This is a genomic window from Christensenella timonensis (assembly GCF_900087015.1).
GTDB lineage: Bacteria > Bacillota > Clostridia > Christensenellales > Christensenellaceae > Christensenella > Christensenella timonensis.
This window is the reverse complement of record NZ_FLKP01000002.1, coordinates 858,066-973,408: the sequence shown is the minus strand read 5'-3', so window position 1 is coordinate 973,408 and position 115,343 is coordinate 858,066. Positions and strand designations below refer to the sequence as shown.

At 49.8% G+C, this 115,343-nt stretch carries 97 protein-coding genes, 1 tRNA gene and 1 CRISPR repeat array (1 of these 99 only partly in view); of the genes, 20 read left to right on the top strand and 78 right to left on the bottom strand.

Annotation, left to right across the window (positions count from 1 at the left end; all coding sequences use genetic code 11):
- The first annotated feature begins 13 nt into the window (after positions 1-13).
- Complete coding sequence (locus BN6471_RS06150; RefSeq protein WP_066646559.1) at positions 14-610, top strand: hypothetical protein; 597 nt, start codon at positions 14-16, stop codon at positions 608-610.
- 62 nt (positions 611-672) lie between these two features.
- Here BN6471_RS06150 and BN6471_RS06145 read toward each other — a convergent pair whose 3' ends face one another.
- From BN6471_RS06145 to BN6471_RS06135, 3 genes are all read right to left on the bottom strand, one after another.
- Positions 673-1,284 carry an HdeD family acid-resistance protein gene (locus BN6471_RS06145; protein WP_066646556.1) on the bottom strand — a complete coding sequence of 204 codons (612 nt, stop codon included), beginning with the start codon at positions 1,282-1,284 and terminating at the stop codon, positions 673-675.
- A 23-nt stretch (positions 1,285-1,307) separates the two neighbouring features.
- Positions 1,308-2,546: a glutamate-5-semialdehyde dehydrogenase gene (locus tag BN6471_RS06140; protein ID WP_066646554.1), complete on the bottom strand. Its 1,239-nt coding sequence runs from the start codon at positions 2,544-2,546 to the stop codon at positions 1,308-1,310.
- 85 nt (positions 2,547-2,631) lie between these two features.
- Complete coding sequence (locus BN6471_RS06135; protein WP_066646552.1) at positions 2,632-3,681, bottom strand: N-acetylmuramoyl-L-alanine amidase; 1,050 nt, start codon at positions 3,679-3,681, stop codon at positions 2,632-2,634.
- A 106-nt stretch (positions 3,682-3,787) separates the two neighbouring features.
- Here BN6471_RS06135 and BN6471_RS06130 point away from each other — a divergent pair, with 106 nt between their 5' ends.
- A complete protein-coding gene (locus BN6471_RS06130; protein WP_066646550.1) occupies positions 3,788-4,540 on the top strand; it encodes an SDR family NAD(P)-dependent oxidoreductase in 753 nt (250 codons plus the stop codon).
- A 58-nt stretch (positions 4,541-4,598) separates the two neighbouring features.
- Positions 4,599-5,360 carry an SDR family NAD(P)-dependent oxidoreductase gene (locus tag BN6471_RS06125; RefSeq protein WP_066646548.1) on the top strand — a complete coding sequence of 254 codons (762 nt, stop codon included), beginning with the start codon at positions 4,599-4,601 and terminating at the stop codon, positions 5,358-5,360.
- Positions 5,361-5,409: 49 nt separating this feature from the next.
- Here the strand turns inward: BN6471_RS06125 and BN6471_RS06120 are convergent, their stop codons facing one another.
- Both BN6471_RS06120 and BN6471_RS06115 read right to left on the bottom strand, forming a co-directional pair.
- Positions 5,410-6,204, bottom strand: a complete 795-nt coding sequence (locus tag BN6471_RS06120) for a type II secretion system protein (RefSeq protein ID WP_074025759.1) — start codon at positions 6,202-6,204, stop codon at positions 5,410-5,412.
- A gap of 245 nt (positions 6,205-6,449) precedes the next feature.
- Complete coding sequence (locus BN6471_RS06115) at positions 6,450-7,181, bottom strand: YebC/PmpR family DNA-binding transcriptional regulator (RefSeq protein WP_066646539.1); 732 nt, start codon at positions 7,179-7,181, stop codon at positions 6,450-6,452.
- 189 nt (positions 7,182-7,370) lie between these two features.
- Here BN6471_RS06115 and BN6471_RS06110 point away from each other — a divergent pair, with 189 nt between their 5' ends.
- Positions 7,371-10,457, top strand: coding sequence for a transglycosylase domain-containing protein (locus BN6471_RS06110; protein WP_066646537.1), 3,087 nt, complete (start codon positions 7,371-7,373; stop codon positions 10,455-10,457).
- A gap of 70 nt (positions 10,458-10,527) precedes the next feature.
- Here the strand turns inward: BN6471_RS06110 and BN6471_RS06105 are convergent, their stop codons facing one another.
- The 10 genes from BN6471_RS06105 to BN6471_RS06060 form a co-directional block, all read right to left on the bottom strand.
- Positions 10,528-11,064 (bottom strand): 2-oxoacid:acceptor oxidoreductase family protein, encoded by a 537-nt coding sequence (locus BN6471_RS06105; protein ID WP_066646534.1) that lies wholly within the window; start codon positions 11,062-11,064, stop codon positions 10,528-10,530.
- A 2-nt stretch (positions 11,065-11,066) separates the two neighbouring features.
- The gene (locus BN6471_RS06100; RefSeq protein WP_066646531.1) at positions 11,067-11,804 is read right to left on the bottom strand and encodes a thiamine pyrophosphate-dependent enzyme; all 738 of its coding nucleotides are present in this window, start codon (positions 11,802-11,804) and stop codon (positions 11,067-11,069) included.
- 2 nt (positions 11,805-11,806) lie between these two features.
- Positions 11,807-12,868: a 3-methyl-2-oxobutanoate dehydrogenase subunit VorB gene (locus tag BN6471_RS06095; protein ID WP_066646521.1), complete on the bottom strand. Its 1,062-nt coding sequence runs from the start codon at positions 12,866-12,868 to the stop codon at positions 11,807-11,809.
- Between the two features lie 36 nt (positions 12,869-12,904).
- Entirely contained in the window at positions 12,905-13,111 is a 207-nt protein-coding gene (locus tag BN6471_RS06090; protein WP_066646513.1) for a 4Fe-4S dicluster domain-containing protein, read from the bottom strand.
- Between the two features lie 76 nt (positions 13,112-13,187).
- Positions 13,188-13,871 carry a hypothetical protein gene (locus BN6471_RS06085; RefSeq protein ID WP_066646511.1) on the bottom strand — a complete coding sequence of 228 codons (684 nt, stop codon included), beginning with the start codon at positions 13,869-13,871 and terminating at the stop codon, positions 13,188-13,190.
- Positions 13,872-13,968: 97 nt separating this feature from the next.
- A complete protein-coding gene (locus BN6471_RS06080) occupies positions 13,969-15,222 on the bottom strand; it encodes a CdaR family protein (RefSeq protein WP_066646509.1) in 1,254 nt (417 codons plus the stop codon).
- Positions 15,219-16,076 carry a diadenylate cyclase CdaA gene (gene cdaA / locus BN6471_RS06075; protein ID WP_082903367.1) on the bottom strand — a complete coding sequence of 286 codons (858 nt, stop codon included), beginning with the start codon at positions 16,074-16,076 and terminating at the stop codon, positions 15,219-15,221. Before cdaA ends, BN6471_RS06080 begins: the two co-directional genes overlap by 4 nt.
- A gap of 1 nt (position 16,077) precedes the next feature.
- Positions 16,078-17,184, bottom strand: coding sequence for a SpoIIE family protein phosphatase (locus tag BN6471_RS06070; protein ID WP_066646507.1), 1,107 nt, complete (start codon positions 17,182-17,184; stop codon positions 16,078-16,080).
- Positions 17,185-17,188: 4 nt separating this feature from the next.
- The gene (locus BN6471_RS06065) at positions 17,189-17,431 is read right to left on the bottom strand and encodes a hypothetical protein (protein ID WP_066646505.1); all 243 of its coding nucleotides are present in this window, start codon (positions 17,429-17,431) and stop codon (positions 17,189-17,191) included.
- A gap of 12 nt (positions 17,432-17,443) precedes the next feature.
- Positions 17,444-17,656, bottom strand: coding sequence for a hypothetical protein (locus BN6471_RS06060; RefSeq protein WP_066646497.1), 213 nt, complete (start codon positions 17,654-17,656; stop codon positions 17,444-17,446).
- A 116-nt stretch (positions 17,657-17,772) separates the two neighbouring features.
- Here BN6471_RS06060 and BN6471_RS06055 point away from each other — a divergent pair, with 116 nt between their 5' ends.
- Genes BN6471_RS06055 through BN6471_RS06045 form a run of 3 tightly spaced genes read left to right on the top strand, consistent with a single transcriptional unit; the run spans position 17,773 to position 20,553 of the window.
- Positions 17,773-18,063 (top strand): hypothetical protein, encoded by a 291-nt coding sequence (locus BN6471_RS06055; RefSeq protein ID WP_066646495.1) that lies wholly within the window; start codon positions 17,773-17,775, stop codon positions 18,061-18,063.
- Positions 18,060-18,269: a hypothetical protein gene (locus BN6471_RS06050; RefSeq protein WP_066646492.1), complete on the top strand. Its 210-nt coding sequence runs from the start codon at positions 18,060-18,062 to the stop codon at positions 18,267-18,269. Before BN6471_RS06055 ends, BN6471_RS06050 begins: the two co-directional genes overlap by 4 nt.
- 25 nt (positions 18,270-18,294) lie before the next feature.
- A complete protein-coding gene (locus BN6471_RS06045; protein WP_066646489.1) occupies positions 18,295-20,553 on the top strand; it encodes a glycosyltransferase family 2 protein in 2,259 nt (752 codons plus the stop codon).
- A 41-nt stretch (positions 20,554-20,594) separates the two neighbouring features.
- Here BN6471_RS06045 and BN6471_RS06040 read toward each other — a convergent pair whose 3' ends face one another.
- Positions 20,595-20,972 carry a hypothetical protein gene (locus BN6471_RS06040; RefSeq protein WP_066646486.1) on the bottom strand — a complete coding sequence of 126 codons (378 nt, stop codon included), beginning with the start codon at positions 20,970-20,972 and terminating at the stop codon, positions 20,595-20,597.
- A 95-nt stretch (positions 20,973-21,067) separates the two neighbouring features.
- Between BN6471_RS06040 and BN6471_RS06035 the strand changes: the two genes are divergently transcribed.
- The 4 genes from BN6471_RS06035 to trxA all read left to right on the top strand — a co-directional run bounded on the left by BN6471_RS06035 (position 21,068) and on the right by trxA (position 23,808).
- On the top strand, positions 21,068-22,000 hold the full coding sequence (locus BN6471_RS06035; protein WP_066646484.1) for a GtrA family protein: 933 nt from the start codon (positions 21,068-21,070) through the stop codon (positions 21,998-22,000).
- 20 nt (positions 22,001-22,020) lie between these two features.
- Positions 22,021-22,647, top strand: coding sequence for an ABC transporter ATP-binding protein (locus BN6471_RS06030; protein WP_066646481.1), 627 nt, complete (start codon positions 22,021-22,023; stop codon positions 22,645-22,647).
- Positions 22,635-23,414, top strand: a complete 780-nt coding sequence (locus tag BN6471_RS06025; protein ID WP_066646479.1) for an ABC transporter permease — start codon at positions 22,635-22,637, stop codon at positions 23,412-23,414. The genes BN6471_RS06030 and BN6471_RS06025 overlap by 13 nt, the downstream gene beginning before the upstream one ends.
- Before the next feature lie 79 nt (positions 23,415-23,493).
- Positions 23,494-23,808: a thioredoxin gene (trxA, locus tag BN6471_RS06020; protein WP_066646476.1), complete on the top strand. Its 315-nt coding sequence runs from the start codon at positions 23,494-23,496 to the stop codon at positions 23,806-23,808.
- Positions 23,809-23,925: 117 nt separating this feature from the next.
- On the opposite strand, the gene lpdA is transcribed toward trxA, so the two are convergent.
- The 4 genes from lpdA to BN6471_RS06000 are packed head-to-tail and all read right to left on the bottom strand — an operon-like array spanning position 23,926 to position 28,599.
- On the bottom strand, positions 23,926-25,659 hold the full coding sequence (gene lpdA / locus BN6471_RS06015) for a dihydrolipoyl dehydrogenase (protein WP_066646473.1): 1,734 nt from the start codon (positions 25,657-25,659) through the stop codon (positions 23,926-23,928).
- 14 nt (positions 25,660-25,673) lie between these two features.
- On the bottom strand, positions 25,674-26,636 hold the full coding sequence (locus BN6471_RS06010; protein WP_066646470.1) for a dihydrolipoamide acetyltransferase family protein: 963 nt from the start codon (positions 26,634-26,636) through the stop codon (positions 25,674-25,676).
- Positions 26,637-26,648: 12 nt separating this feature from the next.
- Positions 26,649-27,629 carry an alpha-ketoacid dehydrogenase subunit beta gene (locus tag BN6471_RS06005; protein WP_066646468.1) on the bottom strand — a complete coding sequence of 327 codons (981 nt, stop codon included), beginning with the start codon at positions 27,627-27,629 and terminating at the stop codon, positions 26,649-26,651.
- A 13-nt stretch (positions 27,630-27,642) separates the two neighbouring features.
- On the bottom strand, positions 27,643-28,599 hold the full coding sequence (locus tag BN6471_RS06000; protein WP_066646467.1) for a thiamine pyrophosphate-dependent dehydrogenase E1 component subunit alpha: 957 nt from the start codon (positions 28,597-28,599) through the stop codon (positions 27,643-27,645).
- A 284-nt stretch (positions 28,600-28,883) separates the two neighbouring features.
- On the opposite strand from BN6471_RS06000, the gene BN6471_RS05995 reads away from it, so the two are divergent.
- The gene (locus BN6471_RS05995; RefSeq protein ID WP_082903364.1) at positions 28,884-30,812 is read left to right on the top strand and encodes an FUSC family protein; all 1,929 of its coding nucleotides are present in this window, start codon (positions 28,884-28,886) and stop codon (positions 30,810-30,812) included.
- A gap of 33 nt (positions 30,813-30,845) precedes the next feature.
- Here the strand turns inward: BN6471_RS05995 and BN6471_RS05990 are convergent, their stop codons facing one another.
- The 12 genes from BN6471_RS05990 to BN6471_RS05935 form a co-directional block, all read right to left on the bottom strand.
- A complete protein-coding gene (locus BN6471_RS05990) occupies positions 30,846-31,508 on the bottom strand; it encodes a ribulose-phosphate 3-epimerase (RefSeq protein WP_066646466.1) in 663 nt (220 codons plus the stop codon).
- A gap of 27 nt (positions 31,509-31,535) precedes the next feature.
- Positions 31,536-32,555 carry a sugar-binding transcriptional regulator gene (locus BN6471_RS05985; protein WP_162270184.1) on the bottom strand — a complete coding sequence of 340 codons (1,020 nt, stop codon included), beginning with the start codon at positions 32,553-32,555 and terminating at the stop codon, positions 31,536-31,538.
- Positions 32,556-32,747: 192 nt separating this feature from the next.
- A complete protein-coding gene (rbsD, locus tag BN6471_RS05980; protein ID WP_066646461.1) occupies positions 32,748-33,215 on the bottom strand; it encodes a D-ribose pyranase in 468 nt (155 codons plus the stop codon).
- 67 nt (positions 33,216-33,282) lie between these two features.
- Positions 33,283-34,824, bottom strand: a complete 1,542-nt coding sequence (locus BN6471_RS05975) for an FGGY-family carbohydrate kinase (protein WP_066646457.1) — start codon at positions 34,822-34,824, stop codon at positions 33,283-33,285.
- 77 nt (positions 34,825-34,901) lie between these two features.
- Positions 34,902-35,837, bottom strand: coding sequence for a glycyl-radical enzyme activating protein (locus BN6471_RS05970; RefSeq protein ID WP_066646454.1), 936 nt, complete (start codon positions 35,835-35,837; stop codon positions 34,902-34,904).
- 23 nt (positions 35,838-35,860) lie between these two features.
- The gene (locus BN6471_RS05965; RefSeq protein ID WP_162270183.1) at positions 35,861-38,335 is read right to left on the bottom strand and encodes a glycyl radical protein; all 2,475 of its coding nucleotides are present in this window, start codon (positions 38,333-38,335) and stop codon (positions 35,861-35,863) included.
- Between the two features lie 40 nt (positions 38,336-38,375).
- Positions 38,376-39,299 carry an ROK family protein gene (locus BN6471_RS05960; protein ID WP_066646451.1) on the bottom strand — a complete coding sequence of 308 codons (924 nt, stop codon included), beginning with the start codon at positions 39,297-39,299 and terminating at the stop codon, positions 38,376-38,378.
- An 11-nt stretch (positions 39,300-39,310) separates the two neighbouring features.
- The gene (locus tag BN6471_RS05955; protein WP_066646449.1) at positions 39,311-41,581 is read right to left on the bottom strand and encodes a pyruvate formate lyase family protein; all 2,271 of its coding nucleotides are present in this window, start codon (positions 41,579-41,581) and stop codon (positions 39,311-39,313) included.
- 14 nt (positions 41,582-41,595) lie between these two features.
- On the bottom strand, positions 41,596-42,522 hold the full coding sequence (locus BN6471_RS05950) for a glycyl-radical enzyme activating protein (RefSeq protein ID WP_082903361.1): 927 nt from the start codon (positions 42,520-42,522) through the stop codon (positions 41,596-41,598).
- A gap of 30 nt (positions 42,523-42,552) precedes the next feature.
- Entirely contained in the window at positions 42,553-43,578 is a 1,026-nt protein-coding gene (locus tag BN6471_RS05945; protein ID WP_066646446.1) for a sugar ABC transporter substrate-binding protein, read from the bottom strand.
- A gap of 55 nt (positions 43,579-43,633) precedes the next feature.
- Positions 43,634-44,638 (bottom strand): ABC transporter permease, encoded by a 1,005-nt coding sequence (locus BN6471_RS05940; RefSeq protein WP_066646443.1) that lies wholly within the window; start codon positions 44,636-44,638, stop codon positions 43,634-43,636.
- A 15-nt stretch (positions 44,639-44,653) separates the two neighbouring features.
- Positions 44,654-46,162, bottom strand: coding sequence for a sugar ABC transporter ATP-binding protein (locus tag BN6471_RS05935; protein ID WP_066646440.1), 1,509 nt, complete (start codon positions 46,160-46,162; stop codon positions 44,654-44,656).
- A gap of 700 nt (positions 46,163-46,862) precedes the next feature.
- On the opposite strand from BN6471_RS05935, the gene BN6471_RS05930 reads away from it, so the two are divergent.
- Both BN6471_RS05930 and BN6471_RS05925 read left to right on the top strand, forming a co-directional pair.
- A complete protein-coding gene (locus BN6471_RS05930; RefSeq protein ID WP_066646435.1) occupies positions 46,863-47,696 on the top strand; it encodes a BtpA/SgcQ family protein in 834 nt (277 codons plus the stop codon).
- A gap of 2 nt (positions 47,697-47,698) precedes the next feature.
- Positions 47,699-48,634: a ribokinase gene (locus tag BN6471_RS05925; RefSeq protein WP_204213233.1), complete on the top strand. Its 936-nt coding sequence runs from the start codon at positions 47,699-47,701 to the stop codon at positions 48,632-48,634.
- A gap of 94 nt (positions 48,635-48,728) precedes the next feature.
- Here BN6471_RS05925 and BN6471_RS05920 read toward each other — a convergent pair whose 3' ends face one another.
- The 6 genes from BN6471_RS05920 to BN6471_RS05895 form a co-directional block, all read right to left on the bottom strand.
- Complete coding sequence (locus BN6471_RS05920) at positions 48,729-49,142, bottom strand: Asp23/Gls24 family envelope stress response protein (protein ID WP_242861845.1); 414 nt, start codon at positions 49,140-49,142, stop codon at positions 48,729-48,731.
- Between the two features lie 214 nt (positions 49,143-49,356).
- A complete protein-coding gene (locus BN6471_RS05915) occupies positions 49,357-50,751 on the bottom strand; it encodes a sensor domain-containing protein (protein ID WP_162270182.1) in 1,395 nt (464 codons plus the stop codon).
- A gap of 132 nt (positions 50,752-50,883) precedes the next feature.
- Complete coding sequence (locus BN6471_RS05910; RefSeq protein ID WP_066646429.1) at positions 50,884-52,014, bottom strand: aldo/keto reductase; 1,131 nt, start codon at positions 52,012-52,014, stop codon at positions 50,884-50,886.
- A 4-nt stretch (positions 52,015-52,018) separates the two neighbouring features.
- Positions 52,019-52,417 (bottom strand): MerR family transcriptional regulator, encoded by a 399-nt coding sequence (locus BN6471_RS05905; RefSeq protein ID WP_066646427.1) that lies wholly within the window; start codon positions 52,415-52,417, stop codon positions 52,019-52,021.
- Between the two features lie 15 nt (positions 52,418-52,432).
- The gene (locus tag BN6471_RS05900; protein ID WP_066646426.1) at positions 52,433-53,551 is read right to left on the bottom strand and encodes an aldo/keto reductase; all 1,119 of its coding nucleotides are present in this window, start codon (positions 53,549-53,551) and stop codon (positions 52,433-52,435) included.
- A 160-nt stretch (positions 53,552-53,711) separates the two neighbouring features.
- The gene (locus BN6471_RS05895; protein ID WP_066646424.1) at positions 53,712-54,503 is read right to left on the bottom strand and encodes an N-acetylmuramoyl-L-alanine amidase family protein; all 792 of its coding nucleotides are present in this window, start codon (positions 54,501-54,503) and stop codon (positions 53,712-53,714) included.
- 259 nt (positions 54,504-54,762) lie between these two features.
- On the opposite strand from BN6471_RS05895, the gene BN6471_RS05890 reads away from it, so the two are divergent.
- Positions 54,763-55,638 carry a LysR family transcriptional regulator gene (locus tag BN6471_RS05890; protein WP_066646422.1) on the top strand — a complete coding sequence of 292 codons (876 nt, stop codon included), beginning with the start codon at positions 54,763-54,765 and terminating at the stop codon, positions 55,636-55,638.
- Positions 55,639-55,647: 9 nt separating this feature from the next.
- On the opposite strand, the gene BN6471_RS05885 is transcribed toward BN6471_RS05890, so the two are convergent.
- The 4 genes from BN6471_RS05885 to BN6471_RS13160 are packed head-to-tail and all read right to left on the bottom strand — an operon-like array spanning position 55,648 to position 58,704.
- The gene (locus BN6471_RS05885; RefSeq protein WP_066646420.1) at positions 55,648-56,817 is read right to left on the bottom strand and encodes an iron-containing alcohol dehydrogenase; all 1,170 of its coding nucleotides are present in this window, start codon (positions 56,815-56,817) and stop codon (positions 55,648-55,650) included.
- 44 nt (positions 56,818-56,861) lie between these two features.
- Positions 56,862-57,437 (bottom strand): DapH/DapD/GlmU-related protein, encoded by a 576-nt coding sequence (locus tag BN6471_RS05880; protein ID WP_066646418.1) that lies wholly within the window; start codon positions 57,435-57,437, stop codon positions 56,862-56,864.
- A 36-nt stretch (positions 57,438-57,473) separates the two neighbouring features.
- On the bottom strand, positions 57,474-58,142 hold the full coding sequence (locus tag BN6471_RS05875) for a flavodoxin (RefSeq protein WP_066646416.1): 669 nt from the start codon (positions 58,140-58,142) through the stop codon (positions 57,474-57,476).
- Between the two features lie 4 nt (positions 58,143-58,146).
- Positions 58,147-58,704 carry a cyclophilin-like fold protein gene (locus BN6471_RS13160; RefSeq protein WP_066646414.1) on the bottom strand — a complete coding sequence of 186 codons (558 nt, stop codon included), beginning with the start codon at positions 58,702-58,704 and terminating at the stop codon, positions 58,147-58,149.
- Between the two features lie 224 nt (positions 58,705-58,928).
- On the opposite strand from BN6471_RS13160, the gene BN6471_RS05865 reads away from it, so the two are divergent.
- A complete protein-coding gene (locus BN6471_RS05865) occupies positions 58,929-61,070 on the top strand; it encodes a PTS sugar transporter subunit IIC/EAL domain-containing protein (RefSeq protein ID WP_147553991.1) in 2,142 nt (713 codons plus the stop codon).
- A 388-nt stretch (positions 61,071-61,458) separates the two neighbouring features.
- Positions 61,459-64,436: a CRISPR direct-repeat array (repeat unit 33 nt; unit sequence ATTTCAATCCACGCTCCCCGCGAAGGGAGCGAC).
- 154 nt (positions 64,437-64,590) lie between these two features.
- Here BN6471_RS05865 and cas2 read toward each other — a convergent pair.
- From cas2 to BN6471_RS05830, 7 genes are read right to left on the bottom strand one after another with little or no spacing between them, the layout of a single operon-like run.
- Positions 64,591-64,881: a CRISPR-associated endonuclease Cas2 gene (cas2, locus tag BN6471_RS05860; RefSeq protein WP_066646411.1), complete on the bottom strand. Its 291-nt coding sequence runs from the start codon at positions 64,879-64,881 to the stop codon at positions 64,591-64,593.
- Positions 64,882-64,893: 12 nt separating this feature from the next.
- Positions 64,894-65,922, bottom strand: coding sequence for a type I-C CRISPR-associated endonuclease Cas1c (cas1c, locus tag BN6471_RS05855; RefSeq protein WP_066646409.1), 1,029 nt, complete (start codon positions 65,920-65,922; stop codon positions 64,894-64,896).
- Entirely contained in the window at positions 65,919-66,578 is a 660-nt protein-coding gene (gene cas4 / locus BN6471_RS05850; protein WP_066646408.1) for a CRISPR-associated protein Cas4, read from the bottom strand. The genes cas1c and cas4 overlap by 4 nt, the downstream gene beginning before the upstream one ends.
- Positions 66,575-67,408, bottom strand: a complete 834-nt coding sequence (cas7c, locus tag BN6471_RS05845) for a type I-C CRISPR-associated protein Cas7/Csd2 (protein WP_066646407.1) — start codon at positions 67,406-67,408, stop codon at positions 66,575-66,577. The genes cas4 and cas7c overlap by 4 nt, the downstream gene beginning before the upstream one ends.
- Complete coding sequence (cas8c, locus tag BN6471_RS05840; protein WP_066646406.1) at positions 67,389-69,362, bottom strand: type I-C CRISPR-associated protein Cas8c/Csd1; 1,974 nt, start codon at positions 69,360-69,362, stop codon at positions 67,389-67,391. Before cas8c ends, cas7c begins: the two co-directional genes overlap by 20 nt.
- Positions 69,362-70,129, bottom strand: coding sequence for a type I-C CRISPR-associated protein Cas5c (cas5c, locus tag BN6471_RS05835; protein ID WP_204213232.1), 768 nt, complete (start codon positions 70,127-70,129; stop codon positions 69,362-69,364). Before cas5c ends, cas8c begins: the two co-directional genes overlap by 1 nt.
- Positions 70,130-70,143: 14 nt before the next feature.
- On the bottom strand, positions 70,144-72,489 hold the full coding sequence (locus tag BN6471_RS05830; RefSeq protein WP_066646405.1) for a CRISPR-associated helicase/endonuclease Cas3: 2,346 nt from the start codon (positions 72,487-72,489) through the stop codon (positions 70,144-70,146).
- A 272-nt stretch (positions 72,490-72,761) separates the two neighbouring features.
- Between BN6471_RS05830 and ku the strand changes: the two genes are divergently transcribed.
- Genes ku through ligD form a run of 3 tightly spaced genes read left to right on the top strand, consistent with a single transcriptional unit; the run spans position 72,762 to position 75,958 of the window.
- Entirely contained in the window at positions 72,762-73,532 is a 771-nt protein-coding gene (ku, locus tag BN6471_RS05825; RefSeq protein ID WP_066646403.1) for a non-homologous end joining protein Ku, read from the top strand.
- Positions 73,532-74,476, top strand: coding sequence for an ATP-dependent DNA ligase (locus BN6471_RS05820; RefSeq protein ID WP_066646401.1), 945 nt, complete (start codon positions 73,532-73,534; stop codon positions 74,474-74,476). The genes ku and BN6471_RS05820 overlap by 1 nt, the downstream gene beginning before the upstream one ends.
- Before the next feature lie 24 nt (positions 74,477-74,500).
- Positions 74,501-75,958, top strand: a complete 1,458-nt coding sequence (gene ligD, locus BN6471_RS05815) for a non-homologous end-joining DNA ligase (protein WP_066646399.1) — start codon at positions 74,501-74,503, stop codon at positions 75,956-75,958.
- 137 nt (positions 75,959-76,095) lie between these two features.
- On the opposite strand, the gene BN6471_RS05810 is transcribed toward ligD, so the two are convergent.
- The 13 genes from BN6471_RS05810 to BN6471_RS05750 all read right to left on the bottom strand — a co-directional run bounded on the left by BN6471_RS05810 (position 76,096) and on the right by BN6471_RS05750 (position 93,057).
- Positions 76,096-76,172 (bottom strand) — tRNA-Arg (locus BN6471_RS05810).
- 20 nt (positions 76,173-76,192) lie between these two features.
- Positions 76,193-76,915 carry an amino acid ABC transporter ATP-binding protein gene (locus tag BN6471_RS05805; protein ID WP_066646393.1) on the bottom strand — a complete coding sequence of 241 codons (723 nt, stop codon included), beginning with the start codon at positions 76,913-76,915 and terminating at the stop codon, positions 76,193-76,195.
- 9 nt (positions 76,916-76,924) lie between these two features.
- Positions 76,925-77,623 (bottom strand): amino acid ABC transporter permease, encoded by a 699-nt coding sequence (locus BN6471_RS05800; RefSeq protein WP_066646392.1) that lies wholly within the window; start codon positions 77,621-77,623, stop codon positions 76,925-76,927.
- Between the two features lie 149 nt (positions 77,624-77,772).
- On the bottom strand, positions 77,773-78,666 hold the full coding sequence (locus BN6471_RS05795) for a transporter substrate-binding domain-containing protein (RefSeq protein ID WP_066646389.1): 894 nt from the start codon (positions 78,664-78,666) through the stop codon (positions 77,773-77,775).
- Positions 78,667-78,761: 95 nt separating this feature from the next.
- A complete protein-coding gene (locus BN6471_RS05790) occupies positions 78,762-80,465 on the bottom strand; it encodes a phospho-sugar mutase (RefSeq protein ID WP_066646388.1) in 1,704 nt (567 codons plus the stop codon).
- A gap of 107 nt (positions 80,466-80,572) precedes the next feature.
- On the bottom strand, positions 80,573-82,702 hold the full coding sequence (locus tag BN6471_RS12645; protein WP_082903359.1) for a glycosyltransferase family 4 protein: 2,130 nt from the start codon (positions 82,700-82,702) through the stop codon (positions 80,573-80,575).
- A gap of 34 nt (positions 82,703-82,736) precedes the next feature.
- Positions 82,737-83,660 (bottom strand): type I phosphomannose isomerase catalytic subunit, encoded by a 924-nt coding sequence (locus tag BN6471_RS05780; RefSeq protein WP_066646387.1) that lies wholly within the window; start codon positions 83,658-83,660, stop codon positions 82,737-82,739.
- Positions 83,661-83,668: 8 nt separating this feature from the next.
- The gene (locus tag BN6471_RS05775; protein WP_066646386.1) at positions 83,669-84,694 is read right to left on the bottom strand and encodes a mannose-1-phosphate guanylyltransferase; all 1,026 of its coding nucleotides are present in this window, start codon (positions 84,692-84,694) and stop codon (positions 83,669-83,671) included.
- Positions 84,695-84,772: 78 nt separating this feature from the next.
- On the bottom strand, positions 84,773-86,059 hold the full coding sequence (locus BN6471_RS13015) for an ABC transporter ATP-binding protein (RefSeq protein WP_066646384.1): 1,287 nt from the start codon (positions 86,057-86,059) through the stop codon (positions 84,773-84,775).
- 14 nt (positions 86,060-86,073) lie between these two features.
- On the bottom strand, positions 86,074-86,847 hold the full coding sequence (locus BN6471_RS05765; RefSeq protein ID WP_066646382.1) for an ABC transporter permease: 774 nt from the start codon (positions 86,845-86,847) through the stop codon (positions 86,074-86,076).
- Between the two features lie 13 nt (positions 86,848-86,860).
- Positions 86,861-87,766 (bottom strand): GDP-mannose 4,6-dehydratase, encoded by a 906-nt coding sequence (locus BN6471_RS05760; RefSeq protein ID WP_066646380.1) that lies wholly within the window; start codon positions 87,764-87,766, stop codon positions 86,861-86,863.
- A gap of 13 nt (positions 87,767-87,779) precedes the next feature.
- Positions 87,780-88,787, bottom strand: a complete 1,008-nt coding sequence (gene gmd / locus BN6471_RS05755; protein ID WP_066646378.1) for a GDP-mannose 4,6-dehydratase — start codon at positions 88,785-88,787, stop codon at positions 87,780-87,782.
- A 100-nt stretch (positions 88,788-88,887) separates the two neighbouring features.
- Positions 88,888-93,057, bottom strand: coding sequence for a GBS Bsp-like repeat-containing protein (locus tag BN6471_RS05750; RefSeq protein WP_066646376.1), 4,170 nt, complete (start codon positions 93,055-93,057; stop codon positions 88,888-88,890).
- A gap of 230 nt (positions 93,058-93,287) precedes the next feature.
- Between BN6471_RS05750 and BN6471_RS05745 the strand changes: the two genes are divergently transcribed.
- The gene (locus BN6471_RS05745) at positions 93,288-93,914 is read left to right on the top strand and encodes a hypothetical protein (RefSeq protein WP_066646371.1); all 627 of its coding nucleotides are present in this window, start codon (positions 93,288-93,290) and stop codon (positions 93,912-93,914) included.
- A 91-nt stretch (positions 93,915-94,005) separates the two neighbouring features.
- Here BN6471_RS05745 and BN6471_RS05740 read toward each other — a convergent pair whose 3' ends face one another.
- The 16 genes in view from BN6471_RS05740 to rfbF are tightly spaced (at most 47 nt apart) and all read right to left on the bottom strand, a layout consistent with a single transcriptional unit that may run on beyond the window.
- Positions 94,006-96,345 carry a glycosyltransferase family 4 protein gene (locus BN6471_RS05740; protein ID WP_066646370.1) on the bottom strand — a complete coding sequence of 780 codons (2,340 nt, stop codon included), beginning with the start codon at positions 96,343-96,345 and terminating at the stop codon, positions 94,006-94,008.
- A gap of 15 nt (positions 96,346-96,360) precedes the next feature.
- Positions 96,361-97,815, bottom strand: a complete 1,455-nt coding sequence (locus BN6471_RS05735) for a class I SAM-dependent methyltransferase (RefSeq protein ID WP_066646369.1) — start codon at positions 97,813-97,815, stop codon at positions 96,361-96,363.
- A gap of 1 nt (position 97,816) precedes the next feature.
- Positions 97,817-98,863: a glycosyltransferase family 4 protein gene (locus BN6471_RS05730; protein ID WP_066646368.1), complete on the bottom strand. Its 1,047-nt coding sequence runs from the start codon at positions 98,861-98,863 to the stop codon at positions 97,817-97,819.
- Positions 98,860-101,601 (bottom strand): YfhO family protein, encoded by a 2,742-nt coding sequence (locus BN6471_RS05725; protein ID WP_162270181.1) that lies wholly within the window; start codon positions 101,599-101,601, stop codon positions 98,860-98,862. Before BN6471_RS05725 ends, BN6471_RS05730 begins: the two co-directional genes overlap by 4 nt.
- A 41-nt stretch (positions 101,602-101,642) precedes the next feature.
- A complete protein-coding gene (locus tag BN6471_RS05720) occupies positions 101,643-102,917 on the bottom strand; it encodes a Coenzyme F420 hydrogenase/dehydrogenase, beta subunit C-terminal domain (protein WP_066646364.1) in 1,275 nt (424 codons plus the stop codon).
- Complete coding sequence (locus tag BN6471_RS05715; RefSeq protein ID WP_066646362.1) at positions 102,898-103,974, bottom strand: polysaccharide pyruvyl transferase family protein; 1,077 nt, start codon at positions 103,972-103,974, stop codon at positions 102,898-102,900. Before BN6471_RS05715 ends, BN6471_RS05720 begins: the two co-directional genes overlap by 20 nt.
- Positions 103,971-105,197 (bottom strand): lipopolysaccharide biosynthesis protein, encoded by a 1,227-nt coding sequence (locus tag BN6471_RS05710; protein WP_066646360.1) that lies wholly within the window; start codon positions 105,195-105,197, stop codon positions 103,971-103,973. Before BN6471_RS05710 ends, BN6471_RS05715 begins: the two co-directional genes overlap by 4 nt.
- A 6-nt stretch (positions 105,198-105,203) precedes the next feature.
- A complete protein-coding gene (locus BN6471_RS05705) occupies positions 105,204-106,166 on the bottom strand; it encodes a glycosyltransferase family 2 protein (protein WP_066646358.1) in 963 nt (320 codons plus the stop codon).
- Complete coding sequence (locus BN6471_RS05700; protein ID WP_074025758.1) at positions 106,153-107,085, bottom strand: NAD-dependent epimerase/dehydratase family protein; 933 nt, start codon at positions 107,083-107,085, stop codon at positions 106,153-106,155. The genes BN6471_RS05705 and BN6471_RS05700 overlap by 14 nt, the downstream gene beginning before the upstream one ends.
- Positions 107,082-107,888 (bottom strand): HAD-IIA family hydrolase, encoded by an 807-nt coding sequence (locus BN6471_RS05695; RefSeq protein WP_278287591.1) that lies wholly within the window; start codon positions 107,886-107,888, stop codon positions 107,082-107,084. Before BN6471_RS05695 ends, BN6471_RS05700 begins: the two co-directional genes overlap by 4 nt.
- An 8-nt stretch (positions 107,889-107,896) precedes the next feature.
- Positions 107,897-108,700 carry an aldolase/citrate lyase family protein gene (locus BN6471_RS05690; protein WP_066646354.1) on the bottom strand — a complete coding sequence of 268 codons (804 nt, stop codon included), beginning with the start codon at positions 108,698-108,700 and terminating at the stop codon, positions 107,897-107,899.
- On the bottom strand, positions 108,697-110,511 hold the full coding sequence (locus BN6471_RS05685) for a thiamine pyrophosphate-binding protein (RefSeq protein WP_204213231.1): 1,815 nt from the start codon (positions 110,509-110,511) through the stop codon (positions 108,697-108,699). The genes BN6471_RS05690 and BN6471_RS05685 overlap by 4 nt, the downstream gene beginning before the upstream one ends.
- Before the next feature lie 17 nt (positions 110,512-110,528).
- A complete protein-coding gene (gene rfbH, locus BN6471_RS05680) occupies positions 110,529-111,872 on the bottom strand; it encodes a lipopolysaccharide biosynthesis protein RfbH (protein ID WP_066646353.1) in 1,344 nt (447 codons plus the stop codon).
- Positions 111,873-111,919: 47 nt separating this feature from the next.
- Positions 111,920-114,049, bottom strand: a complete 2,130-nt coding sequence (locus BN6471_RS05675; RefSeq protein ID WP_066646351.1) for a hypothetical protein — start codon at positions 114,047-114,049, stop codon at positions 111,920-111,922.
- Positions 114,046-115,113: a CDP-glucose 4,6-dehydratase gene (gene rfbG, locus BN6471_RS05670; RefSeq protein ID WP_066646349.1), complete on the bottom strand. Its 1,068-nt coding sequence runs from the start codon at positions 115,111-115,113 to the stop codon at positions 114,046-114,048. The genes BN6471_RS05675 and rfbG overlap by 4 nt, the downstream gene beginning before the upstream one ends.
- Positions 115,113-115,343 carry the end of a glucose-1-phosphate cytidylyltransferase gene (gene rfbF / locus BN6471_RS05665; RefSeq protein WP_066646347.1) on the bottom strand. The gene runs 549 nt beyond the window's last position, so only the last 231 of its 780 coding nucleotides appear in the window; the start codon falls outside the window, past its right edge — the gene reads right to left on this strand; the stop codon is at positions 115,113-115,115. Before rfbF ends, rfbG begins: the two co-directional genes overlap by 1 nt.

Sequence of the window (115,343 nt, the reverse complement as noted above, 5' to 3'; positions counted from 1 at the left end):
AAGGAGAAACGCAATGAAAAAACAAGAAATTCAAAAAATCAAAGATAAAGTAAGCACACTTCTAGGACAACGACTGGTAAATATGGAACGTTGGGACAATTATGCTGAATTTGGATTTATTCCCGCGAACAGGGATGTCGAGATTATTCGAGATCAGCTTCGTACAACAGAAAGAATTGAAGAGGATTTCGTTGTTGCGGCATTCTGCACATTTCGTTGGACATATCAAGATCGAATAATTCTGGCCAATCAGGACATGTTTCAGCCCAGTATTCCCATACTTGAGGCAAATGGCTTAGGAATCAGGGACGGAGAAGACGTACCGGATTTCGACTATTTAGAGTATGGAAGTAACCGCCTTGACGAAATCAACGAACAAACTTTTAGACCCGTCTATGAACAGACACTAGGGTTTATCGTCAAAAAAATCAATGTATCCAAATTCGGTGATCTAACAATTGATTTTGAAAACGGCTATCGGCTGGAAGTATTCATCAATGTTTCCGATCCAAATAATTGTTGGCAATTCTATGAAATAGGAGTCCCCAACAACATTACGGTCGGCGGCAACGCCATCGTTGAAGAGGACGTTGATGTTACGCTTACTTGATTTTATACAACAAAAAGAAGCTGCCTTTTATGGCAGCCTCTTTTGATTTCCCATAATATCCTTTACCTTTTATTGACCGCCGTCTTTCCGGCCATCGCCTCGGTAAGGAGCGCCACGCCCGCGATCGCAAGGTAAATGCCGATCACCACTGCGGATGTAAGCCAGCCCGTAAACGGCACCACGACGATGATGATTCCAAGGATGATATTGAGTACCCCGCTGGTCGAAAGCCAGCCCGTATCCTTTTCATCGAGGCTCCGAAAACGCCTGCATGCGAACATCTGCAAAAATCCGCGGTAGATGGTCACGAATCCAAGCACGATGGTAAAGATGTTCATCATCGCGATCTGGCTCGCCGGGTCGCCCAGCGAAAGCACAAGGATGACCGCACCCATAATGGCGAGGATAAATCCGCTTACCAGCGTTGCCGCGTTGCGGTATGCAGCGGCCGTGCGGAAATAAATGATCAGCTCGTAAACGCCCAGAAGCAGTACGCCAAGGCCTAAGGTGTTGTTGATGCTCACACTTCCCAAAAACGGCAGGAAAACCATCAAAAGCCCCATCGCGATCAGGCACACCGCCACAATCACGCCCGCGATCCTGTGCTGCTTGACGCGCTTTGCAAGCTCTTCCGGTTCAAAATCCATTTCCGGTATCAAATCCTGGTTATCCATATTGTAATCCCCTCTTGTTTTATTTAACGGATCTGCCCGTCACCGTCTATCACATATTTTACCGTCGTCAATTCTTCAAGCCCCATCGGCCCGCGCGCGTGCAGCTTCTGCGTGGAAATGCCGATCTCCGCGCCAAAACCGAATTCAAACCCGTCTGTAAAACGCGTGCTCGCGTTGACATATACCGCCGCGCTGTCCACTTCGTCCTTGAACCTCTCCGCATTCTTATAATCGTTGGTGATGATCGCCTCCGAATGGCCCGTGCTGTATTTGTTGATATGGGCGATCGCCTCGTCCACATCCCGCACGACCTTCACCGAAATGATATAATCGAGGAATTCCGTCTCGTAATCCTCCTGCGTAGCCGGAATCGCGCCATATTTCTGGCTGACCTCGCAGCCGCGGATTTCCACGCCCTCTTTTTTGAGGTCTGCAAACACTTTGGGCAGGAATCCTGCCGCCACGTCAGCATGCACGAGCAGGCTCTCCGCCGCGTTGCATACGGCCGGGCGCGTCGTTTTCGCGTTTACGGTGATCTGTGCCGCCATATTGAGGTCTGCCGAATCATCGACATAAATGTGGCAGTTCCCCGTACCGGTTTCGATGACCGGAACTGTCGCGTTCTGTACCACAGATTGGATCAGTCCCGCACCGCCGCGCGGGATGAGCACGTCGATCAGGTCGTTTAACTTCATCATTTCCGTGACTGCGCTGCGCGATACGTCGCGGATCAGTCCCACCGCGCCTTTGGGCAGCCCTGCGACCTCGCCCGCCTGTACCATTACGTCCGCCACTGCGGAATTGGAATGGATCGCCTCGCTGCCGCCCTTTAAAACGACCGCGTTGGACGTTTTCAGGCACAAGCCGATCGCGTCCGCCGTCACGTTCGGGCGCGCTTCATAAATAATACCCACAACGCCCAGCGGCACGCGCTTTTTTGTGATCATAAGGCCATTGGGGCGTTTTGTCCCATGTATGATCTCTCCGACCGGGTCGGCAAGCGCCGCCACGTCCCGAAGCCCTTGCGCCATATCCTGTATACGCGCCTTGGTGAGTGCAAGCCTGTCGATGAGCGCCGAAGTACGGCCCTTTTCCTTCGCCGCTTCCACGTCCAGCATATTCTGCTTTAATATAAATTCCGTATGGTTTAAAAGCCCCTGCGCCATCGCTTCCAGAATCTTGTTTTTTTCGATGGTCGAGAGCTTGTTCATCGCCGTTTTTGCGTCTTTCGCCGCCTGCGCGACCTTTAACACCGAACCCATGGCCTTCTCCTCGTCTTTCTTTGCTTTTTTTCAGTATAACATCCCGTTTTAACGAAAACAAGTCGCAAACATCCTGCCCAGCCGTTTATGCGAAATAATCCAGTATTCCCTGCAATACGCCCTGTGCGCACTTCTGCTGGTAATCGTCTGAAATCAACAATTCTTCTTCATTGCCGTTGGAAAGGCAGCCCATCTCCATATTGCATACGGGCACGCTGCTCCAATTAAAGCCCGTCTGGTCGTCCCGCTCGCTTATCCCGCGGTTTTTCGCGCCTGTCTCATCAACGAACGCACTCAGGATCGCCTCGCCCGCCGCGCGGCTTTGCCCCGCGATCCCTTCCGTGTACGGCCCGCTGGGAACGAGCATGAGCGCGCCGTGTACCGAAGAATCGTCCACCCCGTCGCAGTGCAACCTGACGGCGAGGTCGACCCCCGCGTCATTAAAAAGCTGTGCGCGCTGTTTGTTGGAAATATCGACGTCCGAGCTTTCGCGCGTCATCACCACTTCCGCTCCGTTTTCTTCCAGCAAGTCCCGCAGCTTAAGCCCCACCGCCAGCGTGACCTTATATTCCGGCGTTCCCGTGTTCTTTCCGTCCGCGCCCGAAGAGACTTTTGCTTTTTTCACCGGCGAATCCGGCGCCTGCGGCTCCGTTGCCGAATTTCCCTTTGCCTGGTGTCCCGGGTCTATGCCGATCACGATACCCGAAAGCGGCAGCGTACATTCCTTTGCGTCGTCCGCATAAATACGCGAAAGCGTCTGCTCCCCCGCAATCCCGTCCGCGCTCAGAGCGTTCTGCTTTTGGAACAGCGTCACAGCCCTTTGCGTCGCCGGGCCATATTTCGTGGTAAATTCGTCTATTTTGAGGTATCCAAGCTCGGAAAGCCGCTTTTGCAGTGCCATGACCGCCTCGCTCTCTACTCCGATTTTGAGTGTCGGGTCGGGGGTCGGGGTCGGTTCAGGCGTCGGCGTTGCCGTCTGCGTGGGCAAAACTGTCGGAAGCTGCGCCGCCGTACCCGGGGAACCCTGTGCGCTGGGAACAGGCGTTTCGGGCGGCTGCGTCCCCTGAGCGGCGCATGCCATAAGCATAGCCGCCAATACTATCATGCATACGATCGCGATTATCCGTTTTTTCATATCCGCTCCATTTTTTATTCTTTGTTTTATTATACCCTCATTCCCATCATTACACAATCTCGCCCCATAGTGTTATAATGAAACAAAAACAAAGCGGGAGGCGGCAATGAAAGCATTGATCACAGGGGCAAGCTCGGGCATCGGGCGGGATATCGCAAGGGAACTTAGCAAGCGGGGCTGCGGCCTCATCATCAGCGCGCGCCGTGAAGACCGCCTGCTGGAACTCAAAAATGAACTTTCGACCGGCGTAGAGGTTATCACCGCCGACCTTTCCAAAAAGGAGGAATGCCTGCGGCTGTATGAGGCGGTGAAAGGCGAAGATATCGATATCCTCATCAATAATGCAGGCTACGGCGTGTTCGGCGCATTCGATGAAACGGATCTTTACGCCGAGCTCAACATGATCGCCGTTGACATCGTCTCCGTGCACATTCTTAGCAAGCTGTTCTTAAAGGATTTCATCCAAAAGGATCACGGCTATATCCTCAACGTGGCCTCGTCCGCGGCCTTCATGCCCGGCCCTCTCTTTTCATCCTACTACGCTTCCAAAGCGTACGTGCTGCGCCTCACGCAGGCCATCCGCGAAGAGCTGAAAAAGGCGGGGCGGGACGTATATATCGGCGCGCTGTGCCCCGGCCCCGTCAATACGGAGTTCAACCAGACGGCGGGCGTACAGTTTGGCCTGCACGGACTCGCTTCGGAATATGTCGCCGCATACGCGGTCAAAAAAATGTTTGCCGGGAAAACGGTTATCGTGCCCGGCGCCGTTATGAAGGTCGCGCGCTTTTTTTCCAAGCTGCTGCCCGACGGCCTCGTCGCCAAAATGGCTTACGGCTTCCAAAATTCCAAAAAGGGTTGATACTCTTTGCAAAAGCTGTTTATCAATAGCACAAGACTTGAAAAAGAGGTGTCAGGGCGTGAAAATTGCGATCATCACAGGAGCTTCCTCAGGCATGGGGAAGGAATTCGTCAAACAGGTAAGCGCGCAAAAGTGCGTGGAACAGATTTGGGTCATCGCACGCAGGAAAGAACGGCTTGAAGAGCTTGCGCAGGAGGTTCAGACGCCCCTGCGCGTTTTTGCTTACGATTTGACGGATATGTCCCATATCGATGCCTTAAAGCAGGTGATGGACAAAGAGAAGCCCGGCGTGCAGCTGCTTGCCAACTGTTCGGGCTTTGCCAAGTTCGGTGATTTTGAGCAGGTACGCGAGCAGGATGCGCTCGCCATGATCGACCTTGATGTCCGCGCGCTCGTGGCCCTTACGATGGCGTGTATTCCCCATATGCTGCCCGGCGGGCACATCATACAGATCGCCTCGACGGCCGCCTTCCAGCCGCTTCCGGATATGAACATCTACGCCGCTTCCAAGGCCTTTGTCCTAAGCTATTCGCGTGCCTTAAACCGTGAGCTCGGCAAAAAAGGCGTTTCCGTTACGGCGGTGTGCCCCGGCTGGACTAAGACGGAATTTTTCGACGTAGCCCAAAAGAACGCCAGCAAGGGCGCGGTCAAAAACTTCCTCTTTTTATCCAAACCCGAAAATGTCGTTGCACGCGCACTGAAAGACGCGCAGCGCGAAAAGGATGTTTCCGTCTACGGCATATTCAACAAATTGCATATGTTTTTTGCCAAAATTTTGCCCGACAGCTCGATCATGACCTTCTGGAATGCCATGAAATAATCATATTTCGACCGCACGCCTGCGCCCGTCTTTTCATCGGGCTAGGCTTTCAGGATTTCTCAAACGAACCGCCGTCAAGGACGTTGTATGTCTTTCCTTCCGTTGTCTTCGTGCCGATGCACATCGTTCCCGTTTCCGTGGTTCCCGATTTTGTCTGGTAACGCGTGACCGGGAAACGATCCTTGTCCGCCGGATCGAGCCCCTCAATGTTGAGGTTTGCCCAGGTAATCGTAAAGTCGTCGTCCCCGTTCTTATAAATCCGCCAACTGGTATTCGCAGCGTCCACGCCGAATTGCTCCTCCAATAATTTGTTGATCTCGCTCGCGATCGCCGATCCATGGGTAGCGCTCGAATCCAGCGTAGACCTTACGGGCTTACTGGTAAAATAATTCTTAACGATGTCCAGCGACCATAGATCCTGTATATGTTCTTCATCCGTCTTTCCGGGGTTAGGCGGGTTGGGCTGCTCTCCTCCTCCGTGCGCGCTGCATGCGCATGCCGCGCTCCCATCAGGTGCAACAATGACCGTATATATGCCGTCCGTCGGGCATAAACCCGTATATGTATTTGTCCCCGTCTTAACCGCTTGTCCTTCAAACGACTGTTGTATCGCTTCATCAACCAGCGCGTTTTCGTCCGTGTTTCCCTTGCCTCTTTGTAAAGCCAGCCAATGTGTAACGTTCCTTGCCGCCGTGTCTCTGTTCGCCGCGCATGTGCTCTCCTGCGCATCGCCGACAAAGCCCATCATCGTCGGAATCAGTATCGCTGCCAGCACGCCGATGATCGCAATCACAACGATCAACTCTATTAACGTAAACGCTTCTTTCCTCTTCCGCTTCATCATATCACTTTCCGGCCTATCCGTGTTTTCCGCATAGGTCTCCCTAATTTTAGTATAACATTACCCGCTCGGTCATGTAAATATTTTGGGGATATGTATTGCGGATTTCTTACAAATCGCTATTATTTCATAACAAAAAATCTCTTGGTCTCCATGGCATACATGGCGATCAAGAGATTGGAAACAAGCCGCTAAGCAATCTGTACCATTTAAAATATTACAGTTTCAAATCCCCCTGCCAAAAGCTTTTATTCCTCGTCCGGCAAATCAGCGTTGTGGAAAATATTCTGCACGTCGTCGTTGTCCTCGAGCATATCCAGCATCTTTTCAAACTTGATTTGCTGCTCCTCATTTAAGGCCGTCGTCGTTTGCGGAACCATATCGAGCTCCGCGGACAGGAATTCATAGCCCGCCTCTTCCAGAGCTTCGCGTACCGCTGAAAAATCCTCCGGGGCAGTAGTGATCTCGTACGCGCCGTCCTCTGCCGAAAAATCCTCCGCACCAGCTTCCAGGGCCGCTTCCATCACCGTATCCTCGTCTCCCGCCTGCGCGTCGATAACGATCACGCCCTTTTTATCAAACATGAAAGATACGCTTCCGTTCGTGCCCAGCGATCCGCCGAATTTATCGAACGCATGGCGCACCTCGCCCACCGTACGGTTTTTATTGTCCGTCATCGTTTCCACGATCACGGCTACGCCGCCAATGCCATATCCTTCATAGGTCAGCTCCTCATAGTTGATGCTTCCCAGCTCTCCCGACGCCTTTTTGATCGATCTGGAGATATTGTCGTTCGGCATATTGTTGGCCTTCGCCTTGGCAATTACGTCCCTAAGGCGCGAATTCATCGACGGGTCAGGGCCGCCCAACTTGACCGCAACCGCGATCTCCCTGCCTATTTTTGTGAAAACCTTGCCGCGCGCGGCATCGGCTTTTCCCTTTTTGTTTTTGATTGTTGACCATTTTGAATGTCCGGACATTGCTTTTTCACCTCAAACCCATAATAATTACGGTACGATAGTACCATAACTCGGCCTTTTTGTAAACTTCTGCGGCTCTTGTTCTGTGAATATTTTGTGAAAAACATTTATTTGTAATGTGAATTATGCTAGTATTATTGTATCTTGCTATATATAGATGTAGTTATTTACACGGAGGTAAGTATTGCAATGGCTCCCAAGAAAGATTTTCGGGATACGATAAAAAACGCCGGGGAAAAAACCAAAAAGTTTTTCTCCTCTGCGGCAAATAAAATAAAAGGGGGTTTTTCGGGCGCATCCAACCAGGTAAAAAAAGTGACGTCCGAAAGCGTCCGCAAGTTAAGGCGGCCGACGCCGATTCCGTTCGAGAAGGAAGAGGTTCCCCAAAAGCCTGTAAAAACAAAAACTTATGTCCCCAAATCCTCAGGGCCTTTGCCGGAAAAGCCGGCTGGTCAAAAGCCCGCAAAGGCTTATGTACCCAAGGCGAAAGCGGCGGCGGAAAAACCGGTGAAAAAGCAGCCGGTCAAGCCAAAGCCGTTACAAAAGAAAACCACGGATGTTCCTGTTTCAGATGAAACGGTCATTTTTTCCGAGCCGGCCGGTAAAAAAATCAAAACGGCTGCAACGCCCCGAAAAGAGCAAACCCAGTCCATCCCTGTGGTGGGCGGTAAAAAATCCCTTTTCAAACCGCGCGACAAAAAACCGAATTTTGCCCTCGGCGTTGTTTTGACGACCATTAAATTTACCTTTGTGGCGATCATCATCGCCGTGGTTATCGGCTTTGGTTCCCTGATGGGCGTTGCGAACGCCTACCTCGATACCACGCCGGAACTCGACGTAGGCAAAATACAGGATCAGAGCTTGAGCTCCAAGATTTATTACCAGGATGGCGACACGACCAAACTGCTTGCCACCTATACGGGTTCCCAGAACCGTGATTACGCAACGCTTGACGAAATTCCCGAAGACCTCCGCAATGCCGTGATCGCAGTCGAGGATATCCGCTTTTACGATCATAACGGCGTAGATTTCCGCCGCCTCGTCGGCGCATTCCTCTCCAACCTGTCTTCCGGTAAGGTGGAGGGCGGCAGCACGATCACCCAGCAGCTCGTTAAAAACAAGCTGCTCTCCAATGAGCGTTCCTATAAGCGTAAGCTGCAGGAAGCCTATCTTGCGACCGAGCTTGAGAAAAAATACAGCAAAGACGAAATACTCGAAGCCTACCTGAACGCGATTCCTTTAGGCGGCACGGTATATGGCGTCAAAACGGCTGCCAAGGATTATTTTGCCAAAGACCTGTCCGAGCTCAACCTGCGCGAAATGATCCTCATCGCTTCGATCACGCAAAACCCGACCAAATACAATCCGCGGCTCGCGACGTACAAATACCCGGAGCACCTGCCCGACTTGATCAACCGTATGAACATCGTTGCGGAACGCATGTACTGGGACGGTATGATCACCGAGGAGCAATATAACGAGGTCATGATCCCTTCCGCGGATTACCTCGCTCCCGAATGTTTGGAGCCCGGCTATACCGGCGAAAAAATTTTGAAAGACGGATACCTTGATACGTGGAAAGAAATGATGAATATCCAGCCGGAATCCCCCACGAACGAGCTTTATAAATATCCGCATTTTGTCGAATATGTCATAAAGGACGTCCAAACCTTCCTGCTGCAAAAAGAAGGCCTTGAAGATACGGAAGCCAACCGCCAGAAAGTGGATCTGGAAATGCGGGCGGGCGGTTATGAAATCTATACCACGCTCAACCCGACGATCCAGGAGACCGTACAGAATACGCTTGCGAATTACGATGGGTATCCCACGTTGCCCAAGGGTGTCGCCACGGAAATCACAGACAGCAATGGTATTATAACGCCCCAGCCGCAAGCTGCGGCAGCGGTCATAGATAACGAAACCGGATATCTGGTGGCTATCGTAGGTTCCAAAGACGAGCCAACCATCCGTATCACCACCAACCGTGCCGATGAGGGCCTGCCGGTCGGTTCCTCTATGAAGCCGCTTGCCGTATACGGGCCTGCGTTTGACATCGGCTACGGCCCTGTCTCCGGCGTTCCCTATATCGACGCACCCATTTCGGGATGGCTCAACGAGGATGGCGACGAAAGCAATCCCCGCATGCAGGGCGGTACGCAAGGCCCTATCACAATGCGGTATGCAGTCGTGAAATCCCTCAACGTCGCCGCAGCGCATACGCTGATGGATTATGTCACCATCGATACGTCCGTAGATTACCTGAATAAGCTCGGTATCCCGAACGAAAATATCACGCCTACAGGCGTAGGCCTTGCCCTAGGCGGCTCGCCGGTAACTCCCATCCAGATGACTGCGGCCTATGCAGCCATCGCCAACCAGGGCGAATACCGCCAGCCCGTTTCCTTTACGCTCGTGCGCGATGCGAACAAAAATGTGATCATCGACGCGTCTACAGACCGGGACGTACACCAGGCCTTCAAGCCCTCTACGGCTTACATGCTGACAAACGTCCTGGAGGAGGCTGTCCGTGAGGGTACCGGTGAAAATGGCAACCTTGACGGGATCACTACAGCGGGCAAAACGGGTACGGTCGGCAACAACAAAGGCGCGACATTTGCCGGTTATACCCATTACTATTCTTCTTTTGTGTGGGTAGGGCAGGATCAGAATAAGACCATCGGCGACAGCTCCCTTGCCAGCCGCGTGACCGCCCCCTTGTGGAAGGAATATATGCAGAAAATCCATGAAGGGCTTGGATTAGGCGATGCCCCTATCATTGACGGCACGCCCGAAGATTTCAACATCAATACGAACGCGCAAGTCTGTGCATACACCAACCTTGCGCCGGGCAGCGGCTGCCTTGTATTTTCAGGCTGGATGCTTTCCGGTACTGAACCGACGGAGGTATGCAGCGGCCAGCACTCGACCTCTTCGATTAAGATGTGCGGCATTTCGGGGATGCGCTTCATCGAGGGCGTATGTCCGGAAGAATCGGCATACTATTATTATTCCCACTCATTCCCGTCGGATTCCCCGTATGCCAAATGGAGCGGCAGCGGTTCGTCTACAACGGAAACCGCAGTAGGAGAGGACGGCCTTTATACCTCCGGTGGCGATCCGAATACGGAGTGTAATGTACACTTTCCAGGATGGGACCTGCCGTCAGAATCGCCTACGCCCACTGAGACGTATACGCCGGCGCCGTCGTCCACCCCCGCACCAACGACTGCGCCCGAGCCTTCTCCTTCACAGGCGCCCCAGCCTGAAGGCGGCTGATCGGCCAATCAACAACATAAAAAGCCCGTATGGTAATTCCATACGGGCTTTTCTCATTCGTATTTTTTTACTACCTTGCTGCCTGTGCCCCCAGCTTGAGCGCTTCCTCGTTCATGGGGATGAGGTGCGCTTTCTTCTCTCCCATGATCTTTGCCAGACATTCGATGATCGTCTTATTGTCGACCACATGGGCACATTCATTGTACGCACCCAGCATGACCATGTTCGCCGCTTTGACACTGCCCGCTTTTTCCGCCAGCGTGTTGGCCGGGACTTTGATCACCTTGATATCGCTGCGCTGCGGCTCCACCTCGATGAGATCGGAATCCATCAGCAGCAGTCCGCCCGGCTTTAAGTCCTTCTCATACTTTTCCAGCGACGGCCGGTTCATGACGATCAGGTAATCCGCTTCCACAACCACGGGCGAACCCACTTCATCGTCAGATACCACGACGTTACAGTTCGCCGTGCCCCCGCGCATCTCCGGGCCGTACGACGGCAGCCAGGAAACGTTTTTACCTTCGTTCATACCCGCATAGGCGATGATCTGGCCGGCGAGCAATACGCCCTGTCCGCCAAAGCCTGCCAAAATAATCTGTTCTGTCATGATTATCTGCCCTCCTTCGTTACGCCCAAAGGATATTGGGGAATCATGTTCTCTTTCAGCCACTCAAGCGCCTCTACCGGGTTGAGCCCCCAGTTTGTCGGGCAGGTAGAGAGTATCTCCACCATTGAGAACCCTTTCCCCTCCATCTGACACTCGAACGCTTTTTTGATGGCTTTTTTTGTTTTGATGATATTGGGTACGTCATGTACGGACGTACGTTCGATATAATATGCCCCGTCAAGCGTAGCGAGCATTTCCGCCATGCGCACGGGCATCCCCTGCGTTTCCGGGTTCCTGCCGTAAGGGGAAGTCGTCGTGACCTGCCCTACCAGCGTCGTAGGCGCCATCTGGCCGCCTGTCATACCATAGATCGCATTGTTGACAAAGATCGTCGTGATCTTCTCGCCCCTTGCCGCTGCGTGTACGATCTCTGCCGTACCGATGGAGGCAAGGTCGCCGTCCCCCTGGTAAGTGAATACCAGATCTTCCGGGCAGGTACGCTTGATCCCTGTTGCGACAGCCGGCGCACGCCCATGCGCCGCTTCCATCATGTCGCAGTTAAAATAGTTGTATGCAAAGACCGCGCAGCCGACCGGTGCGATACCGACCGCCTTATCCTCCATGCCCATTTCTTCAATGCACTCTGCCACCAGCCTGTGGATGATACCGTGCGTGCACCCCGGGCAATAATGGAAGGGAACGTCTGTGAGCATTTTCGTTTTCTGGAATACCTTCGTCATGATTATTTGCCCTCCTTCAGCTTAAGAAGCGCCTTTACGACAGCGTCCGGAGCCGGGATAAAGCCGCCTGTCGTGCCATAAAATTCCACCGGCACTTTCCCGTTCACAGCAAGCCTTACGTCTTCGATCATCTGCCCTGTGTTCATTTCCACGCACAACATGCCCTTGACACGTTCTGCCGCCTTCGCAAAAGCCTCGGTGGGGAACGGCCACAGGGTGATCGGACGGATCACGCCCACTTTGATGCCCATCTCGCGCGCTTTTAAAGCCGCATTTTTGGCAATACGCGCCGTCGTCCCGAAAGCCGCGATCACATAGTCCGCGTCGTCTGTCATGAATTCCTGCACACGCGTTTCGTTCTTGGTGATCTCAGCGTATTTCGCCTGCAACTGGTCGTTGACTTCCTTCATGGACTCCGCTTCGATATACAGTGAATTAATGATGTTCCGCGGACGGGATTTATCCTTCCAGCCGTTTGCCGCCCATGTCTTTTCAGGCAAGTCACGGCCTTTTTTCTCTGCAAATTCAACCGGTTCCATCATTTGGCCGATCATACCGTCGCCCAAAATCATGACAGGGATACGGTATTGGTCTGCAATATCAAACCCTTCTGCAACGAGGTCTGCCGCTTCCTGTACGCTCGACGGCGCCAGCACTACAAGGTGGTAATCGCCATGTCCGCCGCCCTTCGTCGCCTGGAAATAGTCGCCCTGCGACGGCAGGATACCGCCCAGGCCGGGCCCGCTGCGGATAATGTTCACAATGAGGCAGGGAAGCTGCGCGCAGGCGATATAACTGATCCCCTCCTGCTTTAAGCTGATCCCCGGGGAAGAAGAAGAAGTCATTACGCGCGCGCCAGCGCCCGCCGCGCCATATACCATATTGATCGCGGAAACTTCGCTCTCCGCCTGGATGAACGTCCCGCCTACCTGCGGCATGCGCTTGGACATATATTCAGGCACCTGATTCTGAGGCGTGATCGGGTAGCCGAAAAAGTGCGTGCATCCTGCCTTGATGGCGGCTTCCGCAATTGCCTCGTTTCCTTTCATTAATACCTTAGCCATTTATCTTTTCACCTTTATCCTAAAATTTGATTAAAATTATTTATCCACTTCAAGGGCACAATCCGGGCACATACGCGCACATGCCGCGCAGCCGATACATTCCTCCGGCTGCTCGATGCCGATCGGATGATATCCCTTCACATTCAGATGCGACTTGTCGATCGCCAGCAGCTTCCTGGGACAAGCTCCGATGCACAGGCCGCAGCCCTTACATGTATCCTCATAGATCGTTAACTTTGCCATTTTCTCATCACCTTTTATATATAAATTTTTTTGCAATTTCGCTTTACTGCGCCCAAAAGGGTACCCCTATAGAGTATCACTTTTCACTTTCAGCGTCAACAAGCCAGTCCGGGAAAGTATAGATGTTGAGCGGTATTTGCGGGAGTTTATAACCCGCATTGCTGAATTCGACCAGAATCTCCGGTTTGCCGGAAACATACAGGATCGGCACCCCTGTTTTCCTGCTCACCTCTTCACATACCTTCTGCCCGTCCAACAGGTCTGTAATGCTGCTCTCACGCCCCAGGTTCGTATTATTGACCAATCCGTCTATCTTGAGGCGTACCCGTGCGCTGATCTGCTCCATCATGTCCATGATCTCTCCTGCCGTCTGCTGCAGCGGCCGGCGCGCATTCACAACATAATAAAACACCGTATCCTCCCGTACCGGCTGGAACTTCTGCAGCAAGCCGCCCAGTGCCGCCGCCCCCACCGGGTCACCGCCCGCGTCGAACACCGCTGTTTCACTTTCAAAGGCCGCCATGACCTCCGCCGAAAGGACGGGCACGTCCACATTGGTATTGGCATACGGCGGTGCGATCAGCTTCACGCTGTGCCGTGCTAAAAGCGCTTCGTTTTCCGCGCTGCGGAAATACGGATTGACAACGTCCATATCGACAAGCGTCACCTGCTGCGTTTCCGCTAGCTTCAGTGCCGTATTGAGTGATATTTCCGTTTTACCGCTGCCGTAGTTGCCAGCAAATATATTAAATCTTTTCATTCTTTTCCCCTGTCCAAAACGGCGCGTCCAGCGCGCCGTTTCATGCCTTAATATTCGTTCTTCCTCCGCCGGACGAAGCCTCCTTGCGGCTGTGCCGTTACGATATTGTCACCGTCACTGTTGCAGGGCTTGCCGCCACCTTCACGCCCAGATCCGGTTCGTTTTCAAACTTGACCTGCACATTTTCATGTACACCTTTCGTAAGGCCCGAGAGATCGACGAACGGTTTGAGCTTAGAAGCGGAGAAGGACTGGAATGCCTCTTCCGTGCCCAATACTTCAACATCGATGTTTTCCGGATCGATTTTAGCCTTCGCCCCGTCGGCCAGATTTTTATATGCAATCTTCACCGCGGAATAGGTGCGTTTTTCTTCCGGCTGCGCGATCGTCAGTTGCACCTGCACTTTGGCCGGTACTGCCGCTATCACGCCATCCGGCAGCTTTACGCTCGCCTCGACGATCATGTCCCCGGAAGCGTTATCCAGCTCGATCGGTTCGAGCGTCACGCTGCCGATCGCTTCCAGCGTTTCCAGCTCTCCCGCCAGATCCACGCTCGCCGGTTCCACACTCACGCCCGTGATCTTATAACCGTCCGCAAGCCCCGTGGTCGTCGTTTGGATCGCCGCCGTATCGATAGTAACGGACTTTTTCTGGTAAACAGGGATTTCCACAATAACAGACGGCACGCCGCTGAAGAGGTTATTGCCTACTTCCTCTCCCTTGTCGTTCACATACGTCACCTTGTAGCTCCCCTTGACCGACTCTTTCGCCTCGTCGATATCCACTGTACATACCGCTTTGGCGACATTTTCCACATTGGACTGGGCGCCCGTTACGGTAACATATGTTTCAGAAAGCACCGGCTCCCCATAGTAAAGCCAATCCTTCTCCGTCCCGGCCAGCTTGACCTCTACGGGTACTTCCTTGGAGACGATCTCCTCTACCACCACCGTGACCGAGCTCGGGTTCACCTTCGTGATATTACACTTTTCCAGCAACGGCTTGACGTCCACTTGGAGGGTATATTCCCCAGGCGTCTTGATGTTGGAAAGGTCGATGCTGGCCTGGAGCATGTTTTCGTTCAGGTACTGGAGCGCGCTTGTGGGCGCGGAAGCCGTGACCTCCGCCGTCTTCAACAGGTCGGAAAGCGGTACTGTTGTCGTCAGGTTATTTTGCTTCAGCTCGTCCGCCGCCGTATAGGTGACCGGTATACTCTCAAATGTCTTGGACATATACGGATCCGTGGAGGCGATCATAAAGCTCCACAGGATAAAGGCAAACGCCACGGCGCCTACTTTCATCTTCCAGTTGTGGACGAAGATACGTTTTATAATATCCAGGATCTTGTTCATTCGTCGTCACCCACCTTCCGTTTGAATTTGGAACCGGTGAGTTTTTTATTCGGCTTTTCATCCGTTTCCGGCATATACAGCTCGGATAATATCTCTTTGAGCATCTTTGCGTCGATGTAACGCTTGAGCACGCCGTCATATACAAACGAAATGATTCCCTTTTCTTCGGAAACGACGAGGACATATGCGTCGGAAACTTCAGATATCCCCAGCGACGCCCGGTGGCGCGTCCCTAATTCCTGCGCGATTTGCTTGTTGTCGGAAAGCGGCAGGAAGCAACCCGCAGCCAGTATTTTGTCCCTGCGCAGGATCATCGCCCCGTCGTGAAGCGGCGTATTCGGATAAAAAATGTTTTCGATCAGTTCACTGGAGATATCCGCTTGGAGCACCGTGCCCGACTCCGTGATATCCCCCAGCCCCGTCTTACGCTCAAAAACGAGGATCGCGCCCACCTTCTGCTTGGACATATTGAGTACCGCGCGCGAGATCTCTTCGATGATCTTCTCCGCTTTTTGAACGTCGACCTGCGTCTTGCTGGCAAAAGAAAATATTTTCCCACGCCCCAGCGTCTCTAGCGCCCGCCGGATCTCCGGCTGGAACAATATGACGATCAGGACGGCGCCCGCCGTCAGGATCGCGTTAAACAGCCACGAGGCTGTCTTTAAATCAAACACAACGAACACCCGCGCCAGGATCAGGATGATCCCCAGCCCGATCAACACCCGTATGGCCCGCGTTTTCGCGAGCAGCTTGATGACCCAATAAAGGATGACCGCCACGATAATGATATCGAGCGCGTCAAGCCATGTAAAGGCCAGCAAACTGTTTACAAGCGGTTCCCAGAACTTTTCCAAATTACTCTCCCTTGTCTTCCTGGTAAGCCTTCTTCTCGCACAGCAGCATCGTCAGGTCGTCCTCCGGATTGCTGTGCAGTTCTTCCCGTACTTCCTTGATAAAATCCTTACTGTTGAACGTATCCTGCCCGAGCAGCTCGAACAAACGCTCCTTTACCTTAGGATCGCTATGGATATCGTCCACGCCATCCGAATAGATCAAAAAGCGCATGCCGTCTTCAAAGGTAAACGTCCCGTCCGCAAACGGCGTATCCAAAAACCAGTCGCACAGCGGGTGCGAGGGCATATAAAGCTCCCTGAATTCCCCGTCCTTATAAAGCACGGGCATAACGGACAAGCCCGCGTTGGAATAGGTCGCTTCATTCGTCTTCAAATCAATAACGGTGATGAATGCAGTAATATAAATCGCATCCGACAAATTCAAGTCCAAAAACTCATGCTCCGCATAGTTCAGGATCTCGGACGGTTTGAAATATCCCATCAAACAGGCGGCGCGTACCACCCTTGAGAAAAACACGGACAACATCGCAGGCATGACGCCATGCCCCGACACATCCGCCAGGTAGACGACCAGCTTATCATCATAAACGGTACAGTCGTAAATATCCCCGCCGACTGCCTCGCACGGGAAAAAACCTGCCGTCAGCTCATACCCGCAGCCGACTTTAGGCATAGTGCTCTTAACAAGCGCCTCCTGCAATTTACGCGCCAACTGTAAATCCTTTTGCATCTTTGCATTCTGCATCAGCAGGTTTTGTTTGATATTGTAGTCAAGCGTGATATCGCGGAACACTTCCACTGCCGCGATATTGCTTCCATCCGGCCCTTTTAAAGGTGAAACCGTCACCGAATAGACGCGCCCACCCACCTTGCGCGTCAGACGTTTGGGGCCTCCCTCTTCGAGCACTTCCCGCGAAAGGCAGTGCTCGCACGGCGCATCCTGATGGAACGGTTCATAGCATTTATGGCCCTCCCCAGCACCAAAGCGTTTTTCAAACGCCTCGTTTGCCATAACGACTTTGCCGTCCCTTGATATAACGCGCACCATATCGCTCATTGCGCCTAAAACAGACGCTAAGTATTCGGTGTCATTCATGATCGTGTCCATAAAGCTATTCGCCCTCAATTTCGTCCAAATATTCCTGCAGCTTCATAATATCAAGGCTCATATCGCTGCACCGTTCATTCTGCACAAGGATTTCACCGTCTGTAAGCGGCTTGCCTAACGCGATACGCTGCGCGCTCATCCGGTTGAGCTTTTCCCGTTCCTGCGCGAATGCCTGCATCTTTTCATCCAGTTCGCGGAGCGCTTCCTTTTTCTTTGCGGAACAGTCTTCTTTATCCTTACCTTTCATTGCTTCTCCTCGTCATTCGTCGGCTACTTTTGCCGATAAAATACCGTCTAAGCGAAAAACGCGGAGCCCCTTTTTCTGCATACAATATACTGTCACATTCTGTTCCGTGATTTTTCTTACATAAACACGCCGCTGCGATATTCCTTTTGCCCCCTCGTAAATCACGATGGCAGGCTTATCCTCCCGCAAGCAAAGCGTCAGCGTTTTTAAAATAATATCGTCCATACTGTTGTACCTACTTCTTTATACTACCATATATGCCCAGTTTTGTTAACAAAAATAACGTAAATTTTTTATGTCCTCGCCCTCTTTCCATGCTATAATGGGTGCAGGTATAATTTATGGATGGATTATTTTTGACAACCAATAACCTGATCGGTACGGTCGCTTTTTTTGCGGGCGTCGTATTGTTATTGTCCGAGCTGCTCCGAAAAGGGCTGTCGCGTCTCTCCTTTGTCGCATACGCCTGTTTTGTATTGAGCAGTATCTTTCTGTCGGACAATATCGTATTTTGTATCCTTACCATCGCGGGATTAAGCGCGTTGTTCCTGGTTTTGCTGTATTTTTACCGCCGCGAACAAAAACAGCTGCAAAAAAACAAAAAAGAAGAAGATGAGGACGACCAGCAATGAAAATCTGCCCTATCTGCAAAACAAAATTTGACGACTCTGCGGAATTCTGCCCCCAATGCAAGGCGCAGCTTGAGGAAGTAAAGACTGCTGCCCCCCAAAAGAAAGAAAAGATCCCCAAATCTTTCTGGTTCACCATCCTGGGCGTCTTTGGGTTCATCCTGCTCGTCATATTGGTCTACAACATCATCTATGCGGGTGTCGCATGACCAGCTGCATCATCGGAGGCCAGCCATGGGTAAACTGAAAAATCTCGCGAAGGTTGCGGGAAAACTCAAAAACAAAAAATGGAAACGCGTGCGCGTCATTATCCGGGACTATGGCATGCGCGAGTTCCTGCGCCGCGTCAAAGAGAAGATGCAATATGGAGACGGCTCTATGGGCCTTTCGCGCAGGTTTGCCATCATCACCAACGAATCGTTTATCAAAAATCCCGCAAATCCTGCCGGTTACCATCCGGAGCAAAGTGTGACCTTTACCGTCGCCCCCGCTTCTCGTAACATTGGCCAGGTGGATATCCTGACACAGAGCGAGAGCCCGGAAGATACTATCACCATGACAATACGGGATGCAGGCGGCCAAGTGCTTTTGGAAAAAACATCGGCAGATATCGAAAACAACGGCTACACCGTTTTTTCATTTCTACCCTTGCTTAACGTTATGCATGTACCGCTTACGTTTACTTTTACGGCATCCTCGCCTACATGCGGCGTATTTGTGAACCGTCATAAAAGCAAGCATGGTTTCATCTTAGAAGGCGGCGGCTGCATCGCTTGCCGGCTGTATCTCCGCGTCGACGCCGAATATCTGCATTGGATGAAAAACAATACGCCTACCGAGGAAGAATATGCCGCGCAGCGCGCCCATCTATTTGCGTATTCGCCTAAAATCAGCATTATCGTGCCCCTTTATAATACCTCCGAACGCTTTTTCCGCGAGATGGCCGATTCTGTGATCGCTCAGACCTATGCAAACTGGGAGCTGTGTTTGGCGGACGGCAGCACGCAGGCAAACGGCCTGCAAAGTATCGCCGCTTCCTACCATGACGAACGCATCGTCTATAAAAGGCTCGATCAAAACGAAGGGATCTCCGGCAATTCCAACCGCGCGATCGAGATGGCGACAGGCGAATATATTGCGCTGTTAGACCACGACGATACGCTCATGCCGCAGGCGCTCTACGAAAATGTAGCCCTGATCAACAAAGACCGGGATTATGAATTCATCTATTCGGACGAGGATAAGATCACAGAGGATGGCGACAGGCGCTTCGATCCATTTTTCAAGCCGGATTTTGCGCCCAATATGTTCCTTGCGTTCAATTACATCACGCACTTCGTAGTCATGAAAAAATCCCTGCTCGATGAAGTCGGCGCTTTTAACGCGCAGTTTAACGGCGCGCAGGATTACGACCTTTTTTTGCGCGCAACGGAAAAAGCCAAAAAAGTCGGCCATATCGCCGACATCCTCTACCACTGGCGGATATCCGAAACGTCTACGGCGTTTTCATCCGATACCAAAAGCTATACGGTGGAGGCCGGAAAAAAGGCTCTCGAAGCAGCCTTTTTGCGCCGTGGCATGAAAAACGCGCATGTTTCCTATCATACGCTCGATAACTATTACATTACAAGCTACGATATCCCCACGCCGCATCCGCTCATTTCCATCATCATTCCCAACAAGGATGAGAGCGCTACGCTTAAAAAGTGTATCGATTCGATTTTATCCAAATCGACGTACGATAATTACGAAATCCTCGTCGTGGAAAACAACAGTACAGGCAAGGAAATTTTCGCGTATTACGAAAAATTGAAACAGCATAACAACATCCGTGTCGTTACCTGGGACGGTATTTTTAACTACGCGGCCATCAACAATTTTGCCGCCCGGCAGGCAAAAGGCGAATTGCTGCTGTTTTTAAACAACGATGTGTCGATCATCTCCCCCGACTGGCTGGAGCAAATGGCCATGCATGCGGTGCGCCGGGAGATCGGTGCGGTGGGTGCGAAGCTCTACTATCCCGACGATACCATCCAGCATGCCGGCGTGGTTCTCAAAATCGGCCCGGTCGCCGGACATTCCCACAAGCACCTTGACCGCTGGGAGGTGGGTTCGTTTGGCCGCATGACCTTTGCGCAGGATGTCGCAGGCGTGACCGCCGCCTGCCTGATGGTCAGAAAAAGTGTGTTTGAAGAGGCCGGCGGCTTTGACGAGCAGTTTGTCGTCGCATTCAACGATGTAGACTTGTGCCTGAAAATACGTGAAAAAGGCTATATCAACCTGTTCACGCCGTTTGCCGAGCTTTACCACTACGAGTCCAAAACGCGCGGCTACGAAGAAACCCCTGAAAAAATCAAACGCTTTGAGGGCGAGCAAAAAAAGTGGCTTTCCAAGTGGGACGCAAAGTATCCGTACGATCCCCTGTACAGCAAGAACCTGACGCACGAGTTTGAGGATTATTCGATCAATCCCAACCGTACGCGCGACGATTAAAAGACTTCATAAAAAAAGCTGCCGTATAAAGGCAGCTTTTTTTATCTCGGTACCAGCCTGTATATCGTGAATCCGCCCAGGAATCCCGATTCCTGATAAGCCACATCCTGTCCATCCTTTTCAAATACCAGCTTTCTATCTTCGTCCGGCTGCATCACCCAGCCGTCCTCCAACATTTTGTCCACAAAGGCATCCTTATCGCTTAAGCGCACGAGATAATCCCCGCCTCCGAGGTCATATACCCCGCCAAATACCATTGTCGTGACCGCTCCCTTTGTTTCCATGAGCGGCAGATATTGGTCGAGGTCGCTGTGCCCGGCGAATACAAATACAAACACGACCACAGCGATCAGCAAAATCAGGATATTCCGCAGCGCGCGCACCTTACGATCCCTCCCCGGATACTTTCTTTTCCCCATTATATACGAAATCCCCCGCCAATGCAAAAACGCCACACACTACTTTTTTAACCTGCATTGCCAAATTTCAGATAAAATGGTAGAATAGTAGCGTTATGGATACGAGCAGGATAACGGTTCTTCTGACCGGCAGCGACAAAACTTTATCACAGCAACTGAGCCAGGCCGGCTTCCGCATACTTGAGCCGCAGCCGGACATGACTATGCGCGCATTTTTCCAGTTTGCACTCAAGGAGTCGGATGCGCCTCTTTTTGTGCGCCTTGACGCGGGTGAAGGTTTTGTCTTTGAGGATGTCGAAAAGGTCGCACAGGCGGCGACGGGCGAACCTGAAAAGGTCTATGTCGGTTCGCGGGAACAGACCGTGAAAAAATCCCTTGCGCAGAATATTTACGGTTTTTTGTCGGGGATCGAAGCACGCGACGTGTGTTCCTCGCTGTTTGCCATGTCACGCGAAAACCTGGAGCTCATGACGCGTATGAAAAGCAAGGATAGGGCCTTTTGTTCCAATATCCTTTTGGAAGCGCGTGAAAAGAACCTGGCGATCGTGGATATTCCCACACAGGCCAAAATCGATACGGCCCCCGGTTTTGAGCTCCTTACCTCTTCCTTGAAGCTGTACCTCGTATTCATCAAGTTCAGCATCGCCGCGTTCATCGCATATCTGGTGGACATCGGCACTTTCTACCTGTTTCAAAAGCTTTTCTCGTTTTTGGACGATGAATTCAAAATACTGACGGCGACCGTTATCTCGAGGATCTTGTGTTCCATTGCGACTTACCTGCTCAATAAAGGCGCCGTATTCAATTCACAGGCCCGTTCGCGCGGCACCGTGATCCGTTTCATCATCCTCGCCGCCGCGCAGCTCATCGTTTCCTGGCTGCTGGTCTGGGGGATCGGTTCCATGCTGGGCGGCGGCGACGAAGTCAATACGCTGCTCAAGGTAGTGGTGGATCTCATCATTTTTATTGCCAGTTTTTCCATCCAGCGCGACTGGGTATTCAAAGAATCAAAAGGCCTCTTAAAGTAAGGTATGATTGGGGTGCGCTCATGTACCGGGTAAAAAATCTTGTTTACCGCGACATTCTGCATATTGGCGATCTGCATTTTCCAAAAGGACGGTCGACCGCGGTCACCGGCCCTTCCGGCGCCGGGAAAACAACGCTTTTAAAATTGCTCGACGGCCTTTACCTGCCGGACAGCGGACAAATTTTTTATGACGGACGCGATATCCGTGCGCTTAAGAACCTGCGCCGCCGCGTCACCATGGCAGCCCAGTCCCCCGTGGTCTACGAAGGCAATGTCGGTTATAATTTGAAGATCGCCTTTGATTTTTCCGACCGTCCTGTGCCGGAGGATTCTTTTTTTGAAGATATCCTGCGCTGCGTACAGCTTCCCGTTCCGCTCAGCCACGAAACGAAAATGTTGTCCGGAGGGGAACGCTCCAGGCTATGCCTTGCGCGCGCCCTTTCCTTAAAAAGCGAAACTTACCTCATCGACGAGCCCACGAGCGCGCTCGATGAAGATACGCAGCTTGCCGTCATGCGGAATATCCTCAGGTTCATCCGTGAGCTCGGGAGCACAGTCATATTGGTCACACATTCGCCTGAAAGCGCGGAGCTGTGCGACCGCCATGCCGAGGTGCATAAAGGGGGCGGATTTACATGGATTCGGTAGTCATCACCATCTGGCAGCTCGTTGCCGCTTATATTTTTGTGATCCTGCTCCTTGTCTTGTTCAAGATACGCGGGATCGACAAGAAAAAGCAAGTCGTCATATCGACATTGCGCATGACGTTGCAACTGGTGCTGGCAGGGTATCTCCTGACCCTTGCGTTCAATAACCCCAGCTGGTGGCTCACGCTGGCAATCTTTTTAGGCATGCTCGTATTTGCCGTCCTGACCGTTACGTACCGCGCACCCAAAGAGCTGCGCCCCATTGTGCGGCGGCCGGTCGCAGTTGCCATCACGATCGGCTCCTCGTGCGTCATGGTTTATTTCCTGGCCCTGGTCATTGGCGTTAAGCCATGGTACGAAACGCGTTATTTCGTCAGCATCGCGGGCATGGTACTCGGCAATTCCATGACAGGCGTCGCCCTTTCCATGAATACGCTGGTCACGGAGTTCAAGCAAAGCCGCGGGCACATCGAACAGGCGCTTATGCTGGGTGCGACGCCCAAACGCGCTGTTCGCGACAGCATCAACAACGCGTTTACGAACGCCATTCTGCCCACGCTAACGTCCATGCTCACGATGGGTATCGTCACCTTGCCGGGCATGATGACCGGGCAGATCCTTGCAGGAACGCCGCCCGAGCTTGCCGTGCGTTACCAGATCGGCGTGATGCTTGCTATCCTGGGCAGCGTCGCCATCTGCGTGCTCATCTTCCTCACCATGGCCTCGCGCTGTTTTTTAAAACGGGAATTCAATGGCGTGGAAGTATAAATAATTTGTTTAATGATATCCTCACTGGGTAAATATATTTTAACAAACAATAAGAAAGTGTAAGGAGTGTGTATTTATTATGAGTATCAAACATATCACCGAAGGACAGTTCGACTCAGAGGTTCTGCAAGATAAAAATATGGTGTTAGTCGATTTTTATGCCGATTGGTGCGGACCGTGCAAAATGCTTACGCCTATCCTGGAAGAAATCGACGGCGAAATCCCGAACCTGAAAATCGTTAAGGTCAATGTCGACGAGGCGCAGAATCTTGCCAAGGAATACGGGGTGATGTCCATTCCCACCGTTTATCTTTTTGACGGCGGTGCAAAAATGGGCCGCTTTGTCGGCGTAAAATCCAAGGAAGAGATCGTCGACTTCGTAGAAAACGCATAATTGCTTCAGACGCGAAACGTTTCGCGTTTGCATATACCCCCAATCATAAAAAGAGGCTGACCGCTTAAAGCGGCTGCCTCTTTTTATGTACCATATTTTTAAGGAGTGTTACGCTGATTACATGTGGATCGCGCCGCGGCTTGCGCCGAGGAACGCTTCCATCAGGGTCTCTGAAAGGGTCGGATGCGCGTGGATGGTGCTGCCCGCCGCCTGCGCCGTCGCTTCGCAGCGCATCGCCATTACAGCCTCTTCGATCATGCTCGAAGCTTCCGCACCGATGATATGCACGCCCAGGATCTCGCCCCAGCGTTCATCTGCAATCACTTTCACAAAGCCTTCCGCTTCGCCGAGCGTCAGCGCTTTGCCGTTTGCCGCATAGGGGAACTTATACGTCTTCACCGGGATACCCTGTTCCTTTGCCTGCTTTTCCGTCAACCCTACAAACGCGATCTCCAGGTCTGTGAAGATACACGACGGGACGGGCTGTTCGTCCGCGGATTCGATTCCGCCAAACATGTGCTCCACCGCAAGGATGCCCTGCTCGGAAGCTGCATGCGCGAGCTGGAACTTTCCGTTGATGTCGCCGATCGCATAGATATTGTCCACGCTCGTACGCATGAGGTCATCCACTTCCACGCAGCCCTTGGGCGTACGTTTCACGTCGAGCTTTTCAAAACCGCTGCCCTCTGCGCTCCTTCCGACCGCTTCCAGCATCATTTCACATTCCATGGTCTGTCCATTGGAAAGCTTGATCGTATACTTGCCGTTTCCTTCCTTGATCTCGTCGCATGTCGTGCCCGTCAGAAGGTTGATACCGCTCTTCTTCATGTGCTCTGCCAGCGTTGCCGCCACTTCGTCGTCCGTCATGGGCAGGATCTGATCCATCAGCTCCACAACCGTCGTCTGTACGCCGAACGCATTGAAGATGCACGCCATTTCGCAGCCGATCACGCCGCCGCCAATAATCACGATGGACGCAGGCAGCTTGTCGATATCGAGGATCTGGTCTGTATTGAGGAGCCTCGCGTCCGTCTTGATCACCGAAGCCGGCTTTGCGCCCGTCGCAAGCAGCATAAACGCGCAGGTATACGTCTTGCCGCCGACCTTGACTTCGTTGGCTTTCTCGACAACTGCTTCGCCCTGTATGAGTTCTACCTTGTTTTTCTTGAAGAGCCCGCCTACGCCGTTCGTAAGCTGCTCCACGATCTTATTCTTCCTATTAAGGATCTTCTTCCAGTCAAAGGAGGATCCGCTCACCGAGATACCAAACTCATCCGCGTTCTGGATATCCTTCCAGTGCTTCGCGCTTGCGTAGTACGCCTTTGTGGGGATGCATCCGCGGTTTAGGCATGTGCCGCCTACCGTGTCCTTTTCCACGACCGCAACCTTTGCGCCCAGCTGCGCCGCACGGATGGCCGCAACATATCCGCCCGGGCCCGCGCCGATGACGACCAGGTCATAATCAAAGTTACCTTCCGGCCGCTTCGCTTTTTCCTTTGTGACTTCCTTTTTCGCCGGAGCCACCGCTGCGGGCGCTGCCGCCGGGGCAGGTGCTGCCTCTGCTTCTTCCGGCGCCGCTGCCGCCGATTTGTCTACCTCCGGGATCTCCTCTCCCTCCTGCCCGATGAATGCCACCGGTTCGTTGACCGGCGCCGTTTCACCTGCGCCGTAATAGATTTTCAGGATCGTACCGGAATACAAAACGTCCACTTCCAGCGAAGTCTTGTCCGTTTCCACTTCAAAGATGTAGTCGCCCTTTTCTACCGTCGCGCCTTCCTCTACCAACCATTTTATGATCTTGCCCTCAGCCATCGTCATACCGAGCTTAGGCATCGTAATAAAATTACCCATTTTATTCTTCCTTTCTACTTGCTAAGGTTGCTTTCGTCAAGCAACTGATCCGGATTTTCGATGATATCACGGAAATCCTTCAAGAATTTTTCGCCTGTCGTCCCGTCGATGTGCCTGTGGTCAAGCGTCAGGCTCAATCCCAGCATCGGGCGGATACCAATATCGTTTCCAACCGCTACCGGCTTATTCGTCATGTTGCCGATGCCGATGATCGCACTTTCCGGCACGTTGATGATCGGTGTGAAATACTGTACCGGCGTGCGCCCATAATTGGAAATGGAGAACGTTCCTCCGGAATATTCGTCCGGCGTCAGCTTTCCTTCCCTTGCGCGCGTCACGAGATCCTCGCGCATCTTCGTGATTTCATATAGGGACATCATGTGCGCGTTTTTCAGGTTCGGTACGATGAGTCCGTCCTCGCCCAGCGATACCGCAAGGCCGATGTTGATATTTCCTTTCAAAAGCACGTGGTCTTCCATAAAGGACGAATTCAGCATAGGATTCATCTTGAGCGCCATCGCCGCCGCCTTGATAAACAGATCGGAAAACGTCGGCTTTACGCCTGTTTTCTCCAGGCAGTCCGCCGTGTACTGTTTCATGAGCGGCTTTAGTTTGGAACAATCCGCCTCGCCCATGATCGTATACTGCGCCGCCGTATCAAGACTTGCCTTCATCTGTCTCGCGATCGTTTTTCTCATACCGTTCAGCGGTATGATCTTATCTTCGCCCATCAGCGCCTTATAAGCAAGCACGTCCGCCTTGCGCACCATATCGCCTTCGGCCGGTACCGCGTCGATATCGAGCCCTAAGTAATCCGCCATCGCGCGGGCCAAAAACGTCGCCCTGCCTCCCTTGAAGGAAAGCACGTCGCTTAATTGCACATAACCGCCGATGCCTGTTCCCTTGACCTTTGCAAGGTCAATTTTTCGTTCTCCCGCTACGCGCTTCGCAGCGGGTGTGGACATCACTTTTGTCATTTGCGCGTCCCCCTATTTCAGCAATTCTTTTGCTTTTTCGTAAATCGTTTCCGCCTGCGGAACCACCATAGCCTCAAGCTGCGGGGAGTACGGGATCGGAATATCGTCCGCGCCGCCGAACCGCCTTACCGGCCTGTCAAGATAGAAGAACGCTTCGCTGTCATTGATAATGGAGGATACTTCCGCACCCACGCCAAACTTCTGCACGCCTTCGTGCGTCACCAGGACGTGCCCTGTCTTTTTCGCCGAAGCAACGATCGTTTCCACATCGAGCGGCGATACCGTACGCAAGTCGACCACTTCCGCGTCGATACCGTCTTTTTCCAGCATCTCCGCAGCCTTGAGCGCCTTTAAGAGCGTCATCGAATAGCTGATGATCGTAATATCTTTTCCTTCGCGCTTCACATCCGCTTTGCCGATGGGCAGCACGTATTCTTCGTCCGGAACCTCGCCCTTCGTACCGTACAAAAGCTTGTGCTCGTAAAATACGATCGGGTTATCCTCGCGTATCGCCGCCTTTAATAGCCCCTTGACATCATAAGGCGTTGCCGGGCATACGACTTTTAATCCCGGCACATGGCAGAACCATGCTTCGAGGCTTTGGGAATGCTGCGCAGCAGCGCCCGTGCCGCTTCCCTCCGGGGTACGGATGACGAGCGGAATCTTGACCTGCCCGCCCAGCATAAAACGCTGTTTTGCAGCCTGGTTGCAGATCAGGTCCATCGCGCACGTCACAAAGTCGGAGAACATGTATTCCACGACCGGACGGTAACCCGCCATGGCTGCGCCTACCGCGATCCCTGTAAAACCGCCTTCGGAAATGGGCGTATCCATGATCCTGTCCGGGCCGAATTCATCGAGGAATCCACGCGTTACGCCGAAACACCCGCCGTATACGCCCATGTCCTCACCCAGCAAAAAGACTTTTTCGTCCCTTCTCAGTTCTTCTTTTAAGGCGTCTGAAACCGCCTGTACATAAGTAATTGTACTCATTTAATAACCTCCGTTATGCAAAAACAAGTTTTTTTGCTTCTTCAAGAGTGATCGTTTCCGCAGCCTGCGCATATTCCACAGCTTCTTCGCATTCCCGTTCCACCAAAGAACGGATATCGTCGATCTCCTGCTGCGTAAAGCCATGCTCCAGCATATACTTGCCAAAGGAAATGATCGGGTCTTTTGCCTTCCACTCCGCTTCTTCCTCACGCGTACGGTATGCGCGCTTATCGCTCTTGGAATGCCCCAGGTAACGGTAGGTTTTTGCTTCGATGAGCGTCGGGCCCTCGCCGCGGCGTGCGCGGTCTGCCGCTTCTTTCACCACGTCCATGATCGCGAGGACGTCCGTCCCGTCAACGATCACTCCCGGGATGCCGTAAGCCTTCGCCCTTGTCGCGATATCTTTGACGGAGACGCTGTTTTCCACCGGCGTAGACATACCATACAGGTTGTTTTCACACATATATACGATGGGCAGCTTCCACAGCGCCGCCATGTTGAGCGCTTCATGGAATAAACCGGAGTTTGAAGTACCGTCTCCAAAATAGTCGAGGATCACCTTGTTGCTCTTGTCCTTTTTGATCGCGAGGGCTACGCCTGTGGCCATCGGGATCGCAGGCCCGATCACGCCGTTCGCGCCATAGTTGCCCACGGAAATATCGACGATATGCATCGAGCCGCCGAGGCCCTTGCAGAAGCCGTCTTTCTTACCGAGCAGTTCGCACATCATGCGTTTTACGTCCGCACCCTTCGCGATACAGTGTGCATGCCCCCTGTGGCAGCTCATGATGTAGTCGTCCGGCTCAAGCGCGCCGATCCCGCCGGCAGCCGTCGCTTCCTCGCCGACCGCAAGGTGCGTCGTCCCGTGGATGAGGCCCTTCATAAACATTTCGTTTACGCGTTCCTCAAACGTTCGGGAGCTGAACATCTGATAATAGATTTTCCTCATTTGTTCTTTTGTTAATTCCATTTTTTCACCCGCTTATTTGATAAATTTGAGTTTCTTTCGCATTGATATTTTACATTTGTAAAGTTTCTTTGCAAAAGTTATATTTCATGTTTTTATGATACTATTTCCGTTGCTTCCTGTCAATGCTATTTCCTTCATAGTTGTAAAATTTATTGTTTTTTGTAAAAAACCTATACTTTTTGCAGGCGGTCATCGCTGTGTATTTTTTGCTTGAAAAATTAGACGTTGCAAGACAAAAGTGATATAATTGCATTGCGTGGAAAGCTTACTTTCGGGGTATCATTATGCAACTGCATTTTAAAAATATGCTTATGGATTTCAGGGGAAAATTTACAACTGCCGTGCCGGTCATCGTATTTTTCCTTTTATTGTTCTATACAATCGTGTTTTTGTTTGGTACACAATACGCCCTGGTCGTTTCTTTTGTTACCGCAACGTTCAGGGTCAAGCTCCTAAAAACGCATACCGTCCGCTCGATGCTCACTTTGTTTTTGGTACAGATGCTGCTATGCGTGTTGGCATTTTTTGCAACATTAAATCTTCTTTTTTGCATATTGCTCAATATTGCCGTCCCTTTTATCCTGATTTACCTGCAAACGATACAATTTAACCCAAAAGGGTATTTTACAAATGCGATGGAATTTGTATTTTTACAACTGCGTCCTGTCGGTTGGGACAACTTCCTGCCCCTGCTTGGCATCATGGCATACGCTTCCCTTTTTCTCATCGCAGGGCTTGTCTTTTATTCGCTCGTTCACAGGAAACAGCAAAATTACAGTCAAGTGCGCCACGGTCTTTCCCTGCTATCTTCTTCCTTTGCAATGATGGCTGAAGGGCAATGCGATCCTGCGCTGCAAAAGGATATGGTTTCGCTCCATACCGCACTCAACCGCATGGCCTACACAAGCCGCGATTTTTCCTATGTCGTACGCGGGGAAGGAAAGATCCATTATATGTTCGCACTCCTTTTCCAGCGCGCCGTCTATTTCATGGATGATTTTTCGCAGTCTGCCGACAGGAATTGTGCGCGTGACGCGCAACGGCTGCAAACAATCGCGGTATTTTTGGATACCGTACAAAAGAATATGGGAACAGAGGATCATGCAAAGCTCGTCAACACCGCCAACATCCTTGCGGAAGAAACGGATGGACTTACCGAGCGGTTTGCAGTGTTCATCCGGAATTTCATGCATCTTTTGGCCCTCGCGCTGGAAAGCATGGCGCATAATTCATCCCCTGCGGAATGGAGGCTCCCCGCGCATGCGCGTCCCCTGCACGGCTTAAAGTATCGCCTGCGCCTTGATACGTTTGAAGTGCGCTTTGCGCTTCGCCTGTGCCTTGTATCAACGATCAGCTTTGCCGTATGCCGGATCACAGAAAGCGATCACGCTTATTGGCTTCCGCTCAATGCTTTCCTTCTTGTGCAGCCCATGTACGAAGAAAGCGCCTACCGTATGAAAACGCGTACCATTGGAACGCTTATTGGTTGTGCCGTCGCCTTTTTCGTCCTGCCTCTTTTGCCTCCCGGCATTTTGGGACACATGATTTTTGCAACGGTCATGATCAGCTTCATGTATTGCAGCACACCGGGAACGTGGGTGCAGCCGATTTTTGCAACAGCTTTTGCCCTGTCCCTTGCTTCCCTTACCATAAGCGGCCAGTCTGCTATCGAACTGCGGCTTTTTTATCTCGCGCTTGCGGTCGTGCTCGTGCTTGTGGTCAACCGTTTTTTCTTTCCCACCAGCCAGAAAGGCCAGTTTAACAATAACGTGAAGGAACTGTTCCATATCCAGCATTCCTATCTTTTTATGCTGCATCTGAGTACTCGCCGGTCGATCGACTATGGCGTAGTTGCAAGCGCCCTCATTACCTTCCATATGCTATATGACGATGTGCGCCAATACATAAAATCGCCCTCATTTCCGATCGACACCGCGCTATATGAAAAAATGCTTTCGGTCATGTGGCGTATGACAGCAGAAGCCGAGCAATTGATTTTTTACTTACAGAACGAGAGCTTATCTCCCAGGGAACGCGACCAAATCGACCGCTTCGCGCTCAACATGGACGAACAACTACAAGGCCATCGCCGCGACGTCCCGATGGCAGTCCCTTCCCTTTCCGATCCATATATCAGCCACCTGTTGCAGCGATATGCAGCAAACCTTTTGATGCTCATTGGCCTTCAAAACGAGCTCCCTGTCCTCCAATAAAAAAACAGCCACACTTTCATGGCTGTTTTTCTCTCAAAGGTTTTTAAAATACTGCATCCCTGCTTTGATTTCTTCGTCCGTTACCTTGTTGCTGGAAAAAACCGACGAACCGACGATCAGCACGTCCGCGCCGCTCTCAAGGAGCTTAGGCGCCGTTTCCTTGTTGACGCTCCCGTCCACGTAGATCGGGATGTCAAGCCCCTGCTCCGCGAACATCTTCTTGGCAGCTGCTATCTTCGTATAAATCGATTCCTCCAGCTTCTGCCCGCCAAAACCGGGCTCCACGCTCATCATGATCAGGTAATCGAGGTGGTGCGCGATATATTCTATGCTTTCAACACGTTCCGTAGGTTTTAAACCGACGCCCACCTGTTTTCCCAAACGCCTGACCCGGCTTACCGCCTGAATAGGGCAGGCGCATCCATCCATTTGTATTGTCATCATATCAGCGCCCGCCTCCGCAAACATATCGATATAATATTGCGGGTCATAAAGCTCGAAATGAACTTCGATCGGAATATCCACAACTTCTTTTAGGTCGGCGATGGTCTTGGGCCCAAATGAAAAATTGGACGCGTACCTGCCGTCAATGATATCCACGTGCAATTGATCTGCGCCGCCGTGCTGCGCCGCCAGTACCGCCTGCCCCAAAAAAGCATTATTACATGTCAGTATTGTTGCTGCTACTTTATGCATTGTTTTCTCTCCATTCCTGTCCAAAATTTAAAACGGTTTATATAGCCCGTGCTTTGCCGCATAATCTTCCACTGCGAACGCGGTCGGCTCGTCGGTGATCAGCGTATCGAGGAAGCCTCCCATCAGGGCCGATACGATGGCCTTCACCTTTTGCTCGCCTACCACGATCCCGATCTTCAAAGGGATTTTCTTGAACGTATTAATGTTGATGCCCACTACGCGGTCGTTTAATTCCGTATTGCCGATCTTCCCGCGGATGTCGATGTGCTGCCCTAATATGTGCGAGTAAAGCCCCGCGTCGTAAAGCTCCTTCGATTGTTCCGGCGTCATGAAGTTTGCGCGTACCATGGCGTTGCTTTCCGGCTCGTTCGTACCCAGCGTCACCAGTGCCACGTCGATCTTTTTGGTCATTTCCAGCTGATCCTTGATCCCGCCTTCTTCAATGAACAAATCGCGTACCTGCCGCGTCGTGACGAGCAGCGGCGCGTTTAATATATACGGCGTACCGCTCGTTTTTTCCGCAAAGTCAAGCGTCAGCTGCACGCCGTCCTTGTATGCTTCTTTGATGCGCGTGCCGCCCATCAGTTGGATGATCTGCATATTGTTGAGCACGGTCGGCGTAAAGGCTTTCACCATTTTGTATACGCTCGCCCCCCAGCCGATCCCCACGCTCATGTTGTCCGTCAAGACGTTTTCCACATAACGTGCCGCCGCGATTCCCGCGTTCTCTGCGCTCGCTTCCCGGTCGTCCACCCGCGGCGTGATCACCACCGAGCCGATCCCGAAACGGTTGATCAGCTTCTTTTTGATCTCAAAAGACCTCAGCGACGCCTCGTGGATACGGATCTCCACGATCCCGAGCTCCTTGCAGGATTTCAGGATACGGGAAACATTGGAACGCGACATATTGACCCTGTCCGCGATTTGCTGCTGCGACATATCTTCCATATAATACAGCTTTGCGATCTGGATCATTTGCTCGTATTGGCTTGCCTTTTTTCCAATGCTTAAATCGATCATAGAGTCCATTCCTGTCTCCCTCGCCATGTCCGGCGCCCCGGACATAAATGTGTATATTGCCTGAATCCATTATAGCAAAACCGTTTTTGTTGTGTCAATTGTTATTTATTTTTAAAACCATTCACGTTTGACAGTTTTATAAAATGCCCTCCCCTATCAAAAAAGCCGCCGGAGGAGTTTTCTCCCCCGCAGCTTTTACGTTCCTTTTATCGTATTCGGTCAGAATGTCGTACCGCTCACCAGCATAATATAAGAAAACGGCGTACATTCCCCCGTCCGTACGATCCCTTTCACTTCCCGCCCCCACAGGTCGATCACCTCCGGGTCTACGGTGTCCCCTGTCAAAAACAGGTTTTTACAATCTACATGGGGGATATTTTCTTCCACAATGTCGTTGCCCTTGTTTTTCACCTTTGCCAGGACGTCCTGCATCTTTCGATACATTTCCGGGTTTTTCTCCTGCGTTTCGTTGGGGATAATCACGCTCTCGATCTCCAGCTCCTCCAGCACGGTCTCCAGTACGTCGATCAGGCCCGGCAGGCCCGGGCGCACCGAGAGGTCGATACACACCGTTTCGTCGTGCTGCGGGAAGGGAACGCCCCTGTCCGCCACCATCAGGATATCTCCATGCCCCATGCTTGCCACAAGCTCCGCGAGCTGCGGATTCAAGATCCCACTCTTTTTCATGACCTTCTTCTCCTTTTATTATGATTGGTTTTGATAGCCTTTTATCAAAACAGGCATTCCTTTCCTATCAGGAATGCGTCGTCACCTCGTGCATCCAGCCCTTGGATACCTGGTACGCTTCCTTGTACTTTTCATAATAGAACATGTATTGCTCATGCCGCCCGGCATCCGGCTCCACCCTGTCCTCGATCGTCACCATGTTCTTGGCCGCCGTCTGGATGTCCGCATACGCCCCGCAGGCGACGGCGCCCAATATCGCCGACCCCAGGCACGGCGCCTCCGTGACCTTGGGGATAAAGATGGGCAGGTTGCAGACGTCGGCGTGCGCCTGCGTCCAGAAGGCGCTCTTCACCGCGCCGCCCGAAATATAGATGCCGTCCGGCTCCATCCCCCCGTCGCGGAACGTCTGCATGATCGCTTCCGTCCCATAGCAGATTGATTCGATGATCGCCCGGTATAGGTGGTACGGCGTATGCGAAAGCGACAGCCCGTAAAACATGCCGCGCACGTCAGGGTCGGCATACGGCGTACGGTTCCCCTGGAAATAATCGAGTGCCAGCAGTCCGTCCGCGCCGATGGGCAGCTCCTGCGCCCCTTCGTTCAGCAGGTCGTATACGCTCCTGCCCTCTTTTTCCGCCAACTGGCGGATATCCCCGCAGAAATTCGTCTTGAACCAGTTGACGATCGCTCCCGTGGAGGTCTGGCCGCCCTCGATCATCTGCAGGCCACGGATCACCGCGTCGGGGTAAGAACCCCACATGCCCTTGGAATGCATTTCCTTTTCCGTCAGTCCCAGGTGCAGGTGCGACGTCCCGGTGATCATGGCGATGCGCCCCGGCTGCACAACGTTTAACCCCACCATCCCTACAAAGGCATCCGCACCACCTTCGCCGACGGGGATTCCCGCCGTAAGGCCCAAATCTTCCGCCGCTTTTTTGGTAAGGCCCGCGACGGGCGTTCCCAGATCCAGCACGTCTTTGGGGAATTTATCCAGCACGTCTGCAAGGCCGATCTTTTCGTAGAACGAAACCGGCCAGCCGCCGTTTGGGCGGTCGTAATACCAGCGCGGCGCCGTCGTATCGATGCTCGCCGTCAGCTCTCCCGTCAGCTTATGCATCAGCCAGTCCACGCATTCAAACACGTGCTCCGCTTTTTTGTAGAGCTCCGGCTCGTTCTGTTTGATCCACAACGCCTTTGCGGGCATGGATTCCGCCGATACGTTGCCGTACCCGTTGATCTTCAGCGCTGGGTCGCCCGTCGCCGTGATTTCTTTCGCCTGTTTTGAGGCGCGCACGTCCATCCACATGATCGCCGGGCGCAGGATGTTCATATCCCGATCGGCGATCATCACGGTACAGCACGTCGTATCCACGCTCATACCCATGATCGCCGACGGCGATACCCCGCTTTTGTCGACAAGCTTGCGCGTCGCCTTGCAGATTGCGTTCCACCACTCCTCTACCGTCTGTTCCGCCCAGCCGGATCTCGGCGTATATAGCGGATACGTTTCATCCGCAAAAGCGATCGGGGTTCCCTGCAGGTCGAAAAGCCCGGCCTTCACGCTGCTCGTCCCCATATCGATCCCAAGTAAGCACTCTGTGTTTTTCATATTTCTCACGCCACCAATTCTGTAAATTTCTTATGAAATAAGATACGCACATTATAACACATCTTGCCGCCTTCTTGTCAGCCCCCTACGATCGCGTGCAGGCCCTGCGCGCACATGCCGTCGGCAATTTTCTGCGCTACGGCCTTGTCCATATCCGCAAACTCCCCCAGCGTATAGTCATAATCGAGCGAATCGTATTTGTACTTGCCGAGCTGGTGGAAAGGCAGGATATCCACGTCCGTGATATCAAGCTCCTTCGCCCAGGCGACAATACCGGCAAGATGTCCTTCATCATCGTTGAGCGTCGGGATGATGGGGCAGCGGAGCTTAACATATTTCCCGTTTTGACGTGCATACGCGATATTCTCTTTCACCACATAAAGCGGCACGCCGGAGATCGACTTGAACTTTTCCGGGTCGGTAAACTTCAGGTCGCACAAAAGCTCGTCCACATGCTGCGCCACTTTCCAGAATTGTTCTTTGGGGACGGCCCCCGCCGTTTCCATCGCCACATGGATATACCTGCGCCGTGCAGCTTTTGCAAGCTCGCTTGCAAAATCCGCCTGCATGCACGGTTCCCCGCCGGAGATCGTCATTCCCCCGCCCGACTGGAAATAATAAGCGCTGTCCTTTTCCACCTCTGCGATCACTTCCGCAACGCTCATACGTTTCCCATACAGCTCGCGCGCGGAATAGGGACACTTTTCCACGCACAGGCCGCAGGCGTTGCATTTTTCCTTGTCGATCCATATTTTCCCGTCGCCGTCCTGGGAAATCGCCTCCTGCGGGCAAATGCCCTGGCAGCAATACCCGCACCGCTGGCACAGGTTCTCGTGTATGGCGATCTGTGCCGCAAACACCTGTGATTCCGGGTTGCAGCACCACGGGCACCACAGGTTACAGCCCTTCAAAAAGACGTTCGTACGGATACCCTCGCCGTCGTGGATATGGTATTTCTCAATATTGAAAACAATCCCAAACGTGTTCCGTTCTTCCTGGTTATCAAAAAACATCGGTTGCCCTGCCTTTACTTTGGTTATACCGCGTGCTGCGTACGCTCGATGATATCGTCCTGCAGCGCCTTGTCAAGAGGTGTGAACAGCGCGCTGTACCCCGCCACACGTACCATCAGGTCTTTATATTCCGAAGGATCGGCCTGCGCGGCGCGCAGCGTTTCCGCCGAGACACAGTTGATCTGCACATGCATCCCTTTAAAATCGCTGAAATAGGTACGGATCACATGCGCGAGCTTCCTGACCGGCATACCCGGCTCGAGGGAAGCCGGCATGACCTTGATATTCAAAAGCTGCCCGCCCGAAACGAGGATCGTCGGCAGCTTTCCTACCGACTTTAACGAAGCGGTGATGCCGTGCGTATCCGTCCCGTGCGTAGGCGAAGAGGTATCCGCCAGCGCTTCCCCATCTTTCCTGCCGTCCGGCGTCGCCCCTACGAACTCGCCCATAGGCACATTGGAAGATACGGAGCTGGTGGACGGCTGCCACGTGCCGCCGATCGGCCCTTTGCCATAACGCGTCGTGTGGTATTTCGCCGTTTCCTCACAAATAAAGCGGAAGTAATCCACCATGATATCGTCCACATAATCATCGTCGTTTCCATATTTGGGCGCATCCAGCATCATCCTCTGGATTTCCGGTCCGGTGGGCGTCGTTTCCATGTCCTCATAATTGGTTTCCAGGGCATGTTTAAGCTGCGAGCCCGTCAGCTTCTTTTCATCGAATACGACCTTCTTTACCGCCGCCAGGATATTTCCCACATTGGCCACGCCCACGTAAAGCGGCCCGCAATAATCGTAGACCGCGCCGCCCGCCTTCATGGTCTTACCGCGCGTAATGCAGTCCGAGACCAGCGACGAGACATACGGATCGGCGATGCCTTCACCCATCACGCGGTCGATCGTATTGTCGTTGATCACCTGCTGCCTGAAATAATAGCGCGCCTGTATCTTGAACGCCTCATACAGCTCGTCGAAATTCCGGAAGGTATTGAGGTCGCCGTTTCCTGCGCACATACATATGCCTGTTTTGGGGTCTTTCCCGTCATATAACGCCAGCTCCATGATCTTGCCTAAGTTGATGAAGCCCGCACCGTTCGGGCGGCACGTCTGTTTGCCCTCGATGACCGCTTCCACACACCCGACGACGGAATAATTGACCGCATCGTCCCACGGGATACCGCGGTTGATGAGCGAAGGGATATACACCTCGTCACTGTACATAGCCGGCTGTCCGCCGCCGATGCGTACCACGTCGAACGCCGCATACAGTAAGCGCTCAGAAATACGGTTGTGGTAGCGCAGCGAAATGGACGGCGTATTGAGCGCGATCGCCGCCTGCGCGTTAAGGATCAGGAACGAAAGCTCGTTCGTACTGTCCTTGCCGTTCTTGTCCTGTCCGCCGATGGTAAAATTCTGGAACAATTGGTATCCGGCAAAGGCTTTGGTATTCCCCCAGCACGTGATCTTTAAGAGCTGGAACATTTTCAGGAACAAACATTCCACCAGCTCCAGTGCGTCAGGATATTCGATCACGCCTGCCTCGATGTCCTTCTTGTAAAGGTCGATCAGGTTCTGGTCGAAGCGTCCCAGCGAAATGGAATGTCCGTTGTTTTCGAGCTGCATCGTCAAATTGATGAACCATGCCGCCTGTACCCCCTCGTGGAAGCTGCGCGCCGCCTGCGCAGGTACATGCTCGCACACCTCAGCCATTTGCAAAAGCTCGGCTTTCCTCGCCTCGTCTTTTTCCTGCGCCGCCTTTTCCCGTGCCAGCGCGGCATACCTCGCCGCAAAGCGGATGACCGCCTGGTTTGCCAGGATGACCGCCTTCAAAAACGATTGCTGTTTTTCCTGTTCCGGGTCTGAAAGGTCGAGCGTTTCCAGCCGCTGCTCCGCGCGCGCGATCACATCGCAAAGGCCCTTGTCGATCACGCCCTTCAAATCGACCGTCAAATGCCCGTCTCCGCCGATCATCAGCCAGTAAGAATCCGTCACGCCGATCGCGCGCGCTGTTTCCGTTTCCTGTGGCAGCGCCGCCCTGCACCGGGTCTCATGGTCGTTTCCGTGCCAGAACGCATGGATATCGCGCAATATGGCTTCATCCTCTTCACTGATCACATAACGATCGCCGGGGCGTTCCTCCGGGCGTACGGGGTTTCCATTAAGCTCTTCGACCAGCCAGTCCATCCCAAACTCTGGGAAGATGGGCGCGGTTCTCGGCTTTACGCCCAGGCTGCCCAAAATCAGCTCCCCGTCCAGTATATCGATCTCCATATTGTCGAGTACATGCGCAAACGCTTTCGCCCGCTTTATTTCCACCGGGTCGGAAAGGTTCTCGCGGTATGCCTCGGTCAAAAGCCGCGCCCTGTCCGAGCATATCTGCGGCGTCGCGTCGACCAGGGTATTGCGCAGCCCCTCGATCCTCGCGCTCCTGACCACCGGCCGTTCCAAAAATTGGTGTCCCGTGTCCTTATGGTTTTTCGGTGAATAGTATCTCATGTTAAAACCTCCGTTCATGATGATCCACATCCTATTGTGCTTATGCTCCTGTGCCGATTGCCGCCGCGCCGACGAGGGGCGCATATTCTCCCAGCTCGGCTTTTTTGACGGCCAGCTTCTTCCTGTTCGTCCACGCAGGATATCCCTGCGCATATACCCGCTCTTTGAGCGGTTCTACCAAAAGCTTTTCATGGGCGCATAATCCTCCGCTCAAGATGACCGCCTCCGGCGACAGTACGTTCACCAGCGCCACGATGCCTTGCGCCAAAATGCGGACGCAATCAGCGATCAGTGCAAGCGCATCCCCGTCCCCGCCGTATGCCATCTCAAAAACATCTTCCGTGCGCGCACCCGCATCCAGCTTTTGCGAAAACCGTTCCCTCGCGCCGAGCAGGATCCCCGTACCCGAACAATACCGTTCCAGGCATCCGCGGTTTCCGCAGGCACATCTCCTGCCTCCCGGCTCGACGCAGATATGCCCCAGTTCCCCCGCCGTGTTCATGCCGCCGCGGAATATTTTCCCATCCATCACGACGCCGCAGCCGATCCCCGTCCCCAGCGTGATACAAGCGATGCTGCCGTATCCCCTGCCTGCGCCGTATAAGGCCTCTCCCAAGGCCGCCAGCCGGGAATCCTGGTCAATGGCGATGTTCTTGTTCCACCGCCCACGGAAGTATTTGCCTGCCGGCTGGCCTGTCCAGCCGATATTCGGGCAGTATTCTATGGCCCCTGTTTCATGATCCACCGTGCCCGGGACACCGATCCCGACCCCGCCGATTTCCTCCATACACAGCCCTGCTTTTTCCAGCATCCGCTCCGCCGCATCGCATATCCGGCCGATCATTTGTCCTGCCGGGATGTGTTGCATGGGAAGCTTTTCCATCGCGAGGATATGCGCCTTACCGTCTATAACGCCTATGCGGATTTTTGTGCCGCCGATATCGATCCCAATATTCTTTTGCACTGCCGGCCTCCTCACCCCCAATAGGAACGTTCCCTGATCTCATTGCGGGTCGCTTCGTCCAGCGTCACGTACAGTGCGCTGAAACCCGTCACACGTACCACCAGGTCGCGGTAATCCTCCGGGTGTATTTCCGCTCTTTCCATATCCTCTTTGTCCACCACGGACGTTTGCAGGTACAGCGCGCCGTGGCCGTTCAAATATTCACTTACCGAGCGGATGGCCCCGGGCGGCGTGCCCGCGCAAAGGTGCAGGTCCACCGTGCAGGCATTGTCCGCCAGCGAATGCGCAAAGGCCGTGACAGAACGCAGGGCCGGCGTGATCCCGCTACGGATCGCCCCATGATCCGGGGCCGTATTCAGCGAAAAACGTTCCCCCGCTTTTCGCCCGTTGGGCGTCGCCCCCGTCACGCTTCCCAGCCGGTTCACCGTTTCGTAAAAGCTGTATAGCCCCGGGCGGTACCTGTTCCCATTATAGGTGCGGTAGCTGCGTACCCGCTCGCAGCAATACCGCGCCAGGCCGGCGGCGATCCTGTCCACTTCTCCTTGTCCGTTTCCATATTTGGGCAGTCGGTTTGCAAGCCTGCTGCGCAAAGCATCCTGCTTTTCATAATTGCCTTGCAGGATACCCGCCAGCTCCCCGATGCCCATTTCCCGTTCGTCATAGACCAGTTTTTTGATTGCGTAAAGCGAGTCCGCCGCTGTGGCAAGCCCCGCGATATTCATGCCCTTGCTCCAATATTCGCTTCCGCCCTCGTCTACGGCCAGCGCCTTTTTAATGCATCCGTCGATCGCCGCGGATACCAGCGGTCGGAAAAAGTATTGTGCGTAGAAAGGGTTCGCATCGTTGCTCCCCTCCACATACAAATCCATAAAATAACCGACCTGTTCATAAAAATTCCTGAGGAAGGCTTCATAGGTTCGCGGTGTTTCCTGCAAAAGGCCGATCTGTTTACCGTCCAGATACCCGCCCTGTATCGTCACCAGCAACGCCTTGGGGAGGTTGAAAAAGCAATTCATCGGGTCGGTATACCCTTTCCCCGCGATGCCGGGCTCCACACAGCCGATATGGCAATAGTTACCGATATCCTCTTCCCGAAAATAGCCGTCATACCTGCGCAGCCCTTCGCGGCCGTTCTTGGGATAGGCGATCGCCGGATGCCCATGACCGCTTGCAAGGATCGCGTAGCATCGATCCATCAGCGCCTGGTCTGTCTTTTCCGTATACTGTACGACCGGCTTTGGCTCAAACGTCCTGAAAAGGTCGAGCGCCTCGATCGCCATACGCGATATGTCATTGGTCGCGTCCCCGCCCCCTTTGGTATATCCGCAGATATCCATGGTCTGCCCATCGTCTAAATGCCGCACGTGGCTGATGCATTTGAGCGTCAGCCAGGTAAGGCCGTTTTCCGGGATGTTCTCCTTTAAAAAGCCTTGTCCCTCCGAACGTTGCCCGTCGTGCTGTGATTTCAAATACCCCGGTGTGAATTTCAACCAAAATTCGTAAAACAAGTCGCGCGCCTGCTCTTTTGTCAAAATGCCTTTTTCTATGTCCCGCTCATAATAGGGGTACATGTACTGGTCAAACCGCCCGAAGGAATGGTTGCTCACGTCGTCGAACTGTGTGCACATATGCAGGAAATATACGCTTTGCAGTGCCTCGCGGAACGTCCTTGCCGGGCCGGCGGGAACGCGCGTGACCGTATCTGCGGTCTCCAGATAGGCGTCCCGTTCCTCCTGCCTTGCCGCTTGCGCCGCTTTTTTCCTGAAAAAGCCTGCGTAACGCAGGGCAAGCCGCTTCACCGCTTCCCATTCCTGCTTTGCCGCTGCCAAAAACGCTGCCTGTTTCGGGCTGAGCCCGGTATCTTTCATGCGTTTACCGATCTCCGCCAGCAGCCCGTCGATCCCCGTTTGCAACAGCCGTTCAAAATGGGGCGCGATGTGCCCGTCTGAAAACGGCCAGATAAAAAACATTTCCTCGCGCAGCGCATCCAGCAATTCTTTCCTGCACCCTCGCGGATATTGCCTGATCTCTTCCATCTCCTCCGCAAAAAGGTGCCTGGGGCGCGCTGCAAACTTATCCCCACCGTTTCCCGCGAGCAGGCTCCCGGGGATATAATTGGTTTCGAGCTGGTCCATCACCGCGCAAAAAGCGTCCGCATGCCGCAGGATCCGGCTTTTTTGCGGGTCAGGCGTAAATCTGATCTCCTGCACGGATATGTACTTTGACATCTCGCCGTAATCAAACGAAATATCCCTGATCTTTCGGATCCTTTCAGAAACCATGTCTGCCCCTTCCCTTATCCGAACAAGCGGCCGACCGCCTCTTGCAGTGCGGCGCGCTGCTCCCCGCCGGAAGCCGGAAGCCCTTCCGCCCCGTACCGCCGTCCGAGCGCCCTGTATTTTGCAGCTCCCAGCGTGTGAAACGCCAGCAACTCCGGTGCGCTTAGGCCAAGCCCTTTCACATATTTCGCGATCTTGCCTATCTCTTCCCAGCCGTCGTTTACGCCGGGGATCACCGGGATCCTGACCCGCACGCGCGCTCCGTTTCCTGCCAGCCATTCCAGGTTGCTTAAAATACGCGCGTTGCCGCTGCCGCATGCTTTTTTGTGCTTTGCATCGTCATACGCTTTGAGGTCATATAAAAAAATATCCGTATACCGTGCGGCCTGCTTGAGCGCTTCCCGTTCTATGTGACCCGCGGTCTGCACCGCGGTGTTGATTCCTTCTTCCCTCGCCAGCTTTAATAAAGCGGCTGCATTTTTGTGATACAGCGGTTCCCCGCCGCTTAGTGTCATTCCGCCGTCCTGCCCGAAAAACTCCCTGTCCATGCATACCCGCTCCAATATCTCCTGCGCCGTCATGTACTTTCCGGCTATCTTGAGCGCCCCAGCCGGACATATTCCAGCGCATTTTCCACATGCATCGCATACGGAGCGGCCAATGCGCAACGCGTGTTTGTTTCCTGCCTCCAACGCTCCCCGCGTACATACCCTTATGCACTGTCCGCAGCGGATACAAAGATTCTCAAAGTACATCAATTCCGGGTTTTCATCCTGTGATTCCGGGTTTTGACACCAAAAGCAGCGCAAGCTGCATCCTTTCAGGAATACGGTCGTCCGGATTCCCGGCCCGTCATGGTACGAAAAATTCTGTATGTCGAAGACGCAATATTTTTCCATCACCCTGCCTGCCGCGGCATTGCGGGGCATGGACGGGTCGTCCATGCCCGCGCATACCGCATCGAATATGGGCCCTTATTTGTGGGAAGCCATATATTCGTCCACGTTGTCCTTTGTGATCAGTTCGCACTCGATCAGCACGTCTTTTTCAAAGCTTTCGCCGTTGAAGTGCTTGTACGCAAGCTCAACGCCCATTTCACCGAAGCCAAATGGGTTCTGTGCCACGGTAGCGGCCATTTCTCCGTCCTTTACCGCCTGCAGGCCTTCGTCCGTCGCGTCAAAACCGATGAGCAGCACCTTGTCCGTCAGGCCGTGCGCCGCAATCGCTTCCTTCGCGCCCAGCGCCATCTCGTCGTTCCAGCAGAATACCGCATTGATCGCCGGATCCTGCGTCAGGAAGGTGTCCATCAAGTCCATGCCCTTGGAACGGTTGAAGTCCGCCGGCTGTACATAGTTGACTTTCACGCCCTTTTCATCCATCACTTCGTTAAAACCAACGCCGCGCTGCGCCGGGATCACACGGCCGATCAGGCCCTGCAGCTCCGCAATGTTCCTGTCGTCCCCAGTATTTTCCAGCAAGTATTCTGCCGCCACTTTTCCGCCCTGCTTATTATCCGACGTAATAAACGCGGTGTAATCGCCTTCCGCGCCTGTATCGAGGATAAATACCGGGATGTTCGCTTCATTGGCCTTTTCCGTGATCGCCGTGCCGGTATCCGTTTCAAACGGGCTGACAAAAAGCGCGTCCACGCCTGCGAGGATCGCATCCTCCGCCTGGCTGACCTGTTTTGCCGGGTCGTCCTGTGCATCGTATACCGTGACCGTCGCGCCCTTCGCTTCGGCCGTCTGCTTCACGCCTTCCGATACGGACACCCAGAACGGGTTTCCTTGGTTGGGCGATAAGAATACAAAGTTATACGCATCCTTTGCCGCCGGTTCTGCCGAAGCATCTGCCGCCGCGCCGTCAGACGGGGCCACGGATGCCTCCGCACTCTGCGAGGCCGCTTCCGACGGTTCCGCCGCGGGCGCCGAGCATGCTGCCATCATGGAAAACAGCATTGCGATCACCACTGCCAGTACTACCAATTTCATTTTCTTCATTCATTCTTCCTCCTATCGTTTTTTGGGTTGTACCCAAACCTCATTCCATTTAGTTTTAAGCTTCGCCTGCCTGCGCCATCGATTCTGTGAGGTTGATCCGCAGGCGGTCGATGATGACCGCGATCATGATGACAACGCCTACCGCCACATCCTGCCAGAATGCGTTGATCTGCAGCAGGTTGAGCCCGTTTTCTATGATGCCGATGATCAGCGCGCCGATGATCGTGCCGTAAATCGTTCCCTCTCCTCCCTGCAGGCTCGTGCCGCCGATAACGACCGCTGCGATCGCGTTGAGTTCATACCCCTGCCCTGCGTACGGATGCGCGGAATTGATACGTCCCGTAAGGACGATGCCTGCAATCGCACAGCACACACCTGAGATCACATACGTGAGCGTACGGTAAAAGTTGACGTTGATGCCTGAAAGGCGCGTGGTGTTTTCATTGGAGCCAATGGCATACACATACCGTCCCAGTTTTGTCTTGCCCAAGACCAGGTACGCGATTACCGCCACGATGATCAGGATCAGCACCGGGACGGGGAAGCTCCCGCCGATCGTACCCGACCCAAACCAGCGAAAATCCTTGGGCAGGTTACTGATCGGGATACCGTTGGTAAAAAGCAGCGTCATCCCCCGGAATACAGACATACCCCCCAGCGTGATGGCAAAGGGAGCCACATTGAATTTTGTAATGATGAAGCCCTGCATGAACCCAAAACCGATGCCCGTGACAAGCGCTACCAAAACGGCAAGCGCCAAAGACCCTGTCGCTACCATGACCCCCGCGGAATATGCGCTTGCAAGGGCAAGCAGCGAACCGACGGAAAGGTCAATGCCGCCGCCGATGATGACGAACGTGCCGCCGATGCCCAGGATTGCCATGATGACGACCTGCCGCGCAACGTTCAATAAGTTGGGGCCCGTCAAAAACTGGTTGGACGCGATCGCCAGGATCACGACCAGCACAGCCAGGCTCCAGAACACGCCCGTTTTTAAAAGGATCGCTTTCAAGCTCTTTTTCTTTTTGGTCTGAACCAAATCATTCCCTGTTGTAAACATAGGATTGTACCCTCCTCAAATTTTGTAACCGCGCTGGATCGCCGCGTTCATGATAGCTGTTTCCTGTATCTCGTCACCGCGGAGTTCCGCCGTCATCCTGCCCTCCGACATTACGATCAGGCGGTCACACATGCCGATCAGCTCGGGCATTTCGCTGGATATCATGATGATCGATATCCCTTTTGCACAAAGCTCGTTCATCAGCTTATAGATCTCATGCTTCGCCCCGACGTCGATCCCCCTTGTCGGTTCGTCCAAAATCAGCACCTTGACGTCCGTCGCCAGCCACTTCGCCAAAACGACCTTCTGCTGGTTGCCGCCGCTCAAATGCCCGACTTTTTGCGATAACCCCTGGGTTTTGATGTCGAGCTTGCCGATCATTTCCTTGGAAAGCTTCTTTTCCCGCTGCGGACTGATGAAAAGGCCCTTGACCATACTTTTCAGCACGGCCAGCGTGATGTTGTCCTTTACCTGCATATTGGCGAGGATGCCTTCTTCCTTGCGGCTTTCCGACAAATACACCAATCCGTTTTCCACCATATTCTTGATTTTTGGTTTGGCGATCTTCTTTCCGAACAACTCGACGCTGCCCGCATCGATCGGGTATTCCCCAAAGATCATCTTCATCAGCTCGGTACGCCCCGCACCCACCAGGCCGCCAAAGCCAAGGATTTCGCCTTTCTTGAGTTCAAAGCTGACGTCCCCTACAAGCCCGGCTTTCGTCAGGTGCTCGGCCTTTAGCACAACCTCGTCCTGCGCGGTATTTTTATGCTCATACATGGAGGATATCTCGCGCCCCACCATCAACGTCACGAGCTTTTCCTCATCGAGTTCTTCCGTTCCGTATGTGCCGACCTTCTGCCCGTCCCGCAGCACGGTGATCCTCTGCGCTATCGCAAAGATCTCTTCCAGCTTGTGCGATATGTAGATGATGGAAACGCCTTTTTCCTGCAGGCTTTTGATGATCTTGAAAAGCTGTTTGGTTTCATTGAGCGTCAGCGTTGCCGTCGGCTCGTCCATGATGATGATATCGCTGTTCTCGCACAGGCATTTCGTGATCTCCACCAACTGCTGCTGTGCAACGCTCAAATACCGCACCTTCCTCTTTACAGGGATATCCAGCTCAAGTTTTTTCAGCATATCCTCAGATATCCTGGCGCTTTCCTTTTCGTCGATGAAACCGCCCTTTGAATGTTCCTTCCCCAGGCATATGTTCTGTGCGACGCTTAAGACGGGGATCAGGTTGAACTCCTGATGCACGATCGATATCCCCTGCCTGTTTGCGTCGTGTGTGTCCACCGGATTATACTCCTGCCCGTTCCGGTACATTGTCCCCGCCGATTTTTCCGTGACGCCGGAAATGATCTTCGACAGGGTCGATTTCCCCGCGCCATTCTCGCCGATCAGTGCATGTACCTCCCCCGGATAAAGGTCAAAATCCACTTCGGACAAAACCGTAACGCCCGCATAGGCCTTGCTGACTCCCTTGACCTCAAGGACCGGTGTTCCTCTTGCGTTGTTCATCCGCTTGTTACCTCCCACAAATAGATAAAATCTTTCCGTACTATTTCAATACCAAACCGTCTTTTTGCCTTCCCTCCTCCATATTCAAATATAGCTATGATCATCCCGGCAGATAACGTCGCGCATGGTGGCGCACATTAGCCGGAACCAAATAAATTTCCAGTAAAAAAAGGTGCATCGTGCGGGCGGGCTTCGCCGCCTCACATCTTTAGAATGGAAACGTGTACCTTTTCGTTCAACAAAAAAAGCAAAAAAAAACACCCTTTCGGGTGCCTGAATAAACAGATATGGCCTGCTTGAAAAGGTACACTATTTAAGCTGTTTCCACATGTTTCCAGAGTCTTATGCCATCATAAAATTGTGTCTGTTGATACTTCCATTATAACAAGCTGATTTCTATTGTCAATTGGTATTTTATTATTTTTCACGCACATATGACATTTTTCAAATAAACTTTATTCCATTCTCGCCCGTGCAAATGTGAGCCGCAGGCTTTTTTGTAAAATATTGACACGCATTTTCGAGTATGTTATATTTTAAGTACTATTTCAACACTATCCTGAATTTCTATTCCAAAGCCGTTACCAAAAAACAAAAATCGTACGGACGATTTAGAGATGTCTTTTTTAAGCCGCGGATTTTTTATTCCGCGCTATTCTTCAGCAATTTATTTGCTGTTTTTTCAGGAGGTCAATTTATTATGGATACTTGGATCAAAGAAACATTTGCACAGCAAAAGCCCATCATCGGCATGGTACACCTTCTTCCGCTCCCCGGCTCTCCGCTTTACGATCCCCATTGCATGGGTATGGACAAGCTGACCGAGATCGCGGTGGAGGACGCCCGGCGGCTGGAGCGCGGCGGCGTGGACGGCCTGCAGGTCGAAAATATCTGGGACTATCCTTACCTCAAAGGACAGGATATCGGTAACGAAACCGTAGCCGCCATGGCGGCCATTGCCGTAAAAGTCAAAGAAGCGGTACAAATCCCCATCGGTATCAACTGCCACTTGAACGGCGGCTTTGCCGCGACCGCGGTCGCCCTTGCCGTAGGAGCCAAATGGGTACGCGTGTTTGAATGGGTCAACGCCTATGTGTCGCATGCCGGCCTCACCGAGGGCATCGGCGCCAAACTGGCGCGTTATCGTTCCATGCTCAAAGCGGAACATATCAAATACCTGTGCGATGTGAACGTCAAACACGGCAGCCACTTTATCATTTCCGACCGCTCCATCGCCGAACAGGCCTACGACGCGCAAAGCGAAGGGGCCGACGCCCTGATCGTGACGGGCTTCGAGACAGGCGTTCCACCCACCTACGAAAAAGTCAACGAGCTTTCCTCCGCGATCTCCCTGCCCGTTTTCCTGGGTAGCGGCATCACCGCGGAAAACGCGAAGAGCCTGCTTTCCTGCTCGGACGGCGCGATCGTCGGCAGTACCTTCAAGAAAGACGGCAACTGGAAAAATTTGGTGTGTGAGGAAAACGTCAGGCATTTCATGGATATCGTAAAAGAAATCCGCAAAGAGGGGGTATGAGCATGGCCTTATCTGGCAATGTCCTATGTATGGGCAGTATCAATATGGATTTTGTCATGTACGCAGACCACATTCCCGCCCCGGCCGAAACAGTCGTCACGGATAATTTCCATACCTTTCCCGGCGGCAAAGGCGGAAACCAGGCGGTAGCCGCTGCGATCCTGGGCGGAACCGTCAAATACTTTGGCATGCTGGGTACGGACAGCACCAGCAAAGAGCTGCTGGGCTATATGTCTGGAAAGGGGATCGATACGTCGGGCATTCTGATCGACCCGGATCATACTGCGGGCATCGCCATGATCTCCGTAGACCGCAGCGGCCAGAATTCCATCCTCTTTTGTCCCGGCGCAAACAGGCAGTGCCTGCCCAAACACATATGGGAGCATGAAGACGTTTTTTGTGCGGGGGACGTCCTTTCCATCGGTATGGAGATCCGGGAGGACACGGTGTATGAAGCGATCCGTGTCGCCGGCAAAAAAGGGATGTTCGTCATCGTCGATCCCGCCCCTGTTCCCCAAAACAAGATTCCCGATGACATCCCGCCCCTCGTAAATATTTTCAAGCCGAACGAAATCGAGGCCGCGAAGATCGCCGGCATGGATTTTGTCACGCCGCAAAACGTATCGGAAGCGCTTGCACGCCTGCAAAAGATGGGCTTCCCGCTTCCCATGGTCACGCTCGGCAAGCACGGCGTGGCGGCCCTGATCGATGGAAGAACACAGCTTTTCCCCGCCTACCCGGTCGATTCGATAGACAGCACTGCCGCCGGCGATATATTCACAGGCGCGCTGGCCGCCCATCTTGCGGCAAACCATCCTATCGAAGATGCCATCCGTTTTGCTTGCGCCGCCTCTGCCATTTCCACCACGCGGAAAGGCGCGCAGCCCTCCGTCCCTTCCTTATCGGAGGTAAAGGCATTCATGGAGGCAAACGGCTGAACTGTTTCGGTTTTCCTCATGTAAAAGGCCGCCTAAACCAGGCGGCCTTTTACTATCCCGGGCTCCCGGGTTCCTATAGTATTTTTACGCTCGATCAGGCATATGCCGCCGCTTCATTGCCCACTGTGCTCAAATCCAGCTTCTGGATACGCACATTGACGGCCGTAACTTTTAAGCCTGTCATGCTCTCGATCGACTGTATGATATTCGCTCGTACACTTTCCGCAACCACCGGGATCGCCCTGCCGTACTCCGCAACGATGGCTGCGTCAACCATGACTTCCTGCCCTGCGACCGCAACATTGATGCCTTTGCTTAACTTTTTCATGCCCAGCAGCTCACCCATTCCTTCGATAAAGCTTCCGCTCATCGATGAAACGCCGGGGACGTCCGCCGCTGCAAGCCCTGCGATCGTTGCCAACACCTCATTCGCATACCGTACCGTTCCATAGCTTTCACGCCTGACCAGCGTCGTTTCGCCGGTCGCTGTCATCTCATTTGCCAACATTGTTTTCACGCTCCTTTTCAGATGGGGTCGTTTTGTGTTCGTTTTACTTTTCTGCTCCCTGTCTTCCAACCATTAAAAACAGCATACCACACCTGCAGCGCATAGAAGCCATTTGTTTACAAATTCTTTTCATTTTTATTACATTTCTATTTCTTCCTGCATAAAAAAAGCCTGTACATTCGTGTACAGGCTCCTTCATACCGTCTCCAGCCGTTTATCCCATTGTCGTATTACTGCGGAACGACCACTCCATACCGCTCCCCATGTCGCTGTCATAAACACACGCCCTGTCTTTCCCCAGCCGCTTCGCTTCATAAAGCGCGATATCCGCTTTTTGGTACAATTCGTCAAAGGTCTTTCCATCCTTGGGAAAGGAAGCCGCCCCTACGCTGCATGTTACCTTTGCAATGATCCCGTTGTGCTCAAAATCCTTCTGGAAAGCCGCACACATCGCCTGCGCGAAACCCGCCAGGCGTCCCGGCTCTTTTACATCGCGTACAAACACCGCGAATTCATCCCCGCCGATCCGCCCGATCACGTCATGGTCGCCGAAAACGGCTGTCATCCGCCGCGCCGCCTCACTGAGGACGCTGTCGCCGAACACATGTCCATATTTATCGTTCACGCCTTTGAATGCGTCGATGTCGATCACATACATGGCGCCGCTGCCTTTGCCGCGCGATTCCTTCAAAACCTTTTTTGCATACCGCTCTGTTGCCCTGCGGTTATAAAGCCCTGTCAGCGGATCGCGCTCCGACTGGGTGCGCAGCTCTTCTTCACGCCTCTTTTGTGCGTCGATATCCTCGAGGATTCCCACCGCATGCACCGCATTGCCATCGCTGTCGTAGATATTGGTCATCGTGATCCTGCGCCACAAATACTTTCCTTCCGCAAGGCGCGTACGCACCTCGCAAGACGCGGTAGGTTCCCCCTTGCGTATTTTCGCGTACATTTCCAAAAAAACAGCCGCGGAATCAGGATGTATGGTCTTGCCTTCCACCAAAGCGTCGGGCACGTTTTCCATCCTGTTGTCAAATCCGTACATACTGGCGGATTTATATGCATGTATCATCACACGCGTCTTGATATCATAATCAAAGATCGTGTTGTCCATTTGCGCCAGCGCGATCCTGAACCGTTCCTCATTGATGCGCAGCTCTTCCTCAATCTTCTTGCGCCCGGATACGTCTATCGCCACGCAGAACAGTATGTCCTTCCTGTCTTCCCGCGTAAAATTGCCGCGCACGAGGATCCACGCAGTTTGCCCGTCCCGGCGCACCATCCGGTGCTCTGTCTCAAAGACCTGTCCGCTTTCCAGCGCCTCTTTCAGGCTGGCCCGCACGCCCGGCAGGTCGTCCGGCAAAATCGTCCGTACGATCTTATTATTAAGCTCCCGCGCCATCTGCTGCGGCGTATAGCCGTAAAGCTCATAAAATTCCCTGTTCCCGTCAAGCAGCTTAAGATCCTTATTGATTTGTATCTTGCAAATCCCTACGGGAATATGCGACAGCATTCCATCCATATTGCTGCCTTCGGTTCTTGTTTCATAAAATTGCCCCGGGTATTCTGCCCCTGAGAGGTTCTCCCGCTTCGGATCTGGTTTTCCCACACAATACACATCTTTCATATCATATCGTATCAATCATATATCTTTTCCTTATTGTAACAGTCAAACTACTATCCGTCTATGAAAAAGTCACACTTTTTTGGATTTTTTGCATACATATGGGCAAATTTTAACCTATAGGCTCAATTCTTTGTCGATTTTACTAAGCCATTGCGCAATCGGCAGGCCCTGCGGGCACTTTTGTTCACACGCCCCACATCCAACGCACCTTGATCCCGGCCTGCCAAAAAAATTATAGCGCCGTTGGGGTTCGCGCTGGTAATCATAGATAAGCCCGTCATTGTAAATATCCATGATCCATGGGATATCGATCCCCTGCGGGCAGGGCATACAGTAAGAACAGCCCGTGCACGGGATCCCCTCACGTTTTTCATAAATATCCCTGATCTCACCGAGCAGCTCCGTCTCCTGCTGGGTCAGGGGCGTTCCCGCCGCCTGTGCGCAACGAAGGTTTTGCCGTACCTGTTCCATATTGGACATTCCGCTCAGCACCACTGATACCTCTTCCTGGCTCCAGACCCAGCGCAAGGCAAGGTCGCTGAGCGTCCCCTCATAGCCCCGGCGCTTCATCAGCTCCTTTACCTCCCGCAGGGGGTTGGCAAGCTTTCCGCCGCGTAATGGCTCCATCACAACGACCGCGAGCCCCTTTTGCGCCGCCAGCTTGAGCCCCTTTGTCCCCGCCTGCGACTGCGTATCCATAAAGTTATACTGGATCTGGCAAAAGTCCCAGTGGTCGTATCCGTTCACGATCTCTTCAAACGCTTCATACGGCCCGTGGAACGAAAAACCGATATACCTGGTTTTCCCGCTTTTAACAGCAGCCTCCGCCCGCGACAACAGGTCTTGCTCCACGATCACATCCCATGTCTTTTTACCGATTCCATGGAACATGTATAAATCGATCTGTTCAGTATCCAGCTTTTTTAGTTGCTCATCGAGGATCGCATCATAATCTCCTGCCGTATGGATGCACTGCATCGGCGCTTTGGTCGCCAGCTTTACCCTGTCCCGGTATCCGTCCGCAAGCGCCTTTCCCACCATTCTTTCGCTCTCGCCCGAATGGTACAGGTAAGCCGTGTCCACATAATTGACGCCATTATCGATCGCATAGCGTATGATGTCCACCGTTTCCTTTTCCGTAATGTCCGGGCTTAGGACGCTCCCGTCTTTTGTCGGCAGGCGCATACAACCAAACCCCAGCGCCGAACCTTTCCAATCGAGGTTCCCGAATTTCCTGTATTGCATAAACTTATTTCTCCCGTTCTTTCTGCAGCTTTCGCAAATGCTTTTCCATCTTCATCGGCCCCTGCTCATAGTGCGCGATCTTGTCGTTCAACCGCTCCAGCGAGGCCTGCATATCCTCCATCCGTTCCAAAAGCCGGTTTCGCTGTTCGATGAGCAGCAGCTTGCGCGCCTCGACCGTGCCCTCCCCTTTCTGGAACAGCGCCACGTATTCGATCAACGCCTCGATCTGCACGCCTGCCTTCCGCATACACTTCATCAGCCCGACCCAATTGCATGATTCCTCGCCATAATCCCTGATCCCGCTTTTGTTGCGCGGGACAGGAGGGATCAGGCCGATGCGTTCATAATAGCGCAGCGTATCCACCGATATATCAAATTTCCTGCTTACCTCCGTGATCGTCATCTTCCGTTTCCTCCCTCACTCAAAGGTTTTCGCTACATCCTGAAGGTACTTTACGATCCCAAGATGCTGCGGGCACTGCCGCTCACAGCTCCTGCATCCAATACAATCAGAGGCCTTGCCGTGTGTCTGTATATAATTTTCATAATACGCCCCTTGGACGGAAAACCCTTTCGGGTTGGCCTGCTTTTCAAGGTTGTAAAGTGCGAAGTATGAAGGGATCGGGATGTTCTTTGGGCAGCCGTCCACACAATACCCGCATGCCGTACAGGGGATGGCAATGGTCGCGTTGATCTTATCTACCGCCTGCTTCACGATTTCCCTTTCTTCTTCATTTAACGGTACAAAGGCTTCCATATACGAGGTATTATCCAAAAGCTGCTGCATATCGCTCATTCCGCTCAGCACCGTCAGCACGCCCTCATGGCTCGCCGCAAAGCGTATAGCCCATGACGCTGCCGAGCTGTCCGGCGCATATGCCCTGAATAACTGCCCCACCTTTTGGGGGACGTTTGCCAGCATGCCCCCTTTTACAGGTTCCATCACAATGATCTCTTTCCCATGCCTGCGCGCAGCCTCATAGCATTTGCGTGACTGTATGCTCTCATTTTCCCAGTCAAGGTAATTCATCTGCAGCTGGACGACGTCCACTTCCGGATGTTCGGTCAGGATACGGTCTAAAAGCGCCGCGCCGTCGTGGTACGAAAAGCCGATTTTACGGATCTTGCCTTCCTCCTTTTTCCGGCGGATAAAGCCAAAGCTGTCAAACTTCTGCGCAATTTCGTAGTGCGAAACGTTCAGGTTGTGCAGCAGGTAATAATCAAAATAATCTACGCCGCATCGATCGAGCTGTTCTTTGAATATCCGCTCCATGTCATCCTTTTTTTCCAGGAACATGGTGGGCATCTTCGTCGTCAGCATAAAACTCTCCCGCGGATGCCGCTTCACCAGGGCTTCGCGCGCGACAGTTTCGCTGGTAAATTCGTGGTACATATATGCCGTATCAAAATATGTGAATCCCCGTTCCAGAAAGGTATCCACCATTTGTTTAACCTGCTCCACATCCACGCTTTTAGGATCGTCGCCGTCAAGAAGCGGGAGCCGCATCAGCCCAAATCCTAATTTTTTCATATCCATATCGTTCCCCCTTTTCCTCACCACTATAGCGTAACATCTGGAGTCAACTCCATGTCAAGCATTTTCTCAAAAAAAAGAAAAGCCTGTAAATGCAATACACGCTTTTCCCAACAAAAATTTTTATGACCTACTATGGATGGATCGGCGTTTTTTAATCCCTTCATCGTCCCGTTTCTGCCAAATACCGCTCGATGCCCGCGCCCACCGCCTGTGCGATCGCCTGCTGGTAATCGTCCTCCTGCAGCTTCTGCTCCTCCTTTGGATTGGAAAAGAAGCCGCATTCCACAATGATGCTTGCCTGGTCTCCCGGGCGCAGGAGCTGGTAATCCCCCGCATTCACGTCCCGGGGATCGGATATCCCAAGCTGTCCGTTCAATTCCTCCTGCACATATTGCGCCAGCACATATCCTTTTGCGGCAGTATTCCGGTAAAAAACCTGCGGCCCCCTGACGGCCGGATCCTTGTCAAAAAAATTCTGGTGTATGCTGACGAACAGGTCTGCATGCGAGTCCATTATGATGCTTTCCCGTTTATGCATGTCCTCTTCTTTGGTGGGAGCGATCATATCGTCCGTTTCACGTGTCATGATCACTTCATACCCCTTTCCTTCCAGTACAGCTTGTAATTTTTCAGCGATTTCCAGGTTGACCTCTTTTTCCAACCGGCCCGTGGATACGCCTGTCGTGCCCACATCGCATCCCCCGTGCCCCGCGTCTACGATGATTCTGATCCTGCCGTCGTCCGCCGGAAATCCCTGTTTTACGCTCAGCGTCTCTTCAGGCTGCACTTCCCCATCGCCGCCCGCTTTCGAGATCGCCACCGGGAATATGCGGACAAGGGAAAACGCCCCTGCCAGTATAACCGATACCATAACGATAAACAGGAAAAAACGTTTTGTCAGCCTCCTGCGTTTTGTCCTTTGCCCGTAAGGCTTCTGCGAAATGTACCTCATGATGCCTCTCCCCTATGTTCCCTTTTTCCAAACAAAAACTTTATATGGAATACGGTAAAGGGTCACGGCATCGTTTTCTCATCGGTTTTGCATCATTTTTGTAATGTTTTGCAGAAAAGCGGCCCTTGCCGGGGGTATGGACGGTAAACCAGGATACAAATACCCTTAAAAATGAGTTATACTTATAATAAGCATATTTGCATGCTTAAAGATTATAGTTTGACGGCCTATACTGAAATCCAACCGGGAGGATATTTCTATGGAATTACGGGTTCTTCAATACTTCCTTGCCGTTGCGCGGGAACAAAACATTTCCGCAGCGGCGCAGTCCCTGCATCTTTCGCAGCCCACGCTTTCGCGGCAGCTAAAAGACATGGAAGACGAACTGGACAAACAGCTCTTTATCCGCGGCAGCCGCAAGATCACGCTGACGGAAGAAGGCATGCTGCTGCGCAGGCGGGCAGAAGAAATCATCGACCTCGTCAATAAGACCGAGCACGAGATCGCAGCGTCGGGCGACGGCATTGCGGGCGATATTTATATTGGCGCAGGCGAGACAGATGCGATCCGCCTGGTCGCCAGGGCAGCCCAGAATTTACAGGCCGAATATCCCCACATCCATTATCATATTTCCAGCGGCGATGCCGTCGACGTGAGCGAGCACCTGGATAAAGGGCTCATCGATTTTGGCGTCCTGCTCGATCCGGCCGATCTATCGAAATACGATTCCTTAAGACTTCCCGTAAAGGACGTATGGGGTGTGCTCATGCGCAAAGACGCGCCCCTCGCAAAGCACGCGTCTATTCATCCGGAGAACCTGTGGAAAGAACCCCTGATCATCTCCCGCCAAGCCATGAAAGGTGATATCCTGCCGCAATGGCTGCGAAAGGATGAGGGCCAGTTGAATATCGTGGCCACCTACAGCCTCCTTTACAACGGGTCGCTCATGGTGGAAGAAGGCCTGGGGTATGCGCTCTGTATCGACAGGATCATCAATACGACCGGAAGCAGCGCGCTTTGCTTTAAGCCATTGTCCCCCCGGCTTGAGATTGGGATCAATATCGTCTGGAAAAAATACCAGTTCTTTTCCAAGGCGGGCACAAAATTTTTGGAAAAACTGCAGGAGCTGTTTTAACGGCTTTGCTCATCCCATGCTTTCTTCCAAAATCATCCGTACATCTGCAGCCGACAGTGCCCGGTATCCGCCGTCCATCATAAAAGTGCTGTTGGCAATCCCGTCCAGCATTCCTTCCGTCACGCCAAGCTCTTTTACGCTCATTACCAGCCCGATCTCTTCCATGTACGCCTCCATGCGGTCAAGTCCTTCCCCTGCGATCTCCCGATCCGTTTTGCCGTCCGGGGATACGTCCCATACATTGACGGCATAGCGTTTGAATTTCTGTAACCCGTCCGGCAGGATAAACCTATAATATGGCATGGATACCGCGGAAAGCGTCATACCGTGTGTGGCGTCGGTGTAAGCGCCCACAGCCTGTCCGATCATATGTACCATCCAATCCGTCGCTTTCCCCTTCGCCACCAGTGTATTGAGCGCCCAAGTGGCCGTCCACATAATATTGCTCCGCGCCTCATAATCCATCGGATTGGCCACTGCTCTTTTCGAGCTATGGATCAACGACCTCAAAAGCCCCTCCATGATATAATCGGACGTGTTATCGTCCCCGCCGGAAAAATATTGTTCCAGGATATGTGACATGATATCAAAAAAGCCTGCCACCATCTGGTATTTCGGCAGCGTAAAGGTGAAAATCGGATTAAGGATCGAAAACTTCGGAAACACGTTGTCGCCAAATACATGCCCTATTTTCAGCTTGCTTTCATGATTGGTGATAACTGTCCCGCCGTTCATTTCCGAGCCGGTTCCCACCATGGTAAGTACGCAGCCGACCGGAATGATTTTATTGTCCACATCCTCCATACGCAGGAAATATTTATCCCACGGGGCTTCTTCACAGTACGCGGAAACGGATACCGCTTTCGCATAATCGCATACGGATCCTCCCCCAACGGCAAGGATCAGGTCGGCATTGCTTTCCTTTGCCCTCCTGCAGCCCTCGCAGAGCTTTTCCACAGTGGGATTGGGCATGACGCCCGCATCCTCGAATACCTCCTTGCCGCAAGTTTTGAGGATATTTACCACCTCGCCATAGATCCCATTTTTCCGGATGGAACCCCCGCCATATACCAGCAGTACGTTTTTTCCGTAATTTTGCAGTTCCCCGCTTAAGGAATCCAAGGCCCTTTCCCCAAAATAAAGTTTGGTCGGATTAGAATAACTGAAATTTCCTAACATAATAATATCCCTCCTAAAAATTTTCCTGTGCAGCCCCGATTGACTCAGGCTGTTTCGCCGATCGGTTTGAGCAAAGCTGCCGGGACTCCCCCTGCGACCATGTTCGCCGGTACATCTTTGGTGACGACCGCGCCTGCGGCGATGATTGCATTGTCGCCAATGGTAACGCCCTGCAAAACCGTTACGTTCGCGCCCAGCCAGGCATTTTTACCGATCACGATAGGCGCCGGATAAAGTGATTTCCGGTCGTCCGGCGCAAATCCATGGTTGAGCGTTGCCAGTACGGCGTTGTGGCCGATCAACGCGCCGTCGCCGACCGTGATCCCGCCCTGATCCTGGAACCGGCATCCCGAGTTGATAAAAACATCTTTCCCAATCGTTATATTCTTCCCGCAATCCGTGTAAAACGGCGGAAACAAGCCGAACGATTCGTCTATCTGTTTTCCTGTCAATTTGGAAAACAGCTCCCTGATTTCCTCCGGGCTGTGGTATGCGCCATTGAGTTCCGCTGTTATCTTCATTGCTTCGTGCGCAAGGCGGGTCATGTATTTATGCATCTGTGATCCCCCCTTGACGTGTAGCCCCTTGTTCAAATGTGCCAAAAACATATCAAGATCCATGTTCCTTCCCTTCCTTGTTATTTATCCTGCGGCCAGTTAAATATCCAGTCCGGACAGCCAGTCCAAAATTTCTTCTTCGCTGGTTCCGGCGCCAAAACGTGTGCCGGGAAGCCAGGCAACGCTGTCTGCACAGAGGCTGTGCAAATCATCTGCGCTGCTGCCGATCCCGCTGCTGCCTGACGTGCAAAAGGGCACGATGGTTTTGCCGCCAAAATCATAGCTTTCCAGGAATGTACTGACGATGCGCGGGGCTTGTCCCCACCAGATCGGGTATCCCAAAAAGACAATGTCGTATTGGGCCATGTCTTCCACATCTCCCGTAATGGCGGGTCGCGTTGCAGCGTCACTCTGTTCCCTTCCCGCCCGGCTGCCATCGTCGTTGTAATCAAGATCCGCATCCGTATACGGCTCCTGCGGTTGGATCTGGTAAATATCTGCGCCCAGTACCTCCGCCGCAGCATTTGCCACTGTTTCCGTCGTTCCCGTGCAGGAAAAGTAAGCCACTAAGATTTTCGATTCTCCTGTGCCTTGCGGTGTAGGCGTTGTCTGCGGGAGCCCCTGCCCCTGTTCGCTGGATGCTTCCGCAGGCGTACTTTCCGCTGCCGGCGTGGCGATCACCTCCACCTGTGTTCCTGTCGGCGCATTGCAGCCCGCCAAAAGTAAAAATACCGATAATATTGCTGATACGATATAAATTCGTTTCATTCTTTCACTCCTTTTCGATTTCTATCATGCCGCTCAAATTTTGGATGTGCCCGCCGCCCGCGACCGCCTCCCCCAGGCCGTATAAACTGCTGCCGGGATCGATGCCGCCATAGAACATGACCACGTCACCCCATGGCTCGTAATACGCAAGGCTTCCCACCTCGCCGCTCGCTGCCGGGGCGTCTTTCACATCCAACGTTTGCCGCGGATAAAAAATTTTTTCAGTACCGCCAAAATCTTCCACCTCTACTGAGAGGGGCAACTGTTCATAAAGCTCCCTCGCGGCTGCCGAATCGTTCAGTTGAAATACGATCTCTTGCTCCCCCGCCTTGACCCGAATGACCATCCTTTCCGTCTTGTCCCCTGATGCCTGCTGTTCCTCATTGACTGGGGGTTGCCCGGCCGAGGCTTGTGGATTATCCGCAGCGGCTTTCTCTATGCTTTCTGCCGTACCCGCCGAGATTGCAGCCTCCTGCGTCCCTTTGTAGACCTCCTCCCTTCCACAGCCGGTCATTATCAACATAAGCGCCGTTATAAGCGCGATAACGATTTGCTTTTTCATGATCTACCGCCTCCTTCCTGCCTTTGTTCCGATAAGAATATTATATTTTACCGGAGAAAATATGTAAAATACCTATATTAAATATAATGCGATGCTTTTAAAGCATAATAAAGTCTCGCTCAACTTGCACGCATCAGTTAAATGCACATTAAAAAGACGCATGTATCGCCATTTTATGCTATAATAAGGAAATAATACATAGTGAGTATAGGTTGGGCGCCGCATTGTTTCATACGATTACAAAATTTTTTCGTGGATTGCTGGATACAATCGAAAACAGCAAGATATCCCGCGCAATCCGCAAAGGCCTGATTACCGCGATACCGATCCTCATGATCGGCTCGATCGCGCTTATTTTATTGAGCCTGCCTTTGGACGCCTACCAGGACTTTCTTACCTCGCCTGCCGGCGCGGTCCTGTACCAGATATTGAGCCTTGTCCATAGTGCGGCGTTTGATTTCCTGGCGATCGTCTTCCTGATCACGATCAGCTATAGCTATGCGCAGCTGTGCAGCAATAAAATGTCGATGCGGATCGGCGTTCCCGTAATCGCCCTGTGCTGTTTCATGATCATGTCCGGCGCGGGCACGGAAAGCTTTTCCATGTCGAACTTCGGCGTGAATGGCCTTTTTATTGCGATCCTCACAGCAATCTTCTCCAGTGTGCTTTTTATCAAACTGGCTTCCGTGCCCAAACTGACCCCGCAAATCTATGCGGATGGGACAGACCATGATTTCAATGCCGCATTTTCGATGATATTGCCCGGGACGTTCGTGCTGCTGATCTTTGCCTCCTTCAATTATGTGCTGGTCAATATTTTAGGCGTGGGAAACCTGTCCGATTTTCTGGCGGATACGATGATAACCCTTTTCATGGGTCTTGGCAAAGGATTGCTTTCAGGAATACTTTTCGTCTTTTTCCTGGGAACCTTCTGGTTCTTCGGGATCCATGGCGGCAACGTCATGGACAGCGTTTCGCAGCAGTATTTTGCGGGCAATGTGGATATCAATATCGCAAACATTTCCGCCGGCTTGCCGCCCACGGAAATATTGAGCAAAACATTTTTCGATGTATTTGTGTTTATGGGCGGCTGCGGAACCGTTCTCTGCCTCGTGCTAGCGATCTTTCTGTTTTCCCGCAGGCGAAGTGTCAAAAACATTGCAAAAATGGGTATCGGCCCGACCATATTCAATATCAATGAATTTGTGATTTTTGGGTTGCCGGTTGTGTTGAATCCGGTATTTTTCATTCCTTTTGTAGCAACGCCTATCGTAATCACGGCGATCTCTTATTTCGCCGTTTCCTTAGGGTTTGTCCCTTATGTAACGCAAACAGTGGAATGGACGACCCCGGCGATTTTCAGCGGCTATGTAGCGACGGGTTCTATTGCCGGAAGCCTGCTGCAGGTCGTAAATATCGTAGTTGGCGTATTGATCTATCGTCCGTTCATCAGGCTGTACGAAAAAAAGCAGGTTGTCAACATGAAAAAAGATATTCTGGAATTGACGGATATCTTGGCCTGTGCACAGCGGGAAAACAAGCCGCCACTGCTTTTAAGCCGCAACGACCGCCTCGGTTCTGTGGCGAAGATGTTGGTGACCGATCTTCGCCATGCCATCAAAAAGCACAAGCTGATGCTTTATTACCAGCCACAGGTAAGGAGCAATGGCGAATGCTTTGGCGCGGAAGCATTGCTGCGCTGGGAACACGAGATCGCAGGTTTCGTTGCTCCGCCCCTCATTATTGAGCTTGCCCGCGAAGCGGACTTCCTCGGCGAGCTGGAACAGGAGATTTTGGAGATGGCCTGTGCAGGACTTCGCGGCTTCGATGAGAAACTGGGGACAGATTTTGAACTTTCGTTCAACGTTACCCCGGATATGTTGAAAGCTAAAAATTTCTTTGCGCTATTGCAGGATAATGTGCAGAAAAACCAGATCAATCCGCGTAACCTGTGGGTCGAAGTGACCGAGCAAGTGGTGCTTTCCAACACGCCTGAGCTGGCACAAACCATCGAACTTCTGCGCCAGGCGGGTTATAAGCTCTCGCTTGACGATTTTGGCATGGGGCATACATCCTTGCTCTATTTGCAGAATAACCAATTTGACCAGGTCAAGCTCGACGGGTCGATCGTGCGGGATATGCTGCAAAACGAACGCTCATGCGATATCATTTCCTCCATTGTCAGCCTGGGAAAATCGCTTCACTTTTCCGTACTGGCGGAATATGTCGAGGCGCCGGAGCAGCGTGATAAACTATTGGAACTTGGTTGCAACGAATTCCAGGGATACCTGTTTAGCAGGCCGCTTCCGCAGGACGAACTGGTCAAGCTGGTCAAACAGTGGCGGGAACGGCTGCGAAAAGCCTGATTTGTTTCTATGCAAGTTCTGTTTGCACGCTCGACGACCTCGCTGCGCTTGTACAGGTATGTCGATCCACGCTCCCGCGAAGGGAGCGACCAAGGCGGGCAGCGGCAAGGGCATGTTTGTCAAATTTCAATCCACGCCCCCGTGAAGGGAGCGATCTGTTGCGGGAAATACGTTCCGTATCGAGGACGGCATTTCAATCCACGCTCCCCGCGAAGGGAGCGACCGTATAGTTCGCGCATGTTATCGATCTCCAGATATTTCAATCCACGCTCCCGCGAAGGGAGCGACCATCTGGTATACCCAAAACATAATTAGGAGGGAGATTTCAATCCACGCTCCCGCGAAGGGAGCGACCGGAGTATTTTGAGAGGTACCATTCCCCGCCGGTATTTCAATCCACGCTCCCCGCGAAGGGAGCGACGCCTGACGCTAAAATTGATCCTGAAGAAATTACATTTCAATCCACGCTCCCCGCGAAGGGAGCGACGGCTTGAGAAAAAGATTTTTACAATGGAGCAGGCATTTCAATCCACGCTCCCCGCGAAGGGAGCGACCCATCCAACCGTTCTTCTTTCTCGGCAATGGAAGCATTTCAATCCACGCTCCCCGCGAAGGGAGCGACGCTATGGTCAGGTTATCTTGACGATCGACTTGTCATTTCAATCCACGCTCCCCGCGAAGGGAGCGACCTACAATCGGGTACCAGTTCTTCGGCGGCGCAATGATTTCAATCCACGCTCCCCGCGAAGGGAGCGACTGTTCAAAACCAGTCCCTTTCCCTTGCCTTTACTATTTCAATCCACGCTCCCCGCGAAGGGAGCGACGTTTGGTTGCCATAGGCTCGACCTTTTCCATATTATTTCAATCCACGCTCCCCGCGAAGGGAGCGACGTTTTATATTGTCGAACGGCGTCTATGAGGGTATATTTCAATCCACGCTCCCCGCGAAGGGAGCGACTTGCATATTTGACCTTTGCAGTAAGCAACGTGCATTTCAATCCACGCTCCCCGCGAAGGGAGCGACCTGCAAAAATATGCTGCCCAAACAAATCGTCTTTGAAATTTCAATCCACGCTCCCCGCGAAGGGAGCGACCCTTTTCAACAGCGTATGCTTTCCACCCTGCATTATTTCAATCCACGCTCCCCGCGAAGGGAGCGACTGGGTTACTGGTCCATATTCCTGATAGCATATATATTTCAATCCACGCTCCCCGCGAAGGGAGCGACCTGCAAGCATCCCAACATCCATGCCGGATTCCGTATTTCAATCCACGCTCCCCGCGAAGGGAGCGACTAGCTTTCCACTGGTTATCTTGTCATTTAAGACCATTTCAATCCACGCTCCCCGCGAAGGGAGCGACTTGGGGCAGGCATGATCACTACAATTCAAAAACTATTTCAATCCACGCTCCCCGCGAAGGGAGCGACCCAACTTGCAGATGACATGGAATCCGGGGGAAGTATTTCAATCCACGCTCCCCGCGAAGGGAGCGACGATATTCCTTTTATCAAAGCGGCGATCACGGGAATTTCAATCCACGCTCCCCGCGAAGGGAGCGACTGTTGTCGTCCAGCTGTTTTGTATCTTATTTTGCATTTCAATCCACGCTCCCCGCGAAGGGAGCGACGTGATAAATGTGGACGAACGGCTGGACTGCATTATTTCAATCCACGCTCCCCGCGAAGGGAGCGACAAAAGATTTCGGATTGTCTAAAGGGAGTGACAGAATTTCAATCCACGCTCCCCGCGAAGGGAGCGACCTATTTAACGGGCGCAGTTCGTGGCGCATGGATATTTCAATCCACGCTCCCCGCGAAGGGAGCGACTAACATTTTTTAGTGTAGTGTTATGTTATAATATATTTCAATCCACGCTCCCCGCGAAGGGAGCGACATTAAACAATTGAAAGAGAAGGCAAAGGCAGTATATTTCAATCCACGCTCCCCGCGAAGGGAGCGACTATCCTGTAGAGATGGCGCTAAGGCCATCGGCGCAATTTCAATCCACGCTCCCCGCGAAGGGAGCGACCAGCCTTGCCCCCGCCTTTCGCGGCACATTGGTATTTCAATCCACGCTCCCCGCGAAGGGAGCGACGATCGCGGTGCGGGTGATAGGAGGCAAATCATGAGATTTCAATCCACGCTCCCCGCGAAGGGAGCGACCGTTGTATATGGCTTTCTTGTGTGAATGCAAAAATTTCAATCCACGCTCCCCGCGAAGGGAGCGACGATCCGTCCCCGCATCTTCAAGGTATGTGTGCAGCATTTCAATCCACGCTCCCCGCGAAGGGAGCGACTGGGGCAGGGGACTTGATTATGCCGGCGGCAGCGTATTTCAATCCACGCTCCCCGCGAAGGGAGCGACCAGTTGCCACACGCATATTTCCGCTCGCATATTATTTCAATCCACGCTCCCCGCGAAGGGAGCGACTATTGTCCTTGCAAGCTCTCGAGAGCCGCATCGTATTTCAATCCACGCTCCCCGCGAAGGGAGCGACGACAGGCTTTCCGTTTATCCGAACCTTTTTTGTTATTTCAATCCACGCTCCCCGCGAAGGGAGCGACAGACGCTTGAAAGAATTGCAGGAGCAGGCTGATATTTCAATCCACGCTCCCCGCGAAGGGAGCGACGCTTACAAGGGCTGGATTCCGCGACAGGGGCGTATTTCAATCCACGCTCCCCGCGAAGGGAGCGACATGCGACGAAGATTACGAAAAAGGCGACATAATCATTTCAATCCACGCTCCCCGCGAAGGGAGCGACTTAGTAGTATGATGGTACTGTGGAAAATTACGAATTTCAATCCACGCTCCCCGCGAAGGGAGCGACCATTGAATGAAATAAAAGAGCAGCAGTGTAGCACAATTTCAATCCACGCTCCCCGCGAAGGGAGCGACCTGCGCAGCAGACCATCCGAAACACAAAGACGGATTTCAATCCACGCTCCCCGCGAAGGGAGCGACTCTCCCGTTTGTTGTACTGCACAAAATACCGTGTATTTCAATCCACGCTCCCCGCGAAGGGAGCGACCGCCCCGTTGCATCCAGCCCCGCCGTGTATCCGCAGTATTTCAATCCACGCTCCCCGCGAAGGGAGCGACAGAGCCGCCCCAGAATAACTTCCGCTTATCCAAATTTCAATCCACGCTCCCCGCGAAGGGAGCGACCTTTTGATTTGCGCGTGTTTGTGCTTTCATAATATTTCAATCCACGCTCCCCGCGAAGGGAGCGACGCAGGAGCGTCATAGAAAGATCGCTGTCGATGGATTTCAATCCACGCTCCCCGCGAAGGGAGCGACGGCGCGCTCAAGCTGTACCGCCCCATCTACGGCATTTCAATCCACGCTCCCCGCGAAGGGAGCGACCGCAAGATATGCTTAACGAAAATTATCCAATAAGTCCATCTTGTGTTCGACAAATTACCAATTGCTTGATAATGTCCATTTTGCAGTTTGAAAAAGCATATTTACGGTGCGAACCTTCTAAATAGTTTATGGTCGCTTTGGGTTCGCACCGAACCTATATGATTAAATCTCCTTCCAAATCAATGCTGGGTTTCGCGCCGATATGGATAATTTTTTCTGAATAATGATTACCCAGATTATAAAACCGCAGGCTGTCCGTCTCGGTATTGATGATGCCCTTTAACTCGTTTTGCAATTTGAGGAATTGACTCCAATCGAGGGCGCACTCAAAAACAGACCTCTGGACACGCTGTCCATAAGACAAGCACTTTTTAGCAACGCGGGCAAGCCTCCGTCTTCCGGCAGCAGTATTTGTCGAAACATCATATGTTAATAAAACAAGCATTTGTCGTTTCCTTTACTTCCACAAAAATGGCGGATAGCCGTCTAAGTCCCCTCTTATGGTTCGCGCCAGCAATAACGCCTGACAATATGGAACCAATCCCCATTCAATTCTCTCTTTCAAAAACGGATGTGCGATTTCTTCCTTTTTCCGGCTTTGCCAAGACGACAGGAATCGTTTGCGTGCGGGGGCAGATAAATAAACCGCGCCCGAACCTTGAAACTCAAAATCCGCTTCACTTATTTCGCCTCTGTTGATGAGCGACAAAACAAACCTGTCTGCATAGTGCGGGCGCAGCTCTTCCATCAGGTCCAGGGCAAGAGAGCTCCTCCCCGGCCTGTCCGCATGCAAAAATCCCACATAGCTGTCCAGGCCCACCACTTCAAGCGCATGTCTGCATTCGCTGGCCAACAGCGTATAAGCAAAGGACAACATTGCATTCACTGCATCGGTAGGCGGGCGGCGGTTTCGATTCTTTAATACAAAAAACTCTTTGTTTTGCAGGATCAATTCATCGAGCGCCAAAAAGTAACGATGCGCCGCATTTCCTTCGAGCGCGCGAAGGTTTTCTTCTGTACCGGTCTTCAAAACCTGTTTGAGCTGGCTGCTGATAAATTCACTTTGTTTTTTTAACAATCCCGTATCGATCCTCAAAGAATAATCCCTTATACCGCGCTCCATCACCCATTTCTGGTTATGAAGTTTCCCAAAAATAAAGCTTTTCGCATACTCCACCGCGCGATGATCGTCAGCGATACGGTACTGTTCTCTGCGCAAAAGCACATTGCCGTTGGATTCTCCATAAAATGTTCCCAAATACTTTCCATACTCGTTCAAAAAACTGACTGTTATTTTTCGCTTTGCGCATTCTCCCAGAAGCTGCGGTGTCGCCCCAAAATAATTAAAGAGGACAATTTGTTCTAAATTCAGCAACGGTACGCGAAGCGCAACTTCACCTTCAGTATGGACACAAACGTTATCCGCATCCAAATTCACTCTTGCGTCTGGTTGGACGACAAAAAGAACATTGAGCAGCTTCCTCATTCAATATGTGCCTCCATGTATTTCTTTGCGGAGATACTGGGTTTTTTGCCTAAGCCCGGCAGGCAAACCTCTTTGATACTGCAACTTTGGCAATGCTTTTGCTTTACCGGCCCGGGCGTATGTTTTCGTGAAAACAACTCGTGCATCCCTTTTACGGTTTCGGCTACTTTCCCCCGCAATTCCGGTGTGAATATAACAGCTTCCCTTTTGCGGGGTTCGCCGTAAAACAAAGCGCCTGCTTCAATTTTTGTGCATAGCATTTCTTCAAGGCAAAGAGCCTGGGCACAAAGCTGCAGCCTGTCGCAGTCGTCCAATTTAGCCTGGCCGCGTTTATATTCAACAGGATATGGCAGCCACACACCCGGATATTCCTTCAAGGATATCCCCGTTTCTGATTTGTGAAATTCTACAACATCACACTCGCCTGAAATTCCAAGCTCTGCGGAGCAAACTTTCAACGCACGAAAAATCACGAGATCCCCGCGCTTCTCAACGTCCTTTCCCTCGTGTGCCCTTGCATGCATAATCCTGCCGCCGGCAGTTAGGTAGTTTTCGTTCCATTGCCCTTCAATATGGATCAACGCCCACTGCCGGGGGCAAAAAGCGAAATGTTGTATGCCGGAAAGCGGCAAGTAGTCTTCTTCCCTGTAAATCATCCTTCTATGATTTCCGGCGTTAAACCTTCAAGGCCATCAATGGTAACCTTGCCGTCGCTATCCACTTTCACGCTGTTGTGGACTTTGGCGGATGAATACTGTCCGGATTTATTGTCGTGCACGAACCACACTACTTCAAGCACCTGCATTGATCCGCTGGGACGCGCCGAGGATTCGTCGCCTTCAAACAAAGAAACAAGCGCGTTTTTGATAGCGAGGGCGTCTTCCTCGGAAAAGCCGGTCTTTTGGGCAAGCTGGGGGCTGATACTGCCGTACGTAACGTATACGGCTTTGCTTACGCGATGCTTCATGCCCATTGTGTCGGATGATTTTTTCCCATCCAGTGTTGTTTCGCTGTTCACAGATTTAGTGATTTGGATAGATTCTACAACAACCGGTTCCGTGCTAAAAGCAGATTGTATACTCACCGGCCCCCTTACGCCAAGGGAAACCTCAGCAGTATCCTTCCCTTTTTTGAATGCAAAAACCTGGCCGAAAGAGCGAACGTCCATCCATTTTTCACATGCCTTCTGCGCCACAGTATCTTTGGCTTTCTGGTCTTCTTTGCTTAAGGTGCGAAGGAAAGAGTTAAAGCGGTCCGAAAGGGATTTTTCACCGTCGGTATTGCTCTCATCCATTTGAACAAAAATCTCGTTTCCCAAATTTTGCAATTGGTTGCGGATTTTTCGCTTCAAGCAGACATCCGAAACCTCGCCCAGGCCGTCGCTGTTTGTACGGGGCCTGTTCCCACCGAGCGGATCGCCGTTCGGATTAGCGTTTTTCACCGTGAATATAAGCGCAAAGTCGATTTTATTCTGTAATACTGCCATCGTCATTTTCCTCCGAATTTTTTAATTTATTATTTTTTGATAATGCACGGTATTGTGCGGAATAGCCAAGCAGGTACAACGGGGACAGCGCCTCGTTATTATCCGTGTATTCTTCCAATTTTTCGTCGATCTCTGTAATGAGCGGCAAGAAAAAGTTTTTGTAAAGCGAGTATCTCTGGTTGATGTAGGGCTGCAATTGTTGGCTTAACGTAAGCTTCGTTGTGAGCGGTTTTACAGCATAGCTGCTCATAAGCCTGATCGCGTTGGTAGCACGTTCGCCTTGCTTGCCCTTAGAGCGCAAAGCGTCCTCTTCGATCTTATCTGCCACGGCAAGCCATCTGCCGTATAAATAGCTGCGGTCTTTTTGAAGCTCATCCAGTTCCAATGGTAATCCCTCCTTGTCATGTTGTTTGTAGTATTTTCGTATTAATGCACAGGTGATATTGAGTGCGCGCGTCCACTCATTATCGCTGTTCTCCCATTTTGCATCCGTAAATGACATCGGGTGTGATGTCCTGTTCGCCGCCATTTTGACCATGCTTCCAGGTAAAGCAAAGTTACCGAACATACACTCCAAAAGCTGTTTGCGGACTTTCTTTTTCAGGTTGTTATATCCAGCGTCGTTTCCGCCCCGCGGTTTCCCATACACAGCGAAAAGAATATCGTCATAAGACGGCGCGCCTATATAACGGATGATCGTACTTTTGTCTTTTCCGTTTTCGCCCTTCTCTTTTTTCCATGCGGTAAGAAAATAGGAAGTGTCGCTATGCCAGTTGACAATATTCTCAAGATAGGTGTGTTCGGGCATTTCCTGATAAAACAACAGGCCCATCCTGCCCGTTGTCGCAGCGTCAAATACCGCAATGCAAATCCTGCGCGCATGCTTCTTTAGCTCGCCTGCCTTTCCATATCCCTGCAAAGCATTTTTGAGCTTTTGGGAATATTCCGCATAAACCGTTGCGCTTGCGTCCGACAAAGCGTCGGCATCCGTTTCGATGTTCTCCATATTCCTGAAGAGGTTGAACGTATTGTCCTGCGCCTTTTCCCTTACTTCAGTATCGCTGTCGACCGCCCAGGTCACAATGACCTGCGAATCGACCATATAGCCGTAATTGGCGATCAGCCAGCGGAGCATTTGGTGCATCTTCTGCGACTGTACATAGTCAACGATCACCGCGTCATCCTGCGCCGCAAACCGTCCGCGAAAAGTGAAGCCGCTCGTATCGTTACAGGAAAGGAGCTTCGCGTTGCCTGTCATCGCGTTGATGTTCTTCGGATGCTGGGACGCCACAGCATCGACAGGGCATCCGCTCAGGTAATCGAACAGGGAACCTCCAGCGGCTGTTTTGCTGCGGACATGGTCTATCCATGCCTCCCGAATCTCCTTGTCTTCCCAAACATTGGAAACCCTCTCGCCCGTTTGTACGGCAAAGCGGACGCCGATCTTCCTGATTTTATCATAGTCAACGGACGACGCGTCCGGGTTTTCAGCCGCGGATCGATATTCACTGTCTTTAAAAATATCATTTTTCATTAAATCAGGAATAATCGTCCCTCCCGCAACATATGCATAGATTGCGTCGAGCACGGCATGGCCGCCTTTCCATTGGGCAAGCTGTGCAAGGTAGTTTTTGCTGCCTTTATCCTTGATTCCTCCCACATAGTCCAATTGGTCGCATAGCGGATGCGGCTGTGGATTCGCTTTGTCATTTGAGCGGCCCGAAGATTCCTCCGTACAGGGGATAATGATCGTAGTCTCCTTGCTGTCGCGGCTTGCGCGGACAAAGCCCCCATCGCAATCGAGATAAACGCAAATTTCCGACTTGAACGTCGTATGAAAAATCGGCAGCAGCGTTTTCTTTTCATTGACGCTGCCATCGGCGTCGGTTACAGGGATCCCAATTGCGTCCTTGCACTTGTCATACGTTTCCAGCAGGTTTTGAAACAATCCCACTAATCGTCACTCCCCTCTTCATCAACAGGCGCCATGTTCTCTCCGAAGATAAATTGTTTCACCTGCTGATTTTCAAATACAGTACGGCGCTTCAACGAGCTGTCGTCCGGCGGTGGAAAAACAATGATCCCGTCCTGCATCACGCAGTTCCAAAAGCGGATATCAAAATTCCGGGCGGGCGTTCCGTCCGCGTTCCTGGTTTTGTTTTCATCCGGATAATCGATCCCATGAAACATAAAACCAAAACTCAATTCGTTGTAATCGTCATAAAAGCCATCGCCGCTCCCAAACTCACATGGTTCAACGTATCCCTGGCATTCCCTCGTCCCAAGAAAAATATCACGCCGGCCGCCTTTTTCAATGCTGCGTTTGGCGATGTTATGGTGCTTGTTTTCATTGCGGTCATTTTGCAGTTCCGGGCGGTTCTCGTTCCATTCAAAATGCGCGAGCACTTGATACCGCACGTCTTTCAGATAGGTATAGTATGCTAAATCATTGCCCCCGCTCATTTTAATCGGGCGTATCCCCTTGCCCTCGGTCTGGATTTTGTTTACGATCCTGACGGCGTCGATCACCCAAATCAAAGTAGGCTTCCAGTAGATCGATTCCACAATCCCTTTGATCGCCTGATACGTCGGTACCTGGTAGGAGAATTTTTCGCCGCCGACACGGGTCACCGGGTCTGAGAACAACGCGTATTTTGCATACGCCTCAAACTCGATTGAATTCCTTTTTTTTACGATCTTGCTTATCACATCGTCCTTCATTCGCTTCCTCCTCGCTAAACAATAAGATTGTCCTGAACGATCTCTAGTACCAGCCCTGTATCTTGTGAATAATAATTTTCGTCGAGAAGCAGCATACCCGTTTCCTCATCCAATGGCGACAGTGCCCGTCTTTCCGAAAGCTTTTTCAGCTCATACTCATACAGGGGAACGCTGAATCTCTGCAGCTTCCTGAGGATTTGTACTTTCTCTTTCGTAAAAATATTGGGTGGCTGGCTTTTGTATTCGGCAATCCACCTTTTCGCCTCTTTATACATAGCGACGGCCGACGTTGTGTTTTTATCGATCACGTTGAAGTTTGCGTCTGCGGTATGGAAAGCCTGCGATATAAAATGAGGAAAGTTCTTGCCGGTTTTATTACAATAATTCCGCACTCCGGATTTGTTGCCTGACAGCATGGCATAGATACTTCCATTTTGGTTGGCCGGGTAATCCATCTGTGCGTCTTTGCCGGCAAAATATTGGCGATAAAATTCGCACATCACCGTTTCATCCAGCAAATCAACGTCCGATCCCCTGTGTTGGATTATGCGGAGCGTCGTTTCCTTGCCCGACCTGATATCAGGCAGCCTGTCAAGATTTTCGCCTTTCAACGGAAATATGTAAACCTTTTTGGGTTCAGCGCTTTCGCCGTTTCGGTTACACCTGCCTGCGGCCTGTGCAATCGAGTCCAGCCCTGCCATACTGCGGATCACGCATGCAAACGAAATATCGACGCCCGCTTCAATTAACTGGGTAGAAATACAAATCACTTTTTCGCCGTTATCAAGGCGCTCTCTCATTTTTTGAATGACTGCCATACGGTGCGAAGCACACATGGAAGTGCTCAGGTGCAAAACTTCAAAATCAATATTTCGGCTTTTTATTGTGTGAAACAATTCAAGCGCAGATTTCCTGGTGTTCACAATGACAAGGCAGTTCCCATTTTCATTTGCTTTGTCCATAATAAAATCCGCCGCGGAACAAACATCGCGCTCGGCTGCGGCCGCAATGTTCACACGTTTCATATGGCTGAATTCATTGGCGCAATCAATAAGCCTTGGGTGCTCTGCAAGCAGGAGGTTGCTGCGCTGGGTAGATTCTAAGGCGGGCTGCGTCGCAGAACAAAGGAGAACCGTAGCGTTTAATATCTTGGATAAAAACGAGACGACTTCATTGAAACAGTGGATGGCCTTTATCGGCATGGATTGTATTTCATCAAAGATAATGACCGCGTCCGCCATAGAAGCGAATTTACGCAGCTTGCCGCTTTTGGCAGACATCACAGATTCCAGGAATTGTACCATGGTGGTGATGACGATGGGGCTGTCCCACCGCGCCGCCATCCGCTTTTGCGTTTCGGAAGCCTTTTCATCCTCCGGCTCCGGGGTGTTCGAGTGATGCTCAAAAACAATGTCGCTGTCCTCATCCAAATCCAAAATACCACGTATGGATTTTGCCGTCTGTTCAATAATGGACAGGTAGGGAATCACATAAATAATCCGTTTCTTGTTTCGCTTTTTGCAATGGTGCAGCGCGAAGCGCAAAGAAGACAGTGTTTTCCCGCCCCCGGTCGGTACCAGAAGCTGGTAAATCCCGGTTTCATGGTCTGCGGCGGCTTTGCATTTACCGGATACGGATTTCCTGATTTTTGCGATATCCGTATCGCTTGAAAACAAGGCGATATTTTTTTCAAACGTTTGGGTTAACGTATTCCAATCCGTCGCGGAACAAAGGAATTTTTCATTTACATCAAATAAATATGCGTCAAACCTGTCTGCATCGACCAAACAGGAATAAAGATACTTCACAGCCAATCCAAGGGCAAAAGTGGCAGAACTTCCATTCTGATAGGTGTGTTGGATTTCAACCAGCAAGGCGCAGGTCTCGCGAACCGCTTCTTCAAACAGGCTCTGCAGCTTTTCCTTTTCCACATCCGTTATTTTGTTTTTGACCGTATCATAGGAATACTTAGCGTCGTCAGTGTTCAGCAGCTTGTCGAAATAATCGGTTGCCCCGTCCGGCGCAATACCGTCCGCAAGATGATTATGATGTGAGGTAATGCAAAAACCGATCATTTCCTTGAGCAGCAAAGCCTCTGGCGCACCGTGGTCTTGAAAGATTTCATTTGCAAAAAAAGCGCCTTGCCACGCGTGGATAACGCTTCCGCGTTCTCCGCCGTCTCTGATATAGCGCTGAAACGCGTCGGAAAGTTTGCCCAAATCATGAAGATACGCGATAAGCCTGGACATATTGGGGTAGTGCGAATTTGCTGTGGAAATAGCAGCTACATTTTTTGCGTGCTCAAGCAGGCTTTGTGTTTCGTCCCGGGTATTTTTCCTTGCGAGCTCCTTACCATACACCGCTCAACCGCCTGCCTTTACCTTCGCGCAGGGTTTGCGCTACAAATTGCCAGAGATCGTAACGTTTTAAGTGCCGACAATCGTTGGATATCCTATGCTATCGGAACAAAAACTCATACATAGGATTTATTTCATTATAGTGCAATTTACAAAATATTACAAGGACTTGACCTTCCATTTATTATGCCTCGAGTGGGCCCTGACAGGAAAGGGCCTTTTAGCCAAAGTAAAAATGTTTATATATAGTGCACAATGTTAAAGGAGGGAATATTATGCCCAGGACACAGAGCGCGATTTCGTTTGGGTTGGTACACATACCCGTAGGATTGTATACCGCCACGCAGGATAATGATATCCGTTTCAACCAACTGGTAAAAGACAGCCACGAAAGGGTTCGGTATAAAAAGACATGCCCTTCCTGCAAAAAGGAGCTTACCAACGACGATATCGTAAAAGGGTACCAGTACGAAAAAGATAAGTATGTGGTCGTCACAGACGACGATTTTGAAAAGATAAAGACGGAAAAAGACCGGTCAATACAGATCATGCTCTTTACCGGTCTTGACGGAATAGACCCCATCTATTATGAAAAATCGTATTATGTGTTGCCGGAAAAGGGCGGAGAGAAAGCGTTCGAGCTTCTCCGGCAGGCGATGTACGATGAAAAGAAGGTGGCGATCGGCAAGGTCGTACTGGGCAGCAAGGAAACACTGGTGGTGCTGATCCCCCAAAAGGAGGGCATCCTGATGGAGACTTTGTATTATTATGACGAAGTGAAAGAGTTCCCCCGCGAACTGCCCCACTCCAAACTGAATAAGAAAGAACTGGATATGGCGAAGCAGCTGATCGATGAAATGGGCGGCGCGTTCCGGCCGGAGCAGTATAGTGATGAGTACCAGAACCGGCTGCGGGACCTGATCGAGAAGAAAATCGAAGGACAGGAAATCGTGGCGCCCAAACAGGAAGAACAGGGCAATATCATCGACCTGATGGACGCATTGAAAGCGAGCCTTGGTAAAAACAAAAAAGCGGCGGGTAAATAATGGACGCGTTTGACGATAAAAGCCTGCGGCCGATGCTGGTTGGGAAAACTGCCGATCCGTTTGACGACGACGAATACCTGTTTGAGCTGAAGCTGGACGGCGTACGCTGTCTCGCGTATTTAGACGGGAAAGGCACGATGCTCCTGAACCGGCGGGGCGGTAAACTGCTTCCTAAGATGCCCGAGCTTGCGGGCCTGCACAAGCAGGCCAACCAAAAATGCATCCTTGACGGCGAGCTGATTTCCGCAGCGGGCGGCGGTTTGGATTTTGAAGAAATCAAGCAACGGGCATTGATGTCCAATAAAGCGCGGATAGACAGGATGTCGCGGAAAATCCCCGCTACATTTGTCGCATTCGATATCCTTTACGCAGGCGGCAGGCTGGTGACCGAAGAGAGTCTTTCCGACCGGAAAAAGCTGCTTGAGGCTACCGTTGTGGAAAACGAGCGTATCTCGGTCTCACGGTATATCGAGGGGCGGGGAATCGAGCTTTTTGAATTGGTGAAGCAGCGGGGCCTGGAGGGTATGATAGCGAAAAAGAACAACAGCAGGTATTACCAGGGCAGGCGCACGGCGGACTGGATGAAAATTAAAAACCTGCGCGACGACGATTTTGTGGTGTGCGGGTATGTGCAAAATTCAGCCCACATCATCAGCGCCATACTGGGGCAGTACGACGAAAACGGAAGGCTGCTGTATATGGGGCACGCCTCGCTCAGCGATTCACGGGAGGACTTTGCAATGATCAAAAAGCAGAAGATGGCGGGCAAGCCGCCTTTTAGCAACGAATTGCCCTCTGGAAACGAAAAAGCCGTTTGGATCAAACTTCGGCTGGTGTGTACGGTGGAGTTTTTGAACCGGACGGCAGGCGGCATGATACGGCAGCCTATATTCAAAGGACTGAGGATGGATAAAACCCCAAGGGAAGCAATATATAAAGTGTAAAATGAGGAAAGCGAGTGTCGGCTGATGACTGAAAAACTCAAAGAATATAATCAAAAACGACAATTTACAAAAACGAATGAGCCGCGCGGCGATGTGCCGGCAGGGAATGCGGCGCAGCTTCGGTTTGTGGTGCAGCATCATATAGCGAGCCGGGATCATTATGATTTTCGCCTGGAATGGGACGGCGTGCTGAAAAGCTGGGCAGTGCCCAAAGGGCCGTCTTACGACAGCCACGACAAGCGGCTGGCGGTACAGGTGGAAGACCATCCGCTGGAATACCGCAATTTTGAGGGTACGATTCCCAAAGGGCAATACGGCGGCGGGACGGTCATGATCTGGGACGAAGGGACATGGCAACCGCTGGAGGACGCAGGCAAAGGCTTTGCGGACGGCTCCCTGAAGTTTACGCTGGAAGGCAGCAGGATGCTGGGAAAATGGGCGCTGGTCAGGATGAAGCCCAAGTCCGGCGAGAGCGGGCATAACTGGCTGCTGATCAAGGAAAAAGACCGATTTGAAAACGCATATGACGCCAAACAGTTTACGACGAGCGTCAAAACCGGCCGCACGATGGCGGAAATTGAAGCGGACGGGAAAGCTGCGGGTGAGCCGGAAAAACAGGAGGCGCGCAAAACGGTTTTCGCCCAGAGGGCAATCACGCATGCCGATAAGGTCCTGTATGAAAAGGACGGCATTACGAAGGGCGACATTGCCGCATATTATCGGAACGTTGCGGGGCGCATGATGCCGTATGTGGAAAACCGGATCATCAGCACGGTGCGCTGCCCGGGCGGTATCGGCAGCGCATGCTTTTTCAAGAGGCACCCCTCAAAGGAAAAGGGCGTCTTTGCGGTTCCCGTGCCCACGAAAAATGGAGAAATAAAGGATTACTATTATGTGAAGGACATAGACGGACTATTGTCCGAAGTGCAGATGAACACGCTGGAATTTCACACCTGGGGCAGCCGCGTGGAGACGTTGGAACAGCCGGACACCATGGTCTTTGACCTCGATCCCGACGAGGGTATGGCTTTGGGGCAAATCCGGCAGGGCGTCCGGGATTTGAAAAGCTTGCTGGACCAGCTTTCGCTGGTGTCTTACCTGAAAACGAGCGGCGGCAAGGGATACCATATCGTCATCCCGTTCCGGCCGTCGGCCGATTGGGATACCTTCCATGGCTTTGCCCGGAATATAGCAAAAACAATGGAGGCGACGTGGCCGCAGCGCTACACCAGCAACGTCCGGAAAGAAAAGCGGAAAGGCAGGATTTTTATCGACTGGATCCGAAACGGCAGGGGTGCGACAAGCGTCGCCCCTTACTCCGTAAGGGCGCGGGACGGCGCGCCGGTCTCCATGCCGATTTCATGGGCGGAACTGGATACGGTAAGTCCCAAGGCTGTTACGATCAAAAACGCGGCGGCAAGGCTGCGGCAAAAAGACCCGTGGGAAACATTTTTTCAAAACGACCAGCATTTGAACGGATAGCGGCGAGCGAAACCCGGCATCTGTTCCAGGCGTCCTGCAAAAAGTCAAGAGACATGGCATCGTTGCAATACACGGAAGAAAACCTAAGATATGCAGGAAGACAAGTGAAACGCCGCAATCCTTTGATTTGCGGCGTTTGGTGTGCCCGGGAGGATTCGAACCTCTGGCCTCAGGAGTCGGAGTCCTGCGCTCTATCCAGCTGAGCTACGAGCACATGAAACTGCAAAATGCAGTTTACAATACTTTGGAAAGAAAATCCTGCAGCCGTGAGTTCTTCGGAGAATCGAAAAATTCTGCCGGCGGCGCCTGTTCGAGAACTTTGCCCTCGTCCATAAACAGGCAACGGGTTGCAACTTCCTTCGCAAACCCCATTTCATGTGTAACGACAACCATTGTCATTCCTTCATCTGCAAGCGTATGCATAAAGTCAAGCACCTCGCCCACCATTTCAGGATCGAGCGCAGACGTCGGCTCATCAAAGAGCATCACATCCGGATTCATCGCAAGTGCACGCACAATCGCCACACGCTGTTGCTGCCCTCCCGAAAGCTGCGAAGGGTATGAATCTATTTTATCCGATAATCCGATTCTTTTCAAGAGTGTTTCTGCACGTTCCTGCGCTTCATCCTCCGTCATCAAGCCAAGTTTTAATGGAGCAAGCGTAATATTCTGGCCTACGGTCTTGTGGGGAAACAAATTGAACTGCTGGAAAACCATACCCATTTTTTGGCGTACTTTATCGATATTTGTATTCTTATCGGTCAAAAGTTTTCCTTCGAACCAGATCTCACCGCCGGTCGGTACCTCAAGCATATTCAGGCACCGCAGGAAGGTAGACTTTCCGCTCCCCGACGGCCCGACAATCACTACTTTTTCCCCGCGCTCAATGTGCTCATCGATTCCTTTAAGCACAACATTTTCATTGAATTGTTTATATAGCTCTTTTACAATAATCATTATGCGGCCCTACCTCACATCGCTCTGGGCGAGTTTCTTTTCCAGTTTCCTGAGCGCCCATGTAATCAGCATAACAATACCAAGATAAACAAGTGCAATAAAGATCAGCGGAACAAAAGCGTCCATGGTCCGCGAGCGTACCAGCTCAGCGGCGCGCGTCAAATCCGTAACCGCAACATATCCAACGATAGACGTTTCCTTAAACAGTACAATAAATTCATTTCCCAGCGCAGGAAGGATATTCTTAATTGCCTGCGGAAAAATAATGGTACGCATCGTCATGCCGTTTGTAAGGCCCAGAGACCGTCCTGCTTCCATTTGCCCACGCGGTACAGCCATAATACCCGAGCGTACGATCTCAGCAACGTAAGCGCCGCTGTTGATGCCAAATGCAAGCGCCGCAACATAAGGCGCCATCTCAATCGGTGCGGCGGCAAAAATAATGTAATACATAATTAAAAGCTGTACCAGTACCGGCGTTCCCCGGATTACCGTCAAATAGATATCACAGATAATGTTCAGCCATTTCAGGCGCTTATTGCGCAGTGCGTTGACCTTAGCGATTGCAACCACCGATCCGATTACAACCCCCATCAATACCGCGATTCCAGCGATCATCAGGGTAACGAGCAAACCGTCGAGGAACATCGTCCAGCGGTCATTCGCAATCAACGTATTATAAATTTGTTGTCCAAGATTGTCAAACATATCCCCAAGCTCCATGATTTGCCATACACCGGCAACTATTTGCCACGTTTTTTCAGGAAAACGCGCAAGCATGTTTTATTATACTATACTTATGGAGAAAAAAAAAGTTTGCAGAAGAAAATTCTTCTGCAAACTTTAAAAAATCGAGATTACTCAGCTTCCGAAGATGTTCCCGAATACTGGTCGAAATGCTTCTGCGTCAAATCCTGAATGTCGCCCTTCATATCCGCCAACACTTTATTGATCACTTCCAGCAAATCGTCTGATTCGCCCTTCCGTACCGCCATCGCATACTGTTCCGTCGTGAGGACGTCGTCATACACCGTCAAGCTGTCATTATTTGCCACAATGCTCTGTGCCGGCAGCTTATCCACAACTACCGCGTCCAGCTTACCGTTCGCAAGATCCATGCCTGCCTCGATCGCGCTCTTATATTGCTTTACGGTTGCTCCTTCCACCTCGTCCGATACAAAGAGGTCGCCCGTCGTTCCAAGCTGCACGCCGATCGTTTTTCCCGCAAGATCTTCCACCGTGGCGCCCGCAACTTTGGGATCGTCTTTCGTTACGATTACCATCTGGTTGGACGTTGCATATTCATCCGAGAAATCAACGCTCTGCTGACGCTCTTCCGTGATCGTATAACCCGCCGCGATAAAGTCGCCTTTGCCGCCGTTCAGCGCCGGAACTAAGCCGTCGAAATCCATATCTACAACTGTCAGCTTCACACCCAACTCGTCTGCAATTTTCTGTGCGATTTCAATATCCACACCCGTCGGCTGATTGTCGTCGCCAAGGTATTCATAGGGAGGGAACTGTGCGTTCGTCAGAAGTACAAGTTCTCCCGCTTCCTCGATCTTATCCACCAGGCTGCCTGCCGCTGCACCTTCGTCGGACGCCTCCGCGCTTTCAGACGCATCTGCGGACGGTTCTGTGGAAGCAGCCTCGGAAGGCGATTCCGACGCGGCCGTTTCCGGCGCGGAGCATGCTGCGAACACTGCCACAGCCATGAATACTGTCAGTACTAAAGCAATTATCTTTTTCATATCGTTCCTCCAATAAATATTTTAAACTTACAATGTATAATTATACATATATATTCAGAAAAATCAATCCCTTTATGCAAAAACATGAATATTTTTTACCCGACTCCCAAAATCTTATGTATGTCTGCCGAAACAGCGGCATATAATTTAGATGCATTCTCCTCATTCGGGCACTTCAGCGAATAATACACCTTAATTTTAGGTTCCGTTCCCGAAGGACGAACAACAACCGAACTGCCGCCCGCCAGCGAATACCCCATCACATCCGATTTTGGAAGATCGATTTTTTTCGTTTCCCGTTCGCTTTTCTCCACGGAGGCCAGGTAATCAGACACTTTCACTACTTTTGCACCGCCCAGTTCGGTAATAGAATCTATACGCAGGCTCTTCATAAGTTCCGCCATGTGCAGCATTCCATCCGCGCCTTCAAAGGTGAAGCTTTCAAGTTTATCGTAAAAATATCCGTGCTCCAGATATAGCTCGTTAAGCCTGTCGGCAAGTGTTTTTCCCTGCTGGCGGTAATAGGAAGCCATCTCGCAAATCAGCATGGCTGCATTCACGGCATCCTTGTCACGCGCATGCGTCCCGGAAAGGTAGCCATAGCTTTCCTCAAATCCAAACACATAACGGTCTGCTTCTCCGTTTTCTTCCAGCAGGCCAATCTGTTCCCCAATAAATTTAAAGCCGGTTAATACGTTTTTAAGCTGTACGCCATATTGATCGGCAATGCTCTGCGCCATTTCCGTTGTAACGATCGTCTTGACTGCGACCGGATTTTCGGGCATTGTCCCGTACTTTTTACGCATTGCGCACACAAAATCAAACAGTAAAACGCCCATTTGGTTCCCATTGATCAGAACATAGTTTCCGTCCTGCCGGACAGCCGCGCCCACACGGTCACAATCCGGATCGGTTCCCAGCAGCAAATCCGCACCTGTCTTCGCGCATAGTTCCAGACCAAGCTGAAGCGCGGCCTTTTCCTCGGGATTTGGGTAAGGGCACGTTGTGAAATTCTCGTCCGGCTCTTCCTGCTCCGGAACAACTGTGATAGTTTGGAAGCCTGTTTCGTTCAAAATCCTCAACACCGGTTTTAATCCCGTTCCGTTGAGAGGCGTGTAAACGATCCTGATATCGCCGCCGTCCTCAAAAACGCTATAGCTTCTTACTGCGTCAAAATATGCATCAATTGTGTCCCGGCCAATATATCGGATTTTGCCTTCGTTCAGAAAGGTATCAAAATTTCCTGTATGGATATCCCGGAAAATATCCTTGCGTTCAATATAACCGGTAATTTTTTCTGCCGCATCGAGCGTAATCTGGCATCCGTCCGGGCCATATACCTTGTATCCGTTGTATTTTGCCGGGTTGTGGCTCGCAGTCACAACGATGCCTGCGCTGCATCCAAGATGTCTGACCGCAAAGGAAAGCATGGGCGTAGGCATCAGCGTCTCATATTGAAACACTTTGATTCCATTCTGCGCAAAAACCTCTGCGGCTGCCCGGGCAAACTGCCGCGAATTCTTGCGGCTGTCATAGGCAATTGCGATGGAAGGCCTTTCAAATTCTTCATTCAGGTAGTCCGCAAGCCCCTGCGACGCCTTTCTTACTGTGTAAATATTCATACGGTTTGTCCCTGCGCCAATAACGCCCCGAAGGCCGCCCGTACCAAACGCAAGGTTACGATAAAAACGGTCTTTGACCGCTTCGTCATCCTCTTTAATTTTTATAAGCTCTTCCGCAACTTCCTTGTCTTCCGTTGCGTTTTCAATCCATTGCTTATATAGTTCTCTTTCGTTCATTCGTTTCACCTTTAAAAATCCTGCCTGCTGCTTTTATACCTTTTCCAGTATATCAGCCTTTTCCATTCTTCTCAACAGGAAATCCGGCTCTTATTTCTGTCCTGAACCTATTTTAAATGCGCAAGACGCTCCAACAGGATTTTTCCGCAATTCTCATAAGAAAATTCCTGCTCAATCACTCGTTTCGCGTTTTCACCAATAGACATGTAATAATCGCGGTCTTCCACAAGCCTTTTCATATACTCTGCAGCGGCGTCCACATCAGGTTCCGCCCAGTGCATTCCCTTTTTGTAAATAATAAAATCTTTTTTTACTTCAACCAGGCGGTAAGGTACGGGGCAACAGGCGCCTTCCCGCATATACTGCGTATTCCCGCTGTAATTTGTGATGACAACGGGTTTCGCAAACGCCATCGCTTCTGCCGGTCCAAGTCCAAATCCCTCGCTCCGGTGGAGCGACAGGTACGCATCGCATAAGGAAATAAGGCTGTTGATTTCCCGTTTGGACATCTGCCTGCTGATGGTCATGATATTTTCATGTTTTTTTAATAATGTCATCAGCTCCCGGTCGCCATCCCAGTCAAGCGGCGTATTTAGCTTCAGTAAAAGCATCGCGTCCTGTCGGTTGCCAAACGCTTTGCTAAATGCCCTGATGGCAGCCAATGGATTTTTTCGCTCGGAAATGCTGCGGGTATCGTAGGTCATCAGGAAAATAAACTGATTCTCCGGCAAACCAAATTCCTGCCTTGTAAGGTTGTCGTCCTTTTGTGGATGGATTGCATAAGGAACCGTATGAACCGGGATCGGCGAATTCTGCGCAATAGCTTGGGTCGTAAAATCCGAACAGGTCCAAATCTCGTCAAAATACGGAAACGCTCCCGCCCATTCGGCTGGAAACTCGGGCATTTCCCATGCCCAATAACCAATATTGTGCCGTCCGTCGAAAACGCTCTTATCAAACTCCCGAACCGATTCTTCAAAACAATCCGGGTTGTACGCGAAAATATTTGTATCATAGATAAATTTATTGGAAATTTTATCTGCAAATTCCGTATTCGTGAAGGTATGAAGCCCGGAATCCTGTACTTCGATGACCGTATAGGGAATGTTTGCATGCTGCAAAATTCTCGCAAGAATCCTGCTGCTTTCGCCCAGGCCAAAATCGCCCTTAATAAAGCCACATAGATTCACACCGAATGGATACTGGGCTTCCGGCATCGTTTGCGCTCCCCGGCGAATGGAAAACCGTTTTCTCAAAGATCTGTCGCGCTGCTGCGCTGCTTCCCGCAGTTTCAGACAGGCCTGATATGCGGCCTGCACAGCCGCAAGGTATTCCTCTGCCAGCTTGTATTCTTTCCGGGCATACTGCAAAAACCATTCCGTGAAGCGTATTCTTGCTTCGGGATCGTTTAAATCGGGAAAAAGCGCCCGCAGGTCCCCCCGCGCAAGGTAAATTGCTTTCTCGATTGCAGTAACCGGAATTGTTTGGGAATCCCCTACGACAACCGTATCGCGCATAAAGTAATCCGGGTGTTCAAACGGCTGGTTTTTGCATTTGCTCCTCAGCCTGTAATCCATGCCGTAGTATTTCCTTAATATATCCGCGACTGGTATTCCATTTTCAAAACAGCAATACTCCGCATATTCCGGAACCTCAAAAAAACTTACTTTTTCCATTAAATGAACCCGGCACCCAAACAGGGATGCATAGGAAAGCCACGCCTTTAAGAATCCCCTCTCGCCAATTCCGCTGAAAAGGATCCGGTTATATTTCTTCTGGCTCCATGTCAAAAATTCCGTTATCCGCTTTCCCCGTTTCAGGGCAAAAGAATGATTGCAAAACAGCGGTTTCGACGATAAAGAAATATCTACCGAACCGCTTTTTTCCGCCTCGTCCAGAAGATTCGGGAAAACGTGGAACGTATCGCAGGAGGCGGGAAAATCCGGAAACAGTCCGCTGTCTGAAACGACGGCAACGGTTTCATAAGAGTCGAGCAGGAAACTAGCCGCCTTCAGCGACAAAAAACAGGCTAGTTCTTCTCCCGTCAGGCAAAACGCATACTCCTTGTACTTCGGGCCTGCCAGCCGGGTCAACGATAATATACCCTCTTCCTCCAAGCCCTCCTGATCGCCGGCAGGGCATACAAAAAGATCGCTTTCCCCATAGCGTTTGCGTATTTCTGTTAAATCAACCTTATTATTTTGACTTGCAATATATGCGATTGCAGAAGTGTTCACTCTGTATTTGCTCCGTTTTCCCAGCGCCAGCGTATTATACCGTTGTTTTCAAAAGGGTTGCCTGCCCACTGAGTGTGTAGTCTCCCAATCCTGCCGGAACAAACACGTCTTTTCCCGCAGGAATTTCAATGACCCCGCTCTGGCAGGTAAGCGTTCCAGTCCCTTCTACGCATAACAAATTATGAAAGGAGGACTCGTCCGCGCACAGGACCTGCCCTTTTTCGCACAGTTCAATTTTTTCCATTTGGAATGTGCCGCAGTCAAGCGGCTGATCCAGGCGGTATACGACAGGTTCTCTGAAATGAAGTACGTCCGCCGCCTGTTCGATGTGCAAGGGACGCGGATTTCCCTGCGCATCCGTCCGTCCAAAATCATAGATCCGGTAAGTAATATTGCTGTTTGTGCCAATTTCTGCCACAGTCATGTTTTTGCCGATTGCATGAACCGTTCCCGGCTTAATCAAAAACACATCACCCTTCCGGACTTTCACTTTATTCAGTACTTCCGTAATCGTTCCGTCTGCCGCACGCCTCTTGAACTCTTCTTTGGAAATTTCTTTCTGGAACCCGTAATAAAGGGCTGCGCCCGGCTCACAATCCATAATATACCACAATTCTGTTTTGCCGTCCTGCCCGTTTCCATGAATAGCCGCATAAGCGTCATCAGGATGGACCTGTATGGATAGGCTGTCCGCCGTATCGATTATTTTTACGAGCAGGGGCAGTTCTTCTTTTCCATTCCCAAGAACGCTGCATCCCTCTTTTTCGAGATACTCATTCAAGGTCATTCCAGCATACGGACCGTTTTCAATCCTGCTGACGCCTTCCCGATGGCACGCCAATTCCCAGCTTTCCGCAATTTTTGGGAAAATGCCATCTTTATGATAAATTGTTTTAAGCTTAGTGCCCCCCCACAAATAATCTTTCAACACAGGACCTAGCACCAACGGATATAACATAACTTCTCCTATCTGACGTTCAGTTGTTTTGCGATCTTTCCAATCTGCTCGGACATATCTTTTTGGGCCACGAGGATCGCATCCTCAGTTTCCACAACCACAAGATCTTTGAGGCCGACGCATACGACCGGTTTCTGACAATTCACATAGCAGTCCTTTGACTGTTCCATAATGGCATTGCCGTCCGTTACATTCCCGTATTCATCCTTTTCATTTTCCTCGTGCAGGCTCTCATAGCCGCCTACGTCGCTCCAGCCAAAATCCGAAGGGATGCAGTAAGCCTTTTTTGTTTTCTCCATAACGGCATAATCAATGGAAATGTTTTTGGCTTGTTCAAAAGCCCGCGCAACCTGCGCCCTGTTATCCGGATCAATTGCCGCAAACAAATGATATAATTCCGGCTCATACTCCTGGAATTCATCGATCATTGTCTGGATGTCAAATACAAACATCCCGCTGTTCCACAGGAAATTTCCCGCCTGCAAATAATGCCCGGCCAATTCCTGATTGGGTTTTTCGTGAAAGGATACCAGTTTTACCACCGTTTGGTTGGCCTGATATTCACTCGTTTCAATTTCAACGTAACCGTAGCCCGTCTCCGCACGTGTCGGACGAATCCCAAATGTAACGATATGTCCCTGTTCCGCTTTCCCGACTGCGGCGTCTAGTGCGGCATGGAAGGCCCTCCCATTTTTGATCGTATGGTCTGAAGGCATCACGACGGCTACGCCGCCGCCCGAATGCTTTTGGATCATAAAAGCAGCCCACAGGATACACGGCGCCGTATTTTTCGCCTGCGGCTCCGCCATAATATTTACTGTCTCTCCAAATTCTTCCTTCACAAGGGGCATATATTTTTCTCCGGTCAGGATATACTGATGTTCCATCGGAACAATATCCGCAATCCGTTCACTCGTCTCCCGGAGCATACTCTTATCCGAAAACAAATTCAAAAATTGTTTTGGTTTTGCCGAACTGCTGAGCGGCCATAGCCGCGTTCCACTGCCGCCCGCCAAAATAATACCACTTACCATAGGTTAACTCTCCAATACTATAGTCTTTTCTGCGCGCCTGTAAATTTTTCAACTGGCAAAACAAGCGCACCTTCGCAATTATCCTTCCGGTAATTTCCACACATGCCTAACGTTGCTGATTCCAACCGCTTTGGATTGTGAGGTGACGCTAAATTCCATATAATTTCTATAATAATCCAACGGTGTCGCATCTTCGTTGATTACTGCAACGCTCAGCTTATATTCCCCTGTCAGCAACGGAAGGGATTCAATCATAAACTTCACACATCCTTTAGAGGGAAATTCATCGCGGAATACATTATCCAGAAACATATTGGTACCAAAAATCTGCATATTGTTTACGGAAAAAAATCCCATCCCGAAATTACACTTATTCCCTTCCCGTATAATTTCATAATACATATCGATAGAATATTTTTCACCTTGGATCAGGTTTTTGGTTTCTTTTCCTTCTTTGTCTGTAAAGATAGTCTTTGTGATAATCACATCGCCATTTCCAAAGTGATTATCATCGACAACCTCCTGCGGCGGTTCTTCCGCAGGCTCCTCCAAACCCGGTTCTTCCTTTTCCGCAGGCTCCTCCGACTGCTTTTCTTCCTGTTCCCTTTCCTCTTCCTTTTGCAGTTGTTTCTGTTGTTCTGCAGCCATATAGGCAAGATATTTATCCGATGTGCTCACTGCGTCTCCATCAGCTTGTATTCTTCCGTCATTGATCCAAATAGCCCGGCTGCAAAACGTTTTTACCGTGTTTGCGTCATGTGTAACAAACACAATCGTCACTCCGCTGTCGCGTAACTGGCGCATCTTTTTCAAACATTTTTGCTGGAAATTCGTATCGCCAACCGCCAGTATTTCGTCTACCAAAAGTACATCTGCATCCACGCTGATTGCTACGGAAAAGGCAAGGCGCGTATACATACCCGATGAATACGTCCTGACCGGATTATCAATAAATTCTTCCAACTCCGAAAAATCAATGATAGATTGCAGCCTCCGGTCAATCTCTTTTTTTTTGAGGCCAAAAATTGCAGCGTTGGCGTAAATATTTTCCCTGCCCGACAAATCAGGATGAAACCCTGCGCCAAGCTCCAGAAGACTTGATACCCGTCCCTGCACTTTGACTGTCCCACGGTCGGGGTATAGTATCCTCGTCAACAGCTTCAGGAGCGTACTTTTCCCACAGCCATTGTGTCCAATCAGGCCCACTGTTTCCCCCGTTTCGACAGAAAACGAAATGCCCTTCAGGACTTCCCTGTTCTCGTGTACGCGCCGTTTTTTGAAAAGCAAACGTTCTTTCAGGGTATTTCCCTTATCGGAATAAATTTTAAAACTTTTATATAGATCTTTTACTTCAATTGTAGACATTTATTTGTACTCCATTACAGTTCTTCGGCAAAATTCCGCTGCAACTTATTAAATATAAGCACCCCGATAACAAGGGCTACCACAGCGCATAATACAGTAGTAACAAGTGTGCTCATATCAGGAAATTTCTGGTAAAACAAAATATCCCTGTATGCAATAATGACACTCGACATTGGATTAAAGGCCAAAACGCTTTGGAGCTGCCCCGGCACTTGTTCGACCGAATAAAGTATAGGCGTTAAATACATCCAGACCTGCGTCAGTATCCCCAGAATATATTCCAGATCGCGGAAATAGACATTGACAGCCGATACAATCAGGGTAAAACCCAGGGCGAAAAAGAATTCTATCACCATAATAAGCGGAAGCATTATCACAGCTGCACTCACGCCTACGCCTGTAAAAACGAGTGCTAAAAAGACAATGATGAACGAAAACAGCATATTCATAAAATTGCTGCATACCACTGAAATCGGAATAATGATACGCGGGAAATATATCTTCTCGATCAGTCCTTGCGCTCCCCGTATGCTGCCCGCGCCGGCCAGAAGAGACGTGGAAAAAAACAGCCACGGAACCAGGGCTACGAACAAAAACATTGCATAATTCTCAATTCCGTTCCTCATAATAACGGAAAACAGCAAGGAGTACACCAAAAGCTGCAGCAATGGATTGATAAAAGTCCACAAAAAGCCCAGAATAGAACCCTTGTATCGGGTTTTCAAATCTTTTTTGACGAGACTGCCCAGCATCTCCCGGTAATCCCAAAGTTCTTTAAAACCGTTCATATATAAATGTTCCTTATGCCTTTCTCCAAAAATCCAAAACAGCTTTAAGCGTTTCTTCTATCCCGATTTCCGGTACATATCCCGTGTCATTTGTCAGCTTCTGGATATCTCCCTGGATCACAGGGAGGTCAATCGGCCGGAACTTTTCGGGATCTTTTTCGATTGTGATATCGGCGTCCGACATTGCCACCAGCGCATCCAAAAGCTCCTGTATCGCATAGCTTTGTCCAGACCCGACATTGTAAATTTCGCCCCGCTTCCCTTTTTGTGCCAATAAACGATAGGCGCGGACGATGTCCCGCACATCAGAAAAATCTCTTTTCGCACTTAAGTTTCCTACACGTATGGTTCCTTTTCCATGTTTTTCCAGTTCTGCAATTTGAGAGGCAAAATCCGGGATTACAAAGCCTTTTTTCTGGCCCGGCCCGGTATGGTTAAAAGACCGCGTTGCAACAAGATCAAGATCATACGCCGTTTGGTAAAGCAATGCCATTTGCTCCTGCATTGCTTTGGAAACAGCATAGGGATTTACAGGCTCTAGGGCAAGAGACTCCTTGATTGGGCAGTCCCCGGGCGCTACCGGGCCATATTCATCCGAAGTGCCGATTATGACCATGCGGACCGCTTTTTTCGCACTTCGCACAGCATCCAACAGATTCAGTGTGCCGTTCACGTTAATCTCTATCGTGCATTGCGGATTCTCCCACGAAAAACCCACGGAAGACTGTCCTGCCAAGTGGAAAATATAGTCGGGCGTTGTTTCAGCCACAACATTTTCCACCCATTTGACGTCCAGTAGGTTCCCGTTGCGGTCCGCGCCTGCAAGATCCGTTCCAACCGTCTGAATTCCGTTGTTTTCTAATTCTTCCGCCAGATAGGTTCCAACAAATCCTGCCGCTCCAGTTATCAGGGCTTTCATAATATCACCACGATTATTTCACAAGTTCCAGATCGTTTGCTACCATCCGGGTTACGAGTTCGTCAAAAGGAATTTCCCGCTTCCAGCCAAGCGCCTCCTCCGCCTTCTTCGGGCTTCCCAGAAGCAGTTCCACTTCCGCTGGGCGGAAGAAATGTGGATTTACTTTTACTACCGTCTTTCCATCCTGCGTATTGACCGCATATTCTTCCACACCCTTGCCGTGCCATTCAATTTCCATTCCTGCGGCTTGGAAAGCAGCATCAACAAACTCGCGTACAGTGCGCGTCTCCCCTGTTGCAATAACGTAATCGTCCGGGGTATCCTGCTGCAGCATCAGCCACATCGCACGGACGTAATCCTGCGAATGCCCCCAGTCCCGCTTCGCTTCCATGTTTCCAAGCTCCAGACATTCCTGGTGTCCCGTTTTAATTTTGGCAACAGCATTCGTAATTTTTCTTGTTACAAACTCAAGGCCCCTGCGTTCACTTTCATGATTGAACAAAATCCCCGAGCATGCGAACAAGCCGAAGCTTTCCCGGTAATTTTTAGTAATCCAGTGTCCATATAGCTTCGCTACTCCGTATGGACTGCGTGGGTAAAAAGGTGTCTTTTCGGTTTGGGGAACTTCCTGTACCAAACCAAACATTTCAGAAGTAGAGGCCTGATAAAAACGTGCGTCCGGTTTGATTAACTTAATTGCCTCCAGAATATTCGTTACCCCAACCGCATCAATATCTGCCGTTGCAATTGGCTGCTCCCACGAGGTCGCCACGAAAGACTGGGCGGCTAAATTATATACTTCATCCGGCATCGCTTTTTTCACCGCATTGACAAGCGATACATAATCTGTCATGTCTGCATAAATAAACTGGATCCTGTCTTTTATATGGTCGACATTTCCATAATCAACCACGCTTTTCCTGCGCATAATTCCGTATACTTCATATCCTTTAGAAAGCAGTAATTCTGCTAAATAAGAACCATCTTGTCCTGTAATTCCCGTTATCAAAGCCTTTTTCATCACAAACCTCCTGAAAAATTCTGGCTGCCGTATTATACCATAAAATAATAATAAATGCCACCTCTGTAGATGGCATTTATTATCGTTTAACTATCTTTCTTTATTCTGCTGGTGTCTCTGTTTGCGTGGCGTCCGGCTCTGCTAATTCCTGCTGCTCCGTATTCTCTTCATTCTGCTGTTGTTCCGGGGTAGGTTCAGATGGCATTTTTCTTTCTTCCGGCTGTACTTCAAGATAACGGATTTGTCCTGGCTGTTCCAGAATTTTCTTGATGGCATCCACCAGTTTTTCACCATATCCGGCATCCTGATACCATACCCCGCCGCCCAAAAGCGCCGCATCTTTTATAGTTCCACGGATATCCTCCTGCCATTGCAGATCCACAACAGTCCTGACGCAGTCATCCATCGAAGCATAGCATTTCAGATGCTGTATCTGTGCTCTGATGCCTTCTCTCACCGTTGCATAGCTGATGATTCCACCCGGTTTTTCCACCGACACATCTTCCGCACTGAACACGTAATTCTCGATTGCAAGGTCATTGCCGTTATCAAACCGCAGGAAGTCGGTGTCTATCATTGCCTGTGCAAAAGCGACTTCCGGATTCACGCCTTCCGCTCTCGCCTCTTCCATGTAAAGCCGTACAAATTCTTCAAGCGACATTCCGTAATATTGCGGGAATCCCGTTTGGGCGTCGACAGGCAGGATGTTTCCGGCCTTATCCCTTACTTCCATCGGCAAACCTTTCACATTTTCAATGTAATAATTCACCAGTTGTTCTTCCACTGCGCCAATCTCTTCCCCTTGCCGCATAATCGCATAATCCGGTTCCGTCTCCTCTATCGGCTCTTCCGTTGTTTCAGGAGCTGGTGTCGCGGAAGGTGCAGCTTCGTCCATATCTGGTGTATTGACCGCTTCATTCGAAGGAGCCGGAACTGGTTCCATTTCCTCCAGTACATCCATTGTGCTGCTTGCTGTCATCGTCTTTGCCTGTGCCAGGATACGGTCCATCATATCCACAATGTCCTGCCCATAAGTTCCGCTGGCAGCCCACGTTCCCGAAAGGCCTTCTACCGATGGGGATTTTCCGCGCAGGTAGTCCGCCCATCTTGGGTCAATCGGCTTTCCGGCGCTGTCTTTATATACAACTGCATCCGAGCAGGCATAACATTTCAAATGCTGTACATGGCCAATGATACCATGCTTGATTCCATTTGCGTTATCCCCGTAGACCGCAGAGAAGTCAAATCCCGGGACGCCGCCTCCCGTTGCACCGAGGCCCGCAAAATTGAACTGTCCAATCTTAACGTCTCCACCAAATTGCAGGTAACCCGTTTCGAGGCACATTTGCGCCCAGGCGACTTCGGCGCGCACACCTTCCGTTTTGCATACGTCATAGTAAAGCTGTGCAAACTGCTGAAGATTCACTCCACGCTGCGTATAATAAGTAGGATAGGTCTTCTTACTTGCATTGTAGAAGTTCACCATCTGGGCAACCGTTGCTTCGCTTGTTCCCATGATCGGCGTTACGCCCGTCTTCACATTGACATATTTAAAGCTTGTGTCGTAACGCGCTCCTGCGCTGTCCGTCACATATACTTCTATCGAGTACTGCCCAGACTGCCCGCCATGCTTATTAACATCAAATGTCGCGTGCCAGCCGCCGTCCGAAAGCTTCTGTCCGGTATAGGTATAACTGGTCTGGGAACGTCCTACATTTGTATTCCAGACTGTAATTTCCACCTTGGAAATATCAAATGTCCCTTTCTTTACAACCGCCGAAATATCAAAGCTCGTCTTGTTGGTAGTGCTGTTGGCATCGTAATAAATGCCTGACAATGTCGGCTTGGTTATGGTTACAGCCACATCCTTTTGCGCGAGTTCATACCGCACTCCCTTGCTGTCCGTCACGTATGTTTTAATGGTATACGTGCCGCCTTTTCCGCCGTGTTTGCTGACGTCAAATGTTGCATGCCAGCCGCCATCCGAAAGCTTTTGCCCTGCATAGGTATAACTCGTTTGACTCTGTCCCACGCTTGCATTCCAAACTTCAATGTCCACTTTGGAAATGGTATTCGAACCGGGCGTGACAACTGTTGAAATATCAAATTTCGTCTTCGTTGTCGTGCTGGCGGTGTCATAATAAATGGCTGCCGTCGGTGGAATAATATTTACGGTAACATATTTGTAGATCGTATCATACCGTACTCCCTTGCTGTCTGTTACGTAAACCTCGATGGAATATTTCCCACCCTTTCCGCCATGCTTATAGGCATCGAAAGTTGCGTGCCAACCGCCGTCCGAAAGTTTCTGCCCACTATAGGTATAGCTCGTTTGACTGCGGCCTACATCTGTATTCCAAACCGTGATTTCCACCTTGGAAATATCATTCGAGCCTGCTTTTACGACTGCCGAAATGTCAAACTGCGTCTTGTTTGTCGTGTTGTCAGCATCATAATAGATTCCTGTCGTTGTTGGCTTGGCGATATTCACCGTCACATTCTTTTCTGCAACCTCATAGCGGATTCCCTCGCTATCTGTTGCGTATACCTTAATGGTATACGTACCGCCTTTCCCGCCATGCTTGTAGGCGTCAAAGGTCGCGTGCCAACCGCCGTCCGAAAGCTTCTGCCCGGCATAGGTATAGCTCGTCTGTGCTTTTCCCACGCTTGCATTCCATACTTCAATTTCTACCTTTGAAATATCGCTGGAACCGGGCTTCACGACAGCGGAAATATCAAATTTCGTCTTATCCGTCGTGCTGGCGGCGTCATAATAGATTGTCCCCGTTGGCTCGCTGATTTGCAGCGTCACATATTTATACGTCGTGGCATGCCTTACGCCTTTATTATCGGTGACATAGACCTCGATGGAATATTTCCCGCTCTTCCCGCCATGTTTACTAACGTCGAAGGTTGCATGCCAACCGCCGTCCGAAAGCTTCTGCCCACTATAGGTATAGCTCGTTTGACTGCGGCCTACATCTGTATTCCAAACCGTGATTTCCACCTTGGAGATATCCCTGTCTACGCCTGCCTCCACCACGGCCGAGATATCAAACTTCGTCTTTGCCGTGGTGCTGTCTGCATCGTAATAAATACCCTTTGTCGTCGGTTTCGTCAAGTCCGTGGTAGTCGTCACATATTTATAATCTGAAGCGACCCGGTTCCCTTTCGCGTCTAAAGCATAAACCTCAATTGAATATTTCCCCGGCAAGCCTCCATGCTTTTTCTGGTCAAAAGTCACGTGCCAGCCGCCGTCGGATAATTTCGTCGCTTTATAAGTATAGCCGGTTGTTGCCCTGTCATAATTTGTATTCCAGATCACCATTTCCGCGCCGGCTGCGCTTCCGTTGATCACAGCGGAAACATCAAAGCTTGTTTTGGCCGTAGTAGTATCAGCATTATAGTAAATACCGGCTATATTGGTGTTGCTTGTCGGGTATTTTGCAAAGAAACTTTCCACCCCATTCGCGATGGAATCCATCAGCGCCGTCTGGCAGGCAGTTTTTTGCATATTCGCCAAATCGCTGGCATTGGTCATAAAGCCCGCCTCGATAATAATAGACGGCGCCAGCGAATATTTGATGATCGAATTGGATATCCATGTGACAGAATTGCTGCTTTTGAAATAACTCTTCATGTTGGTGGAAAACTGCGCACTGATTTGATCGGAAGCATATTTGGAACGCGTAACAATATCGCTTGAACGCCCGTCTCCGGTGTGGGTGGAATAGCCTACCAGCAAACCGTTCGACGTAGAATTTCCCTCCACGGAGTTACGGTGCATCGTAATAATAAGATCCGGCTTCACCGTAACGCTTGGATTCACGCTTGACGGATTGTTGCAGGCGGGAATGAGTTCTCCCTTTGTACCGTTCTCCGGGTTGTCCCTGAATTGATATTGTCTTCCGCCATAATCGTTGTTGGATGCCGGTGGCGTTGTAATGATCACCGGAAGGTCTGAGGAATAGGTCATGATATTTGTAAGATAAACTGTATATCCCAGAGATTGTAACTTTTTCCCCAACAGATGTGATGACCATTCGTTCATATAGTCCTCGGTAATAACGCTTCCGTCCGGATTTGTACCAGAGGTACCTGAAGTTTTGGAAGAAGGGGAATGTCCTGGGTTAATAAAAATAACGCCCTTGCTGCCTGCGGCTTCCGCTGTCTGCGTTCCCGTAAATGTCGTCAGGCCAAACGCAGCCACACAGGTAAGCGCCATCAGCAACCAGGCGATTCCTCTTTTAAAAACACTAATTTTTGTCATCTTCTTTCCCCTATCAATGATATCCGATATTTCCCGTTAAAAATATTATCTTATATAATGTTACGTAGTTGATTATAATATATAAAATATTATATTTCAATATCAAAAATGTTAACAAAACGTAATATTTTCTCCGGATCCCTTTACATTTTCGTATTTTTATACTACTATTTTATAATACGTACATATTAGTTAGTTTTGTTTGCTGGCAGATAAGGAAGGATTTTGGTATGTCAAAAAAAGGGAAAGTTTTACTTATAGTTATTTTGGCGGTGATTGCCTGTCTCATCGTTTTATTCTTGGTGCTGGGAAATCCGCAGGCAACAAATCTTCCTTTATCCCCAGATCCATCCACTGAATCTTCTTCCACGTCATCTGTTCCGGGTAATCAAAATACCGCTGCTCCTTCTGCACTTTCCTCTCCGGCTCCGGTTGCTTCCCAGCCCCCGCTGACAGAAGACGATCCGGTAGACTATGAAGGAGGTGCTATTCAATACCAGTATTATGATCTCGAAAGAAATGGTTACGAAACCGCTTCTGTTGATGTTTCGGGAGAGAGCACGCTGAAATACGGCCTCGAGGTGATTGCACAGCAAATATATGGCGTAGGTCTCGCCGATTCCCCGATTGATCCGCAGTCAATTACGTTAGATAATGGGAACTTAACGATTGATTTTAAACCGGAAATCAAGTCGTCGTTAGGCGCTGCCAATGAATCGGTAGTTCTGGACGCAATCGCCGATCTCTACCTGAATAATGTAGAAGGCGTGAAGGCAGTCTATTTTGGAATTGACGGAGGCGGGTTCATTACAGAGAATATTGAACTGTTCCGAAATGAACCCTATCGGACAAAGTAAAGATCACGCCATCTGTAAATAAGCTGTTTAAGTTTAACGCCTCAAAAAGCAGGGGTACGAATTTTTATTCGGCTCCTGCTTTTCTGTTTCCTTAGATTTCCATCAGCTGCATCAACTTTTCTTCAAAAGGTTTACTGATAACGGTCCAATCAAATTTTTTCTCTACATACTCTCTCGCCCGTATGATGCGCTCGTCCTCTTTTTTCAAGTCAAAATGCTTGATACGGTCCGCCATCTCCTCCACCGGTTCCGCGATCAGGAAAAGTTCCTTGCTGTCAATACCCCGCGTTCCAAATTCAGTTGTAATGATGGGCAGTCCCGCCGCCATATAATCAAACATTTTTAAATTCGTACCCGATCCCGAAAGCATTGGGTTGAGCGCAAAATCCGCAAGGGCAAAAATTTTGTTTTTTACGCTCTCTTCCACAATTCCCATCAGGCCGACATTTTCCGGGAGCCGTCGCCCCCCGAAATAGCCGCATTGGCTTCCCAACAAAACAAATTTTACATTAGGGCACAACGGTGCTATTTCAAATATTTTTTCGCACGCTTCAAGATTCGGGCCATGCCAGCTCCCCATAAAAATCCCTATGGTCTCATTCTGCAGTCCCGCATTGCATTTATTTCGCATCCGTTCCTCCATGGATACGAAGCAGGTTTTTGTCGTATCTACGCCATTCGGTACAACCAAAATCTTATCTGCGCCGATTCCATATAGAGACGTCAATGCCTGCCTGTCTTCCTCGGAACAGGTAATGATAAACGCACTTTTTTCGCAGCATTCTTTTTCCACCTCAAATACCTGCCGCAGCAGCTCCTTCGAGATTTGGCTTTGTGGAAGCATTGCCTTTTTCATATAAAATTCTACATTATGCGCTTCATACACAAAAGGCTTTCCGCTTAAATATTTCTTCGCTTCCGGATAAAGGTAGGGATGGGAAATTACTACCGCAGCGCTCTTCTTGATAGAGGCGGCAAGCTTTTCTCCATACTGCGGCGTCTCCCCCGATAAAGTAATCATCCCAATATCGGTAATTGGTATTCCCACCTGTTGTTCAATTACCGTTTCCGCTTGCTGGTGTCTTTCGCTTTTGGCCGTCCGGTCCTCTGTTAATCCTGAGGCGATATAGTTCCTTTTGGCGTGTTCATTCACTGCCCCAAACGACTCGATTTCCACATCCATATAGCGTGCGACATTTTTATACAAATCATAGATTCTTGCCTGACCGCCTCCCTGCGGCGGATAGATTGGAAACGTAGATGTAACTGTCAGCCTTTTTCGCGCCTTGCCCGTTCCCGACAATAACCGGGCAGCCATATTTTCCCAGGTAATCTCTTTTACTTTCTGATAGGCGTTTTCTCCCATACGCACTGCTTCCTGCGGATGGGCAATCATCCATGAAATCTTATCGCCAATCTTCTGCGCATCAAATTCCGTGACAAACCCGGTCTCCCCATTTACAACAAATTCATTCGGACCACCTGCATCCAAAGTGGTAATCACAGGCTTCTTTCTCATCATTGCCTCGATCGTTATCAGTCCGTAATCTTCATCATAGGGAAAATAAGGAATCACAAGGCTGTTCGCATAATATTCCTGTACTTCTTCATCACTGACAAAGCCCAGCATTTCGATGCGTGCGTCGCCTTTGGACAATTCTTTTAGCTTTTCTTCTTCAGGCCCGGTTCCGGCAATGTAAAGCTTAATATCTTCTTTTACATATTTCATGGCTTTTATCAGCATATCGATTCGTTTGGGCCCGTCCAGCCGGCTTACCATAAAAAGATGCTGATATTCACCTGTTGTGAATTCGGTTAAGGTAGAAGGCGGATAAATCGTTTCCACACTGGCTCCGTCGGGAAAATAATCCGTCCTTTTTTTTACTGTATCGGAAATAGCGGCATACTTTTGCACTCCTTCGCTAAGTCCCACATAATCCAGGTAATGAATAATTTTCCGGATAAGCGACCCGGGAAATATAAAATATTCTTCCGGAACAGATGCATCCCGCAGCGATAACAAAAGCTCAAAGAACGGGCCTAAATCGGTTGGACATGGATTGGCTTCCATATAGTCCAAAACGGCGTCCACTTCATGTATTCCCCGTTTCACTTCTGTTACAGGAGAAAAATATGTGTCGTACAGTCCGCGCAAAGTGTGGATCATATAGCATATTTTATTTGGATGCCTTACCATCCATGAAGGATACTTTGTTACAATTACCTGATCAAAATGCGACAAGTCCAGTTGATAAAAATCCTGGTAGCTTTCGATCAAATCCCAGAAATTCAATTCCCTCAATGGCAACTTAATCAATTCCGCCTGATGTGGGGTATAACGATTGATGGAATCGCATACTCCCCACAGCAAATTTTCCGCGCCTCCAATTGTAAAAGGCACCGGGCTGGGGCCTACAACAGCAATTTTCATATCTTTCGTCTCCGTTTACTTTTTCGCAATAACCGCATAGTCCTGGCTGCCAAACAATAGATCCGTCACCAGATTGATTCCATTATTGAATTCTTCCAGATTGTCTACGCCTTTCCCGCTCAAAAGAGGCAGACGGTAACCAGATCTGCTGGCTTCCGTAAAGAGTATTTCAACCTCGCTGAATCCCGCTTTTCGCAAATAATATTCCATCGTTTTGGGATGAACCGGTTTATTATGGGAGGGATCCAGGTAAAAAGAATTCATATAGGTCGCAAGACATGTAGGATTCGGCGTTTCTGCAATAAAGAATGCTCCCTCCTGCAATTTTTTGTAAGCTTCTGCGCACAAGCTCAATATCTGCTCCACCTCTAAATGCTCAATCAACTGCGCTGCGAAGATTCCACCCAATGATTCATTCTCTATTCCTGCCAAATATTCAACTGCATCTCCTTCAATCGCATCAAAACCGTTAAGCCTGCAAAAATAAACATAATCCGGATACAGGTCAACACCTTTCGCGGGAATTTCTTTTTCTTTCATAATTTCCAAGAATTCACCGCGGCCACATCCCAGGTCAAGAATATTTGTTCTCCCTTCGAAATAGGGCGCATAGACTTCCTGTCCTGCCTTAATTTCTTCACGCGAACCCCGGAAATGATTTTCAAAATCAAAATAATCAATTGCCGCGTAAGTATCCTTTGATTCAGGATCCGGTCTGCCGCTTTCCTGCCCTTGTACTGGCTCAGCGCACGAAGGCGTTCCCGGCAGCATGGCAGAAGATTCCCTTTGTTTTTCCTGCTCCCGCAAAAAGCGCGCAAAGGTCTCTGTCTGCCTGTCAAATTTTTCCGATACCTTTTTGATCATTTCACGCTGCTCTGCCAGCTCCTTGATTTTATCCAGCAACTGTTGGTTTTCTTCCTCCAAATAAGCCGCAACATTTTCTATTTCTTTTTTTATTTCCTTATTTTTTTCATCCAGCTCCAATACTCTTTCAGCAATATCTGCTGTTTTTCTTTTGTTATCGTTTATATCCCTCCGCAGCTCCCGCAGCTGTTCAATGACTGTTTGTGGATTCGCCACAACCGCGCCATTGTATAAAATATTAATTGCGGACATAACCGCCAAATTAAATTCGTTCTGATCTACCCGCATAGGATCAACTACAAAACGTGCCGCCTTCCGGATTGCACGCTTCGCCGTCGTCTTCAGTTTGTTCCCCCCCGCCAGAGGCCGGTCATAGATAACATTATGATCTTTTTCAATCAGATCCTTCCAACGCTTCAGCTCATCAATATTAAAATGAACTGTGCCCACTTCCGAACTTCCCTGCTGGCTCCTGCACAGGTCTGGATCTTTTCCCAGAATTTTAAGGACTTCCTCTATTTTCATCGTTTGAGCAAATGTTCCAGTCTCCCTTTCGCCAGTTTCAATTTCCGCTAATATCTTTTCTATCTTCGAAGCTGTATCCATACTATTTCGTTAACTCCTTCACAACATTTTCCCACGTAATATTCATATCGGAAAGACGTGTTTTTGCGGCAATCCCCATTTGCCGTGCCATCTTCTTGGAATGCGCAAATTCGTCAATTGCTTTTGCAATTTCCAGAGGTTCCGGCGAAACAATCAATCCGTTTTTCTCATTTTCAACAAACTCCAACGGGCCTCCGCTGTCTTTTGCCGTAATGACTGCACGCGCCGCTTCCATTGCCTCTAAAGTAATATACCCGTAATCTTCATCGATCGGAATAAATAATACGGCCCTTGCGTTCGCATACAGCTCTAATTTCCGGCCTGTTGATACAAAATCAAAATATCTGACTTTATCCTCTAATCCTTTTTGCCGAATGGTTTCAAGCAATTGGCGGCGTTCGTGTTCTGTCCCCGCTTGCCCGACCAGATACAGCTTAATGTCCGACTTTACATACTCCATCGCTTCCAGCGCAAGCATCTGCCTTTTCGTAACATTGATCCTGCTAGGCATCAGGATATAGTCTCCATATTCTTCCGCGTAAAATTTGTCATGATCTGGGCATGGATGGTATAAAGTTTGGGCATTCAGTCCATTATATCGTTTCAGCCTGCCGGCAACATTATCGGCAATCGTATAGAGCCGCTTTGCTTCCGGCAGATAAGTATTGTCCGCCCGGTATACAATATCGCGGAATTTTCTTCCTGTTTCATCATCTTTAATGGTGCTGCTGGGCGCATTGAACAAATCGTATGCGTTTCGGTGCTGGTGGAGAATCCATAACACCTTATTTTCATGTGGAATAAAATAAGCAGGGAACTTAAGCCCGATGCAAAGGTCGCTTTTTCCTGCCCATCCATAGGTTAATTCCAATAGTCTTGACGCGACAATATGATCTTCCAAACGCTCAAGCGGGCTATCCATAAAAGGCATCGTCACAATTTCCGCTTCATACCCGTTTTCTATGAAAGCACTTTTTAAATTTTGTGCGAGAAATTCCGCGCCGCCCGTTATAAACGGGATTTGAACTGTTGAAATAATAATCCTCATTTTCCGTTATCCGTCCTCTTTTTCTTTCTGCTCTGCGCCACGAAATAAATTATAAGAAAGCACACCGTGCATGCAGATATAACCGCCCCTGCATAGAAATAGCTTGGTATATATTTAAATTCCACAATATGCTCTCCCGCCGGAACGTCGATTCCCTGCAACGTTCCGTTCGCAATATAAATCTGGGTTTCCTGCCCGTCTACATATGCCTTCCACGCAGGATAATAATTCTGTGCCATCACGACAAAGGTGTCTTGGTCGGCATTTACTTTTGCAGACACATTATTCGGATCGATAGATTCTATTGAAATCTTTGTATTGCTTTCCAAAAGTTCCATATCATCATGGCCTACAACGTAAATATTCCGGTCAAAGTCATTTGTCTTAGTATCCGCTATGATCTGTTCCGCCGTTTGCATCCCGATTACATAATCCGCAGAATATACCATTCCTTTTACATACGGATTCTCATATATCGTTATATTTCCATTTGCTTTTTTTTCATTTTCTACGACCCCATAATCTTCTACTTCCGCAGCAATCGGTAAGTCGACAGGTACCGCAACAGAGTCATATATCCTGATATCTTTAACCGTCACTGTATCGCTATTCCCTTGGGCAAGCAACCGTACAGAAGCTTTCCCGGGAGCGTCTTTCATCGAATTAATAAGGAATCTCCTCGTTTCTTCCCCGTATCCTCTCAAATCGAGATCATGTTCAAAATGATCATAATCGTTTTCCTGGCTGTTGCCTGCATAGAGATCAATATACAATCTTTCAGCATTTCCCCCATCCACAACTGTAGCTTCCACAAAATAATAGTGATCGGGCTGAAGCTCAAATTCCTCCTGCCATGCAACTCTTTCCCCATCGCCTGGCTCAATACGAACGATATCTTTTTCTAAAATAAGATCTGCCGGTTTTATATCCCAGACTTCAAACCCGTACCCGTCCTGCACTGCAAAGTATTTAACGTCCAGCATCGAATAAAGTGATAGATTCTCTATTCTCTGCTCCGTCCCAACATATACAGAAATATCATACCAATTGCTAAACATCTTAAGGTAATTTTGGTTTTCATAGGAAATATAGCCATTCAGATCCATATACCGGTTGATTGTTTCGCTCGTAATATACATATTCATGCTACGATTTTTCTGATGTGATGTCCCTCCGACTTTTGCAACCCGGTATTCAAGTCCGGCATTGTCGTTCATAAAGTTTGAAAATTCTGTATTCTTCAACAGCTCTGCATCAAACCTTCTTGTCACGCGCTCTGGCAATTCAAAATCTTTTGCATTGTTCATAAAAAACACGTCACATATATTTAGGATTACCAGTGCAATGACAAAAATTGTAGCAAGATACCTTCTTTTTTCTTTTAATGTAAGCAGCATGATTATAAATGCAATAAGAATATTGAGTCCTGCAATTACCAATAGCATTACACCTGCCATCTTAATTTTGTTGTCTATTCCAAAGTTGAACCACTCATGCCTGTTTACATAAAAGATTCCCAACAGCACACAAACCGCTATAAAAAATAAAATACTAAACTTTAGATAACGTTTATATTCTTTGTTGCGAATAATTTGGTTCAAAGCAATCGCAGCAAGTGCAATTTCGCATATTGCAAACAAGAAAACTGCCCGCGCTGTGCAGCGGAACGACCCTATAAACGGTATCTTTTGGACCAATCGTCCTATTGGCTCAACGCTGGGGCAAATCATGAACAGAAACACCAGCACCATGCCAATTCCCAATACTTTCACTTTGAAATTCTTCCTGCAAAAAATAAGGGCATAGATGCACAGCGCCAGTACAACAAGTCCAAAATAAATATCTACCGTAAATTCTCCCTTGTATGCTACGCTATTCATCGTGCGCCAAGCCTCCGGAGACAGCATTCCGACTACAACTCGCGGGTCAAAACTAAAAGAAGCAAAATGCTCATAGGAATCCCCTATGGCCCTTCCGGTGAAGCGGATTAATTGAAAAGTGGGAAGCAATATAACAGCCCACAAGCATACGGCGACGATAAAGGCACCAATTAGGGAACCGATTAAACGGTACCACTTAATTTTCTTATGCAGCCCGCATGCAACATAATATATCGCAACAAAAATACAGGAATATATTAGGACCTGCTGAAATCCTGCCAGAGCTTGCATGGCGACGGCGATACCCGCTAATAACATGTATTTAAATTCGGCATTGTGCTTCAAAAGCTTTTCTGTAAGCAGAAGAACCAAGGGAGTCCAAACCATAGTGGCAACGACTCCAGAGTGTGCCATACGAAGCAGCAACATATTAGATAGCATAAATACTATCCCGCCAAAAAATGCAGCATGTACCGAAAGGTTTAATTCCTTCAGGTAAAAAAATAAAAAGATACCGCCGAGGGATAAATGCAGCGCAAAATAAAGGGTCGTCTGCGTGACCGCATCAAATGGCATGACTATCCATGCGAGTGGATACATAAGATAGGGAGATATCCACGGAGTGCCACTTGCCTCGTAAATATTCCAAAAGGTCATTTTCCCGCTTGTAAAAGCTTCTCTTACAATGCTATTTCTCGAGAACGTTCCAACCATATCACCAGCGTCAATCAATTGGTGATTAACAAGCGCATCAGCAAACAGAAGAAGCGGTATTACAAGGAATAATGCAATATAGATGCACTCCATTCGGTACTTTATAAATGGATTATTTTGTTGTTGTAGAACCGTCTTCTCCATACTCCACTCCATTGGCATGAAATTTTTTTTATTATACCACACTACTGATGCTCTTGTCTTTCCATCGTTCTTTCCAAATCATCAACTATATACTTTATACGGTTTAATGTTCCGCTGCGCTTGTAAACAGCCAACATCCCACGTGCAGTATTTTTAGACCCTAAGATCTTTTTTACTCCATGTTTAAGCGCTCTTTTCAGGCGGAAAGAATGCTTTTTATCTAGGTACTTTTTACGAAGTTCATCATATGATAGTTCCAGCGAGTCTTTCATAAATACATCGTGCAGCGCCTGTTTAGGCGTCGGTCTCCACAGGTTGTGGTTAAATGCCAGGCATTCAAAAAGTTCTCGTTCTTCACAAAAAATACCCGGTTTTATTTTTTCAAATGACTCCATTCCTCTTTTCGTATTGATAATCACCTGGGACATTCCCTTTTTATTATAATGGCCGAAAGGCTTGATTACGCCCAAGCCAAAAAAATCTCCAATTGTAATATCGCTTACGCGCGGCATCTTCGCAAACCGGCACTGATAACAGCTCTCCCGGTAGGAAAGCCCCGACAGATAACCAATCAGGTAAGGATCGTACGAAGAATCCCGGTAAATTGTTTCCCCGTTTTCAAAACGGATTTCAACGCACCTTTGAATCAGGATAGACCAACCGTTTTGCTTGCTGGTATGATTGATTCCTGCCACTTTCGATTGATGTTCCTTTTCCATTCTATGAATTTCCATCTGCAAAAGGAACAAAGGGCTAACTCCATGGCATACAATATCTACAATCAGCAAATTAGAATAATCTTTTCCAAGATAAGCCCTCAATCCCCCTGCCTGGCAGGGAAGGCCGCAAAACAAAACCGACAGCCCATTATCTAAATCTTGTTTGATTTGTTGATAACTCCCTCCCACCCGGCTTTGGACATATTTTGAAGCACGCATCGGCTGTAATTCTTCTATGGCCGTTGCTTTCCGGAAGCAAACGTCAAAATTTTCTTCGTATACTGCCGAAAAGACAGAACCGCCATCTTTTATCGTTTGTTCCGCCAATACCGTAAACATCCCGCCCGAAGCACTTTCTCCGAGCACTTTTTCATTTTCAAAACAAGTTACATATGCTTTTGGCATTACTGTATCCTTGGGAATCACCGGATGTAAGACAGGACATACATTCCGGCACTTTCCGCATTCAATACATCCTTCTCCAATTTCCGGGAGCAAAATTTTTTTCTTGTTTTCTTTTATTGTGATGCAATGTTTTGGGCACGCATTTTCACATGCGCCGCACGCACTGCACAGATCAGGTTCGCATAAAGTCATTCTGTTTGACCTCCCCTATTTTATAAAGAGCATTATTTAAATAATCCCAGGATTTTTTTCTCCACATCTCCAGAGTTTTCTCAAATATATCATACTCTATATTTTTTTCTAAAATACGCCCCTTGAAAATCCTGTCCTGTAATCCGAACATTTCCAACAGCAATCTTATCTTCTTGCCCCGCAGTTGACTCGTAAATGCGGTAAAATTTCGATGATGAAGCATAGAGAAAATAGTCCCATGAAAAGTCGAAACCATCGAATATTCACTTTTGGCAAAAACCTGCTGTAATTGTTCAGGGCTATGGACATCGCAAAACTCATCGCACCAATCATGCTGCCACGAAATCGCCTTTAACAGTATATCGTTTTTTTGGGCATAAGAGGTAATCGCTTCAACCTGGTCTGGAGCAAAATGTTCCCCATAAACGGCAATATATCCTCCGCCGCCCACATCATCCTGCACAAAAAATGGATATAGCAATGTCGGGTCTATCACCAACTCACATTTCTTCTCTGACAACCGCTCTACCCACTCTTGCGTATATACGTCGCGTACAGCAAGGCAAGTAAAACTTTGCAGTCCGCGCTTCATCTTTTGCTCCAGTTTTTGATCCGGATTTTCCATTGTAATACCCGAAGTGGAGTAGGATATGCGCGGGCATCTCAGGCCGTATCCAAAATAGCTAGGAACATAACGCGTAAGCGGATTCGTGGCGGACCACAACTCATCGCTTCCTATAATAACACAATCATATTCCGCAGATAACTTTTTAATACTAAGCCGCGCTTCCGAAATGGTTTGCTTGCTTATTGCCTTTTGCAGATTCAGGTAATTATTATATGCAGCCACCTTTTTCCCAATCGCCCTCTTTACTTTCTCCGGCAAGAACACCGTCCCGATATGCCCTGCCCATAATCTGGGTGAACGCCAATAACGAACGCTCTCATTGATTAATTCGCATTCATGTCCCAGGCTTTGTATCGCCTTACACAGGCTGACAGCCTGATAGTAAGATCCATAGTCGGCAAAATATACCGTCAAAATTCCTATTTTCAATTCGGAGCCTCCTTAATTGCAAAATTCTTTTCTTTGCTTTTTTTCAGGCCAATCAAAAGCGTACACATAAAACGGTAGATATTGGAAATTAACACGGCAAGCGCAAACCCGGCAATAGCCCAGTAGTGTGTAAATAATACCGATAAAATTGTGAGAAGTACCGCATAAGTTCCTTGAATAATCAGTTGCCATTTTACGCTACTCAGCGTAAGGACAACAATCAGCAATAGGCTGCCTGCAAAAAATACAATTTGCGAAATATTTATAATGACAATCAAAAAGAAAGGCTGTCCGGCTAGGTTTGGATAGAAAATTCGGATGAAAATCGGGGTGGCAACGATGGCAACCACCAAAAACGCAGCGCACAAAACCGCCATTAAAATAATAATTTTAAGATAGAGCTTCTTGCCCATCATGTCGCTAAATTTGGATAAATAGCTAATCATAATGCTGCTGATCGGCCCTACCAGCAGCGCCACTGTTTTCCCAATCAAGGAAAGGACATAATATTGCGAAACAGCATCACTGCTCACCATGTTCATTAAAACAAGACGATCCATGTTCATCATTGAATAGGACAACAAATAAGAAAGCGCAAGAATAAACGAATCGCGCAGCACTGCTTTTCTGTTCTCGGAGCATTGGAACGCTTTCTTATAAATATTTCCGCGCAGTATTACAAAAAGAATCGGCGCTGCCTCCGCGATCAGAAATACCCATACCCAGTTTTTAGTAAGATAGTATGCTCCCAGCCCGAGCAAATACCCGATGGATAAAATTACATAAAAAACCAGATATTTTTTGTAATTAATTTTTAGCCGATATTCCACATCCGAATAGTAGCGGAAAATGGTTAAAATAGTGATTGCAGATAAAATAATTGCCGTCATCAGGCTAAGCTGTCTGCTAAAAAGCAAAATGACAACCACGGCTGCGACAGATAAACCCGAAAACAAGAGCAAGGTAAAATTATAATCACCGTTTTTTGTTTCGAGACGATTTTGAAGCACTAAGCGGGTATTATTCACTGCCGGGCCAAACGATGGTGCCAAAATAGAAACGATACCTATCAGATATAGGACGTCTCCAAACGCCGATTCCCCCATTTCCCGATTAATAAGCGGATAGACAATCAGCTGCAAAACTCCGTTGAACAATACGAGCGCAACCATGCTGTACAGCAAATCCCCTGCGATCGCCTTTTTCTTAATTTGTTTTTCCATTTTATATTATTTCTCTGAATCTTTCTTACTTTCGGAAGTGAAATTAATCCGCTTCTCTTCCACCACGAGCGGCCTTTTCATGACTCGTGTATTAATATTCAAAATATACTCTCCCATAAATCCTATAAAAAACATTAACAAAGAACCGATCAGAAACAAACCAATCAGGATCGGGGCCGTCCCGGCCGCAAAATTGTCCCAGTTCACCAGCTTTAAAATCAAATAGATAATGGCAATTACAAAACTCGCTGCCGAAAAAATAAATCCAACGATCGTGGCCAGTCTTAAAATAACTTTTGAATAAGACGTGATTCCAAGCATCGCCATATCATATAAGGTATAAAAATTATTTTTTGTCTTTCCTGCTTTGCGTTTTGGCTGTTCATAAGGAATTTCTTTGCGTTCCGGCCCTAATTCCGCTACAATACCGCGCATATAGGGCATCGGATCGTCAAGCTCGCGCAGCACTTCGATAAAGCTCTTATCATAAAGCCCAAATCCGGTAAAATGTTCGATCTGGTCTACATCGGATATCTTTTTAATTAATTTGTAATAAGCTGAACGGATCGCATACATCAACTTATTTTCTTCGCTGTTTGTTTTAACGCCGATGACAATCTTATATCCGTTCTCCCACTCTTTTACAAATTGGGGAATTAATTCCGGTGGATCCTGGAAATCCGCACACAGTGATATTGTGCAATCCCCGCTGGTTTGCAGCAATCCATAATAAGGGGAACGAATATGCCCAAAATTCTTGGCATTAAAGATCGTTTTAATATGCGCGTCATTTTTGCACATTTCTTCAAGCAAATCCCGCGTGCCGTCAGTAGAGTAGTTGTCGATAAAAACAATTTCATAGTCATAACTTGGCAATTGTTTCTGAAATACATTTCTGAGTGCTTCTGAAAGCGGTTTTACATTCTCAACTTCATTGAAACATGCCACCAAAATGCTAATTTTTTTCATTTTCCATTTCCTTTTTTCGCCATTCTATCGCGTGCCTAATGCCTTCCTCAAAAGGCGTATCAGGAAAAAATCCTGTATCTTGGGTCAAATTCCTGATATCAGCCTGCATTTTCATCACCTGATCCGGATAATAGTCCCGTTCGCCAAACCCAATCTTCAGCTTCGTATCGATCGAGTCCCGAATTGTCTCGATATACCGTTTAAGCGGTTGGGCCTTTCCGCTGCCAATACAGTATATGCTTCCGTCTTTTCCAGACTCTCCAATCGCCAAAAACGCTCTGGCGGCGTCTGCGCCATAGATATAGTCCCATATTTGGTCACAATTTGTCAATGCCGGCGTTTGTCTCCGCAAGAAACTGTCTACACAATATGAAATCAGCGTATATGGATTATCCATCGGTCCATACGCGCTTAAAATACGTCCCCAGCAATGCCGGATTCCATACTGCCTGCACAAAATTCTGCTGAGCGCTCCAGCCGTATGTTTCGCAATTCCATAACCAGTCTGCGGATCGACTGGCAAAAAAGGAGAAAGCGTTCCATCTGCAATACGTCCATACTCTGCCTGAGAACCTGCTCCAATAAAAGCGCTGCAGCCGGAACGCTTTGCAAGTTCAACCGCATCGAGCGTATATTGGATATTTTTCATTTGCGCCGCGACATTGTCCCGTCCGCCGCCGTATGTTTTTTCCCACGCCATATGAAACAATATCCCGCCTTCCCCCTTCTGAGGAGGCAGGCCGGATAAATTGCCAAGATCACATTCTATAATTTTTACATTGGGGTGCTCCGGTATATTCCGGCGCTTTGAAGAGCCTGGGCGAATAACAGCAAGTACTTCGATTCCCCGCGTTGCTGCCAGCCGTGCCAGAAAGGCCCCAATCATGCCCGTCGCCCCCGTCACAATAATCTTTTTCACATTTTCTTCCTTAGTAAGTCATTTTGAACGAACTGGTATAAACTTTTTGCGCACAGGACCCCCCGTTCATCCTTCATCCATTCTTCCTTCCCCACATATACCGCCGGGATGCCGGCTTTTTTCGCCAGCTTAATGTCCGCATGGTATAGGTCTCCCACCAATACGAGTTCATCGTGGGTAACATGATATGCGTCACAGACAACATCCAGGATCCGCGGCTCCGGTTTCCCGGCGTTTACGTCCGCTTTTCGTGTATAGCAACCTTCGATTGCCCCAACCGTATAACCGCAGCCAGGCATCAGATTATCATTCACATCGGGAAAATATGGGTCCCTGTTGCAAATTAAAAAAGGTACGTTGCGGCGCAGCGCAATAATAGCTTGCGCCGCGTCATCATATGTCACGTCTTTCTTGAATCCAACCAAGATACAACTGCATGTATCCGGCGGGGCCGTCTGTATATCTGCCTCGTGCAGCCTTTCGCGCATCTCTTCGCTTCCTACGTAAAAGACTCCGGTTTTATCCAACTGTTTTTGCTTAATATAACGAATTGCCGAATCAATCGAAGTATACACTTCTCCTTCGTCACAGCATATGCCCAGTTTATTCAATTTCATGCAAACGGATGTCCTGCTTTTCCCGGAATTATTCGTCAGGAACGCGACACGATACCCAGCCTCGCGCAACAGCGCAACTGCCTTATCTGCATTTTCGATCAAAGTGTTGTTCAAATATAATACTCCGTCCAAATCCAACACAAAGACCTTTTTTTTCTTTATCTCAGAAATCAATTCGTTCCGCATCGTCATTTTCAGCAATAATCCGCATCCTTGCCTTCAGCCGCGTCGATACGTTGCTTCAGCATAATCATCCTGTTTTCGTCTTCTTTCGCCATTCTATCGTAGAACGCGCATTTCCCTTTTAAATACAAATATTCAAAATGCATTGCGCAAAGAATCGCTTCCTCCATCTTATCCTTGCAGTTTTGCAGGTCGAAAACGATTTTACGTGTTTCAAACCGGGATACAAACGGTTCCATATTTCGTATGAACGGAATCGCATCAAATGAAATTCCGCCGCCAAACCCGACCTTAACATTGTTTGCAAGCGCCTTCTCCGCAAATTCTTTTGCCATATCGAAAACTTGGTCGCTATTAATTTCTTTTCGGGAAAGTCCCACTGATGCCGAGAGATCGACACGTCCAATCGAAATTGTGTCCAATAAACCTTTCCCTTTTGCTAAAATACCGTCAAAATTTTGAAGCGCAACGCCAGTTTCCGCATTGATAATAAATTCGATGTCTTTTTGCTCATGTTCCGTAAATACCTTGTTTGAGGCATCGCAGAATTTCTGCATTGCGAATGGCGTCTCAATCATAGGCGCCATGATCCCCCGCGCACCCAAAAGACGGCATTGATCCATATCCCGAACCGCCTCGCATCCGCCAATTTTGATAAACATTTTCATATCGGCCCGGAACACAACTTCGTTCAAGGAAATGAGCTCATCCGTTCTGGAGCCCTCCGCTTCAAATTCTGCTTTCACAGCGAGAATCCCATATTCATCCCGAAGCTGCTTTAAAACATCCAACATTTCTTTTGTAATCAGATTCATAATTTTTCCCTCTCAGTCTTCAAGCCCTTGATCATATTTTCTTCAAATTCTTCCCTATCTAAAAATGGATACATATCTTCAAGTGAAGGTGAAATCATCGTTCCATCCTCAAGCTTCCTGGAAGATAATTTTGGTTCGAACGCTTGCTCCGGGTCAAGCAATACCTCACAGAGCGCAGGGCCGTCATGGCTCAATATTTCTTTCAGTGCCGCGTCCATTTTTTCCGTCGTTTCCAGCCTGTAATATGGCATTTCATAAGCGTCTGCAATTTTATTCAAATTCGGGAAGCCGACTCCCGACTCCTGGTTCACGCCAACAAGCGGCAATCCAAAAAAAGAACCCTGCGTCTGCCGAATGGAATGATATCCATCATTATTCAGCACAAATATAATAATATTCATATTATTATAACGAATGGTCTGCAATTCCTGGATATTCATCTGGAGGCTTCCATCGCCGGCAAGGCAAACAATTTTTTCATGCGATGCCTGATAGGCCCCTATCGCTGCCGGAACATCATAGCCCATCGAGGCGCACCCTGAATTCGTATACAGCCGCTGCCCTCTCTTGATATTCGCCGCCTGGAATGTGCATACGCAGGCGCTGCCATTTCCGCATACAACGATTTGCCCCTCCGGCAAAGACTTTGTAAGTTCGTCAATAAAAACATAGGGATTGATCGGGCTTAACCGCTTCCTATGTTCTTCCCGCACTGCCGGATACTTCCTTTTTACCTTTTGGCAGTAGGCGATCCATTGCTCCTTTGGCTCAATGCTTTGATCCGTTTTCAGCATCTTTTCCATAAATTCAGCAACATTCCCATGGATAGGCATATCCAGACTGAGCGTCGGCTTTTTCAGCTCATTCTCGTCAATATCAACCATAATCTGATATGCACTTTCCGCAAAATTTTCCCAGTTATAGCTAATTTGGCGGATGTTCAGCCTTGATCCAAGCACAAGCAGCACATCTGCGTTCTGCACGATAAAATTACCGGCGCGATTACCAACCGTCCCCGGCCGTCCAAAGGAAAGCGGATGGGTATCCCATAAAATATCATGGGCGTTCCATGCTGTCACCACGGGGATATTGAAGCGTTCAATTAATTCATAGAATGCTTTTTCCGCTCCGGAAGAACGAATCGCGGAACCGGCAAAAATCACAGGCCGTTCGGCGTTCTTCAATTTTTCTATGACGTCAATAACGACATCATCTGAAATTTCCGGGATATGCTCAAGGTCTTCCCGTTTACTATCATACCTGCATAAATTCTCCGTATCTATCAAGGCTCCCTGTACATTCAAAGGGATATCGAGCCAGCACGGCCCCTTTCTGCCGTGCTTTGCTGAATAAAGCGCCTTTTCCAGGTGATACCTTATTTTATTTGGATCAGTTACCATTTCTGCATATTTCGTCATTGTTTTTACGCAGGCAGTAATGTCAAATTCCTGATCCCCCAATTGACGCAATGGCAAATCCGTACTTCTCACCGTTGTTTCAAATTTCACTTGTCCTGAAATTACAAGCATCGGAATAGAATCCAGCCATCCGCCCAGAACCCCGGTAATTGCATTCGTCCCCCCCGGTCCGCTCGTAACGCACACGGCAGCGATTTTACCGCTTAAACGCGCATAGCTTTCCGCTGCAATCGCACAAGCCTGTTCATGGTGGTTATAGGTGCAATGCAATCCCTTATTTTTTCCCAGCGCATCATTAAGGTGCATCGCGCCGCCGCCAGTCACGGTAAAAATTTGCGTAATATCATTTTCAGCTAAAAAATTTGCGATATAATCCGCTACTCTTATCTTCACGTCTTTCTCCTGTTGCTTTATTGCATTATTTCCTTGATTACCTTGACCATATAGTCAATCATCTCATCCGTCATTCCCGGATATACGCCAATCCAAAACGTATCGTTCATGATCCGATCCGTATTCTCCAACTCTCCAACTACGCGATATCCCTTTCCCGAGGCGCGCATTTCGTCAAAACAGGGATGTTTGATCAGGTTTCCGGCAAATAGATTGCGCGTCTGGATGCCATGTCTTTCCATTTCCCGCACGAGTTCTTCCCGGGTGATCCCCGCTTCCGGTTTTACGGTAATGAGAAATCCAAACCAACTCGGCTGGGAGTTCATTTCCGCCTCCGGTAAAATCAACTTGTCTTCCAGGCTTTCCAGTCCCTCGCGAAGCTTCTGCCAGTTGTTTCTCCTTTTTTCAATAAATCCCGGAAATTTTTCCAACTGCGCGCATCCCACCGCCGCCTGCATATCCGTCGCTTTCAAATTATAACCAAAATGGGAATATACATATTTATGGTCATACCCAAACGGCAGTTCTCCATACTGCCTGTCGAACCGGTGCCCGCATATATTATCCCGTCCGGACGGGCACACGCAATCGCGTCCCCAGTCGCGCAGGGAATTTACAATTTTATGCAACAGCGCATCATTTGTATAAACTGCGCCGCCTTCTCCCATTGTCATATGATGGGGCGGATAAAAACTGGATGTTCCAATATCCCCGACCGTTCCCGTAAATTTTGTCTCTCCATCGAGGCAATACTTTGAGCCGAGCGCATCGCAGTTATCCTCGATCAGCCATAGCCCGTTCCTGTCGCAAAACTCTTTGACTGCTTTCAAATCAAAGGGATTCCCTAATGTATGCGCTGCAAAAACCGCCTTCGTTTTATCTGACAGGGCCGCGTCCAGCATCTTGATATCAAGGTTATACTGCGGAATCGTCACATCAACAAAAACGGGAACTGCGCCATACTGAATAATAGGGGCTACTGTCGTGGGAAAGCCCGCCGCCACAGTAATCACTTCATCCCCGGGCAAAACCCTTTTTTCTTTCAGCAGGGGAGAGGTAAGCGCCATAAATGCAAGCAGGTTAGCCGAAGATCCGGAATTCACCAGCGAACAATAGTTTACACCCAGAAATTCAGAAAAATCCTTTTCGAACCGATCGGCATATTTTCCCGTAGTCAGCCAGAATTCCAGCGCGCTGTCCACGAGGTTTTCCATTTCCCGTTCGTCGTATACACGGGCTGCATAGGTAATGCGGTCCCCTGCCTGAAAAGGCTTCTGGTTCAGTTTATATTTTCTGCAGTACGCGCCTACGCTTTTTAATAGTTCTTCTCTTGCTTCCTGTTCTGTTTTATTCTCAAACATATCGGCTCCTCAAAATCCATACTATTTCTATTTTATTATATTACAATTCATTCATAAAGTGGAACATAATATTGCAGCGTTTCACAAAAACCTGCCTTTATGTCGTTTTTTGCCAACATTTCATTGATGCCGAATTCGTTTGCCAAAATATGTGTTTCCCGGAACTCCTCAACAGCTTCAGGCCAATCCTGTTCCAGTCGTTCCAAAGACCGTGCCGTGGTCAAAAGCGGCTCCTCCCACAGAGCTGCCAATTGTTGGCTTGCATATATACCCGTTTGCTCAGTAGCGCTCATATCAGAGAAATCCATTGTATAAAGCTGTGTATCCCATCCAATCATAGAATAAATTTCCGGAATACCGTAACCCATCGCTTTTGTGCCGACTGGAACTTTTGCGGCAACTTCTTCCGCGATCAGGTCTACCGATTCTTTGTCTCGAAGCAACGTTAAATTTTTCATATAATTATGACCCATACCCGTCATTGTTACCACTGCTATTGCAAAAATCAATACCATACTTGAGAGGCCTACCGCCGCTTTTAATCCTCTCAGGCAGGAAACCTTTCGGTGGGCCAGTCCTTCATTGCATTCCGGACTTTCAGTAAAAAATTGCACTTTTCTTTCACGCCGGGAAAAAAGGAAGCGCTTCATAGGCACAAAATATTTTTGTCCCAATACGCATAACAGAATAATTACCCCCATATAAGAGATTGTTTGATTTCCATAAGCAGCACGATTAATAAAATAGGAAAAGGCTCCCATGGATATCACTGTAATTCCAAGATATACTGCACATTTATAATCCGCTTTTCCCAAATTATCTTTATATGAGAACAGGCGGACCAAGGCAAACCCTATGAAAGTATAGAACAAAATAATTCGTCCTATCCAATAGCTTGCTCCGTAATCGAGGTCAATACTCAGCATATTCTCGATGTCATATGTCTTGCTGAACAATGGGAAAATAAAATCCATAATCCCCAGTACGTTTCCGCCCGCCGCCACATTATAGATGTTTGTTATAAGATAGGCTCCCGCAAAGCTTCCCAGTCCGCCCAATACATATAGAAAAATCCGTCCGCAGCATTTTCCCACACCCTGCCTGCGCCGCAGAAGGGCAATATAGGTCAGGTAGCCAACCCAGGCAGCAATCGCGCAAATTCCAAGCTCTGTGTTCCACACGACTGATAATACGCAAAAAATAAATCCTAGTATTTCGACCCATTTTCGTTTTGCAGCATGCTTGGCATGGAATGCCATCAATGCGATAAATAATGCGATGATTATCGTCCTATGGGGATAAATCTGATAATACGGCGAAGACTTCAGAGCTGCAGGAATGAGCAATAAAGCAATGAGTCCAATATAACGGATATAACGGTTTGTCACCAGGCTATAAATTGCATAGCAGGCGAGCAGGTAAGACAGCGCAACCAATAAGCTCATGCACATGGTGAAAATATGAAACACATCCGTTGCGCCAAATATTCTCACCAAGTTCAGTATTGGCGCAAGTAAAATTGCATAATGCCCATAAACAGAAGTCACCTCATCACTGTAAGGTATCCCGTGCATAACATTATAAATGCTATTGTAATAGGCGTGTTCATGGTGCAGGCTTACATATTCCATAATTGAGGCGGGATAATAGGAAAAACAATATACGATGCAGGCGCAAATCAGGCAGGCGCCCCAGAAAAGAAACTTTTCCCCACGCTTAGAGAGCATGCTTTCGCGCAACGAAAAACCATTCGTTAAATAGAAAACGACCAAAAAGGCTGAAACAATAAACAATAAGACCAAAAGCCATGGCATTCTATGCCATGATAGCGTATCAGCAGACGAATGCGGCATCGTTTCCGCTGCAAAAAAGGATTGCGTCATAAAGACAAAGAAAACAATAACGCAAATAAAAAAGGAAACGACTATTCCCTTTTCGCTGACATGCCACGCTTTCCGTTTTTTCATTTTTGAAAGGGGAAGAAACACCGCTATGAAAAGAATCAAATATAAAATAAAAGTGACAGCATATAATTTCAAGTTGGATATTGCAAAAAATATCCCTATCTGCCATACAATCAACGTCAGTACTGACGCGATCACAAAGGCATAGACCGCTGCCTCGGCGGCCATTTGCTTTTGCACTAGCCCGGATCGTTCCTTTTTCCCCGCATTCATTTCGCCGCGTCATCCTCTTGCAGGTATTCCATAATTTGTTTTTCCATACATTCGGTTATATCGCCGCGCTTCTGCCAATGCTTTACCCATTCTACCGTTTTTTCAATTGCCGTTTGGATATTCCACCTGGGCTTTATTTTTAAAATTGTTTTTGCCTTGGAGCAATCCAGCTTTAAAAAGTTGGCTTCATGGACGGCGTTTTCCTCACAGGTGTTTTTCCATTCGATGCCGCCCCAAGTCCTGCAAAATATTGTGGCCAATTCTCCCGTCGTTACGCAGTCTGAATCATCCGGGCCTATATTATAGCTGCCGGCCGCCCCCTGGTCTTCATATTGTGCCTGTACAATAGTAAGATAGGCATATAAAGGCTCGAGCACATGCTGATAGGGCCTTGTCGAATAAGGGTTCCTTACCAATATCGTTTTGCTTTCCGCCGCTGCGCGTACACAGTCCGGAATGATTCTGTCATTTGCAAAATCGCCGCCGCCAATCACATTCCCTGCGCGCGCAGTGGAAACAGCCGTCTTTGTTCCTTTGAAAAAGGATTGTTTATAACTGTCTGTCACAAGTTCAGAGCAGGATTTCGAGTTGGAATAAGGGTCAAAACCGTTTAGCTCATCAATTTCCCGATATCCCCATTCCCACTCGTTATTTTTATATACTTTATCCGTCGTAATATTCAAAAACGACTTTACGCGGCCATTCCGCCTTACCGCTTCCAGAACGTTCACAGTTCCCATTACGTTTGTTTCATAGGTATATACAGGGTTTGCGTAAGAATCCCTGACAATCGGCTGCGCGGCCATATGAATCACAATTTCAGGCTGCGCCGTTTCTACGGCGCTCTCCAGCGCGCTCAAATCGCGTACATCCCCTGTAATCGAATCCACCCGCTGATCCAGTCCCGCTAAATAAAAAAGTGCCGGATCTGTTGGAGGCTCCAATGCAAATCCGGTGACTTTTGCCCCGCAGAGCAGCAATAATTCACACATCCAAGAGCCTTTAAAGCCCGTATGGCCAGTGAGAAATACACGCTTTCCCCGAAAAAAATCTTTTTGAAACATCAGTCTTCCCAAACCTTCCATGGCGCCCTATTTTCAGAAATCAGCTTATCGAGCAATTGCTTATCGCGCAGCGTATCCATACATTGCCAGAACCCATCATGCTTAAAAGCCATGAGTTCATGCTGCTGGGCCAGCTTCTCGAGCGGCTCCCGCTCCAGAACCGTATCATCGCCATCGATAAAATCAAATATCCCAGGCTCCAAGACCATAAAGCCGCCGTTAATCAATCC

Coding starts and splice junctions, on each gene's coding strand:
- BN6471_RS06095 (WP_066646521.1), bottom strand. CDS start 12,868: ATGGCTAAGGTATTAATGAAAGGAAACGAGGCAATTGCGGAAGCCGCC.
- BN6471_RS05885 (WP_066646420.1), bottom strand. CDS start 56,817: ATGTTAGGAAATTTCAGTTATTCTAATCCGACCAAACTTTATTTTGGG.
- lpdA (WP_066646473.1), bottom strand. CDS start 25,659: ATGGGTAATTTTATTACGATGCCTAAGCTCGGTATGACGATGGCTGAG.
- cas2 (WP_066646411.1), bottom strand. CDS start 64,881: ATGCTTGTTTTATTAACATATGATGTTTCGACAAATACTGCTGCCGGA.
- BN6471_RS05955 (WP_066646449.1), bottom strand. CDS start 41,581: ATGGTTTCTGAAAGGATCCGAAAGATCAGGGATATTTCGTTTGATTAC.
- BN6471_RS05930 (WP_066646435.1), top strand. CDS start 46,863: ATGGATACTTGGATCAAAGAAACATTTGCACAGCAAAAGCCCATCATC.
- BN6471_RS05925 (WP_204213233.1), top strand. CDS start 47,699: ATGGCCTTATCTGGCAATGTCCTATGTATGGGCAGTATCAATATGGAT.
- BN6471_RS05725 (WP_162270181.1), bottom strand. CDS start 101,601: ATGGAGAAGACGGTTCTACAACAACAAAATAATCCATTTATAAAGTAC.
- ku (WP_066646403.1), top strand. CDS start 72,762: ATGCCCAGGACACAGAGCGCGATTTCGTTTGGGTTGGTACACATACCC.
- BN6471_RS05900 (WP_066646426.1), bottom strand. CDS start 53,551: ATGGATATGAAAAAATTAGGATTTGGGCTGATGCGGCTCCCGCTTCTT.
- BN6471_RS06050 (WP_066646492.1), top strand. CDS start 18,060: ATGAAAATCTGCCCTATCTGCAAAACAAAATTTGACGACTCTGCGGAA.
- cas5c (WP_204213232.1), bottom strand. CDS start 70,129: ATGAAGGACGATGTGATAAGCAAGATCGTAAAAAAAAGGAATTCAATC.
- BN6471_RS06045 (WP_066646489.1), top strand. CDS start 18,295: ATGGGTAAACTGAAAAATCTCGCGAAGGTTGCGGGAAAACTCAAAAAC.
- BN6471_RS05910 (WP_066646429.1), bottom strand. CDS start 52,014: ATGCAATACAGGAAATTCGGGAACCTCGATTGGAAAGGTTCGGCGCTG.
- BN6471_RS05970 (WP_066646454.1), bottom strand. CDS start 35,837: ATGTTTTTTGATAACCAGGAAGAACGGAACACGTTTGGGATTGTTTTC.
- BN6471_RS05730 (WP_066646368.1), bottom strand. CDS start 98,863: ATGAGGATTATTATTTCAACAGTTCAAATCCCGTTTATAACGGGCGGC.
- BN6471_RS06140 (WP_066646554.1), bottom strand. CDS start 2,546: ATGGGTTCGGTGTTAAAGGTCGCGCAGGCGGCGAAAGACGCAAAAACG.
- BN6471_RS06120 (WP_074025759.1), bottom strand. CDS start 6,204: ATGATGAAGCGGAAGAGGAAAGAAGCGTTTACGTTAATAGAGTTGATC.
- rbsD (WP_066646461.1), bottom strand. CDS start 33,215: ATGAAAAAGAGTGGGATCTTGAATCCGCAGCTCGCGGAGCTTGTGGCA.
- BN6471_RS05690 (WP_066646354.1), bottom strand. CDS start 108,700: ATGAATCTGATTACAAAAGAAATGTTGGATGTTTTAAAGCAGCTTCGG.
- BN6471_RS05880 (WP_066646418.1), bottom strand. CDS start 57,437: ATGGATCTTGATATGTTTTTGGCACATTTGAACAAGGGGCTACACGTC.
- trxA (WP_066646476.1), top strand. CDS start 23,494: ATGAGTATCAAACATATCACCGAAGGACAGTTCGACTCAGAGGTTCTG.
- BN6471_RS06035 (WP_066646484.1), top strand. CDS start 21,068: ATGGATACGAGCAGGATAACGGTTCTTCTGACCGGCAGCGACAAAACT.
- BN6471_RS06135 (WP_066646552.1), bottom strand. CDS start 3,681: ATGAAAAAACGGATAATCGCGATCGTATGCATGATAGTATTGGCGGCT.
- BN6471_RS05990 (WP_066646466.1), bottom strand. CDS start 31,508: ATGCATAAAGTAGCAGCAACAATACTGACATGTAATAATGCTTTTTTG.
- BN6471_RS05780 (WP_066646387.1), bottom strand. CDS start 83,660: ATGTTATATCCGTTGGTGCTAGGTCCTGTGTTGAAAGATTATTTGTGG.
- BN6471_RS05775 (WP_066646386.1), bottom strand. CDS start 84,694: ATGGTAAGTGGTATTATTTTGGCGGGCGGCAGTGGAACGCGGCTATGG.
- BN6471_RS06105 (WP_066646534.1), bottom strand. CDS start 11,064: ATGACAGAACAGATTATTTTGGCAGGCTTTGGCGGACAGGGCGTATTG.
- BN6471_RS05695 (WP_278287591.1), bottom strand. CDS start 107,888: ATGCGGAACGAATTGATTTCTGAGATAAAGAAAAAAAAGGTCTTTGTG.
- BN6471_RS13015 (WP_066646384.1), bottom strand. CDS start 86,059: ATGTCTACAATTGAAGTAAAAGATCTATATAAAAGTTTTAAAATTTAT.
- BN6471_RS05995 (WP_082903364.1), top strand. CDS start 28,884: ATGCAACTGCATTTTAAAAATATGCTTATGGATTTCAGGGGAAAATTT.
- BN6471_RS05975 (WP_066646457.1), bottom strand. CDS start 34,824: ATGAAAAACACAGAGTGCTTACTTGGGATCGATATGGGGACGAGCAGC.
- BN6471_RS05895 (WP_066646424.1), bottom strand. CDS start 54,503: ATGAGGTACATTTCGCAGAAGCCTTACGGGCAAAGGACAAAACGCAGG.
- BN6471_RS06005 (WP_066646468.1), bottom strand. CDS start 27,629: ATGAGTACAATTACTTATGTACAGGCGGTTTCAGACGCCTTAAAAGAA.
- BN6471_RS06000 (WP_066646467.1), bottom strand. CDS start 28,599: ATGGAATTAACAAAAGAACAAATGAGGAAAATCTATTATCAGATGTTC.
- BN6471_RS05760 (WP_066646380.1), bottom strand. CDS start 87,766: ATGAAAGCCCTGATAACTGGAGCGGCAGGATTTGTTGGAACCTATCTG.
- BN6471_RS06085 (WP_066646511.1), bottom strand. CDS start 13,871: ATGAAAAGATTTAATATATTTGCTGGCAACTACGGCAGCGGTAAAACG.
- BN6471_RS05705 (WP_066646358.1), bottom strand. CDS start 106,166: ATGAAAAAAATTAGCATTTTGGTGGCATGTTTCAATGAAGTTGAGAAT.
- BN6471_RS05750 (WP_066646376.1), bottom strand. CDS start 93,057: ATGACAAAAATTAGTGTTTTTAAAAGAGGAATCGCCTGGTTGCTGATG.
- BN6471_RS05720 (WP_066646364.1), bottom strand. CDS start 102,917: ATGACTTTATGCGAACCTGATCTGTGCAGTGCGTGCGGCGCATGTGAA.
- BN6471_RS13160 (WP_066646414.1), bottom strand. CDS start 58,704: ATGAAAAAGCAAATCGTTATCGCGCTTATAACGGCGCTTATGTTGATA.
- gmd (WP_066646378.1), bottom strand. CDS start 88,787: ATGAAAAAGGCTTTGATAACGGGAATTACAGGACAAGATGGTTCTTAT.
- cas1c (WP_066646409.1), bottom strand. CDS start 65,922: ATGAGGAAGCTGCTCAATGTTCTTTTTGTCGTCCAACCAGACGCAAGA.
- BN6471_RS05820 (WP_066646401.1), top strand. CDS start 73,532: ATGGACGCGTTTGACGATAAAAGCCTGCGGCCGATGCTGGTTGGGAAA.
- BN6471_RS06115 (WP_066646539.1), bottom strand. CDS start 7,181: ATGTCCGGACATTCAAAATGGTCAACAATCAAAAACAAAAAGGGAAAA.
- BN6471_RS05985 (WP_162270184.1), bottom strand. CDS start 32,555: ATGGCGAGGGAGACAGGAATGGACTCTATGATCGATTTAAGCATTGGA.
- BN6471_RS06130 (WP_066646550.1), top strand. CDS start 3,788: ATGAAAGCATTGATCACAGGGGCAAGCTCGGGCATCGGGCGGGATATC.
- BN6471_RS05745 (WP_066646371.1), top strand. CDS start 93,288: ATGTCAAAAAAAGGGAAAGTTTTACTTATAGTTATTTTGGCGGTGATT.
- BN6471_RS06080 (WP_066646509.1), bottom strand. CDS start 15,222: ATGAACAAGATCCTGGATATTATAAAACGTATCTTCGTCCACAACTGG.
- ligD (WP_066646399.1), top strand. CDS start 74,501: ATGACTGAAAAACTCAAAGAATATAATCAAAAACGACAATTTACAAAA.
- BN6471_RS05905 (WP_066646427.1), bottom strand. CDS start 52,417: ATGACGATCACGGAGGTAAGCAGGAAATTTGATATATCGGTGGATACG.
- BN6471_RS06010 (WP_066646470.1), bottom strand. CDS start 26,636: ATGACAAAAGTGATGTCCACACCCGCTGCGAAGCGCGTAGCGGGAGAA.
- BN6471_RS05940 (WP_066646443.1), bottom strand. CDS start 44,638: ATGTTTACAACAGGGAATGATTTGGTTCAGACCAAAAAGAAAAAGAGC.
- BN6471_RS05740 (WP_066646370.1), bottom strand. CDS start 96,345: ATGAAAATTGCTGTTGTAGGCCCCAGCCCGGTGCCTTTTACAATTGGA.
- BN6471_RS06025 (WP_066646479.1), top strand. CDS start 22,635: ATGGATTCGGTAGTCATCACCATCTGGCAGCTCGTTGCCGCTTATATT.
- BN6471_RS06040 (WP_066646486.1), bottom strand. CDS start 20,972: ATGGGGAAAAGAAAGTATCCGGGGAGGGATCGTAAGGTGCGCGCGCTG.
- rfbH (WP_066646353.1), bottom strand. CDS start 111,872: ATGTTTGAGAATAAAACAGAACAGGAAGCAAGAGAAGAACTATTAAAA.
- BN6471_RS06055 (WP_066646495.1), top strand. CDS start 17,773: ATGGATGGATTATTTTTGACAACCAATAACCTGATCGGTACGGTCGCT.
- BN6471_RS05800 (WP_066646392.1), bottom strand. CDS start 77,623: ATGTTTGACAATCTTGGACAACAAATTTATAATACGTTGATTGCGAAT.
- BN6471_RS06065 (WP_066646505.1), bottom strand. CDS start 17,431: ATGAAAGGTAAGGATAAAGAAGACTGTTCCGCAAAGAAAAAGGAAGCG.
- BN6471_RS05965 (WP_162270183.1), bottom strand. CDS start 38,335: ATGAGATACTATTCACCGAAAAACCATAAGGACACGGGACACCAATTT.
- BN6471_RS05950 (WP_082903361.1), bottom strand. CDS start 42,522: ATGGACGACCCGTCCATGCCCCGCAATGCCGCGGCAGGCAGGGTGATG.
- BN6471_RS06100 (WP_066646531.1), bottom strand. CDS start 11,804: ATGACGAAGGTATTCCAGAAAACGAAAATGCTCACAGACGTTCCCTTC.
- BN6471_RS06090 (WP_066646513.1), bottom strand. CDS start 13,111: ATGGCAAAGTTAACGATCTATGAGGATACATGTAAGGGCTGCGGCCTG.
- BN6471_RS05675 (WP_066646351.1), bottom strand. CDS start 114,049: ATGAATGCGGGGAAAAAGGAACGATCCGGGCTAGTGCAAAAGCAAATG.
- BN6471_RS05945 (WP_066646446.1), bottom strand. CDS start 43,578: ATGAAGAAAATGAAATTGGTAGTACTGGCAGTGGTGATCGCAATGCTG.
- BN6471_RS05875 (WP_066646416.1), bottom strand. CDS start 58,142: ATGAAACGAATTTATATCGTATCAGCAATATTATCGGTATTTTTACTT.
- BN6471_RS06060 (WP_066646497.1), bottom strand. CDS start 17,656: ATGGACGATATTATTTTAAAAACGCTGACGCTTTGCTTGCGGGAGGAT.
- BN6471_RS06145 (WP_066646556.1), bottom strand. CDS start 1,284: ATGGATAACCAGGATTTGATACCGGAAATGGATTTTGAACCGGAAGAG.
- BN6471_RS06030 (WP_066646481.1), top strand. CDS start 22,021: ATGTACCGGGTAAAAAATCTTGTTTACCGCGACATTCTGCATATTGGC.
- BN6471_RS05920 (WP_242861845.1), bottom strand. CDS start 49,142: ATGTTGGCAAATGAGATGACAGCGACCGGCGAAACGACGCTGGTCAGG.
- BN6471_RS05805 (WP_066646393.1), bottom strand. CDS start 76,915: ATGATTATTGTAAAAGAGCTATATAAACAATTCAATGAAAATGTTGTG.
- BN6471_RS05735 (WP_066646369.1), bottom strand. CDS start 97,815: ATGGATACAGCTTCGAAGATAGAAAAGATATTAGCGGAAATTGAAACT.
- BN6471_RS06110 (WP_066646537.1), top strand. CDS start 7,371: ATGGCTCCCAAGAAAGATTTTCGGGATACGATAAAAAACGCCGGGGAA.
- BN6471_RS05790 (WP_066646388.1), bottom strand. CDS start 80,465: ATGAACGAAAGAGAACTATATAAGCAATGGATTGAAAACGCAACGGAA.
- cas4 (WP_066646408.1), bottom strand. CDS start 66,578: ATGATTTACAGGGAAGAAGACTACTTGCCGCTTTCCGGCATACAACAT.
- BN6471_RS05935 (WP_066646440.1), bottom strand. CDS start 46,162: ATGAACAACGCAAGAGGAACACCGGTCCTTGAGGTCAAGGGAGTCAGC.
- BN6471_RS05795 (WP_066646389.1), bottom strand. CDS start 78,666: ATGAAAAAGATAATTGCTTTAGTACTGACAGTATTCATGGCTGTGGCA.
- BN6471_RS06150 (WP_066646559.1), top strand. CDS start 14: ATGAAAAAACAAGAAATTCAAAAAATCAAAGATAAAGTAAGCACACTT.
- BN6471_RS05710 (WP_066646360.1), bottom strand. CDS start 105,197: ATGGAAAAACAAATTAAGAAAAAGGCGATCGCAGGGGATTTGCTGTAC.
- rfbG (WP_066646349.1), bottom strand. CDS start 115,113: ATGTTTCAAAAAGATTTTTTTCGGGGAAAGCGTGTATTTCTCACTGGC.
- cas7c (WP_066646407.1), bottom strand. CDS start 67,408: ATGGCAGTATTACAGAATAAAATCGACTTTGCGCTTATATTCACGGTG.
- BN6471_RS05890 (WP_066646422.1), top strand. CDS start 54,763: ATGGAATTACGGGTTCTTCAATACTTCCTTGCCGTTGCGCGGGAACAA.
- BN6471_RS06070 (WP_066646507.1), bottom strand. CDS start 17,184: ATGGACACGATCATGAATGACACCGAATACTTAGCGTCTGTTTTAGGC.
- BN6471_RS05765 (WP_066646382.1), bottom strand. CDS start 86,847: ATGAACGGTTTTAAAGAACTTTGGGATTACCGGGAGATGCTGGGCAGT.